This is a genomic window from Micromonospora sp. NPDC005197 (assembly GCF_040608295.1).
GTDB lineage: Bacteria > Actinomycetota > Actinomycetes > Mycobacteriales > Micromonosporaceae > Micromonospora.
The window spans coordinates 1-83,913 of record NZ_JBEXHY010000013.1; the positions used below are offsets into that span (position 1 = coordinate 1).

The window sequence follows — 83,913 nt, forward strand, 5'->3', positions numbered from 1 at the left end:
CTCTCCTGCCCCAGGTGGCGCAGGAGAGGCGACGGCGTCGGCGGGGCGGCCGCTGGTCGTCAGGCGGGCCGCGCCCCTCTGCGGAAGCCCAGGATCACGACCGCGCCCACCACCAGATGCATCAGGACAAGGGCGAACCTGGTGCCGGCCGAGGCGTCGACCAGGGACGCGGGCACGAGAGACAGCACGAGGACGGCCACCGCGATCCCCGTCCAGATCGTCGTGGCGCGAGCCGAGAGGCGTTCGAGCACCGCCAGGAGGCCCCAGCCGAGCAGCCCCGCGAGCGCGGACGTCACGAGCACGGCGAGCACCGTGACGTCCTGCGGACCGGAGCCCTGGTCGACGGTGAGCTGCGCGCCGGCGAGGGTCGCGATCGACCACACGGCCACGGCGGCGAGCACGGCGACCACGAGGGCGATGGACCGGTTCCGCACGCGCGAAGCGCCGTCGACGGCCCGGGGAGCAGAGGCTTCCGCAGACATCAGGGGTGACTCCTCAGTAGAGGGATACGGTGTCGAGATCGAACCGTACCAGAAGGTTTTGTTCTTAACTATCTTGTTCTCACCTTGTCCGATGTGGCGCGACAATGCTCCGCTACGAGATAGTTCGAATCACAAACTAGTTGTTAGGCTGCCGCCATGACCACCGGAACCTCGGGGCCCGATGCCGCAGCCCCCGACCTGATGTTTCTGATGTCCTGGGCCACCCACGCGCTGGCGCAGGAGCACGCCGCCGCGCTCTCCGGCCTGGGCATCTCGACGCGTGCCTACTGCGTGCTCGATCGCGGCCGCACCGGTGAGTACACCCAGAGTCAGCTCGGCGAGATGTGCGGCATCGACAAGACGACGATGGTGGTCACCCTCGACGAGCTGGAACGTGCCGGCCTGGTCGGGCGCCGCACATCGACTACCGACCGACGCGCCCGCATCGTCACCGTCACGCGCGACGGCGAGCGGCTGGTCGCCGAGGCGCGGCAGATCGTCACGCGGCTGCAGAGTGACATCCTCGCCACGGTCCCGGCGCGTGACCGCGCAATCTTCCTGGACGTGCTCGGTCGACTGGTGGACGGCCGGCTGTCGACCTTCGTACAGACCGAACGGCGCGCCCGCAGACGGTCCTCCCGGGCAGCCTGACCACCGCTGCGAGGACCCGCCGGCAACGGACAGCGGTCCGTCGTGGACGAGCCCGATTGGCACGCCGGCGCGACTAGACTCGCAGGCGGCGTCGAGCGGGGGAGCATGTCCAGGTGAGTTCGGACCAGCTCCTCGTCACGCTGGACCGGGACAGTTCGGTTCCGTTGCAGCAGCAGCTCTGCGACCAGATCAGTGGGTCCGTGCGGGCCGGCCGGCTGCGCCCGGGCGACGCGGTGCCGCCCAGCCGCGAGCTGGCGCACCAGCTCGGGGTCTCCCGGACGGTGGTGACCCGGGCGTACGAGCTGCTGCGGGCCAACGGGGTGCTCACCTCACGGCGCGGTTCCGGCACGCGGGTCAGCGCCGCCCTGACCGACACGCCGCCACCCGCCCCCCGCGCCGCCCGCGCGCACCTGCGACCCGAACCCCCACTTCCCACCGACGCCGGCAGTCCGCTGTGGAAGCCGTGGGAACCGGCGCCGATGCACCGGCCGGACGGGACGTACGACTTCCGGCACGGCACCCCGGCGCTGGCCAGCTTCCCGGTGACCCGGTGGCGGCAGTCCCTCGCCGACGCGGTGAGCCGGGCCGACGCGGTGGCCCTGGGCTACGGCCCGGCCGAGGGCGCGCTGTCGTTGCGTGCCCAGATCACCGCCCTGCTGCGGCGCAGTCGTGCGCTGGACGCCACCCGCGAGAACACGGTGGTGACCAGCGGCGCCACCCAGGCCATGGACATCCTGGTCCGGCTGCTCGTCGGCCCCGACGACGTGGTGATCATCGAGGACCCGAGCCACACCGTGCTGCGGCAGATCTTCGGCTATTCGCGGGCCGCGGTGGTGCCGGTCGGTGTCGACGAGGAGGGCCTGCGGGTCGACGAGATCGAGTGCCAGGTCCGCGCGCACGGCCTCGACCCGGCCCGGGTACGCCTGGTCTACGTCACCCCGTCGCACCAGTTCCCCACCGGGTTCATCATGTCCGAGCGGCGGCGACGAGCGCTGCTGCGCTGGGCCCGCGAACACGGGGCCACGGTGCTGGAGGACGACTACCACAACGAGTTCACCTTCGCCGAGGAGCGGTTGCCGTCGCTGGCCGCCGACCCGCAGGACGCCGACGTGGTCTACGTCGGCAGCTTCAGCAAGACCCTCTTCCCCTCGCTGCGCATCGGGTACGCGGTGTTGCCGCCACATCTCGTCCGGTCGTTCCTGGGCGTCAAGTGGATCACCGACCGGCTGACCCCGACGCTTACCCAGGAGGCGCTGGCCGAGTTCATCTCCTCCGGCGCGTACGCCCGGCACATCGGCCGGATGGACCGCCTCTACCGGCAGCGGCGCGCCCGGCTGCTGGAGGCGCTGTACGAACACTTCGGCGCGGGGGTGCGGATCTCCGGCACGGCGGCCGGGCTGCACGTGCTGGTGACCCTGGGCGGCGCGCCCGACGTCGGCGAGGCCGAGATCGTGCGCGCCGCCGCCGCGCGAGGCGTACGGGTCTACCCGGCCTCGGGCTACTTCGTCACCCGCCCGCCGACCGAGCCGACCTTCCTGATCGGGTACGCGGCGCTGCCCACCGCAAAGATCACCGAGGGAGTGGCGCTGCTGGCCGCCGCGGTGCGGGACGTGACGGCTCGGTGAAGCGGGGCCGGTGAAAGCGCGCGCTCTGGGCGTACGGGACGGTGCAGTCGAAGACCGCCTTCGCCGTGCGCCCGTCGGCCGACAGCGACGGGGAGTAGCCGGTGTGCTGGCTCGGGTCGAGCGGAAAGCCCTCCCGGTCCGGCAGCACGAGCAGGTCCTGGTCGGCCTGGAAGCGGGTGACCATCGCCCACCACAGGTCCTGATCGGACTCGATGTCGACGTCCTCGCCCACGCACAGCACCAGCTTGGCCATCCGGAACTGCTCCAGCACCGCCTCGGCGGCGGCGCGTACCGCGGCGTCGTCGGACGGGCCGCGCTTGGCCGGCCACTGGAGCACCACCATGAGCTGACCGCCGCCCGCCGTGTGACAGTGCGCCGCCAGGGCCGGCGTCCCCCGGCGGCGCAGCAGGTCCAGCACCGCGGCCTCCATCCCGAAGCCGAGCAGCACCGACTGCTCGTGCCCGGGCCCGGAGACCGCCTGCAGGATCGGGCTCTCCCGGGCGGTGATCGCGGTGACCTGGATCAGCGGCAACGAGGGATGCGCCCGACCCTGGTAGCCGAGGAACTCCGGCGTGGCCACCGTGCCGTGCGCGCTCTCCGGCACCCGGTCGGCCAGCAACTCGCCCTCGATGACGTACTCGGCGTGCGCGATGAACTCGGCGTCCACCGTGGCGCAGGGCAGCAGCTCCACCGGCTGACCGGCGAGCGCGCCGGCCACCGCCAGCTCGTCGAGGTCCGGCGGGACCAGCGAGGTCGGGCAGCAGGAGGACAGCAGCACCGCCGGGCTCAGCCCGAGGTGGATCGCGATCGGCAACGGACGCCCCCGGCGCAGGGCGGCCTGGTGCGCGAGCTCCAGGTCCCGTCCGGGGACCATCCAGATGGTCAGCGTGTCGGGCCCCTGCACGCACATCCGGTGCACGGACAGGTTGCGGACCCCGGTGTCCGGGTCGGTGGCGAGCACCGCGCCGAGGGTCAGGTACGGCCCGGCGTCCTCGTCGGTGAGGACCGGCACCGGCAGCGCGGTCAGATCCAACGGCAGCGTCTCGCGCGGCCAGCGGGACGCGTCGGGGGCGGGCACCGGCGGACGGGGGGCGGCCACCGCGGCGAGCAGCCGGTGCGGCAGCTCGGCCGGCGTGCAGCCGAGCAGACCGGAGGCACGCCGGCGGGTGCCGTAGAGGCCCATCAGCACCGCCCGGGTCGGGCCGTGATCGGGGCGTACCCGGTCGAAGAGCACCGCCGGGCCGGCGCCGGTGGGCGGGGCGGCGGGCGCACCCGCCCAGCGGGCGTAGTGGGCGGAGACGCCGTAGCGGGCGGGCAGCTCCGTGGCGACGCGGACCAGCTCGCCCGGGAGCGGGTCGAGGCTGGCCAGGGCGTGCCGCAGGTCGACGGGCGGGCGGTGGCTCATCACTCCTCCGCCAGTGACGCGGTGGCACGGCGGGCTGCCAGCATGTCGAGCTGCATCCGGGTCAGCTCGTCGATGAGCGCACGGTAGGTGCCGACCGCGACCTCGGGCGGCATGCCGTGCTGGGCGGCCAGGTCGTGCACCCGGCCGAGCACCTGCCGTACCCGGTCGGGTGATCGGACGGTCGCCTCGTCCGTCTTGTGCGCGGTCAGCTCCTGCACCACCCGGGTACGCTCCGCCAGCAGGGCGATGATCCGCTGGTCGAGCGCGTCGATGGCGACCCGCAGCTCGGCGATCCGCGCCGGGCCGTCGGCGCCGCCGACCGGCGGGGAGCCGGCCGGCGGCGCGATCCGGTGCTGATCGCTCACGGCTGCGGGACCTGGTCGATCACGAAGACGACGGTGGGCTCGGCGTCGCTGCCCTGGGACCGGTGCTCCTCGTCGTCGGGGATGACGAAGCCCATGCCGGGGCGGCACGGCACCGACCGGTCCCGGAAGTGGATGGTGAACTCGCCCTGCAGGACGTAGCCGGTGTGCCCGCGCAGGCACCAGTGGTGCTCGTCGAAGCCCGGCGGCAGCTCCAGCAGGCGCAGACGCTGACCCCCGACGTACGAGATCTTGACGCGCCCCTCGGCTCCCGGCTTGTCCCACCTCTCCCACTCGGTGGCCGGGAAGTCGATGCCGACCGGCGCGGCGACCTGCTCAGTGGACATTCTCGATATCTCCTCTGGTTGGGGCGGTTTCGGTACGGCGGGGTCGCGGAACACGCTCGTTGCGGTCACGGCGCGGGAGGACCGGAGCGCCGTCGACCCGCTGGTGCCGCTTGAGCAGCTGCACCATGTCGAGCATCCGGTGCACCATCCGCTCCAGCGCGTCGACGCCCTCGACGTCGGTCAGGCCGGGAGCGCCGGTGGTGTTGCGCAGTAGGACGGGGAAGCCGCTGCCCACCAGAATCATCCGGTTGAGCAGCAGGTTGTTGACGATCTGGTTGTGCACCGAGGAGTCGCTGTACCGGCGCCCGGTGACGATGATGCCGCCGACCTTGTCGGCCAGCGGCCGGGTGAAACGCAAATAGCCGACGCCCGCCCGCTCGATGAAGACCTGCATGAGGTGGGCGAGGCCGAAGCCGTGCACCGGGGCCGCGTAGATCAGCCCGTCGGCGCTGGCCATCTGCTCCACCAGGGCGGGGACGTCGTCGTCCACCTGGCAGGGCAGGGTACGGCTGTTGCAGTCGCCGCACGGGCTGCACGGCGAGATGCGGTGCTCGCGTAGCGCGATGGTGCGCAGGATCGCGCCCCGCTCGGCGATCAGCTTGCCCGCGTACGCGATGGCGTGGTCGGTGTTGCCACCGGCCCGTTCCGATCCGTTGATGGCGAGGATGGTCGCTGCTTCGCTGTGCAATGGCACCCCCGGTGCTCGTCGCGAAGGGTGGACGCCGCAGCGGCGCCCACCCCCTTGCGAGGTCAGTCCGTCAGTTTTCCGGCGAAGTAGTCGATGTAGGCCTGCATGTCGAAGTGGCCGTGCCCCGAGAGGGAGAAGACGATGGCCTTCGACTCGCCCGTCTCCCGGCAGCGCAGCGCCTCGTCCACCGCCACCCGGACCGCGTGGGTGGACTCCGGGGCCGGCACGATCCCCTCGCTGCGGGCGAACAGCACGCCCGCCTCGAAGCAGGCGGTCTGCGGCACCGCCCGCGCCTCGATCAGGTCGATGTCCCGCAGCGCGCTGACGATCGGCGCCATGCCGTGGTAGCGCAGCCCACCGGCGTGGATCGCCGGCGGGTGGAAGTCGTGGCCCAGGGTGTGCATCTTGGCCAGCGGGGTGAGCCCGGCGGTGTCGCCGAAGTCGTAGTCGTAGCTGCCCTGGGTCAGCGACGGGCAGGAGGCCGGCTCCGCCGCGACGAACCGCACCGTCGGGCCGCCCCCCAACTGGCGGCGCAGGAACGGCAGCGCCAGCCCGGCGAAGTTGGAGCCGCCGCCGGCCGCGCCGACCACGATGTCCGGGTAGTCGTCGGCCATCGCGAGCTGGAGCAGCGCCTCCTGCCCGATGATCGTCTGGTGCATCAGCACCAGGTTGAGCACCGAACCGAGGGCGTACTTGGCGGCGCCGCCGCTGGACATCGCCGCCTCCACCGCCTCGGAGATGGCCAGGCCGAGGCTGCCGGTGGAGTCCGGGTCGGCGGCGAGGGCCGCCCGGCCCGCCCCGGTACGGTCGCTCGGGCTCGCGGTGACCGACGCGCCGAACGTCTCCATCAACCCCCGCCGGTACGGCTTCTGGTCGTAGCTGATCCGCACCATGAAGACCTCGCAGTCGAGGCCGAAGTACGCGCAGGCCATCGAGAGCGAGCTGCCCCACTGGCCGGCGCCGGTCTCGGTGGTCAGCCGCTGCACGCCGTCGAGCTTGCTGTAGTACGCCTGCGGCACGGCGGTGTTCGGCTTGTGGCTGCCGGCCGGGCTGACCCCCTCGTACTTGAAGTAGATCCGGGCCGGCGTGTCGAGGGCCTGCTCCAGGCGACGGGCGCGTACGAGCGGGCTGGGCCGCCACTGCCGGTAGATGTCGAGCACCGGCCCGGGGATGTCCACGTCCCGCTCGGTGGTGAACTCCTGCTCGATCATGCCGGTGGCGAAGAGCGGTTCGAGATCCGCCGCGGTGATGGGCTCCCGGGTGCCGGGGTGCAGCATCGGGGGCAGTCCCTTGGGCAGGTCGGGAACCACGTTGTACCAGGTCGTCGGGATGTCACTCTCGGGCAGCACGAACTTCGTCGCGGTCATGGCCTCTTCCGATGCGGGGTGGGGTGTCAGGGACTGGCGGTGGCCGGTTCGGCGAGTGCCGGCACGGGCCGGACGGCCGGTCGGATCCGCAGCGCTGCGAACGCGACCATGCCGACCACCGGGGTCAGCAGGAGCAGCAGGAGAACGGGACGGTGTCCCTGGGTCTGCCAGACGAAGCCGAGACCCATCGGCACGACCAACCGGGCGGAGCTGAGCACGAAGGCGTTCAGGGCCATGAAGCCGCTGACCCGGTGCTCCGCCACGTGGTCGGCGATGTAGGTGGGCACCACCACCGACGCGATGATCTCGCCGAGGGTCCAGACCACAGTGGAGAGCAGCACGGCGGGCAGCGAGAACGCGAACACCAGGACGGCCATCCCGGTCGACCAGAGCAGGCCCGCCACGATCAGCAGGACCCGGGTCGAGTACGCCTTGATCCGCTTCTCGATCAGCAGGCTCGCGCTGACCACGACGACGCTGTTGATGGTGTAGACCGCCCCGACCAGCGCCACCGACGAGTGCAGCACTGTGGTGACCGCGAGGGGCAGCGTGTATTCCAGACCGATCAGCGGCGCGACGTAGCAGAACGAGACGAGCACCAGCACCGCCACGTCGATGTCGCGCAGCAGCCCGGCCCGTCCGGTGCTCGCGGTCGACGACGCCGTCTGGGCACGCCGGGTGTCCGCCGGCACGAAGAGCCAGATGGTCGCCGCCGCGAGCAGGCCGAGCAGGATGTTCCCGGCGAACATCAGCTGGTACGAGAAGGCCGCCGCGAACCCGCCGAGCAGCGGGCCGACCCCCATGCCGAGGTTGTTGGCGAGGTAGCTGACCGTGTACGCGAAGGGCCGCTCACCGGGCTCGGTCAGGTCGGCGATCAGCGTGTTCGCCGCCGGCGCGAACATCCCCATCCCGACCAGCGCGACGAAGAGCAGCACCGCGTACGTCCAGGTGGGACCGTTGACCAGGGCGAGGCCCAGGTAACCGGCCGCGTTGAGCAGCAGGCTCGACACCAGCGCGGCGCGTCGGCCGGCCCGGGCGCAGACCGGGCCGCTGAGCAGGCTACCGGCGAGCAGGCCGGTGCTGCCGACGGAGATCAGCACGCCAGCCTCGCCGGTGCTGAGGTGCCGGCTCTGCACGAGGTAGACCGCGAGCAGCGGGAACACGAACATGCCGGCCCGGTTGATGAAGGAGGCGTAGACCAGCATCCGCAGCGGGCGCGGCAGGGCCCGGAACCGGGTCAGCCACATGACGGCTCCCCCACCGGCTCGGTGCGCACCTCGAAGGAGTCCCGGATGACCTTGAACCGGGCACGGACGTCGTCGAAGTCCCGGCCCTCGCAGACGTACCAGCCGAGCACGTCGTTGGAGGCGGTCGGCACGGCGAGCACGTCCCCGACGGCCTTCCACACGTCCGCGTCGCGCACCGCGTCCAGCGCCCGCAGCTCGTCGGCCGTGGTGATCGCGGTGATCCGGCCGTACCGGTCGGAGCAAAGGTATTCGGTGCCGATCTCCGGGCCGAGGGTGGCCGCCGGCGCGTGCTCCGGGTCCAGTTCCAGGCGGCACCACTCCCCCGCCAGGTTGATCCCCCGGCCGGCCTGGATGGCGGGGACGATCGAGCCGCCGCCGGCCCGTGCGGCCGCCTCGCCGAAGACGACCTCGCCGTCGTCGCGGAGGAAGAACTCCACGTGCGCCACGCCGGTACGCATCCCGAAGCCGCGCAGCACGGTGGCGCTGGCGGCCAGGATGCGCCGCTCCGCAGGGGTCAGATCGTGCTTGCGGGAGACCGTGCCGCCGGGCTCGTCGCGGAACTCCAGGACCGAGTACGTGTAGCGGGAGAGCTGCTCGAAGACCACCTCGCCGTCGCGCAGCAGCGAGTCGACGTGGTACTCGGCGCCCCGGACGTACTCCTCCACCCGGTAGTCGTGCCGGTCGTCGGCGATCAGCGGCCACACCCGGGCCAGGTCCTCGGTGGAGTCCACCCGGTGGGTGTCGCCGCAGGCCCAGCCGGCGTACGGCTTGATCACCACCGGCCAGCCCGCCTCGGCGGCGAACTCGGCGACCGCCCCCACCGTCTCCGGGCGGCACGAACGGGCCACCGGCACGCCCAGCTCGGTGGCCCGGCGGTGCATCACGTTCTTGTCCCGGAAGGTCAGGGCCTCCTCCGGGTCGAGCCCGTCGATGCCGTGGTCGCGCCGGCAGTACGCGGCGGTCAGCACGTCACCCTCGAAGAGCGGGAAGATGCGCCGCACCGGGTGCGTGGCGAGGATCGTCGCGACGACCGAGCGGACGGCCTCGGTGTCGTCGAGGTCGGCGTGGTAGCAAGGCAGGCCGGCGGCTTCGGCGGCCGGCTGCCCGGTCGGCAGCAGCGCCACGGTGGTCACGCCCAGCTCGGCGGCGGCGGCGACCACGCTGCGGAACTGGGCCGCGTACCGGCCGGCCGCCGGCCGGTAGATCACCAGGATCGCGCGGTTCACGGACGACTCCCCTGGTGGTTGCCGGCGGAGCTGAGCGGGCCTGCGGTACGCAGGACGGCGCTTGTCGTCCCTGCGTCGAGCACCGCCTCCTGCCGCGGGGCGTCGGACAGGTCGTCGAGGGCGGCGGTCAGCCGGGCCAGCGCGTCCACCACCTCCGCCCGGCCGCCGGGGTGGGCCGACTCGACGGTGAGCAGTAGCCGGTGCCGGCCCAGGTCGGTGCGGACCAGGTGTCCCTGCCGCCAGTTCCAGCGCCGGGAGTGGGCCCGCCCGTCGGCGTCGGCGTAGACGACCTCGCCCGGTTCGGGTCGCTCCGGCGCGTCGGGCACGCCGAGGGGCAGGAACGTCTCGGTGCCGTCGGCCGGTCGGACGACGAGGTCGGTGATGCCGTCGACCGCGCACGAGGCCACCGGCAGCGCCGCGCCGAGCGAGACGGCGTTGCAGAGGTCGACCAGGGCGTTGATCCGGGGCAGCCGGTCGCCCCTGGCGACCCGTCGGGCGATCGACTCGGCGGCGCAGGGGAACCGGTTCGGGTTCACCCCCACCGTCCTGTACGCCTCCCGCCACGCGGCGATGCCCGGCAACTCGGCCACCCCCGCCTTGTCCAGGCCGGCCGCGTGCAGCGCGTCCTCGGCGGCGGTCAGCAAGGCCGACACGCGGGGAGGCGCCGGGGCGACCTCGACCGCCGGCAGGGCGAGCACGCCGAGGACGTAGTCCGGCACTGCGGTCAGCACCCGGTCGTCGATGCGGACGGTGAGGGTGTCCGCACCGTCGCTGAGCTGGGTCATCGTGATCCTCGTGAGGTTCGGGTCCGATTGTCGGTCCGACCGTACGCAGCGCGACGACCACTGGGTGTGGCCAATCCGGGGTGATCCGGTGTGGCCAATCCGGCGGTCGGTGGCCGGTCGTCGCGACGGCCGGCACGGGTCCGCGCGCCGAGCAGCGTGGTGCCCACCGCCAGGACGCAGAGTGCGGCGCCGACCGGCCCGAGCAGGTCGAGGGCTTCCGCGCCGCCGTGGCGCAACAGCCGGTTGCCGAGGAAGCCGCCGAGGGCGATGCCCACGAACGTGGCCGAGGAGTTGAGGGACAGCAGCAGCGGCCCGGAGGTCGGCGCGATCGTGAAGAGCCGGTGCTGCTGGGCCGGCTGCGTGGCCATCGCGGTGACGCCCCAGGCCGCCATGGCCAGCGCGGCCGGAAGCAGCGCCTGCCGGGTCAGCGGCAGCGTGACCAGCACCAGGGCGAGCCCGGTGATCGAGACCACCAGGACCGGCAGGCCACCGAAGCGGTCGGTGGCCCGCCCGCCGAGCACCGTCCCGGCGACCGCCGGCACACCGAAGATCAGCAGCAGCACCGCGAGCAGGGTTCCGTCGCCGTCGGTGGCCGGCGCGAGCAGCGCCCCGACGTACGTCAGGGCGAGGTAGCCGCCGGTCATGAAGAGCGCGGTGGTGAGCACCGCCAACCCGACGCGGCTCTCGCGCACCGGGGCGAGCCGGGCTGCCAGCGATGGGCCGGGCGGCAGCGCCAGCCTCGGCAGGCCGACCAGCACCGCCACCGCGCAGGCGGCGCCGAGGGCGGCGAGCAGCCAGAAGGTGGCCCGCCACTGCAGGTCGGCGGCGAGCCAGGTGCCGAACGGCACCCCGGCCACGGTGGCCGCGGAGAGGCCGCCGAGCACCACGGCCATGGCCCGGCCACGCCGCTCGGGCGGGGCCAGCGCGGCCGCCGACGCGGTGGCGGCGGGGACGTAGAGCGCGGCGCTGACCGCCGTGAGGACCCGGGCCAGCAGCAGCAGCGGCAGGTCGGGGGCGAGCGCCGAGGCGACGTTGCCCAGGGTGAACCCGACCAGCGAGATCACCAGCACGGTACGCCGCTCCAGCCGGCCGGCCAGCGCGCCGAGCACCGGGGCGGCGACGGCGTACGCGAGGGCGAAAACCGTGCTCACCCACCCGGCCGAGGCGACGCTCACCCGCAGCGTGCGGGCCACCTCGGGGAGCACCCCCGCGACGACGAAGGTGTCGGTGCCGATGGCGAACGCCCCGACGGCGAGCAGCGGGACGACCGGCACGGACCGCCGCATCACGCCACTCCCGCCGGCTGCCCGGCGCGGTAGCGGGCGGCGTCCCCGGCGACCACCCGGCCGCCCAGCAGCACCAGCTCGATTGCCTCCGGCCGGCCCAGCACCGTGATGTCCTCGGCCGGGTCGCCGTCGGTGACGACCAGGTCGGCCAGCCGGCCCGGCTGCACCGTGCCCGCGTCGTCGCCGCGCCCGGCCAGCCGCGCGCCGTTGGCCGTGGCCCAGGTCAGCACCACCGGCGCGGGAATGCCGGCCATGGTCACGTAGGTCTCCAGCTCCTCGGCGTACCGGCCGTGCGGGGTCCAGGCGAACCCGAAGTCGTCGCCGGCCACGATGGGGATGCCCATCTGCACCATCAGCGGCAGGATGCGCAGGGTGTTCTCCACCTCGGCCTGGAACTCGAGCGTCTCCAGGTACTCCGGGGTCTTGCCATGTCGCGTGCCGGTGGTGAGCAGCCGGTACGGCTGGTGCAGGCTCGGCACCACGAAGATGCCCCGCTCGGCGATCGCCTCCAGGGCCGCGTCGTCGGCGTACGTGGCGTGGTCGATCACGTCGACCCCGGCGGCGATGGCGTTGCGGATGCCGCCCAGCCCGCGCGAGTGCGCCCGGATGCGGACCCCCCGCTCGTGCGCCGCCCGCGCCGCGATCACCAGCTCCTCGGCGGTGAACAGCAGCTCGTGGGAGCGGCCGTTGGGGAACGTGTCGTCCCCGGTGGAGAAGACCTTGATGATCTCCGCGCCCTGGTTGACCTCCGTGTCGACGTACTCGATCAGCTCTTCCGGGGTGTCGGCCAGCCGCATGAGGTCGCTCGGGATGCGCTGCTTGACCGCCGGGTTGCGGCGCTCCGGCGGACCGGACACCATCAGGTCCCGGCTGCACGGGGTGATGCGCGGGCCGGGCAGCTGGCCGGCGTCGATCGCCCGGCGCAGCGCCATGTCGATGCCGGCCACCGAGCCGGCGCCGACGAAGGCGGTGTAGCCCAGCCGCAGCATCGCCGCCGCGTTGGCGGCGGCGCCGAGGGTCACCTCCGGGATGCTGTACTTGAACAGCATCTCCCGACCGTCGAGCACGTTCAGGTACGCGATGTGGGTGTGGCCGAGCGTCATGCCCGGCATGACCGTCCGGCCGTCGAGGTCCAGGACGTCGATGTCCGGGTCGTGCAGGGGCGCCTGCGCCTCGGGTAGCACGGCCACGATGCGCTCGCCGTCGAGCAGCACGCTGTGGCGCGGTCGGGAGGGCACCCCCAGTCCTTCCTGGACGGTGGCGCGGTGCAGCAGCATTCGTCGGGACACGAGGCGTCTCTCCGGTTCTCTCGGTGTCTGGTCTCAGCGGCGGCCGAACAGGGTCCACACGATCTCGGCGCCCGGACGGCGGGCCACCCACCGCAGGCCGTGGCCGTCGACCCCGGGCGCGTTGGTCACGGCGACGTCGGCGCCGCCGGCGGCGAGGATCTCGGCGGCGTGCTGGGTGGAGTCGGCGTCGACCCACCGCACCGACCGGTCCCGCAGGGCCGGTGGCGCGAGGTCGGTGAAGATCCGCCGGACCTCCCAGAGGGCGGCCACGGCGAGCTGACCACCGGAGGCGTCCGGCTCGCGGTCCGGATGGGCCGCGATGCCGTACTCCGGGGTGGCCTGGGCGAAGTACGCCTCCAGCCGCAGGTCGCGGTGCCAGTGGAAGCGGGTGAGCCCCTGATAGGCGCTCGGCACGAGGGCCTGGTCGACCCGCCGGTCCACCAGCGCCGCGAGCACCGCGTCGAAGGTGTCGGACAGCTCGACGCGCAGCCCGTGCCGCTCGGCGAGGAACACCGCGGTCAGGTGGCTGGACGTCCCGGGCGGGCCGAGCGTAGCCAGCGTGGTGCCGGGCCGGCTCGCCCAGCCGTCCACCACGCTGCGCCAGCGCCGCCCGTACGCCTCGGTGAGCGGCCCGGGCAGCGCCGGCACCCGCTCGTCGGCGACGGTCTCAGGTGGTGTAGCCACGGTTGCCCGCCATCCGCTGCGCCACCTGGGTCTCGTGGTCGGCCTCGACCCGCCGGTCGACGATCCGGGCGGCCTTCCAGCTCACGAAGGCGCCGGTGCTGACGATCGGGTCGAGCCCGTCGGTCAGCTCCACCTCGACGGGTACGCCGAGCGCGGCGGCGGCCCGCTCCCGGACGCCGTCGGCCACCCCGGCGGGGTCGTCGACGAGGTCCTTGAGCAGTTCCAGGCGGACGGTCAGCCGGTCGCCGCCGGCGGCCGGGTCGTGGTCGATCACCACCTGGTAGCCGCCGGAGCCGGTGACCCCGGTCAACACGGCCGTCTCGATCTGGCCGGCGGTGAAGCGTCGACCGCCCAGCTCGATGCGGTCCAGGGTCCGGCCGACGATCTGCACGAGGTCGCCGGCCATCTCGCAGTCACAGTCGGACGCCTCGACGATGACCGCGTCGCCGGTGCGGTAGCGGACCAGCGGTTTCACCCCGTCGATCAGCATGGTGACGGTGAGTTCCCCGCTGCCGCGTGGGCCGTGCGACGCGCCCGTCTCCGGGTCCACCACCTCGATCAGGTAGTTGGTCTGGGAGAGGTGCATCCGCTTGTTGCGGCAGGCGGTGGCGATGACGAACGCCTCCTGCGAGCCGTACAGGATGTTGTAGACGTCCGCGCCCCAGACGGACTCCAGGTTGCGGGCCAGCGCCGGGGTGCACATCTCGCCGGTGACGAAGAGCAGCTTCACGGCGAAGTCCTCGCGCAGCCGGTAGCCGTAGTGCTCGGCCGCCTTTGCGAGCATCATGGCCACACCCGGCGTGCAGCACACGACCTCCAGCTCCAGGTCCTTCATGAGTTGCAACGCCTTGGCGAACCCGATCACCGGCGAGTACGGCCAGATCTTCGCGTTCAGCGAGCCGACGTTGCGGGCGATGTCACCGAGGGTGTCGCCGAAGGAGTGCACCTCGGTCGGGCCCATCAGCCCGATCCGCGGCGGGTGGTCGCCGAAGTGGTGGCGGAAGATCGACGCCCAGGACTCGGTGACGTGGGCGTTGCTGGCCACCACCTCCCGACCGTCGCGGGGGCACGGGGTCGCGCGGCCCGTCGTGCCGGTCGTCTCGTAGAAGAAGACCCCGTCGGCCAGCGGTCGACTGAGCACGTCGAGCATCTCCTCGCGCAGGTGCGTCTTCGTCGTGAAGGGCAGCCGGTCGAGGGTCGCCGGGGTGATCGTGGCGAGGTCGACGTCGGCCAGGTGCCGGGCGTAGAACGGCGAGCCGGTCGTCACCTGGTCGAGCACCGTGCGCAGTTGGCGTTCCCGCCACGCGTTCAGCTCGGCGGGATCGAGGGTGCGGTCGTAGAAGGCCTTGTGCAGGGCCAGGTAGTCGACGGCGAAGTCGGCCGCCGGTCCGGTGGTCGGAAGCCACATGGTCGGGATCCTCTCCAGGGGTGAGCCGGCTGCGGTGCGATCGGCGCTCGGGCGGTGACGCGGCTCAGTGCAGGCCGCCGTTGACGTCCACCACCGTGGCGGTGACGTAGCTGCTGGCCGGGTCGGCGAGCCAGGCGACGGCCGCGGCGATCTCGGCCGGTGTGCCGAACCGGCCGACGGGAATCCGGGCCCGGTAGTCGTCGCGACGCTGCGCCGGAATCCGGGCGGCCATCGGGGTCTCGACCAGGCCGGGAGCGACCGCGTTGACCCGGATGCGGTGCTCGGCGAGCGACCGGCCGAGGCTGTGGGTGAGCGCGATGCACGCACCCTTCGACGCCCCGTACGCCGCGTCCGGGCTGCCGGACTGCCCGCTGATCGAGGCGACGTTGACCACCGTGCCCGGCCGGCCGGCGCTGATCAGGGCGCGGGCGAACGCCTGCGTGCAGAAGAACGCGGCGCCCACGTTGACGTCGAACACCTGCGCGTACGTCTTCGGGTCGTAGTCGAGGAAGGCTCGGGCGTGGTAGACCCCGGCGTTGTTCACCAGCACCTCCGGCAGGCCGTACCGCTCGCGGATCTCCGCGAAGAGCTGCTCGACCTGCTCCGGCACGGCCACGTCGGCGACCAGCGAGGCGTACGCCGCCGGGTCGACAGCCGGGTCGACGTCCACGCCGAGCACGCGGTGCCCGGACTCGGTCAGGGCCGCCGTCACGGCCCGACCGATGCCGCCCGCCGCGCCGGTGACCACGGCGAGGGGTGCCGACCGGTCGGTCATGACGAACCCGCCGTCAGCGTCGCCGACGCGCTGCGCAGGAAGTTGTCGAACAGGCGCAGCCCGTCCTCGGTGAGCACGCTCTCCGGGTGGAACTGCACCCCCTCGACCGCCAGGGCCCGGTGTCGTACCCCCATCACGTAGCCGTCGTCGGACGACCGCGCGGTGACGTGCAGGGCCAGCGGCGCCGGGTCCGCGACGATGAGCGAGTGGTAGCGGGTCACGGTGAGCGGGGCGGGCGCGCCGTCGAAGACCCCTCGACCGTCGTGCGTGACGACGCTGGTCTTGCCGTGCATCAGGTGCCGGGCGACCGCGACCGTCCCCCCGTACGCGAGGCCGATCGCCTGATGACCGAGGCAGACGCCGAGCAGCGGGACCTGGCCGGCGAAGGCGTGCACCAGCTCCACGTGCCCGGACTCGGCGGGATGACCAGGCCCGGGGCCGAGCACCACCGCGTCCGGTCGCAGGGCCGCGAGCTGGTCGCTGGTCCGCGTCCGGGAGCGGACCACCACGGTCCGCGCGCCGAGCGTCCGCAGGTACTGGTCGATGATGTGGGTGAAACTGTCGTACGCGTCGACGAGCAGGACCTTCACGACAGCAACTCCGCACCGGTCAGGGCCCAGAACGTGGCGTTCATCTTGGCCAGCGTCTCCCGCCACTCGTCGCCCGGTGTGGAGTCGGCCACCACCCCGGCGGACGCCTGGGTGCGGTAGTACCGGCCGTCGTGCACGGCGGTGCGGATGCAGAGCGCGAGCACGGCGTACCCGCGGACGTCCACGAGCCCGACGGCGCCCGCGTAGACGCCCCGAGGCTCGTCCTCCAAGCCGTCGATGATCTCCATCGCCCGCAGCTTGGGGGCGCCGGTCATGGTGCCGGCCGGGAAGGTGGCGCAGATCGCCGCCCACACGTCGGCGTCGTCGGCGAGCTGGCCGGAGACGGTGGAGACCAGGTGGTGCACGTACGCGAACGGCTCGACGTCGAACATGGCGTCGACGCTGAGCGTGCCGGGCACGCAGACCCGGCCGATGTCGTTGCGGCACAGGTCGACAAGCATGACGTGCTCGGCCCGTTCCTTCTCGCTGGCCGCCAGCTCGGCCACCCGCCGGCGGTCGGTCTCCGGGTCGGTGGCCCGGGGCGCGGTGCCGGCGATCGGCCGCATCGACAGTCGGCCCTGTTCGATGCGCAGGAACAGCTCCGGGCTCGCCCCGATGACGGTCTGGCCGGCCCACGGGGTCAGGTACATGTACGGCGACGGGTTGCGGTGGCGCAGCCGTCGGTAGACCTCCAGCGGCGTGAGCGTGGTCTCGACGTCGATCCGGTGGCCGATCTGGATCTGGTAGCTGTCCCCCACCTCGATGTGCCGCAGGCACTGCTTCACCCGGGCGGCGAACGTCTCCTCGTCGACGGTGTCCCGGACCAGGCTGGGCGGCGGGGCGGCCGGCACGTCCGGGTGGCCGTCGGCCGGCCCGGGAAGGTCCGGCAGCCGGGCGGCGGCGTCGTCCGGCGGCAGGTGCGGGCCGGAGGCGCAGAGCTGCCGCACCGTGCCGGCGCGCAGGTCCCACCAGACGGTGTGCCGGAACAGCGCGAGTGTGCAGCGCGGGATGTCGTCGACCACCCGGTCGATCCAGAGCTCGTCCATGTCCCGCGCGGCCTCGTACGCCAGGGTGGTGAGGAAACCGAAGGCGAAGCTGTCGGCGGGGACTGTGGTGCGGACCGCGAACGCCCGCTGCACGGCCCGGACGGCGGCCCACACCTCGCTCGGTCCGGCGACCGGCCAGACCCGCTGGGCGCCGCGGCGCCGGACCGGCTCACCCAGGACGGCGGTCAGCACGGCGGCCACGGCGTCGCCGAGCGCACCCTCGGCGGTCACCTCCAGCCGGTCGGCGATGAACAGCACCTCGGCGAGAAGACCCCAGCCGACGGCTGCCGCACACCGGTCCTGCGCCGGGCCGTCCAGGCTTTCGAAGAGATACAGATCGTTGTCAGTGCAACTTTCCGCGAGTGCCGTATAGAGCGACAAAGGATCGATCGACGGCAGTGTGACAGATGTCACCTCTATGGGAATTGAGTTGGTCAATGGTGTATGCGCCGCCGCCACCGAATGCGACGGGATGGGCCACGTGGCGAGCTCTGTTGACAATAGGGACACTTGCGGAACCCCCTCTGAACAGCCCGATTCCGCGCCACCGTTGGCGCTGACCCCACCGGCGACGCGGCAGGTCGGACCCTTCCCCCCAGACGAAAGGACTCGCACGACCACTCTGGCACCGGCGGTGAAGGCGTCCGCATTGGACATTCTCGGAACGTACGCCCTGATTCGCCGGTCAGTGAGCGGTTGCGCGCCCGGCCAACACTTTCCACAGGCACGGATCACGCTGTCCATACCACTTCGACGATCTCGGAGCGGACCACTTGTCTCTGAATCTAAGCCTGTCAATAGATGCCCAATCACGTGAAACGCTGGCGGTGCAGCTCCGTAACGCATTTCGTACGCAGATCGAGGAGGGCACGTTGCGTCCCGGCACCCGCGTGCCGTCGAGCCGGCAACTCGCCGCCGACCTCGGGGTGTCCCGCAGTGTGGTCGTCGAGGCGTACGAACAGCTCTGCGCCGAGGGGTACCTCGCCTCTCAGCACGGCTCGGGCACGTCCGTGGCGGCGACGCGTACCGACGTCGGCTCGGCGCTCACCCCGGACGACCGTGCACCCGCCGCGGCGGTCCACGACCTGCGCACCGGCGGCCTGCACGACTCCACCTTCCCCCGCCAGGACTGGATCCGGGCGGTCAGCGCGGTGGTCACCTCGGCCGGCCGCCGGGAGCTGGGGTACGCCCCACCGTCCGGCCTGCCGGTCGTCCGGCACACCCTCGCCGGTTACCTCGGCCGGGTCCGCGGCGTCCGCACCCGACCCGAACACCTCATGATCACGTCGGGCTTCGCGCAGGGCCTCGCGCTGCTCTGCCGCGAGTTGCGCGACCGGGGCCACGACACCATCGGGGTGGAGGACCCGGGGCACCCGGGCGAGTGGGAGTTCATCGCCGAGGCCGGACTGCGTCCGGTGGGCATCCCGGTGGACGGCGACGGCATCCGGGTCGACGCGCTGGCCGCGAGCGGGGTCCGCGCCGCGCTCGTCACCCCGGCCAGCCAGTTCCCGACCGGGGTCACGCTCAGCGCGCAACGCCGGGCGCACCTGGTGGCCTGGGCGCAGGAGGTGGACGGTTACCTCGTCGAGGACGACTTCGACGCCGCCCTGGTCGCCCCGGCGCAGCGGATGCCGGCGCTGCAGAGCCTCGCACCGGACCGGGTGATCTACGCCGGCAGCGCCAGCAAGGTCCTCGCCCCGGCGCTGCGCCTCGGCTGGCTGGCCACCCCGCCCGACCTGACCGCACGCGTCGAGCGGATCCGCGCCGGCTGGGACATCGGCTGCTCCGGGCTGGAGCAACTCGCCTTCGCCCGGCTGATCGACACCGGCGCGTTCGACCGGCACCTGCGCCGACTCGGCGCCGACGTCCAGAAACGCCGTCAGGCGGTCCAGCAGTTCGTCTCCCGCCACCTGCCCGACGTCACCGTCCTCGGTCAGAACGGCGGGCTCCAGGCGTACCTGGTGCTGCCGGCGCGGTGCGCCGAGGAGGCGTTGGTGCAGGCGGCCCGCCGTCGGTCGGTGCTGGTCCGCGGCGGCCGCTTCTACGCCCTGCGTGCGGACGACCGGCCGCCGGCGCTGGTCGTCGGCTACGCCGGGGTACGCGGCCCCGAGCTGGGCCGCGGGCTGGCCGGGATCGCGGCGGCCTACCGGGAGACGACCGGCGGCAGCGGTGCGTGAAGCCGCGAAATCCGCTTGGTACTGGCGGCGGGCTCCGGCGGAGTGTCCCGGTGACCGCACGGGGTCTGGACGTCGACGCAACCATCGCGCGTGAAGCCTCGCTGGGGCGGAGCCCGGAGGTCAGCGTGGCGACGCCGTGACCGATCGCGGCCGATCCGACGCCGTGTCGGCCCTGCCGCGCCACCAGCGGCGCGCCGCGAACGCGGCCAGCCCGGCGCCAGCGGCGTTGAGCAGTACATCGTCCACGGACGTCACCCGGTCCAACCGCAGGACGTACTGCGCGGCCTCGACCAGGACCGAGCAGCCCGCGGCGAGCGCCACGATCCGTGGTACGGACGCCAGTGCCGCGAACCGCAGCGGAGCGAAGAATCCCAACGCCGCGAACACCAGGAGGTTGCCGACGACCTGACCCGTCAGTGTCAGCAGCCCTCCGTCGGAGAAGATGGTGAACAGGTCACGGAGCGGCACCAGGCTCAGCCGCCCGGGAACAGCACCCGCCCGGGAGCCCGGCAACATGATCATCCAGACCCACGGCAGCGTCCCGTACACGATGCCGACCTCGGCCAACGAGGTTCGCCACGCCCACGGGGCGCCGTTCGCACGCCGACGGCGGGCCAGAGCCCACACCGCCAGCGCGGCCAACGGCAGTGCGGCCACCGTGATGAGCACGACGCCAGTGAACGAGCCGACCCAGCCGTGCCACCCCTCGATCACCACCCGGGCACCATAGCCGCCTTCCCACCGAGGCGTCGCCGTGCGTCCACGACGAACCGGGAGACGACCGGCCGCGGCGGTTGATCAGTCGCTGCGCCCGGCCCGGGTCGGCTCGCTACGACGTGACCCGTCGCGTCGCGTCGGCCACTCAGGTGGCCCGGACCGCCTCGATGATCGACTCGGCGACCTCACCCGGCCGGGCCACCGCCATCGCGTGCGAGCCACCGACGATCTCGCGCTGGCCCCGCGGGGCGGCCCGCTCGGCCATGAACCGGTGCGCGGCGGCCGGGATGTTCATGTCGGCGTCACCGAACACGAACCAGCTGGGCAGGGCTCGCCAGGCGGGGTCGCCGGAGAGCCCGTCGCTCAGGGCCTGCTCGGTGATCGGCCGCTGGGTACGGGCCATCAGCGCGGCAAGGTCGCCCGACACGTCCGCGGCGAACTGCGCGTGATAGGCGTCCTGGCCGATCGCCACCTCGTTGCCGCCGGTCGACACCGGGTACTGCACCAGGGTGTCGGCGAGCGTGCTGCCGGGGAACTTCCCGGACAGCGACAGCGCCGATTCGCCGGTGTCCGGAGCAAAGGCGTTGACGTACACCAGGGCCCGCACCGTTGTGTCGCCCGCCGCGGCCTGCGTGATAACCATGCCGCCGTACGAATGACCGACGAGGACGACCGGGCCGCCGATCCCACGTACCACGTCCCGCACGTACGCGGCGTCGCCCGCGACGCTGCGCAGCGGGTTCGCGGCGGCCACCACGTTGTACGCGGCGCCCAGCCGCTCGATCACGCCGTTCCAGCTCGCCGACTCGGCGAACGCGCCGTGCACGAGGACGATGGTGGGCTCCGGATCGGGCATGACACGCGCTCCCTTGCTCCGTGACAGTGTTCATCCGCCGGCCACGCCGGCGTGCCTGATTACCCGTTCCGCGACCGCGAAACGTCCCGTTCCGCCGCACGTCGCGCTCGATCGTGGTGATCTGTCCGCCGCGTTGGATGCCATGGTCGGCACCGCCCTCTGCCGCAGCGTCCGGAACATCTTGACACTCATCGATGTTAGCGCCAACACTTAGGGCCGTTACGTGGGCGCAACGCGCTCGACATGATCCCGGCCCGCGGGCGTTCCTTCCCAGCGGGTGGGCCGAACGCGCCTCCGCCACCTTCCACCTGGAATAGCTGGACCGGGCCGGCTGCCCCACCAGCACCGTGCCCGCCCCGCGACCCCGAGATCGTCGGCCGGTCCTCGCGACCCGCCGACGCCGATTGGAGCATCCGATGATCCGGCGTCCCACCATCGCCGTCCTGGCCGGACTCTGCCTCGCGGCCAGCGCCGCCCCGCTGCCCGCCGCCGCACCTGTGAGCGCTCACACCACAGCCGCCGTCGCGCTCGCCGGCCCGCCCGGCACACCGCCCGGAGCGTGCCTGACGGGGGCCGGGTCCGGGTCACCGCTGCCGTCCAGCTCCGTGACGGCGACGAAGATCCGAAGCGGCTTCAACTTCCTCGAAGGGCCCGTCTGGGTCGCCGACGGCGGCTATCTGCTCTTCTCCGACATGGCCGCCGGCACCGGGCCGTACAACGTGCAGCCGTCGACGATCCGCCGGTTCACCCCGCCGTCGACCTTCGACACGTTCATCGCCAACGCCGGCAGCAACGGTCTGGCGCTCAGCGCCGACGGCCAGCAGGTCATCGCGGCCACCCACGACCAGCGCAGCGTGTCCGCGTACCGGTTGAGCGACCGGAGCCGCAGCACCGTCGCGGCGAACTACCAGGGCCGGGCGTTCAACTCGCCCAACGACGTCGCGGTCCGGTCCGATGGCGTCACCTACTTCACCGACCCCAACTTCCAGCGCGGCAACCGCCCGGACCAGATGAACGGCCGTACCAGCGTCTTCCGCGTCTCCGGCGGCCAGGTGTCGCTGGTGGACGACCAGTTGCGCCAGCCCAACGGCATCGCGCTCTCGCCGGACGGATCCACGCTGTACGTGGGCGCCTACTCCGAGAACAAGATCTACAAGTACGCCGTCCAGCCCGATGGCACCACCGGCGCGCGCAGCGTGTTCGTGAACTACATCGGCGGCCCGGACGGCGTCACGATCGACTGCGCCGGCAACGTGTACTGGGCCTCGGGCGGGGACTCCCTGGTCCACGTCTACTCCCCCACGGGCACCCAGCTCGGCACGATCCGGCCCGGCTTCTCCGGGACGACAAACGTGGCCTTCGGCGGGCCCGATCGGCAGACCCTCTACATCACCTCGGGGCCGTGGGGCGACTCCGGCCTCTACAGCGTGCGGCTCAACGTCCCGGGCTATCCGTACTGAGGGCGGCCCGGAGGCGACCCCGACGCCCGGACCTGTCCATCAACACCCGGCGATACGGCTCAGGCCGTAACGCGACGGCTGGGAACCCTTTTCCGCCCCGGTTGCCCGATCGTGACGGGTGCCGGGGCGGATCGCAGCCCCTCCTCCATGACGAAGATCGACCGTCGCGCCACCGCGTCGCCTCGATCGTCGAGCTGGTACCCGTCGAGCCAGACCCACCCGTCGTAGGTGATCCAATCGAGTACGCGGATCACGCGGAACCGGATGGGGCGGATGAACTGCACGCTGGCTTCTCGCCCCACGATCAACAAGTCGCCGGCCTTCATGCGAGCCATCCGAGGAACCTGCGGTATACAGCGTCGGTGGGAGCCCAGGACATGTCCTGCGCGGCTGCCACCAGGTGCGATCACATGTAAGTCCGGAGACCCACCGGCGACGCGGCGTACTCCCCCAGCAGTTCCACCCGGCGTATGGCACATGGCCAGGGGCGGTCACACGCCTCGCACAGCCACAGCGGGAGGACCGGTCCGTGCGCGGTCATCGGCTCTCACCTGGCCAGTGACCCCGGTTGGTCGGAACCTTGTGCCTGGCTCGACAGGGCAGCTCATTCCCGCACTTGCAGACGTTGCGCCACTTGATCCACGACCACACCGGCTTATGTCTGCGAGCCAGGGTCAGGGCAACGGCCGTCAGATATTCCGCAAAAGTGACGCGTCGGGTCATTCACCTATCGCATCACAAGGGGTTGTACGAGGGCGACCCCCAAAGGCGTTGTCCCACCCTGTATGGCCTCGTTCAATTCGCAGGGCTCATACCGTCAGATTGTGGAGCTGCTTGGGCTGGATGAGATCCGCGACTTGCTTGGCGGGATCAGCAAGCAGCGTGCCACGATCATCGTGGGACGCAAGGGATTCCCTGACCCCCTCGCCACCTTGAGCATGGGCCGCGTCTGGGATGGCAAGGCTGTTCGATCCTGGATCGCCAAGAACCGCCCCAGCCCGACGGACGAGGACTGACGCAAACTCGGGCCAGACCGGGGCACCTCTGTCAGATCACCAGCGGCTCGGCGCCGCCGCCGTCAAGTCAACTATCGGCGTGGTGCCGGCGTAGGACTTGACCGACTGTGCGGGCGCTCAGAGCGGCTCGCGAACCGGTCCAGCGTCTCCCAGACCGGCTGCCGGGGGTCGTCGTTGTGCACGATGATGTCGGCATGATCGGTCGGGCGGACCGTCGCGTTGTAGAGCTGCTGGGAGGGGATGTAACGCTCCCGCCAGCGCCGTTCGACGTCGGCCCGGGATGACACCCGGCTCTCTCGGACCACGGCACGATCCACCGTCGCCTCGAGCGCGACCGACACGAAGACGCGCAGGTCCCACCGGTCGATCAGTTCCGGGCGCATGAGGAAGACGCCGTCGAAGAGCAGCACCGCGTCGGTCGGGGCGGTCGTGACCGGCGGGGACACAACGATGTCGGTGGTGGGGTCGTAGACCGCGGGTCGGAAGCGTCGGTCTCCGTCCGGGCCGAGCGGATCCAGCAGAACCCGCTTCAGCGCCTCGTGGTCGTGGGTGTCGAAGTAGCAGCCTTCGGCCGAGTACTCGCCGCGCGGATAGCGCTGCGCCCTGGGGAAGAGGAAATCGTCGATAGTCGCGCGGATGACGTCGCGGCCCTGTGCGCGCAGGACGACGGCCAGTTCGTCGGCGAGGGTGGTCTTGCCGGCGGCGGGCGGTCCGTCGATGGCGACCCGCATCGGGTGTGCGACGGCGACGGATCCGACCGCTTCGGCCAGCCGGCCGAGCACCTCGTCACGGGCGCCGTGCGCCATGCCTGTCCCGCCCATCTGTGTTCCAAAATGGAGTGAGCTTACACTCACGTTCCGTGCCGATGTCTGGAGACGCCCGCTGATGAGAGGCCGCTACGACAACCTGAAGCGGACCCGCACGCTGGAACCGCAGCGTGACTACCTGGACATCTACCAGACCATGCTGCGCCGCGAGTTCCCCTGGGACATGAAGCTCGGGCTCAACCTCGCCTTCAACCGGTCCTTCTCCATCCCCGCCATCGCCGCCGTGCACACCGCCACCGGCGAGCTGACCGACCGCACCCAGAAGCGCATCGACGACACCGGCCTGTTGATGTACGAGATGGTGCTCAACGGCTTCGACCAACCCCGTGGCCGCGACGCGCTGCGGCGCGTCAACCAGATCCACCGCCCGTACGACATCGGCAACGACGACTTCCGCTACGTCCTCGGCTGCCTGGTCGTGATTCCGACGCGCTGGTTGCAGGAGTACGGCTGGCGCCCGCCCTGCTGCCACGAGCGGCAGGCGACGTATCTGTTCTACCAGGAGCTGGGCCGGCGGATGGGCATCACGGACATCCCCGGGTCGTACGCCGAGTTCGAGTCCTGGTTCGACGCGCACGACGAGGTTCACCTGCAGCCCAACGACGAGGCGGCGGCCATCGAGCGGGCGACCCGGATGTTGCTGCTCACGCGGCTCCCCCGGCTGCTCGCACCGCTGGGAGACGCGCTGGTCAGCGCCATGTACGACGCGCCGCTGCGACGCGCGACGCGGGTCGACGCGCCGCCGTGGCCAGTCCGGGCCGGCCTGCACGTGGCGCTGAAGACGCGCTCGCGGCTGCAGCGGTGGTGCGGGTCGCCACGGACGACACCGCTGTTCGCCGAGGGCATGAGAGCCAGGAGCTACCCCGACGGGTACGAGATCAGCCACCTCGGCCCGCACCACGACCCCGCCCCTGAGTAGCACGCCGCCGCCCAGGGGGTCAGGCCGCCCTGGCGAGAGGGGTGGCTTCCCGTGTCCCAGGGCCCGAGATCCCCTGCCCGCACGACAGGGTGGCTGAACGTGAATCTCGCCTGAGCCGACAGTTCTCCCCCTAGGTTCGATGCGCAGGACGCAGCCAAACCGGGGAGAGACGTGGACAGCTATCCGGCGATCGAGGATCACGGACTCATCGGCGACCTGCAGACCGCCGCGCTGGTGACGTGTGACGGCACGGTCGACTGGTTCTGCGCGCCGCGCTTCGACTCGCCGAGCATCTTCGCGGCCCTGCTGGACAAGGACAAGGGCGGCTACTTCCGCATCGCGCCACACGACGTCCGGTACGTCACCAAACAGCTCTACCTCCCCGGCACGCCCATCCTGATCACCCGGTTCATCAGCGCGGACGGCGTGGCCGAGGTGATGGACTTCATGCCGGTGACGGGCGAGCGGGTCACCGACGTGCACCGCCTGGTCCGCATCGTCACCATGGTCCGCGGCAGCATGCGCTTCCGCGTGGAGTGCCGGCCGCGATTCGACTACGCCCGGGAAGCGCATCAGCTGGAGCGCTACCGCAACGGCTACGTCTTTCGCAGCCGGTCGGCGACGCTGACGTTCAACCCGGTGGACCCCACTGGCCGGTTGATCTCCGAACGCGGCGAGATCCGCCTTGAGGGCGACGACCTCGTCGGGTACGGCACCCTGAACGAGGGCGACACCGGCGGCGTGGTCCTGGAGACCGCCGGCACCGAGCCGCGCGTCATCCCGGCGGAGGAGATCCAGGGCGTGTTCGAGTGGACCCGGGACTACTGGCGGCGCTGGGTCGAACGCTCCCGCTACACCGGCCGGTGGCGGGAGATGGTCGAGCGCTCCGCCATCACGCTGAAACTCATGACGTACGCCCCGACCGGCGCGATGATCGCCGCGCCCACGGCGGCGCTGCCCGAGCTGGTCGGCGGAACCCGCAACTGGGACTACCGCTACACCTGGGTACGCGACACGTCGTTCTCGGTGCACGCGCTGCTCGGGCTCGGTTTCACCGAGGAGGTCAGCCGGTACATGACGTGGCTGGACGAGCGGATCCGCGAAGCCGGCGACCACCAGGATCCCCTGAAGCTCATGTACCGCGTGGACGGCTCCTCCGACCTGCACGAGGAGGTGCTGGACCATCTGGAGGGCTACCGCGGCTCGCGGCCGGTGCGGATCGGCAACGGCGCCGCCGACCAGCTTCAGCTCGACATCCACGGCGAGGCGCTCTACGCCATGCACCTCGCCGACGAACAGGGCATCCGCGTCTCGCACCAGGTGTGGAAGAGCACCGTCCGGCTCGTCGACTGGCTCTGCCACAACTGGGATCAGCGCGACGCCGGCATCTGGGAGAGCCGCCACCACCCCCGCAACTACACCTTCGGGCGGGTGATGTCCTGGGTGGCGCTGGACCGGGCCATCCGGCTCGCCACCCGCACCGGCCGGCCCGGGGACATGACCTGCTGGACCGAGCAGCGCAACCGGATCTACGACCAGGTCATGGCCCGCGGATACAACCGGGAGCGCGGCACCTTCGTGCAGGCGTACGACGAGAGCGTGCTGGACGCGGCGCTGCTCGCCATGCCCTCCGTCGGTTTCGTCACGCCGAGCGACCCACTGTGGCAGTCCACCCTGGAGGCGATCGAACGCGAGCTGGTCTCCGACAGCCTGGTCCACCGGTACGACCCGGTCCACTCCCCCGACGGTCTCCCCGGCCATGAGGGCACCTTCAACATGTGCACCTTCTGGTACGTCGAGGCGCTGGCCCGGTCCGGTCGCCTCGACGACGCCCGACTCACGTTCGAGAAGATGTTCACCTTCAGCAACCACCTCGGCCTCTACGCCGAGGAGATCGCCGTGACCGGGGAGCAGATCGGCAACTACCCCCAGGCGTTCAGCCACCTGTCGCTGATCAACTCCGCGCTGACACTCAACGACCTGCTCGACACCGAGGCCGAGGCCCGCAACCGCCGGTAGCACGGGCACCCTCCGGTCGGCCGCGTCGCGGGTGGCCTATCCCGCGACGGCGAGGGCCATTCGGCGTACCGCCTCGGTGATCAACTCCGGCGCGGTGGCCAGATTCAGCCGGACGTGACCGCCGCCCCCGGTGCCGAAGGCCGTACCGGAGTTGAGCGCCACCCGGCCGCGGTCGAGGAACACGGCCGCGGGGTCGTCACCGAGGCCCAGCGCGCGGCAGTCGAGCCAGGCGAGATAGGTGGCCTGACCGGGCTCGTAGCCGATGGCGGGCAGATGCTCGGCGAGCAGCGCCGCGAGGAGCCGACGGTTGTCGTCCAGGCCGGTCAACAGGGCGTCGAGCCACTCGCCGCCGTCGCGGAAGGCGGCGGTGTGGGCGATCACGCCGAGGTGGCTGGTGCTGACACTGGCCCCGAACGGAACGCGGGCGACGTCTCCCGCCGCGGCGGGGCCGGCGATCAGCAGCGCACCGCGCAGGCCGGCAAGGTTCCACCCCTTGGAGGCGGACATCAGCGACAGGCCGTTCTCGGCACCCGGCACCGACAGGTACGGCACGAAGCGCGCTCCCCCGAGCACCACCGGAGCGTGGATCTCGTCGGCGATCACCCGCACCCCGTGCCGCTCGGCCAGGTGGGCGACGGCGGCCAACTCGTCCGCGGTGTGCAGGACGCCGGTCGGGTTGTGCGGGCTGCACAGCAGGTACGCCGCCGGCCGCCCACCGGAACGAGCCTGCCGGAACGCGTCCTGAAGCGTGCCGAGGTCGATCCGCAGGTCCCCGCCGAGCGGTGCCTCCACGATCCGGCGGCCGGCGTGCGCCACGAACTCGTAGAACGGTGGGTAGACCGGGCAGTTGACGACCACCGCGTCCCCCGGCTCGGTGACCAACCCCAACGCCTCGACGACGCCGTGCATCACGTCGGGCACCAGCGCCGTACGTTCCACCGCCAGCCCGTCCCAACCCCACCGCCGCCGGGCGAACTCCGCCAGCGCCTGCGGGTACGCCGTGCCGGCGGTGTAACCGGTGTCGCCGCGCGCGACAGCGTCGGTGATCGCGGTGGCGACCGGCTCGGCCAACGGCACGTCCATCTCGGCCACCCAGAGCGGCAGCACGTCGTCGGGGTACTCCCGCCACTTGAGGCTCGTCCGTTGCCGGAGCTGGTCGATCGTGAACTGACGAAGGGGATTCACCGCGTCGCGCGGAGGGTTCAGCACGCCACTCATGGCCAAAGCCTATTCGGCGAGCCCGCAGCGCGCCGGACCCCTTTCACGGTGCGACGAACTACGCGCTGTCGCGCCCTCGACCTCGGATGACCGTCCCAGCCGCGCCGAACACTCCCGGAAGGTCGTCGGCCGCGCGCGCTCCGGCGGCGACGAGCTCCGCGACGGGCCCGGGCGTACGTGCCCAGACGACCACGTCGACGCCCGCGTTGACGAGGTTCGTCGCCATGGGCACGCCCATGATGCCGAGCCCGATGAATCCCACCGTACGAGCACTCATCCCGGCTACCTGCTTCCGGTCGTCACCGGATCTGGTGTGCCGAGCAGGACGGTGAGGCCTTCTTCGGCCGCCAGCACAGGCCCGTCGAACTCCAGCTGTGCGGCGGCCACTGCGGCTGCCCGGTCGTTGCCCGGCCAGAAGTGGGTGAGCAGCAGGCAGCGGGCGCCCGCCCGGCGAGCCCAGTGACCGGCCTCGGTGGAGGTCATCAGATGGCGGGTGGGTCGGTCGGTCTCGCCGTCGCGGTCGGTGGCCTCGACGATGAACAGATCGGCGTCGCGGCCGAGCTCGGCCAGCACGGGGGTCGGGCCGGTGTCCCCGGAGTAGGCCACCGCTGTCCCGTCGGCCTCGATCCGAATGCCCGCGTTGGGCACGTGGTGCGGAAGGGACAGTCCGGTCAGGTCGAAGGGTCCCACCCGGTAGGTGCCGGGCAGCGGATGCACGTCGAAGACCGCGTGGAGGTCGACGTCCGGCTCCAGGCCGCTGATCCGGTCGAGCACGCCCGGCGGGCAGTACAACGCCAGCCGTGGTTCAGCAGAGGATCCGTAGAACCGCATCCGGAACAGTCCGTGCAGGTCGACGCAGTGATCGGGGTGCTCATGGGTGATGACGACAGCGTCGACCGCACCGTCTGGCCAGTGCCCGAGCAGCCGCGGCAGCGTGGCGTAGCCCAGGTCGAGCACCAGGCGGTAGCCGTCCCAGTCCACCGCGAAACCGCTACAGGCACGGCCCGGCTCGGGAAGGCGCCAGAACTGCCCAGCACGGTGACCCGTCGCATCCGCACAGAGTGCCAGACCGCCAGCCACGAGAGGCCTCACCACCCACCGCCTGTGATACGCAGACCGGGCCGACAAGGACGGTCAGCGGAGCATTTCCCCGGCAATACGCATCAGCCCGCGATCCCGGCTCCGGCTTGCCGCATCCAGAATCCCGCATCGACGAGGGCGCCGTCAGTGGGATCGACGAACGGAGGGCCTCGTCCAATATCGCAGGCACAGATCAGACCGAACGTTCTGTCGCTAAGATGGTGGGATGACGCGCGACGAACCCGATGCCCGGCCCTCTGAGGCACGGCTCAGGCTTCTCCGCACGGCGATCAGAATCTTCTACGCGGAGGGCATTCACTCCGTCGGCGTCGACCGGATCATCGCCGAGGCGAAGGTGACCAGGGCCACGTTCTACCGGCACTTCCCCAGCAAGGACGACCTCATCCTGGCCTACCTACGTAAGGTGCATCAGCTGGAGCGCGGCATGGTCGACGAGGCCATCGCCGCCAACCGATCGCCGGTCGATCCACTCCTGGCCATCGCGGGTTCCATCGCTCAGAACATCCAGTCCCCCGGGTTCCGCGGGTGCGCCTTTCTGAACGCCGCAGCGGAATACCCCGACACGAACCATCCCGTGCACCAAGAACTCACGGCCCACCGGCAATGGTTCCTGGACACCATCACCATGCTCATGGCACAGGTCCACGAAGAAACGGCGGATCCCGCGGCACGCCACTTCGTCATGCTCCGGGACGGCGCCATGGCAGCCGGATGCCTTTCCGACCCCACGTTGGTGTCCGAGACCTTCCTGCGCGGTGTCGAAGGACTCCTCAGGATCAACTCGGAGCGTCAGTCGGCAGAGTCGGCCCGCTAGTCCTCGCGCGACCGTTGCCGCACGACGTCGAGCTGGGCCACCCCCGGTGAGGGGATGACCCAGCTCCTTTCGTGTTGCCACCACCGGTTGAGCCCGTTCGTGAGCCTCGTCGCAACGGGTGCCCGGCCGGCGGTGGCGAGCACGGCCGAACGGCTCGGGTCAGCGGCCGTACGCCTCGAGCAGACGTAGCCAGACCTCGCTGACGGTCGGGTACGCGGGAACGGCGTGCCACAGCCGCTCCAGGGGGACCTCACCGACGACGGCGATCGTCGCGGCATGGAGCAGTTCCGCGACGTCCGGGCCGACGAGGGTGAAGCCGACGATGACCCGCCGGTCCTCGTCCACGACCATCCGGGCATGCCCCTGGTAGCCGTCGGCATGCAGCGCGGACCCGGCGACGGCGGCCAGGTCGTAGTCGACGACCCGGGTCCGCAGCCCGGCGGCCTCGGCGGCGGCTGCGGTCAGCCCCACCGACGCGACCTCCGGGTCGGTGAAGACGACCTGCGGCACGGCGCGCGCGTCGGCGGTGGCGACGTGCCGACCCCACGGGCGTTCGTCTGGCGCTTCGCCCCTGGCCCGCGCCACGATCACGTCGCCCACCGCTCGAGCCTGGTACTTGCCCTGGTGGGTCAGGAGCACCCGCCGGTTGACGTCCCCGGCCGCGTACAGCCATCCGTCGCCGATCAACGCGCCGGCACCGTCGACCACTCGCAGGGTGTCGTCGACCGTGAGCCAGGCGCCCGGCTTCAGGCCGATCCGGTCGAGGCCGACGTCGTGCGTGTTCGGCGTACGGCCGATCGCAACGAGGATTTCGTCGGCCTCGACCTGGTCGCCGTCGGTGAGCGTGATGTGCACCGTGCCGTCGCCGTCGCGGCTCACCGAGGTGGCCTCGGCACCGAGTTGGACGGACACGCCGGCTTCTCGCAGGGACTGCGTGACCCGCTCGCCGACGAACGGCTCCGCCAGCGTGAGCACTCCGTCCCGCGCGAGGACCGTCACCGACGATCCGAGGCCGGCGTACGCCGTCGCCATCTCCGCGGCCACCACGCCACCACCGATGATGGCGAGCCGGCCGGGAACCTCGCTCGCGGCGGCGGCCTCACGGCTGGTCCACGGCGCCGCCTCATGCAGGCCGGCGATGTCCGGCACCAGCGCGCTACTTCCGGTCGCGATGACGACCGCGTGTCGGGCGGTGAGCGAGGTCGGGGCGCCGTCCGCGCCGGTCACCTCGACGAACCGGTCGGAGCTGATCCGCCCCTGGCCCCGATACAGCGCGATCCCCGCCGAATTCAGCCAGGACACCTGGCCGTCGTCCTTCCAGTGCGAGGCGAAGGAGTCCCGGCGGCGCAGCACGGCCGCCGCGTCCAGATCGCCGGTCACCGCCTCGCGCGCTCCGGGCAGCTGACGAGCCGCCCGGAGCGCCGTCTGGCTGCGCAGCAACGCCTTGGTCGGCATGCAGGCCCAGTACGAGCACTCACCACCCACCAGTTCCCGCTCGACGATCGCGGCGGTCAGGCCGCCCCGCACGACGCGGTCGGCGACGTTCTCCCCCACCGGCCCCGCGCCGATGACAATGACGTCGTACGTGGCGTTCTGCACGTCAGTTCCCCTTCGCGGCGCGGCCGAGGCGGATGGCTGCGATGAGGAAGAAGATAGCGCCGGGGATGGCGTAGCCGATCGCGTTGGTCAGCGCCGGGTTGTCCGCGGAGGCAGCCGCGAAGAACGATCCACCGGCAATGACGGAGATGCCACCGCTAATGATCATCGGCCACTGGCCACCCATCTTGCGGCGGGTGACGCCCACGATCAGCTGAACCAGCCCGGCCACGACCGCCCAGGCGCCCCAGACACGCAGGACCGCCGGGATGCCGGACGCGCCGGCGATGCCCAGGCCCACCGCGGCGAGCAGGCTGATCGCGACGTTCACGTACAGCAGGGTGGGCGATCCGGTGGCCCGCGACGCGCGGACATCGACGATGGCGGCGGCCACGTCGAACAGCGGGTAGAGCACGAGCAGCGCGACGGTGAGGGGGTTGAGGTGCTGGGCGAGTGGAAACGTCACGGCAGCCCAGACGATTGCGAAGGCGAAGCGGCCGAAATACAACCGCCGCAAGACAGCGGCCGTCGTCGAGATGCCGGGAACGGCAAGGGTGGTCATGGTCATCCTCTCGGTGATTCCGGAGCGGAGGGACGCCCAGCGGGTGCGGGCCACCGCCGGGACAAGACGGCGGTGCTACTCGATGTTGGAGAACAGCCCCGTGATCTCCACCTGAGCGCCCTGGAGCCCACCGAAGACGGCGCCGGCAGCGGGCGTCGCGACCGCGGCGGAGGCGTCCTCGTAGCTGGTGAAGTACAGGTCGAGCGTCCGGTACGCGGGAGTAGGCGTGCCGTCCTCCTTCGGCCACACCTTGGCTGACTCGACCCGCTGAACCTTCGGGAATGTCTCCGCGGCCCGACGCACGTCGGCGTAGACCTTCTCGAACTCGGCAGGGTCGGCGGGATTACCGATAACGAGGGTGATCTTGGTAGGCATGGCGCTCTCCTTCAGGGACAGCCGCGCACCCGGCTGCGCCAGGTGGAACGAACGTTCTGTCCCTGAGAACCGTACCGACCGACACTTCTGCCGTCAAGACCGACCGTTCTATCTGGCCACTATTGATCGAGTGGGGCTCGCCACTACCCGTGACAGCAGCGCAGGTGCGGCATCCGCGCCCGGTGCGTGCCACGCCGGGCGATTACCCGGCGACACGGGTCATCGCGGCGATCGACCGCCTCGCCTCCGCTTCGGCCGTGGCGGTGTTGGACACGGAGATCGCGTCAGCCGCCGTCCTCGCCACGTGGTTCCGCCCGCGCAGCAGGTGCGCAGGACCGCCGCGTCACGCCTCGGAGTCGCGATCTCCGGACGTCTCCCGTCCGATCGGCGAGGCGGGACCCTCCAGCGGCTGCCCCCGGCTTCGCAGCGCGTCGAGTAGCGCGACCAGGGCCAGCACTCCGGTCACCACGCTCAGCCCGGCCATCGGCGTCCAACGGGCCAACGCCGGCGTGAACAGCAGCAGGGCCACCAAGCCGATCATGGGGGGTCGGGAAACCCGGCCGAAGATCTCGTACTCCAGCCGCATACGGGCGACGAGGAAGAGCATCGGACCGCCCACCACGAACAGCAGCCAACTGGGCCGCGGCTGCCCGAACGGATGATCGATCACCAGCTCGTAGCCGACCGCCGTGACGAGCACGCTTAGCACGATCAACAGATGCGTCCGTTCCAACACCGCGCCCAGCCGGCCCGGCATACCCGCTCGGCCGAACGCCTGCGTCAACAGCAAACCGGCGCGGTAGAAGTAGATCCGCCAGAGCAGCGCGCTGGTGACGAACGCGACCGCGAAGGCGGCGGCCCGCTCCGCGGAATAGTCCGCGCCGCTGAAGACCACGCCGATAACCAGAATCGACTCACCGAGTGCGATGAGAAACATCTGTTGATAACGGTCCGCGAGATGGGTCCCCTCGATCCGCCACCGACCTACTTTCGACACCCCGAGCCACGGCAGCGGCCAGCCCAGGGCCCAGGCGAGGTAGTCGACGGCGAGTGCGGCAGCCCACAGCGGCAGGCGGAGTCGGTCCGGGCCCAGCGCGCCGGCCAGCCACAGCGGCGCGCTCGCCGAGGCCCACACGGCAAGTCGGATCGGCACCAGTCGTCGCGGGTGGCCACGCAGCGCGGCGGCGATCACCACTGGCCGCACCACCATCACCATCAGGTACGCGGCCGTGAACGGCAGCGCTCGCTCCTCCATGGCGCGTGGCAACGTCACCGCCATGATCAGGCCGGCGAACATGGTGCCGACCACGACGGCTTGAATGATCGGCTGCTCTGGTTCGTAGCGACTGGTGATCCATGCGGTGTGCGACCAGACCAGCCAGAGCGCCAGAAAGAGCAGCAGGGTACGTCCGAACCCGGTGACGAGCGCCCAGCCAGTGTCATCGCTCAAGGTGGCGAATCGTTGCGAGACCCGGGTGAGGGCAACGACGAAGGCCAGATCGAAGAACAGCTCCAGGAAAGTGGCACGGCCCGAACTGGTGGGAGGGCGCAGCAGCTCGGCACCCCGCCCCGCCGCCATCGTCCGCCTCCGTCCGCCCCGTGTCACCAACGAGCCGGTCGCCAGAGGAGTTGCGTCAGCCCTCATCCCGCCGCAACGACGCCTGGCAAGCGCAGGAGTCGTTCAGAAAGGTGAAATCGCTGGCGTTGGCGCGGTCGCCCCGGTCAGTCGATGCCTTCGATGATGCGGAAGTCGCGCTCGACGCCGTCGGAGAGGGCGACCAGCGCCTCCTGGTAGGCCTCGCTCTCGTGTGCCGCGACGGCCTGTTCGAAGCTGTCGAACTCGATCAGGACGGTGCGCTCGGCGATTCCGGCGTCGTGTGCGACGACTCGACCGCCGCGGGAGAGGACCCGCCCGCCCCCGGCCTGGACGGCTGGAGCGGCCAGCTTGTTGTAGGCAGTCAGCTTCTCAGGGTCTGAAATGGTGCGGTAGGCACTGACCCAGTAGCCCTTGGCCACGGAACCTCCAGTGTTCTTTCCACGATCGGCTGACGGGCTTGACCCGTTTCGAGGGACAGGGGCGCTGCGGTGTCAGGCTACCCGCCGGGCCGTACCGAGTGGGTCGCGGTGGCTACACAGGCCGCTGGCTGAGGTAGCCCAGGCTGCGGCCGAAGGCGTCCGTGCCGTAAAACTCCTGCGAGATCAGATGACCCTCGGACTGTCAATGAACGAATCGAGATTGATTGAGGTGATCTCAGCGGGAATCGGGCAGGTATCGGTGTTCGAAATGGGTCAATACGAGGCTGGCGCGGACGATGTCGCCGACGTCGAGGATCACGTGGGACCAGCCCTCGTCCGCGACCCGCCGCAGGGCGGTGTGTAGGTCCGGGGCCTGAGCGGACAGGACCGTGATGGCCTCGGTGATGTAGCGGTACGCCGTGGCCCTCGACACGGCGAATCCAGCGCCGAGCAGGGTCTTGTCCCCGCCTTTGCGGAACCAGACCAGCACCATCAGCGCCTGACGAAAGCAGGTCAGCGCCCTGGTGCTCTTTCGGGTGCCGCGGGCGCGGCGTTCGGTGGCCAGCAGCCGGGCAAGGTGGTGCACGAGTTCCCTTGGGGACGTCGAGCATGGCACGATAAGCGATCACGTGGAGTCCTGACTGGTGAAGTACATTTTGGCAGATCTTCTTCTACCGAGGACTCCACGCCGAGTCCAGCACCGTCCGCTCTGGACGGTTGGGTCCGTGTCGACCCATTTCCGGACTCCAGCTCCGGCATTGACACTTCGCTAAAGAGCTGGCCAGATCGCAGGCCATGCCGCCGTACGCGATCCTGCGTCGCATTCGAAGGGCCGGCCCAATCAGCGTGGGAACGGACCCAGAGGTGACTTGTCGCCTACTGACCACTTGTGACCGAACGGGTCCGTGAAGCCACCTTGACGGTGCGTCCCCCAGGGCACGTGGTGATCCTCGATTCCCGCTCCGGCGATCGCGCCCGCGGCCACGGCGCGCTCGATGAAGGTGTCGGGATCATCGCCGAACACCTCAATGCGGGTGCTCGTGACCCCCGCCTGGCCGGGACTGGTCTCTGTGGGGTTCTCGGGATTGACCTCATGGAGGAAGAAGGCCGCGCCACTGATCTCAAGGCCGGCGACGCCACCAAGGTTCCACAGCTCTGTCGCGCCCAGCGCAGCCTTGTACCAGGCGACCGCAGCGTCAGCATCCGGGACGATCAGCATCACAGAGATCACTGATGGCGAAGCGGACACCGTGTCGCCGGACGGCACGGAACGATCTCTCAGTTCCTCAGTCATACCCACAGCATGCCCGATGTCACCAGCAGCGTCTCTCCAGTCCGGCCCACGGCCAGACTCCACCAGCCCCGAAGACGAGCAGCTCGCGAAGCGTCAGTGCCGTCCAACCCTTTGCTGAGATCACTTCATTGAGGGCACACGCGAACCCGAACTGCAAGGTATTGAGATTCCCCTCCCTGCCGGCGGATTTCCTGGCCGATGACGGAAACACAAACCTATGCTTGCCGCCGACCGCACTGCGGCTCGTCCGGGCCGAGGGACACCCATACAAGGACTTGCGAATGCGCCGGAAGTCTGCTCTGAACAACGGCACTGCTGGCGTCAGCGAACCACCGACCTCTACCGCTGAGGGCGTCGCGCGCCGATCCGCGATAGCCGAGGAACAGGCGTTTCTCGACGTGGCCACGGCCCGGCGCGACAAGCTGGTCGACCAGCTACAGGTCGAGCTTTCGTCGGAGGCGCTGGACGCGTTGACGCTGGCCCGGCAGCGCATGCTCCGCCAGCAGTACGACGAGCTCCAGCGAGCAGAGGAAGGGCTGGTCTTCGGCCGCCTCGACGGTCTTGACGGCACCGTACGCCACGTCGGCCGTGTCGGTCTCCGCGACGACGGCGAGGGCAGCGAGCCAGTGCTGGTGGACTGGCGCGCTCCCGCAGCTCGGCCGTTCTACACCGCGACGGCTGTCGACCCACAGGGTCAGGCACGGCGCCGACACATCCGTACGACGGGATCGGTCGTCGTCGGCGTGGACGACGAGCCTCTGGACGGAACCACGACGGCGGAACTCGTCGGCGAAGGCGCTCTCCTGGCCGCCCTCGACCAGCGGCGCACCGGCCGCATGTCGACAGCGATCTCCACGCTGCAACGCGAACAGGACGACATCATCCGGGCGGAGGCGACCGGCCCACTGATCGTTCAGGGCGGTCCCGGCACCGGCAAGACCGTTGTCGCCCTGCACCGCGTCGCGTACCTGCTGTTCACCCACCGCAAGATGGCCGACCAGGCGGTCCTGGTTCTGGGCCCCTCGCCGCGGTTCCTCAAGTACATCGCCCAGGTGCTACCCGCGCTCGGTGAGACCGACGTCGTCTCGGCGACCTGCGACACCCTGCTGACCGACGTTCAGGTGGGCCGCGACGAGAGCTGGCCTCTCGCCGAGATCAAGGGCCGCGCCCTCTGGCAGCCCGCGCTCGAAAACTACGTCACGTCGCTGCTTCCCCGGCCCCGCGAGCTGAAGCTGCGCTGGGAGGGCGAGTTCTACGTCATCGCAGCCACAACTGTGGCGCACGCCCTCGCCTCGGCGGTGCAGGGACGCCCCTACCACCGCGCCCGCGCGCCGTTCGCCGAGCAGTTGCATCACCTACTCGCCGATGTCGTCGCCGAGCAGCGCGAGGCGCTGATGGACGAGATGGAGGAGGGCTTCGAGGACATCCTCGCTCGCGTCGACAGGGACATGGGGCAGGACCACCACTCCGCCTGGACGTCCACCGGAAGTGACATCGACGGGTTGCTCTCCGAGGAGGAGACCGAACAGTTGCGATGTCGTATCGCCGAGGACGCCACCATCGCCCGGTTCATCGAGGCATGGTGGCCCACCCTCGACCCGGAAACCCTGCTGGGTGATCTCCTGACCGACCGCACCCTGCTGGCCCGGTTCGCCCCGCAGCTGTCCACCGAGGAGATCACCGCCGTCGCGGCCGAGCCCGCCGGATGGGCATCAAGCGACATTCCCCTGCTCGACACCATTGCCGACCTGCTCGGCGAGGTCGACGCCCCGCAACCACAGGGCGAGTTCGTTGCCGACCGCGCTCGCCGGCAGCGTGGCTGGGTGTACGGCCACGTCGTCATCGACGAGGCGCAGGAGCTGTCCGAGATGCAGTGGCAGATGGTTCTGCGGCGCTGTCCCAGCCGCTCCATCACCGCCGTCGGTGACATCGACCAGGCGGAGGCAGCCCACCGGCACACCAGCTGGGCACAAGCGGTGCGGGCCGTTTTCGGAGACCGCTGGACCGCCGCGGAACTCACCATCTGCTACCGGACCCCGCGCGAGGTCATGGACCTCACCGAAGCAGTCTTGAAGAAGGCTGGCAGCCACAACACGCCGCCACGGGCGGTACGCTCCTCCGGCATCGCCCCCTGGGAACTCACGATCGCACCCGCTGAGCTTGCTGGTGCTGCCGCCGAAGCAGTGTGGCAGCTGCAGCAGCGGTGGCACGGCGGCACGGCGGCACGGTCGGCGTCATCGCTCCCGCCGACCGCATCGCCGAACTCCTGGCCGTGCTGAGTGATGTGCCAGTGCTCACCGCGACCCAGTCCAAGGGATTGGAATGGGACGCGACGCTCCTCATTGACCCCCAGGGCATCGCCGCTGAGCCGCGCGGTTGGAACGGCCTCTACGTCGCGCTCACCCGATGCACCCAGGAACTCGGACAGCTGATCCTCACGCAGTAGTCGCCACCCCTACTGAAGGGGCTGTCCGCGTCCGGCGTACGTCAGCGCTGGTGGCGGGAGCCGAGCCGGCCCAGGCGAACGAATCCGTTGACAACATCATCGGCACCTCAATACGCTTAACAGCTTCGTTAAGCGAAGGGGGTTCAGGTGGCTGGCACCGACCAGCTCAGCGCGGTGTTCTCGGCGCTCGCCGACCCGACTCGACGGGCAATCCTCGCCGAGCTGGCCGAACGCGACGCCACGGTCACCGATCTGACCGCGTCTTTCTCCATCTCGATGCCAGCGGTGTCACGGCACCTGAAGGTGCTCGAACGCGCCGCGCTCATCTCGCGATCGCGGTCGGGCAAGTGGCGCGAGAGCCGCCTCGAGGCGGCCCCGCTGCGCGAGGCGGCCGACTGGATCGAGCACTACCGGCGGTTCTGGGACTCGTCCCTCACCCGCCTCGATGCCCACCTTGCCGCGGTGCAGGCCGCCGGACGGGCAACGGATCAGATGGCCGACGACACCCGGGAGCTCGAATGAACGCCGAAACTCCGCAGCTCGTCATCTCTCGCGTGTTCGACGCGCCACGGGAGCTCGTCTACCAAGCCTTCATCGACCCTGACCACCTGGCGGCGTGGTGGGGCCCGATCGGCAACTCACTGCCGCGCGACGAGATCGAGTTCGACGTACGCCCCGGGGGCTTTCAACGGTGGACGGAGGTCAATGCGGCCACACCCGACCTTCGCGTGCACGTCCACGTCGACCTCACCGACGTCGCCGACGGCGAACTGCTCGAAGGCGTCATGCACGTCAGTGGCCGGCTGCAGGAGGGCATCGAGCCGTTCGAGACGAGGTTGCGGGTCGAGTTCCACGACGAATCCGACGGGCGGACGCGACTGGAGATCCGCCAGTGGCTGCCCGAGCACCTGACACAGCCCAGCGAGGAGGGTTGGCGCCAGGCGTTCACCAAGCTGGACGCCGCGTTGGCGAATCTCCAGGTCCTTGCAGCTGATCATTGAGGGGTAGAGGCATGGCGAAGCTGATCTACGTGAACAACGTATCGCTTGACGGCTACATCGAGGACGAAAGCGGCGCGTTCAACTGGTTGCCGATGGACGATGAGCTATTCGTGCTCTACACCGACCTCCTGCGGTCCGTGGGCACGTTCCTCTACGGCCGGCGCCTGTACGAATCGATGGCCCACTGGGAGACCAACCCGGCTCTGGCCGCGCAGTCTGACCTCACGGCCGACTTCGCGAGCGTCTGGAAGGCGGCGAACAAAGTCGTCTACTCGACGACCCTCGCCGCGGTGTCAACTGCCGACACCCGACTCGAACGCCGTTTCGACCCCGCCGCGGTACACGAACTGAAGGCGACGGCCAGCAGCGATCTCACCGTAGGAGGTGCCAACCTCGCGGCGCAGGCTTTCAAGGCCGGGCTGGTCGACGAGTGCCAGCTGTTCATCTGGCCCGTTGTCGTCGGCGGGGGCAAGCCAGGGCTGCCGACCGGCACACGCACCGACCTTGAGCTGATCGATCAGCGCCGATTCCGAAACGGCGTCGTACACCTCCGCTACCGCCCTCTCGGGCAGTGAACGACAGCCCTGCCCGATCGCCGGCGCTGGCATCACCGGCGGAGCGCTGACGACCGGTTCGGCGGAGGGTTTCCACAGGCCCTGACCTGTGGAAACCCGCTCGCGGTCGGAACGGCCGGCCTACCGCGGTACGGCACGGAACCACGCCTCCCGGTCGCCCGGGTCCGGTCCGCGCCGGGGCAAGGTCGGCGGGTCCTCGCCGGTGACCGGCGCGTAGTGGTCGAAGGTCGTGGTCAGGACAGCCTCCCCGCCGGTGAGGTCGGGAAGAGCGGCGACGACCTGCGGCACCCGGGAGGACGGCAGGGTGCCGCTCACCTCGAGGTAACCGCCGGCGACGGCGGTCTCGTGGACCACCCCTCCCCGCCTGACGAGCAGCGCCAGCACCGCCTCCACCGCGTGCTGGGGAAGGTTGACGTCGAACCGCTCGATCGGCTGGCACACCCGGGCACCGGCTTGGCGCAGCGCCGCGGCGACCACGACCGGGGCGAGGTTGCGGAAGTCCGCCGCCACGGTCGAGATGGACTTGTCGAACTTCTGATGCGGCCTGCTCTGTCGCGGGAGGTACCGGGAGGCCGTCATGGTTACCACACAGTCGGTGACCGGCCAGCCGTGCCGACCCTGCCGCAGCGCGGCCCGCACGCCCTCCTCCGTGGCGGCGACGAATGCCGGTGGCAGCCGGCCGGGTTCGACACCGGGACGAAAGTCGATGCCGTGCCCGACCGGGGCGGCCTCGATCCGTAGCCCGAGCCCGGCCAGGTACGGGTTGCCGCGCTCGTGCACCCGCTCCTCGAAGGCTCCGGTGCCGACGACCCGCTCGATGCAGGCCGTCAGCGTGCCGGAGAAGCGCACCCGGACGCCGTACCGGTCCTCCAGGAGGGCGGCCAGCACCTCCTTCTGGACCTCCCCGTGCAGACGGATCACCGCCTCCGCCTGCTGCTCGTCGAGCCGCAGGTCCACCAGCGGGTCCTCGTCGGCCAGCTCGGCCAGGCCGGCGAACATCGCCAGGCGCTGCTCCGGATTCACCGGCTCGACGACCGCCTGCCGGGTGGGCGGCGGAAACCGATAGCCGTGCCGCCGAGGCGGGTCCCCGATGTGCTGGCCGATCCGGGCCGAGACGCCACGCACCGCGGCAATCTGACCGGCGGACACCGAGGGGCGCACCAGCACGCCTTCGGGCTCGATGACGGCGATCTGGGTCACCGTCTGCGGGCGGGCCCCGGCCAGCTGCACCCGATCTCGCACCCGCAGACGGCCGGACCACAATCGCAGCCAGGCCCGCCGGCCGTGGCCGTCCCGATCGACGGCGAAGACCGTGCCCGCCAGCGGACCGTCCCGCTGCTCGCCACGCGGCAGCAGGTCGGCGAGGAGATGGCACAGCTGCCGTACCCCTGCTCCGGTGATCGCCGAACCGCACGCCACCGGGGTGAGCTCGGCGCGGCGCACCGCGTTCCGGATCGCACGGCGGACGTCGCGGATGCGTACCGGCTCGTCTGTCAGCCACCGCGCCGCCACCGCGTCGTCGACCTCCGCCACCGCCTCCAGCACCGGTTCGGCGTCGAGGCCGACGGCCCGCACCCGGACGTCGCGCCCGCTCTGGCCGGTGACCGTGGTGAGCAGGACCGGACGCGCCCCGAGCCGCTGGCGTACCTGGGTCAGCACCCGGTCGACGTCGGCGCCGCGGCGGTCCACCTTGTTCAGGAAGAAGACCGTCGGTACGCCGATGCGGCGCAGCGCCCGCCAGATGGCGACGGTCTGCGGCTGGACCCCCTCGACGCTCGACACCACGAGCACGGCGGCGTCGAGCACTGCCAGCGACCGCTCGACCTCCGCGATGAAATCCGGATGGCCGGGGGTGTCCAGCAGGTTGATGCTCAGATCACCGATGGCGATCGACGTGACGGCCGCCCGAATGGTGATGCCGCGCCGGCGCTCCAGCTCCATCGAGTCGGTCCGTGTCGTGCCGGCGTCGACGCTGCCCAACTGGGACACGGCGCCTGCCTCGTAGAGCAGGCGCTCGGTCAGGCTGGTCTTGCCGGCGTCAACATGGGCGACGATTCCAAGGTTCAACAATGCCAAAGCAGAACTCCACGGTAGGACGGTCAAGGGTCCGGAACGTGGAAGCTGCTCGCATTGTCACTCCTCGTCATGGTCGTTGTGGCCGACGTGCTCCACCGGGGTGCAGCGGTGCGGCGTCTTGAGGTTCGCACGTCCGCTGCGACCGCCGCCACCGAATTCGATCGCGGCACCGCCACGGTCGGCCCCGCGCATCAGGCCGTGTCGACCCGCCACAACCCCTGGCGTCGCCGTGCCGCCGCCTGTGCGTCGGCACTCGGGTGGACCGCTACCCCGTACCATCGGGCATCAGGTAGAGCGGCTGTCGTGGCGTGGGCGGCGACAATCAGGGCAGGGCACGACGCCGTGCCGGCGACGCGAGCTTCCCGGCGTACCGACGTTTCGCAGCAACTCCAGAACCCGTTTGCTGGATCGGGTGTCAGCGCGCCGGTCGGCTCGTCCGCTGCCCACCATGTCCGGACGGGTGATCAGCGCGCGGGCGACCGCGACTCGCTGCTGCTGGCCGCCGGAGAGTTCGCTGGGGCGCCGCCCGCCGTACTCGCTGATGCCGACAGTCGCCGTTCACCCCGACCTACCGCAGGCTGAGCGAGGACCCCCGCTGGACCACGCACGCGCTGGCCGGCGGCCACAACCTCATGCACGACGCCCCGGACGAGCTGGCGAGGATCCTGAGCGACGTCGCCGCGTCCCGCTGATCGGCGCCTCCGCCGGCGCCGCCGGGAGACGCTCGCCGAGGCGTACCGCTGGAGTCCCCCAGAGCACCAGCGCGCCCAGGCCCGCACCCGATCCGCCGGCGCGGACCCGGCGACCTGCTGCGTCGACCGTACGGCAGAGCCCAGCTGCGGGCGACCTAAGGGGCCGGCTGCAGACCCGTGAACGGGAAGATCCACTCCGGGTGGGCTGCGGAGATCACCTGCACACAGGCATCCTCGATGATCGTCCTTACCGGATGATCATCGGGGTTACGGGGCGTTCGCTTGGCAGGATTCAGGATTGGGAGGCTACCTGGGGCAGGTGCCGGGCAAGTTCGGCGCGCAGGACGCCGGTCGCGGGCCTAAGCAAGCCGACGCTGACCGTGTAGACAGGCTGTCCCGCACGGAGCCGTGGACGAAGTGTCGTGGCAGACGGCACGACCGCTGCGGGGAGCAGAGTGACCTCAAGGACGGCGAACGGACCAGGACGGCGGACCATCGCCGACTGGATGGCCTGCCACGGGAGAACGGCCATCCGCCCCCGCTCGGCGAGCCTCAACGCCGGACCGGTTACGTCGACAGATGACCAGTTCCTTCGGTGCAGGGCGAGCGAGAAAGCGCTGAGGAGGACGGCGTAGAGGACGCCTGACGCGACGATGTTCGTCAGGTCGGCAGGCGGCCGCCCAGCAACGAGTGATAGAACGACTTGGACAAGAGCCCAGGCCAGCAAGCCGATCACCAGCCTGAACAGGAACATGAGGCGGGCGGACGTACGGAACATCGTCCCGTCGCTTGCGTCCATGAAGGGCCCTCCCGTCGACCGATGCAGCCGACTGTAGAGCAGCCGATCACCTCGGCTGCGGCGCAGGCGTCGGATGAGTACCTGCCGACGATCCGGCCCCACCAATCCGGCCTCGCCGGCACCAGTCCTTGACGACCGGCCATGCCCTCTACCCCGACCAGATGGTTCAGCGGTCACACTTGCGAGATGGAGGTCGGGTCACGAGACATCCCTTAGCGATCCCTGGGGCTGGACGATCTGAACGACGAATCGCCGGTGGCCACGACCGGCTCGCCGCACGGAAACGCCGTCGCCCAACCGGAGCTGGCGCGAAGCGCGGCCACCGCCGCCCGGGCTGCCTCCGGGCTGGGGGCAGCAAGGGCCGCCCCGGCGATCTGGCGGCACTCGTCCAGGGTGTGCGCGGCCAGGGACTCGCGCACCGCCGGAATGCTGCGGGGCGCCATGGACAGGCTGGTGATGCCCAGGCCTGCCAGCACCAGAGCGAAATTGGGATCCGCTGCGGACTCTCCACACACGCCAACTGGCTTGCCCGCCTCGACGCCGGCTGCCGCGCAGGAGGCGAGGAGCGCGATCAGCGCGGGCTGCCACGGGTCGAGCAGGTCAGCGAGGTCGCCGCACATGCGGTCAGCGGCGAACGTGTACTGGCTGAGGTCGTTGGTGCCGATGCTGAGGAAGTCCGCGTGGCGAAGCACCTGGCTGGCACGCAGGGCAGCGGCCGGCACCTCGATCATCACGCCGGCGGTTGGCAGGCCGTGCTCGCGGCAGGACTCGGTGAACGCGGCCGCCTCCGCCGCCGTGGCGACCATCGGCGCCATCACCCAAACCTCGGCGTCCGTCGCAGCAGCCGCCTCCGCGATCGCGGCCAACTGCGTGGTAAGCACGGAAGGTGTCTGCCGTGCGACCCGCAGACCGCGGATGCCCAGCGCGGGGTTAGGTTCATCGGCCAGACGCAGGAACGGCAGCGGCTTGTCGGCGCCGGCGTCGAGGGTACGCACAACGATCTTGCGGCCGGGCAGCGCGGCGAAGACGTCGCGGTACGCGGCGACCTGTTCTTCGTGCGACGGCGGGTCGCTGCAGTCGAGGTAGAGCAACTCGGTGCGGAACAGGCCGACGCCTTCAACCTCGCCGGTGAGGTCGCGGGCGGAACCGATGTTGGCCAGTAGCGCGATGGGATGGCCGTCCGCGGTCCGTCCGGGGCCTTGAGAGCGGGCCCGGCGTTCGATCTCCGCGAGCCGGTCCGCGTTGACAGTGGTCACCGTCTCGGCGGAGACGCCGGCCACCACGACGCCGCTCGCGCCGTCGAGAGTGGCCAACGCGCCGTCGGGCACGTCCAGGATGCCCGCGCAGCGGACCACGGCCGGGATACCGAGTGTCCGGGCCAGGATCGCGGTGTGGCTGGTCGGTCCGCCCTCGGCAGTGACCAGGCCCAGCACCAGGCCCGGTTCGAGGCCGGCGGTGTCCGCGGGTGCCAGGTCGCGGGCGATGAGCAGGTACGGATGGCCAGGGTCCGGCACGCCCGGCATCGGCTGCCCCAGGCACGCCGCAACGAGCCGGTCCCGCAGGTCGTCGAGGTCGCTGACCCGCTCGGCGAGGTACCCGCCCGCGGCTTCGAAGGCGGCCCGATGCACGGCGAGCACGTCGGTGATCGCGTGCGGCGCGTCCGCACCGCCGTCGATGGCGATGTCGGCCGCGTCGATGAGCGTCTCGTCCTGCGCCATCATCACCTGGGCGCGCAGGACCTCGGCGGCGGTCGCGTCCAGGGCGGTGTCGGCGCGACGGGTCAGGTCGGCGGCGACGGCGAGGACCGCTTCCCGCACGGCCGCCTTCTCGGCTGCGGGATCAACGGTCTCCGCCAACGGCGGCAGGGCCGGCGGCGGAGCCAGCCGGTAGACCGGCCCCGCCGCACCGCCAGGGCTGGCCCCGATTCCCCGAAGTTCACGCATCGACGGCATCCAGATCACGTTCGAGGAGGTCGGCCAGGGTGTCGACGGCGGCCTGCGCGCCGTCGCCGTCGGCCTCCAGGGTGACCTCGGTGCCCTTCCTGGCGCCGAGCGACAGCACGGCGAGCATGCTGCGGGCCGGCACGGGTTTTTTGTCGCCGGTGCGGATGGTGACCAGCACCGGCTGCTTCGCCGCTTCGGCGACGAACAGCGCCGCCGGGCGGGCGTGCAGCCCGCTGGCGGAGCCGACGAGGACTGTTCTGGTGGGCAACGGATCCTCCTACGGTTCGATCGTCACCTTGATCGCTTCGCCGCGCGCCACGATGCCGAAGGCGTCGAGGGCGCGGTCGAGCGGCAGGCGGTGGGTGATGAGATCGGCGACCGGCACGGAGCCGTTGGCGATGAGTCGCAGCGCCTCCTTGTTGTGTTCCGGGCTGGAGCCGTTGGCACCGACGATGGTCAGTTCGCGGTAGTGCACGAGGTTGGAGTCCAGGGAGATGACCGGCTTGTCCTTCGGCAGGCCGCCGAAGAAGCTGATCCGGCCCTGCCGCGCGGTCATCTGCACCGCCTGCTCCTGGGCGGCGCCAGCGGCCGTGGCGGTAATGACGACGTCGGCACCCCGGCCCTCGGTGAGCTTGAGCACCGCGTCGACGACGTCGGTCTCGGCGCCGCAGATCGCCGCGTCCGGCTGCACCAGGTTGGCGGCCAGGTCGAGGCGTTCGCGGTTGAGGTCGACGAGGAGCACCCGGGCCGCGCCGCGCGCCCGGGCCAGGCGGACATGCAGGCAGCCGATCGGCCCGGCGCCCACGACGACCACGTCGTCGCCCTCCCCCACACCGGCGAGGTTCTGGCCGTTGAGGACGCAGGCGAGGGGCTCGGCGACGGACGCCTCGGCGAAGCTGAGTCCCTCGGGGATCCGGTTGAGCCCGTCGACGGCGAGGACGTTGTGGGGCACGACCACGTATTCGGCGAACCCGCCGTCGAAGTGGTATCCCATCGACACCTGGTTGGGGCACACGGTCATCCGGCCGCGCTGGCACTCGGCGCACGTACCGCAGGGGATGGCGGCGATGACCTGGACCCGGTCCCCCGGCCGCCAGCCCGTGACGTCGTCACCGACTTCGGTGATCTCGCCGGCGATCTCGTGGCCCATGACGCGCGGCGGGGCGATGTGGTGGTGGCCGAAGCGGGAGATCTTCACGTCGGTGCCGCAGGTGGAGCATGCGCGGACGCGGATCTTCACGTCGGCGGGGCCCGGCGTGGGCTCGGGCGCGTCCTCGATGCGGACGTCACCGGGTGCGTGGAATCGGACAACCTTCACGAGGGGTTCCCTTCGAGGATAGCGATCACGTCATCGGCGCTCGTCGACTCTCGTAGCCGCTGCGCCTGCGCCGGGTCCATCAACACCGAGGCGAGTTGGGCCAGGATGTCCACGTGCCCGTCGCCGGCCGCGGCGATGGCGACACAGACCCGCACGTCGAAGCCGTCCCAGTCGACGCCGTCCGGGAAGCGCAGCACCGCGAGGGCGTCGCGCTGGACCGACTCCTTGCTGTTCAGCGTGCCGTGCGGGATGGCGACGCCCTCCCCGATGTACGTGGAGACGCTCCGCTCGCGGGCGAGCATCGCGTCCACGTACGCCGGGGCGACCGCGCCGACCTCGACGAGTACCGCGCCGCAGCGGCTGATCGCTTCGTCCCGCGATCGGACCCGCTCGTCGAGCCGGATCGCGTCACGGGCCAGCAGCTCAGCCACTCAGCTCACCACCGCGCTGTACCGCGTTCACGACCCTGGTGACGGCCGGGTCGCCGATGAACACCTGGATCGGCACGATCACCTTGTCGGGTGCGCTGACCCGGGCCCGCGCGGCGAGCCCCTGGTGGCAGATGACCACGTCTGCGTCCGCCGGGATCGAGTTGACCGGGGTGTGCTCGACGGTCACCGCGTTCTTCGCCAGTTGCCGCCGAAGTTGGCTGGCCAGCATCACGCTGCTGCCCATGCCGGCGTCGCAGGCGACGACGACCTTCTTGATTTCGGTGCCGTTGATGGTGGGCATCTGTTCAGACCTCCTGCTTCGCCGGCTTGTCGAGGGTCTCGTCGGGGTCGACAGCCCTTTCCTGCTCTGGGCGGACAGCCACCTCTTCGTCCGGGCCGACAGCGTCCGCTGCGGGCTCGCCGCGCCCGAAGCCGAGCAGGGCCGAGGCGACCGCGAAGGTGACGGCGGCGGCGATCACGACGCCGAGAATGACCCCGAAGTGGCCGCCCTTGGGAGTGACCGCGAGGTAGGCGAAGATGCTGCCCGGCGAGGGGGTGGCGACCAGGCCCGCACCGGTGATCACGAAGGTGCCGACGCCGGCCGCACCCCCGGCGATCATGGCGAGGATCAGCTTCGGCTTCATCAGCACGTACGGGAAATAGATCTCGTGGATGCCGCCGAGGAACTGCACGATGATCGCGGCCGGAGCGCTGGGGCGCAGCGCGCGGGGGCCGAAGAGCATGAAGGCGAGCAGCAGACCGAGGCCGGGGCCGGGGTTCGACTCGATCATGAACAGGATCGACTTGCCCTTGTCGGCGGCCTCGGCGATGCCCAGCGGGCCGAATACGCCGTGGTTGATGGCGTTGTTGAGGAAGAGCACCTTGGCGGGTTCGACGAGCACCGAGGTCAGCGGCAGCAGGTCCTTGCCGACGAGCCAGTCGACGCCTGCGCCGGCCTGCTTGGTGAGCCATTCGACCACCGGGCCGATGCCGTAGACGCCGCCGATGGCCATCGCGGCGCCGATGATGCCGGCGCTGAAGTTGTCGACAAGCATCTCGAAGCCGGGGCGGATCCTGTTCTCGACCAGGCTGTCGAACAGCTTGAGGAGATAGGCCGTGAGCGGCCCAATGATCATCGCGCCGAGGATCATCGGCACGTCCGCGCCGACGACGAGGCCCATGGTCGCCACCGCGCCCACGACGGCACCGCGCTGGCCGTGGACCAGCCGGCCGCCGGTGTAGCCGATGAGCACCGGTAGCAGGATGCTGATGATCGGGCCGACCAGTTCCGCCAGGGTCTTGTTGGGCAGCCAGCCGGTTGGAATGAACAGTGCGGTGATCAGGCCCCAGGCGATGAACGCGCCGATGTTGGGCATGACCATCGCGGCCAGGTAGCCGCCGAGGCGTTGCACGGTGGCTTTGGGGCCCTGGCCCTTTACTTCTGGTGTGTAGGAAGAGGAGGTCACGGGGGTATCTCCTTCATGAGGGGCGGTCCAGACAGCCGCAGGGGGAAGAAGGTCGTCCGGCTAGGTGTGGATGGTGACGTCGTGGCGGAACAGATCCGCCGGCCCGGGCATCCGGCTGCCGGGCAGGCTCACCGCGGCGGCGCCCCAGGCCAGGCCCTCAGCGAGGGCGGCGGCACCCTGCGCCCCCGCAGCGAGGAACCCGGCGAGCAGCGCATCGCCGGCACCGACGGTGCTACGGGGCCGGGCGACCGGACAGGTGCCGGTGCGGACCCCTTCGGCGTTGACCAGGACAGCGCCGTCAGCGCCGAGGCTGGCCACGACGGTGCCGGCTCCCCATGCCCGCAGGCACTGAGCGGCATCGACCACATCGCCGAGGTCCTTCAGCGGGGTGCCGACCACTTCGGCCAGTTCGTCGCGGTTTGGCTTGAGCAGGGTCGCCCCAGCCAGAGCGGCCTCGCGCAGGGCAGGACCGCTGGTATCGACGGCGACCCTGACGCCGGCAGCGCGCAGCTTCCGGCACAACTGAGCGTAAGCGTCGGCGGGCAGGCCGGGCGGGACGCTGCCGCACAGCACGACCCAGTCGGCACCGCTGGCGCGGGCGAGCACACGGTCGATCACCTCGTCGAACTCGGCGCGGCACATGGCCGGGCCAGGCTCGTTGATTTTGGTGACCGTGCCGTCGGGCTCGGCCAGGGTGATGTTGGAACGGGTCCGTCCGGAGATCGACACGGCGAGGACCTCCACACCCTCCGCCTGGAGTAGGCGGATGAGCTGATTGCCCTCGTCACCGCCGGACGGCAACACCGCTACCGACGGCACCCCGTTGGCCAGCAGTGCACGGGATACGTTGACGCCCTTGCCGCCGGGGTCAAGGTGAGCTGTGGCAGCCCGGATGACCTCGCCCCGGGTGAGTGAGTCGACCTCCACGGCCCGGTCGAGGCTGGGGTTGAGGGTGACGGTGACGATCATGCGCGTACCACCCGGACATTCGCGGACTCCAGGTCACCGACCAGGTCGACGTCGGCACGGCTGTCGGTGATGAGCAGGTCGACGTCGGCCAGCTCAGCGAACCGGGCGAAGTAATCGTTGCCGAGCTTGGTGTGATCGGCGACCACCACCGTGCGGCGGGCCGCACGAACCATCGCCCGCTTCACCGCAGCCTCGGACGGGTCCGGGGTGGTCAGCCCGCGCTCGACCGAGATGCCGTTGGTCCCGACGAACGCGACGTCGACGTAGAGGTCCGCCAACGGCGACAGCGCCCAGTCGTCGACGGTCGCCAGGGTCTTCCCGCGGACCCGTCCACCCAGCAGCAGGACGTTGAGGTTGGCATAGGTACCGAGGGTCGTGGCGATGACCGGCGAGTTGACCACGACGGTCAGCTCTCGGTCCACCGGCAGCAGCTGGGCCAGCCGGGCGGTCGTGGTGCCGGCGTCGAGGATGATCGCGCCCTCCTCCGGCACCTCGCTCAGGGCGAGCTTGGCGATGCGCTCCTTCTCCTCGATGAGCACCGCGTCACGCGCCGCCAGCGCGGGCTCGAACCCGAGCCGTTCGACCGGAATAGCTCCACCGTGGACTCGACGCAGCACCCCGGCCCGCTCCAGGATGGTGAGATCGCGGCGGATGGTCTCCGACGTCACGTTGAGCCCGTCGGCCAAGCCCGCCACCTCGACCCGGCCCATCTCTCGGGCGATGCGGAGGATCTCCTGCTGTCGTTCTTCGGCGTACATGTTGTTGTTTCACCGCCGTTTCGTTTTGCTTGTGCTTTGTTTACGCCCGACTTTAGGGGAAGTCAAGAGACGGACCACAGAAAGCCACACCGGTCGGCACCTGGCAGGACGAGCGGGACCTAGCTTGATCTTTAACCGTGCTCACGCGGCGTCGACCCTCGGCTGCGTGGCAGGCGCTGCCGCCTGCGAGCGCGCCCGTAGCTCCAACCCGATCCGCACCGATACGCCAGTAGGGTCATCGGGGCGGCTGCGGCCGCCCCAGCCCACGAGCAACTCAAGCCTCTCCGCGGGGCTCCGCATATGTGGACGTCGCCGTGCGCGTTGTCAGCCGTGCGCGTTGTCAGCAGCAAAGCCGCGGATTCCGGCCCTGCCGAAGCGGTGGAGCGTGAAGCGCGATTAGGGTCTGCGGATGCGGGATGACATCGTTCTGCGGCTGGACCGCGCAACCGCCGAAGATCTGTACGTCACGCTGCACGAGGCCGGAGAGCACATTGCGGCTGGCGCAGCCATCACTCCGCCCACCGCCGAGGAGACCGAGCGGCTGGGCACCCTCCTGCGGGACCTGGGCCACGCACTTGGCCGTCGCTGTTCTCCATACCGCGAGCACCTCTAGTTGGTGGAGAGTCGCCCGTATTCAGCCAACATCACACCCACGGCCACCTGGCTCGAGGTCGCGGTCTGGGTGGCGTACGCGGCCGGTGTGCTGTTCCTGTAACTCCGCCCGGCCCGGCCGCGGACGGCTATGGAGCCACCGGCCGACGAAGCATCCCGCCGGCAACCAGTTCCAGAGTGAGCCCGACGACGATCGCCTCCGCCGCCAGCAACGCGATCAGCACCAGCAGCTGAGTGGCGCCGGCCTGCACGGCGGAGCCACCGCCGAGCAGCACTCCGACGAAAGCACCGGGCAGCGTGACCAGACCCACGGTCCGGGTCTGGTCCAGGGCCTGACCGGCGACAGGCCGGCACACCTCGAGCGCGGCCTCGCGAGGCAGGAAGCCGAGCGCCAACGCCGCCTCGTACTCGCCCTTCCGATCCCGTAACTCATTGGAGTCCGACGGCCAGACAGCGACGTCGCGGTCATCGCGCCGCCGATCAGGATGCCGGCGATCGGCAGGACCGCCACCTCGGTCAGCGGCATCGTTCCGGCCCCGACGATCAGCGCGCCGACCGGCAGCGCCCCGGCCGTGATCGGATTGATCGCGAGCCACCCGAGCCGGAACGTGCTCACCCTGCGGGCCGCGGTGACGCCGGCGACCAGCAGCATCACCGCGAGGAACCCGGCAGTGGCCCACCAGGAACGCAGCACGGCGGCGATCAGCAACGAGACGACCACCAGCTGCAGGATCGCCCGGAGCGACGCCGTCACGCCCCCACGGCTTTCCCCGAGCCGGGCGACCAGCGCCACCAGCACGACGGGCCAGCGTGGGTCCGGCGGAGATCGTTCCCTGATTCACCAGAGCACCCATGCATTGAGAGAAGAGGCGGGCTCTACGTTCTGGTGCGCTTGCCTGTTCGTGGCCGCGAACGCGAGCCCGAACCGCGCGGCGGCCACCACTTCGAGGACCGCCACACCGCCGATGATTGCCCCAGCGACGATGTCCCTCGGGTAGTGCACGCCGACCCAGATCCGGGCGAAACCGATCGCCAGCGCCGCGACGGCCAGCACGACACCCCAGCGGCGGCCCAGGAACGCGTACACGCTGAACGCCAGCGTAAACGCCGCCGTTGCGTGATCGCTGGGCAGCGAGACACCGGGGTCGTGCGCGATGAGCTGGTGCACCTGATGGCTCTGGAACGGCCGCCCCTGGGCGCTGATGTGTGAGAGCACGACGGCGAACCCGAACGCCAGAACGAGCGCGGCGCCGAGCTGGACCACCGGGCGGATCCGACGGTCGAGCAGGGCCCGGCCCCCGAGCACGGCGGCGACCGCGAAACCCGGATAGATCAACCAGGTCGCGGCGAACTCCATCACGTCGTCTACGCTGTCGGCCCGACCCGCGGCGCCGTTGATCAGTTCGACGAGCTGATAGTTCACGCTGGTCAATCTCCCTGGGTGGCGCATTTAAGAGGTGCTGAAAGCCGTGGGCCGGCCCATCCCAGCGGGGGCACTGAGATGGGCCGGCGGCCTGGGTCGGCGTGGAGTCACACGCCGTCGAATTGGTTCAGGGTGGTGGTGAGGGCCCGCAGGTTGGCGGAGCAGTCGGCTGGGCTCGGCTGTCCGGCTCGCAGCGAGGTCAGGACGGCATCGATTTCGCTGTCGAGCCTGTGCCAACTCGCCGGATCGCGGGGTTTGAGGCCGGCCTCGGCGTCGTCCCAGCGCACCTCCAGGTCCTTGGCGCGGGTCCGGCCACCCGCGAGGTCGTTACGGGCAACCATGGCCTGCATGTCGCCGGCGATCCTGGCGAAGCCGGTCAGGTCTCCCAGGCGGGTAGTGGGGTGCACCGGCTGGGCGGCAGCCTGCGTCGCCCCGTCGGGCTGAGCGACGGTGACGGTCTGCGCGTCCGTGCTGCCTGCCCCCGGGCGGAGGGCGCTGAGGCCGAAGCCGGCGATGACGACAGCCGCGACACCGGCGGCCGCCCAGGCGTAGTCCGGGCGGCGTCCGCCGAGCGGACCGTCACCCTTGGCCGCCACCCCGTGTCGATTGGCCAGCACCTGCTCCCGGCCAACCAGCACCAGGATGACCGCGAAGAACAGCAGGCTGGTCGCGCTGGCGCCCAGGTCGAGGCCACCGAAGTCCTTGGACTGGGTCAGCAGGTCGCCCAGGGACGCGCCGAGCGGGCGGGTGAGGACGTACGCGATCCAGAACGTCAGCACGGTGGAAGCGCCGGCGCGGTTGCCGATCCAGGTGAGCAGGATGAGGCCGCCGAAGATCAGTGTGCCGTTGCGGAAGCCCAGGCTGAGCGCCTCGGTGGCCAGGTCGCCGGCCGCGGTGCCGAGTGCGAACGTGGTGAGGATCGCGGCCCAGTAGAAGCCCTCGCGCCGCGGTGTGTCGATCGAGGTGATCGCCAGAGTGCGCTCCTGGCGATACCAGATCGTGAAGACCACGGCCAGGATGACCGAGAAGACCGCGGTGCTGACGTACAGGCTGACGCCGAGGGTGTCGGTGAAGAAGTCGGTGATCTGGGTGCCGACGATGCTGACGAGCACCACGCACAGCCAGTAGATCCACGGGGTGTACTTGCGCGTACGGAACTGCACGGTGAGCGCGGCGGCGAGCACGGCGATCATCACCGCGGTGGTGACGAGCGGGCCGAGCCCCACGTTGACGGAGAGGTAGTCGGCGAACGTCTCCCCGATCGTGGTCGACAGGACTTTGATGACCCAGAACGTGGCGGTGATCGCCGGCACCTTGGTCAGCCAGCCCCGCGAACGCGTTGCCAGGTACTCCATGAAAACTCCAGTCGACGCTCGGACGACCGCGGTCGGCGGCCGGTGACGTCGACCAAGGTGCGGCATGCGGCCTGAAAACTTGCTGAGGACCACGACGGGCGGATATCCGGGGGAAAGGCTAATTTTCGGGGTGAGCAGGTTGCTGGTGGTGGAGGACGACACCGGACCATGCCCTGGGCGTTTCCGATCGACCGTCGGCCGTTCATTCTGATCACGGACCTCATGGGCCTCGCGAGGAGAGCCCGGGAGCGAGCGGTGTACCGACGGGTCAAGGAAGAGAAGGGAAAGCCGGCGGAGCCAGCGCAGCCGTGGGAGAGGGCCGCAGTAGAGCTTGACGCCCAGTTGTGGGCGTCGCTGTACCGCCCCGGCGTGGACGCGCTGGCGTTGGCACGCCGAGTCGTCGAGGTTCAGGCACGCTCATGCCGGACGTCCAGCTGGGCCCGTCAATTCAGCCTGGCAGAGCGACTACCGTCGACGAGTGCTCGATCCCACGATCATCTTCGACACCTCCGGTCGTTGGAAAACCCGCTCACCGACGAGCTTCTGCGTGAGGTGCAGGCGCAGCTCGGACACAAGCTACCCGCTGCGTACGTCGACCTGGCCCGGCGCCACAACGGCGGGGTGCTGGCCCGGGACGCCCACCCCTCGCCCAGCCGGACCTCCTGGTCGGCAGGCCACGTGGCGGTGTACACACTGGCGGCGATCGGTGACACCGCCTCCTTCAGCCTGTGCGGCGAACTCGGGAACGCGTTCTGGACGACGGAGTGGGGCTACCCCGACATCGGCGTCTACATCGCCGACTGCCCCTCAGCGGGCCACGACATGATCGCTCTCGACTACCGATCCCCCGGCGAGCCGACGGTCGTACACGTCGACCAGGAGTGGAACTACCAGATCACCGTCATCGCCCCCGACTTCGAGACGTTCCTGGGCGGCCTCGTCGACGCGGCCGAGTTCGACGGAGACGACTGACCGCGACCGGCCTTCCATCCCGAGTGCCGCCCACCACCTGACGATTGAGCAGGTCACGGGCGGGGTAGTGCCCGTTCTCGCGGAAGATCAAGCGGCGGCCGTCCCCGGTCCGCTGGGCGGAAGGGGTATCACCGGTGCGGACGTGGGGGCGCGACGCCGTCGCGCGGTTGCGGGGCGACGGGATGACCGTGGTCGAGCTGACCGCCGCCGCGGTGGTCGCCTGGATCGTGGCAGCGGTGGTGATCCGTCACCCGGACCCGTTCTACGCCCCGACCGCTGCGCTCGTCGTGCTCGGTGAGTCCCGCGGTCGACGGCTGCGTCAGACCGTCGAGATCCTGCTCGCCGTGGCCGCCGCCGTGCTCGTCGCGGAGCTGCTGGTGTACGCGCTGGGCCCGGGCACCGGCACGGTCCTGCTGGTGCTGGTACTGACCACCACGACGCTCGTGGTGATCGGTGCCCGCCGTGCCCTGGTCGTGCAGGCCACCGCCTCGGCCATGTACCTGGTCGTGGTCGCCGCACCGCACGGGACGCTGATGCCGTTCCGCTTCGTCGACGCGCTCATCGGCGGCGCGGTCGCGTTGGCCGCCAGCCAGCTGATGACCGCCCGCGACCCGCTGGCGCCGCTGGTGGCCCAGGCTCGGTGCAGCTACACCGACCTGGCCGACCTGCTCGATGAGGTGAACGCGGCGCTGCAGGGCTGCGACGAGGATGCCGCCCGCGCCGCGCTGGACCAAGCCCGGCAGGTGGACGACTGCGTCGCCCAGCTGCAGACCGCCGTGCTCGCCACCGGTGAGACGCTGCGGCTGGGGCTGCGCCGCCGGCACCTGGGCAAGCTCGCCGACGTGGAAGGGACGCTGCGGCAGCTCGACTACGCCGCCCGCAACATCCGGGTGCTGGCCCGGGCCGCTGTGACCCTGACCCGCCGGCACACCGCCACACCGCCGGAGCTGGCCGCCGCGATTGGCGCGCTGACCGCCGCCGTACGGTCGGCCGGGGAGGCGCTGGCCAGCGACCTGAGCGGCGCCGACGCCGACCGGCATGCGCAGCGGGCCGACGCGGTGGCCCTGGAAGCGGTCCGGATCGCCGCGGGCCTGCTGCGGTCCGATCCGCCGCTGCCGGTCACCATGATCGTCGGACAGATCCGGGCGACCGCCATCGACCTGCTGCGCGGCGTCGGCCACGACGACATGACGGTGCTGGACCGGGTGGACGAGGCGCTCGGCCTGAGCCGGGCTTGACGCCTGTCGTCCGGCCGGAGACAACGATCCGCGCCACAACGTGATGCCGCGTCACAGCGTCCGGCGCCACCGCCTGGCGGCGACCGACGACGGCGTGGCGTTGCCCGACTCCACGTTCTCGCTGTTCGCGAACGATCGTCCGGGTATGCGTCGGGGGTTACGCTGACCCGGTGGCGAGGGACAGGTGGGCCCAGTGGCTCCTTGCCCGCCGGGACGGCAACAGCGCGGGCCTGCGCGCCCGTAACGCCCTGGATCTGGCGGCGTTCCGTGATGGCGTCCTTGAGGGAGCCGGGCTGGTGGCCGACGACGTGGTCCTCGACGTGGGCTGCGGGACGGGACTGATCGCGTTCGGCGCGCTGGATCGGCTCGGCCCGGACGGCCGAGTCATCTTCAGCGATGTCTCACCGGATGTGCTCGACGAGTGCCGGCGCACCGCCGGTGGCGACGAGCGGTGCAACTTTGTGGTCGCGCCGGCCGATGACCTCGCCGGAATCGCTGACGCCTCTGTCGACGTCGTGACCACTCGCTCGGTGCTCATCTACTCCGACCGCAAGACCGCCGCCTTCGCGGAGTTCTTCCGGGTCCTGCGGCCGGGCGGACGGATGTCCCTGTTCGAGCCCATCAACGGCTTCGCGGAGCGGCTCCGGCCCGATGATCTGTTCGGCTTGGGCAACTCGCCCGTCAACGACCTGATCGCCAAGGTCAGCGACGTCTACCGGAGCACCACCGCGGAAACCACCCGACCGATGATGGACTTCGACGAGCGTGACCTGGTCGACTGGGCAGTATCCGCCGGCTTCGAGGCGGTGGAGCTGAGCTACCGCGCCCAGGTCGACGTGCCCGCCGACCCGATCGGGGACTGGGAGGCACTCAAGCGAGTGGCACCCAACCCCCTGGTCCCCACGTACGGCGAAGCGATCGCCGCCGCCCTGACCGACGACGATCGCGAGCGTCTCGACACATACATGACCGCCCTGGCCGCGGCCGGTACGCCGACGCGGCGCACGATGGCCACGGTGTTCCTTCGCGCACGGCGTCCACACGGGTACCGCTGAGGACGTACCGCGTCGCCCCGCATTCACTGACCCGACGGACACACGTCTTGCGCTGGCCCGGTCGTCCTCAGCAGGACCACCGCCTCGCCCCCTTCAACCATCGCGAGCCCGAGCTGCAATCGCGCTGATTGCGACAGGCACGGAGGCCTGTCAGTCGCGACGGCCGTCGGTCAGGTGGAGGTGACGTAGTCCCGGACCAAAGGCGGCGACATGCTCCGCTGTGCCGTGGTGCGCGGCGGCCCCTGCCGAGCCGCCCCTGGCGGGCATCGGGGAGGTCCGCACACTCGGCCAGCAGCCGACTCCTCAGTGCATCCGTCTGCTCCCCAGCCTGCTCCCCTAATATTGGCACGCCACCGCCGGCAGCCGTCAGCGAGCACGGTCAACTTGATCAGCGCCTGACGCCCTTGGGTCGGGCCGGCCTCCTGCTTCGAGGTGCCATCGCGACGCCGCGCAGGCTGAGGTGAGCGCGTCGGCCTCGTCTCGGGCGGCGTCCTGGTTCGGCAAAGCAGCTTGGAGGACCTCCTCCTTGATCTCACTGGCCGCGCCCCCTATCGACCGACGCGCGGGACGCGACCCGTTTGTCCGGCACGGCAATGGGTACCCGCCGGTCCAGCCGACAGGACGATTGGCAGAGGTGGGGCGTGAGCATGGCGGAGGACGAGCAGTACGAGCGGGGTCTTGAGGCGCTGCGACAGGCCGACGGCGGCGCCGCGCAAAGACTCCTGGAAGCCCTCGCCGACGTCTCGCCCGAGCTCAGCCGTCGCTCCGTCGCCTGGTCCTACGGGGATCTCTACGTCCGGCCCCAGCTCGCGCGCCGGGACCGGGAGCTGCTCACCCTCGGCATTCTGACCGGCCTCGGTGATGCCGGGGCCCAGCTAGAAGTGCACGTCAACGGGGCACTCAACGCGGGCCTGACGCCGTCGGAGATAGTCGAGGCGCTGCTGCAGGCGGTGGTCTACTGCGGCGTGCCGCGGGCCGTCAACGCCACGCTCGTCGCCAAGAAGGTCTTCGCAGAGCGCAACCTGCTACCTGTCCCGGCAAGCCCCACCCCGGCCGGCTGACCTCGCCGTCGTCGCTCACGCGTCGCCGACACAGCTGATAGCGCCCGCTCACGTCGCCCGGTCTGCTGCCGGCCCGAGGCGACGGTGCCGCGCCCGAACGGCGGCACCAGGGGCTGCCTTAATCTCGCTTAGCACCATCGTGAACTGCTTCGGCTTTTCGAGGGCCTGACCGGGGCACGACGAAGGCAGCGGCGTCGCCGCTCCGAGCGGTAGGAGCGGAGCGTCGGCCGCTCACGCCGATCGGTAGGCGCTCAGCGAGCAAACAGCGGGCTGCGCCGTCGACGATGAGACGTGGTAGCAGTACCTGAACATCGAGAACCTCAACATGCTCAACTGGCCATGTGGTCAGCGCCCGGTCTCGGATGACGGAACTACGGCGAACCCCATCAAGCTGACCCGCAACGCTCCACATCGATCTACAGCACGCCTACAAACGTAGCCTTACAACTCCTAATAAAAATGATGTTGTGGGGCGGTTTCGTGCGTGGCATCGCTTGATCAGCTCCGAGGCATCCCACCATGCGGACTGTTGACGATGAGCGGCACGCTGTCTGGTGCCAGGAAATGGTGACCCTCGAAGTACTCCAGGTGAACGTGGCCGCCGTCGTCCATGCTGGCTACATCGCGTAGCAGGTCGGCGAGGAGCGACCGGCTTTCCGCGCCACCGTGGATGCTGAGATAGCTGCGATCGTCGACACCAATAACGACGGGGCCCTGCGTCACTTCGATGAGCACACCCCGTAGATGCAGAGGGTGAGCGGACGGCGCAAGGCTCAGCTCGCCTCCGCTTGCTACCAGGTCAGCGAGGTGACAAAGGTCTGCCCGGCCACTCGCGACGTCGACGCCTTCGGCGGCAGAATAGTAGTCAAGCTTCACCCCGCAACCGTAGGCTGCCGCGCCTATCTAGTGCCTTGACCACGAACGTTCACGGTGTTGGATGTCGTCGTGATGGCTGACCGGAGGCGGTTGAGCGCCTCCGCGCGCACACCGGCCAGAACCGGCTCGCCGGTCAGCACGGCGGGCCGCACGGGGACCTCGCGCGGCATCGGTGTTGTCGCCGAGCGGATGCTACCGATCAGGGCAGGGCCCCACGAACCGCCAACAACGATCTCCTGCGGGTCGGCAAGCGCGACCACGGCGGCGACGACACCGGCAACGGCCTGGCCGATGAGCTCCCGCGTCGCGGGGTCGCTGTCGAGGAGCCGCTCGACGTCGATCGCGGTCGAGCCGTCGCGGCGCAGACCCAGCTCGCCGAAGACCTCGATCAACCGGACCGCGCGACCACCCGGCCCGACGGTCAGCAGGTGGGCGATCTCACCGGTCAGGCCGGTATGCCCGCGGCGGACCTCGCCGTCGCTGACGATCGCACAGCCCAGCCCTTCACCCAAGTAGAGGTAAGCGAAGTCGCGGGCGGTGTTCCGCTCGGCCAGCGCCGCCCAGTTCACGTCGTTGTCGACGACGACCGGGCCGCCCGCGTGCGGCGCGAGGACGGCGACCGGGTCGAGGTCACCGACCAGGAAAGGTGAGTCGGGCAGCTGCACCAGGCGGCCGGTGGCGCGATCTACCGGGTCAGCCGCGCTGACGACGGCCAGCCGGGCCGGCCGGCCGGCTGCGGCGAGAACCTCGACGGTCGCGGCGGCCAGCGCATCGGCAGCCTGGCTCGGGCGGGCCGGCCGGTCGATCGGCCGGACCGCGCGCGACACCGTGTCACCGTAGATGTCCAGGCACTCCGCCACGACACCCTCCGGAGCGATGACGACGGCCAGCGCCACGCCCACCGCCGGCGCGAGCGCATAGTACGAGCCCACCCGACCGCGACCGCGACCACCCGGGGTGCGCTCACCTGTGTCGGCCACCAGGCCGCGTTCGGTCAGCCGGCGCACGCTCTCCCCCGCGGTCGGCTTGGAGATGCCGATCTCGACGGCCAGCTCGGCGCGAGTAAGTCGACGGTGCTGCATCAACGCGCGAAGCACGTGCTCGTCGGTGAGCGACCGGACGATCTCCTGCGACGGCAAGGTGGGCTCCACGCCAACATTCTAGTCAGGGCTATTGCCTAGAGGAGGCTCGACCCAGTAAAGTCTTTCAAGTAACGGGGGCTAACTAGAAGGAGACGCCGTGTCGACCAGCACCACACTGCCGCACTGGGAGCAGACCCCCGCCGACCTCAAAGCGGCCACCCGGGAGATCAAGGCCGCGCTGCGCGCCCGGATCGAGGCCTCCGGGCGTACGGTCGATGAGGTTTTCGCCGTCGTCGAACAGCGGGTCCAGGCCGCCGTCGATGACATCAACGCCGCCCGCCGTCGCGGCGAGAGCGTCTGGCCGGTCATCGACTACGCCGACATCGCGAACTGCACCGTCACCGCCGGGCAACTCGACCTGCTGCGCCGCCGCGGCTGCCTGGTCGTGCGTGGCCACTTCGACCGCGACCAGGCCCTCGCGTGGGACCAGGACATCGTCGACTACGTCGAGAGCAACAACTTCTTCGAGAACTACCGCGGCCCCGGCGACGACTTCTTCGGCAGCGTCGGCTCCAAGCCCGAGATCTACCCGATCTACTGGTCGCCCGCACAGATGCAGGCCCGCCAGAGCGACCGGATGGCGGCCGTCCAGGCCTTCCTCAACAGCCAGTGGAAGTCGGAGTCTGACGGCGTGCAGTGGTTCGACCCGAACAGGGATTCGCTCTACCCCGACCGCATCCGCCGCCGCCCCGAGGGCGCCGACTCCGCCGGCCTAGGCACCCACCTCGACCCCGGCACCCTGGACCTGTGGATGACCAGGGCCTACCAGCAGGCGTTCCGGCACCTGTTCGACGGCAGCGTCGAACAGTACGACCCGTGGGACGCCGCGCACCGCACCGACGGCCCGCAGTACCCCGGCACCACCATGTGCTCGGCATTCCGCACCTTCCAGGGCTGGACCGCCCTGTCTGACATGGCCCACGACCAGGGCGTGCTGCACACCGTGCCGATTCCCGAGGCTATGGCGTACCTGATGCTGCGCCCACTGCTGTCTGACGTCCCCGACGACGACATGTGTGGCGTCACCGTCAACCAGGTCTTCCCGGCTGGCCACAAGTGGCACGCTCCGCTCATGGAGGCACTGGCCGGCATCCCCGACGTGCAGGCCGGTGACTCGGTCTGGTGGCACGCCGACATGATCCATAGTGTCGCGCCGGTCGAGTCGCAGAAGGGCTGGGGCAACGTCATGTACATCCCCGCCGCACCGTGGTGCCCCCGCAACGAGAAGTACGCCGCCAACGTCCGCGAGGCGTTCCTCAGCGGATCGAGCCCTTCGGACTTCCCCGCCGAGGACTACGAGCGCGAATGGCCCAACCGCTTCCAGCCCGAAGACCTCAACGAAACCGGCCGCCGCGGCCTCGGAATCGCCTAGACATCCACGAACGCTGCACGACCCTTTCCGGCCCCTGCCTTACCGAGACACAACGACTGAGCGGATAACGGTGTCGGCGAAGACGGCCGGTCGCCTTTCTCAGCGGTAGGCGTGACCTGCTTATGGCTTCCCGCGATCTGCGCCGTTGATCAGCATCCGGACCCACAACGAGGATGGAGGCGTCAGCGGGCCCGCCGGCGGTTCAAAATCCCATGGACAAACTTAAAGCCCTGACCAGCGTTTCCGCTGGTCAGGGCTTTTTCTCTGTCGGGACGGCCGGATTCGAACCGACGACCCCTTGACCCCCAGGCAACCAACACAGGCCGCTGACCTGCCGTTCCAGTGGTGTTGGCCTGCTAGAACGGTCCATCAATGTCCCTGCTTGTCCGCTGGCGTCCATCCCGAGCGTCACCCGGTTAGTCACCCGACCTGCGGCACGCATCCGGCACCCCGTGCAGAGCCCCGCGCTATGCGGGAAAGACCACGCCGTTCGTCGTGAGACGCGGCGGTGGTTCGAGCCTCACACCCAGCGCGAGGCACACCGCGTGGGCAGCCGCGACCTTCACGTCACCGTCAGCCGTGTCCACAGGCATATCCACAATCCTCGTCACCGTGACCTTGTAGCCGCCGGGTCGCCCCAAGCGGGCGAGCGCATACCACGCGCCCTCGACCGCCTCAGCCACCAATCGATCATTGACCGGCCGATCAATCACAGCTCGCGGCCCATAGACATCCCGCAACCAGGCAAAGGCATCCGGGGAGACGTCTACCTCGTCACGGTCTGCCGGCTCGACCGCGACAGCCACATCCGCCGCATGCCCAATCTGGCCAACCACCTGCCGAAGGCGAAACTCTCCCTGCACGGCCAGAGGATACCGGCACCGGTTCTTCGTCCCGAAGGAACGACCACGGCGGCACCACCTGTCCCCCTCCGTTGCCTGCCCTGGTGAAGTAGCCCATCGTTGTCCACGGACGTCCGGACCTGCTCGCACCCGTCGTCACTCAGTTAGTCACTCAGCATGTGCGTGGCACGATCATGTTCGTGCCTGCTTGCCGATTCTCCGTCCCGCTGTCGTCGAGGAACCGCCGGTGAGTCCGCTTGGCAGCCTCATGTGCATCGGCCTGGTCACGCCATGCGGGAGGGGCGGGTGCTACTGGTCGACGACGCCACCCTCATCCCGCTCCGCGTCCTGGCCGTGCTGTACCCGGCCATGGACGGCCGCGCCGTTATCACCATCCCCGCCAACGGCAACGGCAACGGCAACGGCAACGGCAACGGCAACGAGACCGTGCAGGCCGTCGACGGGTTCTACATCGTCGCCGGCCACAACCCGGGCGTGCACGGCGCGGTCCTCACCGAGGCCCTGGCCTCCCGGTTCACCGTCCACCTGCACGTCACCACCGACTGGGACCTCGCCCGCCAACTCGGCGTCCCCAAGCCGATCGTGGCCGCGGCGATCGACCTCAACGCCGACCTCGCCGCCGGCAAAACCGTGTGGGCGCCGCAGTTGCGCGAACTGCTCGGTTTCGTCAAGGTCCGCGACCACCTGGGCATGACCGCCGCCCTGGCCAACCTGGCCGGCATCGCCCCCGAGGACGCCCGCGACGACGTCACCGCGGCCCTGTCCCGGCACACCGGAACGCCCTCCTCCAATGCCAAGAACAGATCATCGACACCACCGGCAGGCCGTCACGCGTCCCCGCCCAACGACGACGACCCGACACCACCGCCCCGTTCGCCTACACCGTCGGACTGACCGCCCACGACTACCCCGAACTGATCACCCGGCAGAATGTCGACAACGGGAACGGGTCGGTTCGCGTCCGCAACATAATTACGGCCCAGGTACTGGGCGTGGACCGGATGCCGACCGCCGACTCCGCACAGGCGGTGCAGTTCGCCAACAGCACGACCGACCACAACTGGCGGCCGATCCCCGACGGGCACAGCCTCCAGATCACCCACACCGACAAGGTGGTCGCCATCCAGGACATGTCCTCGGCCAACGGCGCGCAGCTCACCCGGTGGCCTCCGACCGGGACCGCCCACCACCGGTGGCGCTTCATCGACTCGGGCGGCGGCCGCTTCCGCACAAAAGCGGACCCCACCGACAAGGTGGTCGACGTCAGTGGCGTCTCCACCGCCGACGGCGCCCGGGTGACGCAGTGGGACTGGCTCGGCGCAGCGAACCAGCAGTGGCGGCTCGCCTGGGCCGGCTTCGGCGCCTTCGCCCTGCACGGCCGGCACAGCGACAAGGTCCTCGAGGTGTCCGATCGGTCCACCGCCGATGGAGTACCCGTCACGCAGTGGTCCGACCTGAGCCTCGCCAACCAGCGGCGGCGCGTCATTCCTGGCACCTGAGCCGTTCCGAGCAGGTCGGTCAGCATCATCGCGAAAGGCCGTCGAGCACGACAGGCAGTGCCGTCCACGTCGCTGGTGACCTCGCCCGTTGTCGGCTCGGCGAGGCCGCTATCCGACAGACACTGTGCGCACGCGTCGCGACGTCCTACAACAGACTTATGCCAGACAGTCAGACCGTCGATGCCTTCAAGTTCGTCGCTGTACGTCCGCCGCAACTGGTCGGGCAACGTGAGGCGGCCCTCGGCCTGATCACCGACCAGCGCAGAGCCCCCGGCGGCGGGTTGCTCGCCGGCAACGATGATGGCGAGTCCACGCGGCACCCGGACCCGCGGCTGGCCGCGCTGGCCGAAGCGGCCCGCGCGCTGGCCGACCACTTCGGCGCGCAGCCCGGCGGCGACCCGCTGGGCGACGCGGACGCGGAACTGCGTGACGTGCGCGCCTTGGCCGACCGCGATGCCGCCGAGCTGGCCGGGACGGCTTGGGACGCGCTGTACCGGGCGTATCGTCAGGGCCCGGCGGCCGGACCCGACCTGGAGACGCCGACGGCCGCGCTGCGGGCACTGCACTTCGCCGCACTGTGGCGCGCCGACGCGGCAACCACCGCCGCCGACGCGGTGACCGCGCTGGGCGCCACCCCGGTTGTGCCCGCGGAGCTCGCGGTCGTCGAGGCGCCCGAGACCACACGCTGGCGCGGCTCCGCCTCGGTGGCAGGGCACGCCGAGGTGTCCGACGAGCCGGTCCGCGCGCTTCTGCGGGAGGTCGCGGCGACCCGCACACTGCTGGACGCCGTACGGGCGAACGCCGCGCCGATCCGCGAGCGGGTGCTGTCGGAGGAGCCAACCCAGCACGGCGACGTGTTCCGCAACCGGATCACGCTGGGACGCGTGGCGAGCATGGCCCGGATATTCGATGGCAACCTGCCCGAGGAAGCGCGGAGCGTCGCGGCCCGTCTACGGATCGGGGAGGCCACCGCGGTTCCGACGGCGACCGCGACCGCTCAAACGCACCTGACCACGCTGCTGCGGAGGGTGGACGCTCTGCGTGACGACCCGGCGCTGCGGCGCGAGTTCCGGGCGCTGTCGGGCACGCTCGATCTGCACGACGTGGGCACCATCGCGCCGGGCCTGGACCTCCCGCCGATCTTCGATGCCGACCCCGACCCGGGCACCAGCCCCGACGTGGATGTCAGCGGCCGGATCCGGCCCCTGGGCGTCGGCGACCTGAAGGTGGTCAAGCAGACCCTGCTCGGGTACGCCCCGGGAGAAGTTGCACACATAGAGAACGTGCTCAAGGGCGAGCACCGCGAGCGGGTGCACCGCATGCTGGACCGGGTCGAGACCACTTACTTCGAGTCGTCGGAGGAGGTGAACGAGACCGAGCGTGACCAGCAGTCCACCGACCGGTTCGAGCTGAAGAAGGAGGCGGACCGGACCGTCAAGGAGGACATGAGCGTGCAGGCCGGAGTGACGGTGACCGCCGCCTTCGGGCCGGTCGTCACCACCGCGCACGGCGACTTCGCCTACGCGACATCCAAGCAGGAGTCGACCAGAAGCAGCTCGAACTTCGCCCGCGATGTGGTCGACCGCTCCGTCACAAAGATTCAGAAGAAGGTGAAGACCGAGCGCACCACCAAGACCTTCCACGAGGTCGAGGAGACCAATACCCACGGCGTCGACAACGCCCAGGGCGCCGCGCACATCACCGGCGTCTACCGCTGGGTAGACAAGCGCTACCGGGCACAGGTCTACAACTACGGCCGGCGGCTGATGCTGGAGTTCATCGTGCCGCAGCCGGCGGCCTATTGGCTCGCCTCGCAGCTGCGGCCGAAGACCGTGGTGGGCGCTGAGCCGCCGATACCGCTCGTCAACGCTAAGAACCAGCCGCTGACCGCCGCCGACCTCGACGAGTCGAACTACCAGACGTTCGCCAGCCGCTACAACGCCCAGGGAATCACCACGCCGCCGCTGGAATGGACGTACGCGGCGACGTCGTTCGAGCAGAGTGGCGTCGACAACGGCAAGACCGTATCGAAGATGCTCAAGGACCTGGTCGTGCCGGACGGCTACACCATGATCTACTACATCGCCAACGTGTCGCTGATCTACGTGGTCGGCGGGCCACGGTTCTCGATCCAAATCGGTGACGACGCCGCCGAACTCATCGCCAGCACCGCGGTCAAGCAGGGCGGAGTGCACACCCTGGGGTGGGCGCAGTCCTCGGAGACCTTCGACAACCCGACAGGGCCCATGGCGGTCAGCTGCATCGGGTACGACATCAACGCGTACTCGGTCAACGTCGGCATCAACTGCTACCGGAACGACGCGCACCTGCAGGACTGGCAGAACAAAACCTTCGAGAAGATCAGCACAGCCTACCTGGCCATGAAGACGGCGTACGACCAGAAGGTGGCCCAGGCCGGCGCGCCGGAGGGGGCCGTGGTGATCCAGGGCCGCAACCCGGCCACCAATCGGGAGATCGAGCGCACCGAGCTAAAGAAGCTGTGTGTCACCATGATGACCGGCAGTCACCTCGGCGACTACAACGCGATGACGGACCCGGCGGACGCCCCGGCGAAGCTGCCCGAGGTCGACGTGTACGAGGCGATGGCAGAGGGCCCGGTCATCCAGTTCTTCGAACAGGCCTTCGACTGGCCGCAGATGACCTACCTGTTTTATCCGTACTTCTGGGGCCGCAAGACCAAGTGGACCGAGGCCAGCAACCGCTCCGACATCGACCCGTTGTTCGCCCAGTTCAAGCAGGCAGGCGCGGCCAGGGTGGTGGTCCCGGTGTCGCCCGCATACAACCTGGCGGTCGCGTACTTCCTGGCTCGCAGGAGCCCTCGGCTGGCCGACCGGGTCTGGCTCGGCGGCGAGCCGCCAACCATCGACGACCCGCTGTACAAGTCGGTCGCCGACGAGGTGCGGGCGCAGACCGACGACCTGGCCGGCGCGTTGCCCGAGGGCAGCCCGTGGGAGTTCACCGTGCCGACCACGCTGGTGTGGTTGCAGGAAGGCCCCGAACTCCCCGTCTACCCAGCCTGACTCGATGGCCATCGACCTGGGCCCCTACCGGCGAATGCTGACCTCGGCTCGTGTCGAGTTCGAGGCCGGCATGACCGGCGGCAGGGCGAGCGCCTTCGAGCTGGCCGTGCTGCGCGGCGGGGTCGCCATCATGGCCGAGGATCTCGCTCGGCGGCCTGACTCCCTTGCCGCATACGAGCATCGCAAGGAGGGCGGTCTCTCCGGCCCGGAGCTGTGGAAGGTCACCGCGCGGCGGCAGGCGGCAGCCCCGCTGCGCCGCCGTGAGCTGACCCCGGAGGCCTTCACCGCCAAGAACAACGAATACCTGGCGCTGATGCGGATGCTGCGCGAACGCGCCACCATGCCCACGCACCTGGTCGTCGATCGCACCCGCAAGCGCGTACTGCTGGTACAGGAACACAACCGGGCGTCGGCGGTGCCAGGATCTCCGGTGCCTCCCACGCCTTCTGTTCCCGACGCCCTCGACGCCATTGCGGCGACCCTGGCCGCGTGGGTGATGGCGCACCAGGGCGACGACGACTTTCTCACCCTGCCCGCGGCCGAGGGTATGAGCCGGATGCTGGCACAGCGCCAGGACCTGCTGGTCACGCTGCGGATAGCCCAGCAGCAGCCCACCGACACCGATTCCTTCCCGCTGCCCGTCGAACACCGTCCGGCGGTGCTGGAGGTCGTCGAGTTCGGCATCGCCTTCATCCCGGTCGTCGGCACCGCGGTTGCGATCTTCGAGGCGGCCTTCGGGTACGACATCTTCGGCTACGAGCTGACCGAGGTCGACCGGTGCATCATCGCCGCGGGCGTGCTGCTGCCGTTCGCCTCCCGGTTCGTCAAGGGCGGTCGGGCGCTCTACACCGCAGCGCGGATGGAGCGGCTGTACGGGCTCGGCGCCGCACGGTGGAGCCTCGCCCTGGCTGCGGGTGAGAAGGTCAGCGAGGACGTCACTGGGCGCCTCGCCATCTCCGAGGCCCGGACCCTGATCGCGGCGGGAAAGAAGGTCGATTCGGCGCTGGCGGCGAGGGCCGTCACCGCGCTGGAGAGGATGGGCGTCAAGCGGGGCAGCCCGCGGGGCATGTCCATCGCCACGTACGTCGCCGACTCGCTGAAGAAGCTCGTCAGCGGCACGGCAGTGCTCAGCGAGCTGGACCATCTGGCGCTGATGCGGGTCGTTGAGAAGGGCCCGAACATTAACCTGATGAAGGGGCAGCTGCTGGAGGAGTTCCTGGAGGCGCGGATCGCGGCGTGGCTGCGTGATCCCGCCGGGGCGCGTGCCCTGGGCATCCACATCCCCGCGCCCCAGACGCTGGAGTTCATCCCGGGCCACATGATCCGCGACGCGTCGGGACGCCAGCTCACCGACGGCATCCTGGCCCACCGGCAGAACGGTGAGCTGATCATCGTCGCCATCTTCGAGGCCAAGGCAGGCAGGCACGCCGCCCGGGAGTTGAAAATCGCCTCCGGCGGCATCAGTTCCCTGTCCCAGGCTGAGCGCGCCGAGCTGCGCGCGTACGCCCGTGACGTGCTGCGCGCCCGCAACAACCGGGCCCGGCTGCGCGGCGAAAAGTTCCCCACCAGGGCCGACGAGGTCGACGCGGCCCTGGACAGGATCGAGCGTGAGGTCGTGCTGAGCGAGGAGGGCGGGCAGGTCCGCCGCGACATCGAGCGGCTGGCGGCCAATGAGGACGGTACCGCGGCAGTGGTCCAGGTCGGTGAGGAGTTCCTGCCGGCGCGGGTCTCCCCGAAGGACACAAAGGTCTTCGGTGTACTTCCCAGGGATGTGCCGGTGGGGAACATGCAGGAGCAGCTCACGGGACTGGGCTACAACTTCGAAGTGCTCGGAATGAATGTGACGCAGAAGGAGCTGGTCGACCTGTCCAACAGCCTGCGCATCCACGTGCCGCCGGAGCACCTGCTGGGCCCGGCTCCCCTGCTCCCCCGCGGCGTGCCCGGCCAGGCCGTCCCGGTGCCCGCCACCGGCCAGCCGAAGTAGCAGCCCCACCGAACAGGCCCCATCCGGCAGCCAACCAGTCCTGTCGGCGTACGGGTCCAAATGCACAAGCAGGTACGGCTGGAGCGTACAGAGGTCGACGCTCCAGAAGGGGCGACGACGTCTGTCGAGCACCTTCCCATGTCGCATGACGGACCGCCCTGCCGACTACAATCCGTCACCGCTGGGGTGGTCGCGCTCGCGCCGGATCGCGGCAGAAGCGGATGTCTCGGTATCTGGTGGTGATGCTGGTGACGGGCGACAATGAGCCGGTCGGGTGAGGCAAAACGGACAGGGGCAACCGGTGGAGCGATTCGCGGTCGTGGTCGGCGCCGGCTCGTTCAGATCAGATGACGGTGGTGCGATCGGGTTCCCTCACCGCTGGACACCTGAGGGCGTCACGGTCGAGGCGGACTTCACCGGGGCACACCTGTTGCACCTCGCCGCGGCTGGCTGCGTCCTGAATGACATATATCGGGAGGCAGGCGAACTCGGCATCCGGATCGACGGGGTACGTGTATCGGCCGAGGGAGGTTTCGACACGCAGACGTGGATATCGAGCGGCATCACCTACCAGGTCGAGTTGAGCTCGCCCGCGTCCGGCGACGAACTTGCCACGCTGCTGGATCGTGTCGACGATGTCGCCGAGATACCGCGGGCGATTCGAGCCGGGACCACGGTACAAAGAAGCTGACACGCCTCTCGACTCTCACATCACCAGCGGTCACGCCGGGCATCGCGCGAGGAGAGGCTAAAAAAGGGGCATGGGTGGGCGCCTCCTCGGCATCCGGGTCCCGGCGCTGACCGCGTTCCACCCGCACCCCCACATCGACTACTTGCTGACGCACATCTTCTGCCACCCGGACCAGGTCGAGCGGACCAGGCGCGGCCGCGGACGAGCTGGTAGCCCAGCTCGCCGCCGAGGGCACCCCCTCGGCGCTGCATACGGTGCACCGTCACCGATCGTCGACCCTGGCACCATCCACGTCATGCGCGGCGACCCGCTCCACCAGGCGCTAACAGCGAAGCAGACCAGGCTCATCTGACCCACGTACGAGAGGGTCCGGTCCGGGCCCACCGCGGTGATCCGGCGAACACGGTGGTGCCCACTGCGGCAGCGTGGACGTGGACGCGGCCGACCCTGCGAGTGTCACCCGGTACCGTGCCAAAAATTGTGTTGCAGGCTATGAGCTGCGGATTTGTGAGCGGATCAAGCGGCCCCGTGATACTCGTTGATGAGGCCACCAAGGATGCGGCGCCGGCGGATCGGCTTGTCGATCGCGACGACCGCGCCGCCGGGGCCGTAGTCGGGTGGATGCTGCTCCAGGCCCTGGTGTGGCCGGTGCCAGTCGAAGTGGTCCTCATAGTCACGGAGCACCGTGCGGGCGTGCTGTTCGTTGTAGATCACTACGACCCGCACAGCGTGCCGAACTGGCCGCCCTGCTCACGCCCATCGACCCGAAGGGGTCACACCCGTGGGAGGCCAACGCCTTCGATGCTGGAGCCCGGCACACCGACCGGTACGTCCGCTGGCTCACCGATCCGGACCCGCAGCTGGTGGGGTACGCCGCCGAACTACTCGCCTGGTTCGCGCCCGACGAGGCAGCGCTGGCCGGGCTCATGGCGGTCCCGGATGACGCGGCCCGCGCCGCCACCCGGGCCAGCGCCAACCTGACCCTCGCCCACTGCCCGGTCGGCTCGGAGCGGGTCGACGCCCGCCTCCGCGAGCTGCTGTCCGCGAACGCTGCGGTCGTCCGGGTCACGGCGGCGGTGGGGCTGGCGTACAGGCTCGGCGACCAGCTACCCGACCTCGCCCTCGACGTCCTCACCGACGCCCGCAGCTCGGACTTCGATGCCGAAGTACCCGGCTGGGACCGGTCGATGCGCGGGTTCGTGGCACTCGCTCGGTCTCGGCTGACTTGCCGCCGCGACACACGGTTTTCAAAGGCAGTAGCCTCAGCACGCACGCCCTTCTTCTACCACGGTGGATGTGCAGTGAGTCGCTGACGGGCCGCTCGGTCATTCCGCACATGTTCCGGATCTTGCGGATCAGGCTGTCATCATTTCGCCTCGGCAAGCTCCGCCCGCCGCGCGCGCTGTCTTGCCGACATATCCTGGTTCGGCGCGGCCCGTAGTGCGAGTCATGGACGCCTGCGAGGCGAGGCGGAACATAGTTTCCGCTGATCAGACGGGGCATCGTCTGAGTACCGGGGTTACATCCCTCCGGGCCGTGCTCATATTGTGCCAGCCCCCGCTCTTACGGCCTAGTACTCCAACGTCACTTGATCTGCCGGCTGGCTTACTCGGCTAGCTCATGAAGAAGATCATGGCCGCGAGGCTTGCCCCCATGGCCAGGTGCTCCCAACGGAGCAGGTCCGTGATCGGTCGATTGCGCAGCCGGACGAGTGCGGCCGCCATCCAGCAGAGGTAAGCCGCCGTGGCGGCGCGTAGCAACACGAGCGCCGCGTCATGGCCGGTGACGATGCCGTGGTCCATCCGGGGCCCGGCGGCCATGTGGTGGGTAGCCATCGACCCGCCGTGTTGATGCATCAGCACGGCGAGCGCCATGAGCACGGCCCCGGCCGTACGGTGCCACTCCACCTCCGGGCCGGGCTCGGTCGGACCGCTGGTGACGAGTGCCGCCGCGAAGAGCGTCAGGACGTCACCGCCGGCGTAACGGCGGGGCGTGACCATTGGGCGGTGGGGCGGCCGTTGAGCCGCCACGGGTGACCACTGACCCGCGGCCAACCTTGGGGTGAGTTTTCCCAGTTCTCTTGCCGGCCGTACACGGTGAGGTCCAAGGCGTGGTAGCTGGTCGTCAACGCCTCCACGCCCCGCCCGGTGGTCCAGTAGGTTTCGTAGACCTGGTCGCCGTCGCGCAGGTAGCAGGCGATGAACCCGAATTCGCGACCGTCGGCCAGAGCCGGGTCGGAGTCTTTCGCCGAATACCAGGGGAACGGGTAGCCCATGAACTCCGCGAACGGGGCACTTTCGTCGTAGGGGCCCTGGCAGAACACGGCGTAGGTGACGTCCCGGGCATGCAGGTAGTCCAGCATCTGCATGTGACAGGTCGAGAAAGTGCACCCCTCACACTGATCCCCGTACGGTTTGCCGTCGTGCCACATGTGGAAGTAGGCGATGAGCATCCGGCGGCCCTCGAAAACCTCCACCAGCGGGGTGTCCCCGCCGGGGCCCTGGACCGTCACCGTCGGCATCAAGGTCATCGGCAGCCGACGACGAGCGGCTGCGATCGCGTCTCCTTCGCGGGTATGGGCCTTCTCCCGGACCAGCAGTTCGTTGCGCTCGCGCAGCCAGGTCTCCCGGTCGGCGACCGGGGGCGTGGCTGCGCTGGACGCGGGGGTTGCCGTCATGGCTGTCTCCTTCGTGGGGTGGGGATTGGTCACAGGTACAGACGACCGAGTCGGCGATCGTCATCGGTGACCGATGACGGATGGGGTCCGCGGTCGTCAGTACGGTTGTGAGGACCATTCAGCCCCGGGGAGATCACATGTCCGACTCGCCTGACGAGCAGGCGGTCTGGCTGCAGCGCGCCTTCGACGAGCACCGGCGCGAGCTACACGTGCACTGCTACCGCCTTGCAGGGAACGTCACCGACGCGGACGACCTGGTGCAGGAGGCCTTCCTGCGTGCCTGGCGGGCTCGCGACCGCTTCGAGGGTCGGGCGTCGGCGCGCACCTGGTTCTACCGGATCGCCACGAACGTCTTCCTCGACAGCCGCAAGGCGGCCGGTCACCGGACAGTTCCGTATGGTGACCCGCTGGAGTGGTCCACTGAGCTCGGTCCCTATCCAGACGCCCTGTTGGCCGACGATCCGCAGACCGGTCTCGCCGCCCGGGAGACCGTCGAGCTGGCCCTGATCGCAGCGCTCATGTACCTGCCGCCGCGGCAGCGGGCGGCCTTCGTGCTGCGCGACGTCTACGGCTGGACGCCGCAGGAGATCGCCGGCGCGCTCGACACCGCCGTAGCGGCCGTCAACAGCCTCCTCCAGCGGGCCCGCCACACCCTCCGGCGGCGCGCTCCGTCGGACCCACAGGACTGGCGCCGCCCGCAGCTCACCAGCGAGGACGAAGAGATCCTGCGCCGCTACGCCAACGCGAGGGACCCGAAGACGGTCCGGGCACTTCTCGCCGAGGACGTACGGATCACGATGCCGCCCGAGCCGCCGGTCGTCGGGATCGACGCGGCCGCGGAGTTCCTCGGCCGACCGCTCGACTGGCGTACCTTCCCCACCTCGGCCAACGGGCGCCCGGCACTGATCAACTATCTCCGCCGGCCCGGCAGCCCGCACTATGAGGCGCTGGTCGTCGACGTACTCCGGATCGAGAACGGGAAGATCGTAGAGAGCAACGCCTTCATCGGTGCCCGTCACGTCGCCGCCTTCAGCATGCCCGCCACGCTCGAGCCCTAGACGAGTAAGTCTCAAGCTAAGTGGCCGAGTCTGCGCTGGTAGTGGGATCGCCGGGCTCGGGCTTGGGATGTTCGTCGCCAAGTGGACCAGTACAGGGTGTGCGCTGGGGGTAGTGGCAGGGCGAGGACGAAGGCGTTGAGGAGTCGGCGGATCTCGGCGACGGTCAACGCGATGATCTCCGGGTCGGGGTCGGGCTGCTGCGCGGTGGTGGCGGCGAGGATGGTCAGGACGGCCACGGCGAGCATGGCCAGGGTGATGAACCGGTGCCAGCCGGTCCAGCCGCGGACCTGGTAGTGGTCAAGGCCGACCTGGCCTTTGCCGGTTTGGAACAACTCCCCGACGCTTCAGCGGGATCCGGCGACGGTCACGAGGGTGTGCAGCGGCACCAGGCGAGGTGACCCGCACAGGTAGAAGGCCAGCTCGCCGGTGGTTCGGTTGCGGCGGATGAGCAGCCACCGGTGCTCACCGGGGCTGGTGGCGGTGGTGACCCAGGCCCACAGATAGTCGCGGGGACCTTTCGCTCCCGGTCCGCAGCTGTGCTGCTGCCACTCGGCGGTGGGTATCCGGTCGGCGAGGTCGTCGACGCGGATCAAAGTGCGGCCGTCGTTGACGTGCACGCGTCGGTCGCAGCCGACGGCCAGGACGTAGCCGATCCCGCGGTGTTCCAGGTCAGCGCGCAGGCCGGGGTCGGCGCCGTAAACCTCGTCGCCAGTCACCCACCCGAACGGGACACCGGCGTCCAGCGCAGCGGCGATCATCTGCCGGGCCAGGGCAGGCTTCGTAGCGAACCCGACGTCGTCCGGGACGCCGGCGGCGGTGAGACGGTCGGGGCGATCGCACCAGGATGTCTCGGGTAGGTAGAGCCGGCGATCGATCATCGCCCGCCCCGCCGGTGACACGTAGGCCAGGAACACCCCGACCTGGCTGTTCTCGACCCGGCCGGCGGTGCCCGTGTACTGCCGCTGCACCCCGGCCGAGCACACGCCCTTCTTCAGGAAGCCGGTCTCGTCGGTGACCAGCACAGCCTCGGGGTGGCCAAGCTGCTCGATCAGCCAATCACGCACGTCATCGCGGACGGCGTCGGCGTCCCACACCGCCGTACGCAGCAGCCGCTGCATCGCCTGCGGATCGTCGTGACCCGCCCGTTCGGCCAACGACCAGCAGGTCTTACGTTCCACGCCCGACAGCAGCCCTTCCACGAACTGCCCGGCGGTCCGACGGGGCTCCGCCCGCACGAACCGGTCCGCGACACGTGTCACCGCCTCGTCCAGGATGACCCGCCACCCGGTCGGGTCTACGCTGTGGCACACGGCCACCGCACGATCTTCGGTTGTCCTCACAAACCATCGATGATCAACGCGGTGGCTGTCCTCATGCCCGCGCCACGCCCAACGCCGAAGCCAAGTGACGTTGGAGTACTAGTTCTTCCTGTTGCGACCCTCGCCCGCCCGTGGACTTCTCCTTGCCTCCGCGAACCGGCCTCTTAAACACGATCCTGACAGTCTCAACCGGGGCGTGACACTGTGAGCAGGCATTAACGAGCCCGGCGGCGACAATGCGTAGCGCTCGGTTCGCGGCAGGTGCGGACGTCGAAGGCTGCGGTGTTTGGCTTCCGAGCGACCGGTCATGGTGTGGACCCCGCAACAGGCGGCGCGTTCCTCGACCACGCCGAGGAGCACGACATCGCCCTCTACCCACTGTTCGCGCTCATCCTTCACCGCAGCCTGCGCCGCGGCGAGGCCGTCGGACTCACCGACACCGCCGTCGACCTCGACAACTCCCTGATCAGCGTCACCCAACAGATGGCCACCCAGGGCTACACACCCGTGATCAAAAAGGTCAAGTCCGAGTCCGGCAACCGGATCATGGCCAGAGCCAGCATCACCCGCGTCATCCTGCGCGCCCACGACCTGCGGCACTGCGCCGCCACCTACCTCAAAGCCGCCGGCGCCGACCTCAAAGACATCCAGGAACTCCTCGACCACTCCTTCGCCGCCGCCATGACCGACGTCTACACCTCGGTCATCGCCGAACTCGACGTCAAACGCGCCAAAGCCGAAGCCGCCACCGAGGATGACCTGCCGTTGCTCGCGTTCGACGTCGACGCCGCGTCCTGGCGGTCCTTCGTGGACCTGGCCAAGCGGATCGGCCCCACCGGCTGACCCCCCACGACGGGCTCAGGCCGACGGCTTAACCGGGGGCCGCACGCCGAGCCACTGCTCGGCGTCCCAGGCGTGGAACCGTTCCACCTCGGTGAACCCCAGCTTTGCCGCGAGGCGCATCGAGTTGACGTTGGCGGACTGGGTGGTGAGCAACCACCGGCTCGCCGGGAAGGACACCGCCGAACCAGTCGAGCGCCGCCACGCACGTCGCGGTGGCGTACCCGAAACCCCAGGCAGGCGGCAGGAACAGGTAACCGAGATCGGCCTTTCCCACGGGCCGCCGGACGACGATGCTCCGTCGCGCGCCAAAGCGGGACCCGGCCGATTATCGCCCTGTCGAGGTCGACGACGAAACTCCCTCGCCACCGTGCGGGCACCTCGGGCAGCTCGCACTCAAGCTCGTCCGACGACCGGGGCCACCGAGGTAGGTGTGCCTCCGGCGACGCCAACAGCTCGATGAACGTCGACCGGTCCCGGGCCTCGGACGCGCGAAGCACCAGTCGCTCGGCCCGGATCGGTTGGGGCGGCCAGGCGACGGGTCAGATCTCAGTCATGCCGAGCATCCAACCAACGCTCGCCGCCACCGCTACCTAGGCGGCATCGGCCCGAAGGACGGCCGGCCGCCCCGGCGGCCGTCCTTCGGACGGTTCTCCCGGCGGGTCGCTCAGTCGTCGCGCTCGACGTAGGGCCGGTCCTTGGGCCGGTGTCCCCCGGGCTTGCAGCCGGCGAACGGTCCGTTGGGGTTGCGCAGCGCGTCCATGGTCGGCCAGAGGTGGTTCTGGTGCCAGAGGGCCGGGTCGGTCGGCGCCGCCCGGGGGCCGGTGCGTTCCTGCCAGGCGAGCCAGAGCCCGTGCAGGTAGGCGATCGCCTCCGGGTGTTCCCGCCAGCGGGGGCACCAGGGCGCGCCGGAGGTGACCTCGCCGCCGTACACCGGGAGCAGCAGGCCCTCCACCCAGGAGGTGAGCCGGCGCAGCTCCTCGGCGTACTCGGGTCCGTCCAGGTAGAGGATGAAGAACGGCCTCGGCGGCGGCTCGTCGGTCAGCACGTCAGCGTCCCCTCGTCACCGGGGTCGACGCCGAGCGCGGCGGTGAACCGCCGGTACGCGTCGACCCGCGCCCGCACCTGCGCGGCGTTGCCACCGCTGCACTCCAACGCCCCGTTGATGCTGCGGATCGTCTCGCCGAACCCCCCGCCGCCGGTGATCGCGGCGTGCGGGGTGGTCGTGCCCGCGCCGCTCTGGGTCATCCAGAACCAGAGCGCGGTACGCCATGCCACCGCCGGGTCAGTGGCCACCAGGTCCGGGTTGCCGAGCAGGTCCAGCCCGAGCGCGTCGCCGGCCGCCTTGTAGTTGGTGTTCCAACTGAGTTGGATCGGCCCCCGCCCGTGGTAGGCGCTACGGCCGGCCGGGCAGCCGTAGGGCTGGCCGCCGTCGCAGTAGGTGCCCCACGCGGCCCGGTCGATCTCCTCGACGTGGACCAGGCCGCCGGACTCGTGGTCCACGTTGGCCAGGAACGCCGCCAGTTCCCGCTTGCGGGTCGCCTCGTCGCCGGTGCCGGCGAAGTCGGGGAACGTGGCCATCGCGTCGGTGAGCCCGGCGTACGTGTAGAAAGTGTTGCGGTCGGGGAACATGGTGTCGAACGTCGACCCGGTCAGCAGCGTGCCCTCGTCCCCCGTCACCACGCGCTTCTTCGCCCCGGCCCCCGGCGACGACGTCGGTGTCGGCAAGGCGGTGGACGTGTCCGTCCCGCCGATGGTGTAGCGGGCGAACAGCCCGCGCACCCGCAACGGGTAGCTGTCCAGCACGATGACCGGCATGCCGCCCAGCGCCTTCACCGCCTCCGTGCCCTGGTCCCAGGCCATCAACGTCAGCGTGAGATGGTCGCCGACGACCGTCTTCTCGTCCAGCATCCGCTGGGTCTCCTCGGCCAGTTGACAGAACCACCGGGCGTGGGCGTGGATCGAGTCCTCCGGGTCCAGCGCCGAGGCCTCGCCGCTGTCGTCGTCGTCCTTGCCGTAGCGCTCGAACACGTCGGGGGTGAGCTGGGACAGCCCCTTGCGGCCGTCCTGACCCTCCTTGTCCGCGTCGAAGTCCGACGCGTACTCGATCTGGGCCGCGAGGATCACGGGGGTGAGCAGGTCGCACTCACGGGCTGCCGCCCGGATCGGCGCGACCAGGTCCGCGTCGGGCACGCCCGACTCCTTGAACCCGCCGCGGCCGTCGCCGCCGGCGAGTTCGGTGAGGACGCTGCCGCCGGCGCCCGGGCCGAGCGTGCTGTCCGGGTCCGGTGAGTACGAGGTCATCTGCGAACCGCTGAGCAGGATGATGACCACCAGGACGATCAGGGCCAGCGCCGCCATCGCGGCCAGCGGGAGCATCCCGACCATCGAGATGATCAGCCAGGTGATCTGGGTGGCGCCGAACCGGTTCGTCGCCGTCTGGTGCGCGGCCCGCGCGGCCGCCAGCTTCGACACGCCGTCACCCGGCCCGCTGGCGCCCGGCCGCCGCCCGCGCCCGCGCGGTGACCGCCTCCGCCTCGACGCGGGCCGCAGCCGCGATCGGCCCGGCGTCCGGCTCCTTGTACCAGGGACGCAACCGGATCACCGCCGGCCGCACGCCGGTTGCCAGCAGCAGCGCGGTGCCCTTCGGCAGCGCCCGGATCCGGTCCGCCGGCAGCACCTGCTCCTGCCGGTACGACACCGACCGGGACGAGCCGTCGCGGGACCGGGAGTAGGTTGGCGTACGGACGTCGTGCTGGCCGATCAGACGGGCCACCTTGTCCACGAAATCGGCGTCGTCCAGCCCGGCGCCCAGCAGTTTGACCGTGGCGGCGCCCCACAACGCGTCCATCCCCGCCTCGCCCCAGACCCGTACCCCCTGCCGGTAGCTCTGCAGCAGCGTCACCACGCTGATGCCCCGCGAGCCGAGGTGGCTGTAGAGGTCGGGCAGGTCGGCGATGCGGCACACGTTCGCCGCCTCGTCCAGCACGGCGGTCATCGGCGGGTCCAGCCGGCCGCCCATCCGCTCGGCGGCCACCACGCCGGCCCGGACCACGGCGTCCGCCAGGCCGGCGATCACTCCGGCGGCCGAGCCGCCGCCGTCCTTGGACAGCAGGTAGAGCGTGTCCCGGCTGAGCACGTGCTCCTCCGGGACGAACTCGGGGCGGTCCGGGTCCGGACTGACCCAGGCCAGGATCTCCGGGTCGAGCAGGCAGGCGACGCACTGCCGGGACGTCTCGTAGATGCCGTCGCGGGTCTCGACCGCGCCGCGTACGGTGCCCTGGAGCTGATCGGCCATCGCGTCCAGGCCGGCGTCGCGGAGTAGGTCGACCGGAGTACGGTCGCCCGGGTCGGCGAGCCAGGCCAGCATCTCCCCGACCGTCGCGCCGCCGTGCGAGGCGGCGAGGAAGAGAGCGGTCAGCGTGTTCTGCGCGGCGGCGATCCAGAAGTCCCGCTTCGACGCGTCGTCGTTGACCGAGCTGACGAAGTGGCCGGCGAGCCGCCGCGCGCCCTCCAGGGTGCGGCAGCCGCCGAGCAGGTCCCACCACATGTCGCGCTCGGTATACGCGACGCCCTGCGGGTCGAACGTCCACACCCGACCCACCCGGGCCCGCTCCTGCCGGGTGACCAGGTAGACGTCCGACTTGTTCGAGGTGAGCAGCACCGCGCCGGGCGCCCGCAGCACCCGGGGGATGGCGATCCCGGTGGACTTGCCGGCCCGCGGGGCCATCAGGTCCAGCTCCACGTCCTCGTACGACGAGCGCAGCTCCGGCCCGGACGGCAAAAGATCGCCGAGCAGGTTGCCGGTGTCGTCGGGGCGCAGGCGGGCGGCGTCGCGCAGGGACGGGCGCAGCTCACGGGCCCGGGCCTCGGCCGCCTTACCGGTCATGGCGCGCAGGTCGGCTGCGCGGGCCAGGTTCGACGACTGGCCGAGGCGACGGGCGACGGCGCGGGCCGCCGCGACCACCGGTGCCGCGACGGCCGGGACGAGCACGACCGCGCCGCCGTACACCAGGGCCGGCGGCACGCCCGGCCAGACCGTCCCGACACCGCCGCCGAGCAGGCTCAGGTAGACGTCGAGGCGGAACGGCGGCGGATGCCAGCCGTACCCGCCGACGGCGGTGGCCAGCGTGCCACCGAGCCACAGCAGGACGAAGGCGATGAGGTTGATCAGCGCGAGCGTCGGGATCAGCCAGGCCAGCAGGTCTCCGCCGGTGCCGCGCTTCACCGGGCACCCGCCCCGGGAAGGTCGCCGGCCGTCACGGCGCGCACTACCGCGGCGCGTTCGGCCAGCATCCGCTCCGCGTCGCCGTTGGCGATCCACCGCGTGTTCGTGTCGTGCAGGTGCCGCTCGGCGTCCGTGATCGCTACCCGGATCGGGATGCCGGGCCGCCCACCGACCTTGATCAGAAACCGGCCTCGGCCGGGCGGCTCCTCGTTGGCGCCGTCCTGCGCCCAGCCGGCCGGCGAGGACCAGGACGAGACCAGGTCGATCTCGCGCCGGGAAAGCCCCACCACGCGGCCCAGGTCCTCCATCTCTGCCTTCGGCAGCCCGGCGCAGGCGACCATGCCGGCGCGCTCCACGAAACCCCGGGCCTTCGCCTTGTCCGCCTCGCTGCCCAGGGCCTCGGCGTCCTTCAAAGTGTGGGTGATCTTCGCGTCGGCGAGCCCGAGCGAACGGTTCAACCGGGTGAGCGCGTCGATCCGGTCGACGATGCCGGAAGCCGCCCGCAGCGGGCGCCACAGCTCGTCCAGCACGGTGAAGAACCAGCGCCGGGGCGCCAGGCCCGCATCCGCCAAGGCGTGCGACGCGGACACCGTACCCAGGCCGTCCGACCAGGCCGCGAGCATCGCGGCGGCGGTCAACTGCCCGTCCGCCTCACCGATGCGGGAGATGTCGATGCAGACGGCGGTGGCGTCCGGGTCGATCCGGGTGGCGGTCTCGGAGGCGAAGGTGTCGCCGAGCGGGCCGTCGAGGATGCCGAGCAGCGACCGGTGCAGCGGGTCGACGGCGTCACGGTAACGCGACTCCTGACCCCGGTCGAGCGTGACCTGCCGGACCCGCGGCGGCCCCGCCTCCAGCACCGCGAGCAGGTCCGGCAGCCGGTACGTCCGGCCCGGCGGCGTGGCTTCGCGCAGGTGCCGCAGGCAGGCCGAGAGCACCGACTGCTCGTGGTCGCTGATCGGCACGCCCCGCACGATGGTGAGCAGCGCCGCGACCATGTTCAACACCCGGCCGTGGGTTTCGGCGGCCAGCGCCTGCCCGGCCTGCCCGCCGATCCGCGCGGCGGCGGCGCCCATCGCGCCGGGGTCCAGCACGTTGAGCCCGCCGACGCCCCGGGCGATGGAGATGACCTGCCCGCCGAGCGCGCGGACGGTGTCCGCGTAGTCGGGCTTCAGGTCGCCCAGCACCAGAGGGACGACGCCCTGCGCGGCCAGGCCGATCAGCATCCGATTGATCAGCGTGGACTTGCCGAGACCCGGCATGCCGAGCATGAACAGCGACGGGTTGGAGATGTAGCGCGCCCGGGTGAACCAGTTGAGCGGATCCCCGCACACCGTGGCCCCGGTGCTGATGTGCTGGCCGAGCGGGACCCCGGTCATCGGGGCGCCGGAGCCGGACGCGAACGGCCAGAGCCCGCACGCCTGCACGGTGGTGGCCCGCCACATGGTCGGCGGGTCCAGCGTGGCCACCCGTCCGCCGCCCACGACGGGCGACCCCCGGTGCGGCACCTGATCGGCGCGGTCAGCCCGGGCCAGCCGCTGCCGGTACCGCTGCTCGGCGGCCTCCTCCGCAGCCCGCCGCCGACGCGCCCGGCGCAGCGCCCGCGGGGTCTGCTCGCCCGTCTCGTCGGGCTCCCGGTCCTGCGCGTCCACGTCCGGCACCACCAGACCGGACATCGCGGTGACCGGTCCGGACGTCATCCGGGGCCAGCCCGCCCCGAGATCCAGCAGCCGCACGCCGTCGCCGCCCGTCACATCGCCTCCTGCAGGTCGTGCGGAACGAACGCCTGCTCCCAGGGCAGGATGCCGACGGGCAGGGCGCAGGTGAACGCCGCGGCCTGCATCCGGTCCGCCGGGCGCATCGCGATCCGGGTGGCGCCGAGCAGGTTCCGCATTGTCACGTTGGCGTCGCGCACCTCGGCGGCCGAGTCGACGGTCAACGTCACAAGCATCGAGAACTCGACCAGACCGGCGCCGGAGGCCTCCTCTGCCGCCGTCTGCTCGGCCGCCTGGATCTCCGCGACCGCGCGGGCCCGGACCAGGCCCTTCGTTGAGTTCGCCATGAACTGGGCGGACCGGCGGTCCGACTCGACGATCCGGGCGGAGGTCGCCGGATCGATCGGACGGTAGATCAGGGCCACCCGCTTGCGGCGGATGCCGGCGGCCGGGTCGAGCAGGCTGCGCAGGATCCCGGAGCGCACCACGCCGCGCGGCGCCATGGTCAGCAGCCAGCTCCGGGACACGCCGGAGTCGTGCTGGTAGGCGGTCACCGACTCGATCGCGGCGGCCGGCCCGGCGTCGTCCCACTCCAGCCCGGTGCCGCCGTGCTGGGCGCGTACGTCGAGCACCTCGGCCGAGACGGCCGGGTCGTAGGCGACCCGGACGACCTCGGCGATCCGCTCCGCGGACAGCGGCTCCGCCGACCCGCCGCCGGCCGCCACCAGCCCGTTGAGCACGCCGTGAAGCCGCAGCCCCAGGTCGGCGAGCATGGTGTCGTCGTCGCGCCGGGCGCCGCCGGGCGCCGAGTAGGTCAGCGTCAGGTAGGTGTTCATCTCCGAGGACGCGTCCGGGTAGTTGCGCACCACCTCCTCCATCACCGCGCGGGCGGCGGGCGGCGCGTCCGGGGAGATCCGGCCCAGCACCTCGGTGGCGAGCCGGGTGCCGGGGTCCGGCGCGGTCTCCACCACCACCGAGGCGCCGCGCAGTCCCGGCTCGTGCGCCAGCCGGGACAGCCAGTCGCCCCACAGCGCCACCCACGTGTCGACCTGGTCCGGGTCGACCAGCGACCCGCCGTCCGGCTCGCAGCTGAGCACGATCGTGTACTGGTGACGGTTGGGGTGGTGCAGCACGCCGAACGGGCGGTCGTACGGGTCGCGCCCCTCCAGCATGACCGCCCGGCTCAGCAGGCCGGGCGGGCGGAACCGTCCGCCGGGGCGTGTCGACAGCGGCCCGGAGACGTAGAGGTGCTGCCGCTTGGACTTGCGGCGCAACCAGCCCACCCGGACGCCGACCATCTGGAAGACGTTGCGGCCGTCCGGAGTGCGGATCGCCAGCGGCGCCAGCGTCAACGCGAGCGGCAGCCCCACCACCAGGGCCGCGTCCAGCGAGATCATGGACGCGAGCAGCACCAGCACGAGACCGCCGAAGAGGCCGACGGTCCCGATCAGGCCCAGCGAGCCCAGGCCGGCCTTGCGGGGGCGGCGCCAGTTGCCGTACGTGAGTGTCTTGATCTGTTCGGTTGCCGTGGTCATGGTCGTCCTCCTGGGCCGGCCTAGTCTCGATCGGGGTCCGGCAGCGCGCCGCGGGCGATGCCGGCGGCGTGCCGGTGGGTGCCGGCGACGACGCCGGCGCTCTTCTGCACGGTCCAGGCGGCGGCGCCGACCGCGCCGCCGACGACCCGGCCGGCCGTCGACGCGACGCTGCGCCCGCCGCCACCTGCCGACCCGCCACCGCCTGCCGCATCGCTGCCGGACGGCGGGCTACTCGCGGGCGCCGGGGTGCTGCTCGCGGGGGTGCTGCCGGATGCCGATTCGCTCTCGGGCGCCGGTCTGCTGCCCGACGCCGGCTCGCTACCGGACACCGGCTCGCTACCGGACGCCGGTTCCCCGCCGGACGCCGGTTCCCCGCCGGACGCCGGCTTACTCCCGGACGCCTGCTGTCCTGCGGACGTCGACCCGCCACCGCCGGCCGTGCCCTCGGCTGTGGACGCCCCGTCGGGCGTGGAGGCGCCCTCGGCCGTGGACGCCCCGTCGGACGTCGACGCCCCGTCGGCCTTGGACGCGCCGTCGGACTTCGACGCACCATCAGCCTTGGACGCGCCGCCCCCCTTGGACGCCGCGCCGGTGCCAGCGCCCAACAGGCCTCGTTCCGGGGGGCGCTGTTCTTCGACGCGGGAGCGGCCGGCGAT

General features: G+C 70.5%; 81 protein-coding genes and 5 pseudogenes. 27 read left to right on the forward strand and 59 right to left on the reverse strand.

The features are described from left to right. Positions 1-59: 59 nt before the first annotated feature. A complete protein-coding gene (locus ABZU46_RS07480; RefSeq protein ID WP_354855612.1) occupies positions 60-482 on the reverse strand; it encodes a DUF6069 family protein in 423 nt (140 codons plus the stop codon). A gap of 156 nt (positions 483-638) precedes the next feature. On the opposite strand from ABZU46_RS07480, the gene ABZU46_RS07485 reads away from it, so the two are divergent. Further along, positions 639-1,133: a MarR family transcriptional regulator gene (locus ABZU46_RS07485; protein ID WP_354855613.1), complete on the forward strand. Its 495-nt coding sequence runs from the start codon at positions 639-641 to the stop codon at positions 1,131-1,133. A gap of 113 nt (positions 1,134-1,246) precedes the next feature. Beyond that, complete coding sequence (locus ABZU46_RS07490; protein ID WP_354855614.1) at positions 1,247-2,758, forward strand: PLP-dependent aminotransferase family protein; 1,512 nt, start codon at positions 1,247-1,249, stop codon at positions 2,756-2,758. Here ABZU46_RS07490 and ABZU46_RS07495 read toward each other — a convergent pair. From ABZU46_RS07495 to ABZU46_RS07565, 15 genes are all read right to left on the reverse strand, one after another. Beyond that, positions 2,703-4,163 (reverse strand): UbiD family decarboxylase, encoded by a 1,461-nt coding sequence (locus ABZU46_RS07495; RefSeq protein ID WP_354855615.1) that lies wholly within the window; start codon positions 4,161-4,163, stop codon positions 2,703-2,705. The genes ABZU46_RS07490 and ABZU46_RS07495 overlap by 56 nt on opposite strands. Next, positions 4,163-4,528: a chorismate mutase gene (locus tag ABZU46_RS07500; protein ID WP_354855616.1), complete on the reverse strand. Its 366-nt coding sequence runs from the start codon at positions 4,526-4,528 to the stop codon at positions 4,163-4,165. The genes ABZU46_RS07495 and ABZU46_RS07500 overlap by 1 nt, the downstream gene beginning before the upstream one ends. Then, complete coding sequence (locus tag ABZU46_RS07505; protein WP_234581760.1) at positions 4,525-4,872, reverse strand: cupin domain-containing protein; 348 nt, start codon at positions 4,870-4,872, stop codon at positions 4,525-4,527. Before ABZU46_RS07505 ends, ABZU46_RS07500 begins: the two co-directional genes overlap by 4 nt. After that, complete coding sequence (locus tag ABZU46_RS07510; RefSeq protein WP_354855617.1) at positions 4,862-5,566, reverse strand: flavodoxin family protein; 705 nt, start codon at positions 5,564-5,566, stop codon at positions 4,862-4,864. The genes ABZU46_RS07505 and ABZU46_RS07510 overlap by 11 nt, the downstream gene beginning before the upstream one ends. Before the next feature lie 56 nt (positions 5,567-5,622). Further along, the gene (locus ABZU46_RS07515) at positions 5,623-6,927 is read right to left on the reverse strand and encodes a TrpB-like pyridoxal phosphate-dependent enzyme (RefSeq protein WP_354855618.1); all 1,305 of its coding nucleotides are present in this window, start codon (positions 6,925-6,927) and stop codon (positions 5,623-5,625) included. Positions 6,928-6,953: 26 nt separating this feature from the next. Beyond that, the gene (locus tag ABZU46_RS07520) at positions 6,954-8,174 is read right to left on the reverse strand and encodes an MFS transporter (RefSeq protein ID WP_354855619.1); all 1,221 of its coding nucleotides are present in this window, start codon (positions 8,172-8,174) and stop codon (positions 6,954-6,956) included. After that, on the reverse strand, positions 8,165-9,400 hold the full coding sequence (locus ABZU46_RS07525) for an ATP-grasp domain-containing protein (RefSeq protein WP_354855620.1): 1,236 nt from the start codon (positions 9,398-9,400) through the stop codon (positions 8,165-8,167). The genes ABZU46_RS07520 and ABZU46_RS07525 overlap by 10 nt, the downstream gene beginning before the upstream one ends. Continuing rightward, positions 9,397-10,185, reverse strand: a complete 789-nt coding sequence (locus ABZU46_RS07530; protein ID WP_354855621.1) for a phenylalanine--tRNA ligase beta subunit-related protein — start codon at positions 10,183-10,185, stop codon at positions 9,397-9,399. The genes ABZU46_RS07525 and ABZU46_RS07530 overlap by 4 nt, the downstream gene beginning before the upstream one ends. Continuing rightward, entirely contained in the window at positions 10,182-11,471 is a 1,290-nt protein-coding gene (locus ABZU46_RS07535; protein ID WP_354855622.1) for an MFS transporter, read from the reverse strand. The genes ABZU46_RS07530 and ABZU46_RS07535 overlap by 4 nt, the downstream gene beginning before the upstream one ends. Then, on the reverse strand, positions 11,471-12,760 hold the full coding sequence (locus ABZU46_RS07540; RefSeq protein WP_354855623.1) for an amidohydrolase family protein: 1,290 nt from the start codon (positions 12,758-12,760) through the stop codon (positions 11,471-11,473). Before ABZU46_RS07540 ends, ABZU46_RS07535 begins: the two co-directional genes overlap by 1 nt. Positions 12,761-12,793: 33 nt before the next feature. Beyond that, on the reverse strand, positions 12,794-13,444 hold the full coding sequence (locus tag ABZU46_RS07545; protein WP_354855624.1) for a prephenate dehydratase: 651 nt from the start codon (positions 13,442-13,444) through the stop codon (positions 12,794-12,796). Further along, on the reverse strand, positions 13,428-14,852 hold the full coding sequence (locus ABZU46_RS07550) for a phenylacetate--CoA ligase family protein (protein ID WP_354855625.1): 1,425 nt from the start codon (positions 14,850-14,852) through the stop codon (positions 13,428-13,430). The genes ABZU46_RS07545 and ABZU46_RS07550 overlap by 17 nt, the downstream gene beginning before the upstream one ends. A 64-nt stretch (positions 14,853-14,916) precedes the next feature. Further along, positions 14,917-15,627 (reverse strand): SDR family oxidoreductase, encoded by a 711-nt coding sequence (locus tag ABZU46_RS07555; RefSeq protein ID WP_354855626.1) that lies wholly within the window; start codon positions 15,625-15,627, stop codon positions 14,917-14,919. Beyond that, positions 15,624-16,217 (reverse strand): aminodeoxychorismate/anthranilate synthase component II, encoded by a 594-nt coding sequence (locus ABZU46_RS07560; RefSeq protein ID WP_354855627.1) that lies wholly within the window; start codon positions 16,215-16,217, stop codon positions 15,624-15,626. Before ABZU46_RS07560 ends, ABZU46_RS07555 begins: the two co-directional genes overlap by 4 nt. After that, positions 16,214-17,521 (reverse strand): anthranilate synthase component I family protein, encoded by a 1,308-nt coding sequence (locus ABZU46_RS07565; RefSeq protein WP_354855628.1) that lies wholly within the window; start codon positions 17,519-17,521, stop codon positions 16,214-16,216. The genes ABZU46_RS07560 and ABZU46_RS07565 overlap by 4 nt, the downstream gene beginning before the upstream one ends. 569 nt (positions 17,522-18,090) lie before the next feature. Between ABZU46_RS07565 and ABZU46_RS07570 the strand changes: the two genes are divergently transcribed. Beyond that, positions 18,091-19,440, forward strand: coding sequence for a PLP-dependent aminotransferase family protein (locus ABZU46_RS07570; protein ID WP_354855629.1), 1,350 nt, complete (start codon positions 18,091-18,093; stop codon positions 19,438-19,440). 120 nt (positions 19,441-19,560) lie between these two features. On the opposite strand, the gene ABZU46_RS07575 is transcribed toward ABZU46_RS07570, so the two are convergent. Both ABZU46_RS07575 and ABZU46_RS07580 read right to left on the reverse strand, forming a co-directional pair. Beyond that, entirely contained in the window at positions 19,561-20,157 is a 597-nt protein-coding gene (locus tag ABZU46_RS07575) for a VanZ family protein (protein ID WP_354855630.1), read from the reverse strand. A 145-nt stretch (positions 20,158-20,302) separates the two neighbouring features. After that, on the reverse strand, positions 20,303-21,013 hold the full coding sequence (locus ABZU46_RS07580; RefSeq protein ID WP_354855631.1) for an alpha/beta hydrolase: 711 nt from the start codon (positions 21,011-21,013) through the stop codon (positions 20,303-20,305). 416 nt (positions 21,014-21,429) lie between these two features. On the opposite strand from ABZU46_RS07580, the gene ABZU46_RS07585 reads away from it, so the two are divergent. Beyond that, entirely contained in the window at positions 21,430-22,473 is a 1,044-nt protein-coding gene (locus tag ABZU46_RS07585; RefSeq protein WP_354855632.1) for an SMP-30/gluconolactonase/LRE family protein, read from the forward strand. A 59-nt stretch (positions 22,474-22,532) separates the two neighbouring features. On the opposite strand, the gene ABZU46_RS07590 is transcribed toward ABZU46_RS07585, so the two are convergent. Continuing rightward, complete coding sequence (locus tag ABZU46_RS07590; protein WP_354855633.1) at positions 22,533-22,808, reverse strand: hypothetical protein; 276 nt, start codon at positions 22,806-22,808, stop codon at positions 22,533-22,535. A 489-nt stretch (positions 22,809-23,297) separates the two neighbouring features. Here ABZU46_RS07590 and ABZU46_RS07595 point away from each other — a divergent pair, with 489 nt between their 5' ends. After that, a complete protein-coding gene (locus tag ABZU46_RS07595; protein ID WP_354855634.1) occupies positions 23,298-23,489 on the forward strand; it encodes a hypothetical protein in 192 nt (63 codons plus the stop codon). Between the two features lie 71 nt (positions 23,490-23,560). Here ABZU46_RS07595 and ABZU46_RS07600 read toward each other — a convergent pair whose 3' ends face one another. After that, a complete protein-coding gene (locus ABZU46_RS07600; RefSeq protein WP_354855687.1) occupies positions 23,561-24,295 on the reverse strand; it encodes a cytidylate kinase family protein in 735 nt (244 codons plus the stop codon). A 79-nt stretch (positions 24,296-24,374) separates the two neighbouring features. On the opposite strand from ABZU46_RS07600, the gene ABZU46_RS07605 reads away from it, so the two are divergent. Continuing rightward, entirely contained in the window at positions 24,375-25,235 is an 861-nt protein-coding gene (locus tag ABZU46_RS07605; RefSeq protein WP_354855635.1) for an oxygenase MpaB family protein, read from the forward strand. A 171-nt stretch (positions 25,236-25,406) separates the two neighbouring features. Then, positions 25,407-27,254: a glycoside hydrolase family 15 protein gene (locus ABZU46_RS07610; RefSeq protein ID WP_354855636.1), complete on the forward strand. Its 1,848-nt coding sequence runs from the start codon at positions 25,407-25,409 to the stop codon at positions 27,252-27,254. Positions 27,255-27,290: 36 nt separating this feature from the next. On the opposite strand, the gene ABZU46_RS07615 is transcribed toward ABZU46_RS07610, so the two are convergent. From ABZU46_RS07615 to ABZU46_RS07625, 3 genes are read right to left on the reverse strand one after another with little or no spacing between them, the layout of a single operon-like run. After that, positions 27,291-28,472: an aminotransferase class I/II-fold pyridoxal phosphate-dependent enzyme gene (locus tag ABZU46_RS07615; protein ID WP_354855637.1), complete on the reverse strand. Its 1,182-nt coding sequence runs from the start codon at positions 28,470-28,472 to the stop codon at positions 27,291-27,293. A 58-nt stretch (positions 28,473-28,530) separates the two neighbouring features. After that, a complete protein-coding gene (locus ABZU46_RS07620; protein WP_354855638.1) occupies positions 28,531-28,749 on the reverse strand; it encodes an NAD(P)-binding domain-containing protein in 219 nt (72 codons plus the stop codon). 5 nt (positions 28,750-28,754) lie between these two features. Next, entirely contained in the window at positions 28,755-29,453 is a 699-nt protein-coding gene (locus ABZU46_RS07625) for an MBL fold metallo-hydrolase (protein ID WP_354855639.1), read from the reverse strand. 325 nt (positions 29,454-29,778) lie between these two features. Between ABZU46_RS07625 and ABZU46_RS07630 the strand changes: the two genes are divergently transcribed. After that, on the forward strand, positions 29,779-30,387 hold the full coding sequence (locus ABZU46_RS07630; RefSeq protein WP_354855640.1) for a helix-turn-helix domain-containing protein: 609 nt from the start codon (positions 29,779-29,781) through the stop codon (positions 30,385-30,387). A 159-nt stretch (positions 30,388-30,546) separates the two neighbouring features. Here ABZU46_RS07630 and ABZU46_RS07635 read toward each other — a convergent pair whose 3' ends face one another. The 7 genes from ABZU46_RS07635 to ABZU46_RS07665 all read right to left on the reverse strand — a co-directional run bounded on the left by ABZU46_RS07635 (position 30,547) and on the right by ABZU46_RS07665 (position 36,230). Then, entirely contained in the window at positions 30,547-31,986 is a 1,440-nt protein-coding gene (locus ABZU46_RS07635) for an NAD(P)/FAD-dependent oxidoreductase (RefSeq protein WP_354855641.1), read from the reverse strand. 1 nt (position 31,987) lies between these two features. After that, positions 31,988-32,545 (reverse strand): hypothetical protein, encoded by a 558-nt coding sequence (locus ABZU46_RS07640; RefSeq protein ID WP_354855642.1) that lies wholly within the window; start codon positions 32,543-32,545, stop codon positions 31,988-31,990. Between the two features lie 75 nt (positions 32,546-32,620). Continuing rightward, the gene (locus ABZU46_RS07645; protein ID WP_354855643.1) at positions 32,621-32,920 is read right to left on the reverse strand and encodes a hypothetical protein; all 300 of its coding nucleotides are present in this window, start codon (positions 32,918-32,920) and stop codon (positions 32,621-32,623) included. A 343-nt stretch (positions 32,921-33,263) separates the two neighbouring features. Further along, positions 33,264-34,499 (reverse strand): low temperature requirement protein A, encoded by a 1,236-nt coding sequence (locus ABZU46_RS07650; RefSeq protein WP_354855644.1) that lies wholly within the window; start codon positions 34,497-34,499, stop codon positions 33,264-33,266. A gap of 143 nt (positions 34,500-34,642) precedes the next feature. Next, positions 34,643-34,936, reverse strand: coding sequence for a DUF1330 domain-containing protein (locus ABZU46_RS07655; protein WP_354855645.1), 294 nt, complete (start codon positions 34,934-34,936; stop codon positions 34,643-34,645). 235 nt (positions 34,937-35,171) lie between these two features. Then, a complete protein-coding gene (locus ABZU46_RS07660; protein WP_354855646.1) occupies positions 35,172-35,522 on the reverse strand; it encodes a transposase family protein in 351 nt (116 codons plus the stop codon). A 255-nt stretch (positions 35,523-35,777) separates the two neighbouring features. Continuing rightward, positions 35,778-36,230 carry a VOC family protein gene (locus ABZU46_RS07665; RefSeq protein ID WP_354855647.1) on the reverse strand — a complete coding sequence of 151 codons (453 nt, stop codon included), beginning with the start codon at positions 36,228-36,230 and terminating at the stop codon, positions 35,778-35,780. Between the two features lie 281 nt (positions 36,231-36,511). Between ABZU46_RS07665 and ABZU46_RS07670 the strand changes: the two genes are divergently transcribed. From ABZU46_RS07670 to ABZU46_RS07690, 5 genes are all read left to right on the forward strand, one after another. Then, on the forward strand, positions 36,512-38,509 hold the full coding sequence (locus ABZU46_RS07670; protein ID WP_354855648.1) for a UvrD-helicase domain-containing protein: 1,998 nt from the start codon (positions 36,512-36,514) through the stop codon (positions 38,507-38,509). Further along, the gene (locus ABZU46_RS07675) at positions 38,503-38,676 is read left to right on the forward strand and encodes an ATP-binding domain-containing protein (RefSeq protein WP_354855649.1); all 174 of its coding nucleotides are present in this window, start codon (positions 38,503-38,505) and stop codon (positions 38,674-38,676) included. Before ABZU46_RS07670 ends, ABZU46_RS07675 begins: the two co-directional genes overlap by 7 nt. A gap of 147 nt (positions 38,677-38,823) precedes the next feature. Next, the gene (locus ABZU46_RS07680) at positions 38,824-39,198 is read left to right on the forward strand and encodes a metalloregulator ArsR/SmtB family transcription factor (RefSeq protein WP_354855650.1); all 375 of its coding nucleotides are present in this window, start codon (positions 38,824-38,826) and stop codon (positions 39,196-39,198) included. Further along, complete coding sequence (locus ABZU46_RS07685) at positions 39,195-39,677, forward strand: SRPBCC domain-containing protein (protein WP_354855651.1); 483 nt, start codon at positions 39,195-39,197, stop codon at positions 39,675-39,677. Before ABZU46_RS07680 ends, ABZU46_RS07685 begins: the two co-directional genes overlap by 4 nt. An 11-nt stretch (positions 39,678-39,688) precedes the next feature. Beyond that, complete coding sequence (locus ABZU46_RS07690; RefSeq protein ID WP_354855652.1) at positions 39,689-40,252, forward strand: dihydrofolate reductase family protein; 564 nt, start codon at positions 39,689-39,691, stop codon at positions 40,250-40,252. 120 nt (positions 40,253-40,372) lie between these two features. Here the strand turns inward: ABZU46_RS07690 and ABZU46_RS07695 are convergent, their stop codons facing one another. From ABZU46_RS07695 to ABZU46_RS07745, 11 genes and pseudogenes are all read right to left on the reverse strand, one after another. Beyond that, positions 40,373-42,322, reverse strand: a complete 1,950-nt coding sequence (locus ABZU46_RS07695; RefSeq protein WP_354855653.1) for a translation factor GTPase family protein — start codon at positions 42,320-42,322, stop codon at positions 40,373-40,375. Between the two features lie 291 nt (positions 42,323-42,613). Then, positions 42,614-42,871: an ATP-binding cassette domain-containing protein gene (locus ABZU46_RS07700; RefSeq protein ID WP_354855688.1), complete on the reverse strand. Its 258-nt coding sequence runs from the start codon at positions 42,869-42,871 to the stop codon at positions 42,614-42,616. A 441-nt stretch (positions 42,872-43,312) separates the two neighbouring features. Continuing rightward, the gene (locus tag ABZU46_RS07705; RefSeq protein WP_354855654.1) at positions 43,313-43,819 is read right to left on the reverse strand and encodes a hypothetical protein; all 507 of its coding nucleotides are present in this window, start codon (positions 43,817-43,819) and stop codon (positions 43,313-43,315) included. Positions 43,820-44,157: 338 nt separating this feature from the next. After that, a pseudogene (ptsP, locus tag ABZU46_RS07710) lies at positions 44,158-45,762 on the reverse strand (phosphoenolpyruvate--protein phosphotransferase); the annotation flags it as partial. Next, entirely contained in the window at positions 45,755-46,030 is a 276-nt protein-coding gene (locus ABZU46_RS07715) for an HPr family phosphocarrier protein (protein ID WP_354855655.1), read from the reverse strand. The pseudogene ptsP and the gene ABZU46_RS07715, both read right to left, overlap by 8 nt. Before the next feature lie 9 nt (positions 46,031-46,039). Continuing rightward, positions 46,040-47,080, reverse strand: a complete 1,041-nt coding sequence (locus ABZU46_RS07720) for a zinc-dependent dehydrogenase (protein WP_354855656.1) — start codon at positions 47,078-47,080, stop codon at positions 46,040-46,042. After that, positions 47,077-47,511 (reverse strand): PTS sugar transporter subunit IIA, encoded by a 435-nt coding sequence (locus ABZU46_RS07725; protein ID WP_354855657.1) that lies wholly within the window; start codon positions 47,509-47,511, stop codon positions 47,077-47,079. Before ABZU46_RS07725 ends, ABZU46_RS07720 begins: the two co-directional genes overlap by 4 nt. Then, positions 47,504-47,812 carry a PTS lactose transporter subunit IIB gene (locus tag ABZU46_RS07730; protein ID WP_354855658.1) on the reverse strand — a complete coding sequence of 103 codons (309 nt, stop codon included), beginning with the start codon at positions 47,810-47,812 and terminating at the stop codon, positions 47,504-47,506. Before ABZU46_RS07730 ends, ABZU46_RS07725 begins: the two co-directional genes overlap by 8 nt. Positions 47,813-47,816: 4 nt before the next feature. Beyond that, on the reverse strand, positions 47,817-48,977 hold the full coding sequence (locus tag ABZU46_RS07735; RefSeq protein ID WP_354855659.1) for a PTS mannitol transporter subunit IICB: 1,161 nt from the start codon (positions 48,975-48,977) through the stop codon (positions 47,817-47,819). Between the two features lie 60 nt (positions 48,978-49,037). Further along, entirely contained in the window at positions 49,038-49,946 is a 909-nt protein-coding gene (pfkB, locus tag ABZU46_RS07740) for a 1-phosphofructokinase (RefSeq protein ID WP_354855660.1), read from the reverse strand. Beyond that, positions 49,943-50,704 (reverse strand): DeoR/GlpR family DNA-binding transcription regulator, encoded by a 762-nt coding sequence (locus ABZU46_RS07745; protein WP_354855661.1) that lies wholly within the window; start codon positions 50,702-50,704, stop codon positions 49,943-49,945. Before ABZU46_RS07745 ends, pfkB begins: the two co-directional genes overlap by 4 nt. Positions 50,705-51,113: 409 nt before the next feature. Between ABZU46_RS07745 and ABZU46_RS07750 the strand changes: the two genes are divergently transcribed. Beyond that, positions 51,114-51,317 carry a hypothetical protein gene (locus ABZU46_RS07750; RefSeq protein ID WP_354855662.1) on the forward strand — a complete coding sequence of 68 codons (204 nt, stop codon included), beginning with the start codon at positions 51,114-51,116 and terminating at the stop codon, positions 51,315-51,317. Positions 51,318-51,444: 127 nt separating this feature from the next. Here the strand turns inward: ABZU46_RS07750 and ABZU46_RS07755 are convergent, their stop codons facing one another. From ABZU46_RS07755 to ABZU46_RS07770, 4 genes and pseudogenes are all read right to left on the reverse strand, one after another. Then, positions 51,445-51,912 (reverse strand): ABC transporter permease, encoded by a 468-nt coding sequence (locus ABZU46_RS07755; protein WP_354855689.1) that lies wholly within the window; start codon positions 51,910-51,912, stop codon positions 51,445-51,447. Next, positions 51,813-52,115, reverse strand: a pseudogene (locus tag ABZU46_RS07760) (ABC transporter permease); the annotation flags it as partial. The gene ABZU46_RS07755 and the pseudogene ABZU46_RS07760, both read right to left, overlap by 100 nt. A gap of 39 nt (positions 52,116-52,154) precedes the next feature. Then, on the reverse strand, positions 52,155-52,739 hold the full coding sequence (locus ABZU46_RS07765; protein ID WP_354855663.1) for a phosphatase PAP2 family protein: 585 nt from the start codon (positions 52,737-52,739) through the stop codon (positions 52,155-52,157). A gap of 107 nt (positions 52,740-52,846) precedes the next feature. Continuing rightward, on the reverse strand, positions 52,847-54,094 hold the full coding sequence (locus tag ABZU46_RS07770; RefSeq protein WP_354855664.1) for a hypothetical protein: 1,248 nt from the start codon (positions 54,092-54,094) through the stop codon (positions 52,847-52,849). A gap of 478 nt (positions 54,095-54,572) precedes the next feature. On the opposite strand from ABZU46_RS07770, the pseudogene ABZU46_RS07775 reads away from it, so the two are divergent. The 4 genes and pseudogenes from ABZU46_RS07775 to ABZU46_RS07790 all read left to right on the forward strand — a co-directional run bounded on the left by ABZU46_RS07775 (position 54,573) and on the right by ABZU46_RS07790 (position 58,420). Continuing rightward, positions 54,573-55,066, forward strand: a pseudogene (locus ABZU46_RS07775) (SMI1/KNR4 family protein). 134 nt (positions 55,067-55,200) lie between these two features. Beyond that, on the forward strand, positions 55,201-56,304 hold the full coding sequence (locus ABZU46_RS07780; RefSeq protein ID WP_354855665.1) for an FUSC family protein: 1,104 nt from the start codon (positions 55,201-55,203) through the stop codon (positions 56,302-56,304). A gap of 170 nt (positions 56,305-56,474) precedes the next feature. Beyond that, a complete protein-coding gene (locus ABZU46_RS07785; RefSeq protein ID WP_354855666.1) occupies positions 56,475-57,359 on the forward strand; it encodes a class I SAM-dependent methyltransferase in 885 nt (294 codons plus the stop codon). A gap of 647 nt (positions 57,360-58,006) precedes the next feature. Further along, positions 58,007-58,420, forward strand: a complete 414-nt coding sequence (locus ABZU46_RS07790) for a carboxymuconolactone decarboxylase family protein (RefSeq protein ID WP_354855690.1) — start codon at positions 58,007-58,009, stop codon at positions 58,418-58,420. A gap of 498 nt (positions 58,421-58,918) precedes the next feature. Here the strand turns inward: ABZU46_RS07790 and ABZU46_RS07795 are convergent, their stop codons facing one another. Further along, a complete protein-coding gene (locus ABZU46_RS07795; protein ID WP_354855667.1) occupies positions 58,919-59,296 on the reverse strand; it encodes a hypothetical protein in 378 nt (125 codons plus the stop codon). Positions 59,297-59,319: 23 nt separating this feature from the next. After that, positions 59,320-60,447, reverse strand: coding sequence for an ROK family transcriptional regulator (locus ABZU46_RS07800; protein WP_354855668.1), 1,128 nt, complete (start codon positions 60,445-60,447; stop codon positions 59,320-59,322). Between the two features lie 88 nt (positions 60,448-60,535). On the opposite strand from ABZU46_RS07800, the gene ABZU46_RS07805 reads away from it, so the two are divergent. After that, positions 60,536-61,810, forward strand: coding sequence for a DUF1479 domain-containing protein (locus ABZU46_RS07805; RefSeq protein ID WP_354855669.1), 1,275 nt, complete (start codon positions 60,536-60,538; stop codon positions 61,808-61,810). 467 nt (positions 61,811-62,277) lie between these two features. On the opposite strand, the gene ABZU46_RS07810 is transcribed toward ABZU46_RS07805, so the two are convergent. Then, positions 62,278-62,673 (reverse strand): hypothetical protein, encoded by a 396-nt coding sequence (locus ABZU46_RS07810; protein ID WP_354855670.1) that lies wholly within the window; start codon positions 62,671-62,673, stop codon positions 62,278-62,280. Between the two features lie 285 nt (positions 62,674-62,958). Here ABZU46_RS07810 and ABZU46_RS07815 point away from each other — a divergent pair, with 285 nt between their 5' ends. The 5 genes from ABZU46_RS07815 (at position 62,959) to ABZU46_RS07835 (ending at position 69,888) form a co-directional block, all read left to right on the forward strand. Beyond that, positions 62,959-63,567 carry a hypothetical protein gene (locus ABZU46_RS07815; RefSeq protein WP_354855671.1) on the forward strand — a complete coding sequence of 203 codons (609 nt, stop codon included), beginning with the start codon at positions 62,959-62,961 and terminating at the stop codon, positions 63,565-63,567. A 23-nt stretch (positions 63,568-63,590) separates the two neighbouring features. Next, positions 63,591-64,172 carry an RICIN domain-containing protein gene (locus tag ABZU46_RS07820; RefSeq protein WP_354855691.1) on the forward strand — a complete coding sequence of 194 codons (582 nt, stop codon included), beginning with the start codon at positions 63,591-63,593 and terminating at the stop codon, positions 64,170-64,172. Positions 64,173-64,330: 158 nt separating this feature from the next. Further along, entirely contained in the window at positions 64,331-67,213 is a 2,883-nt protein-coding gene (locus tag ABZU46_RS07825; RefSeq protein WP_354855672.1) for a hypothetical protein, read from the forward strand. Positions 67,214-67,217: 4 nt separating this feature from the next. After that, positions 67,218-69,197, forward strand: coding sequence for a pre-toxin TG domain-containing protein (locus ABZU46_RS07830; RefSeq protein WP_354855673.1), 1,980 nt, complete (start codon positions 67,218-67,220; stop codon positions 69,195-69,197). 301 nt (positions 69,198-69,498) lie between these two features. After that, entirely contained in the window at positions 69,499-69,888 is a 390-nt protein-coding gene (locus ABZU46_RS07835; protein WP_354855674.1) for an OsmC family protein, read from the forward strand. 516 nt (positions 69,889-70,404) lie between these two features. On the opposite strand, the gene ABZU46_RS07840 is transcribed toward ABZU46_RS07835, so the two are convergent. After that, positions 70,405-70,602 carry a transposase gene (locus tag ABZU46_RS07840; protein WP_354855675.1) on the reverse strand — a complete coding sequence of 66 codons (198 nt, stop codon included), beginning with the start codon at positions 70,600-70,602 and terminating at the stop codon, positions 70,405-70,407. A gap of 149 nt (positions 70,603-70,751) precedes the next feature. Between ABZU46_RS07840 and ABZU46_RS07845 the strand changes: the two genes are divergently transcribed. Further along, entirely contained in the window at positions 70,752-71,201 is a 450-nt protein-coding gene (locus ABZU46_RS07845; protein ID WP_354855676.1) for a hypothetical protein, read from the forward strand. A gap of 300 nt (positions 71,202-71,501) precedes the next feature. Here ABZU46_RS07845 and ABZU46_RS07850 read toward each other — a convergent pair whose 3' ends face one another. Next, positions 71,502-71,888: a hypothetical protein gene (locus ABZU46_RS07850; RefSeq protein ID WP_354855677.1), complete on the reverse strand. Its 387-nt coding sequence runs from the start codon at positions 71,886-71,888 to the stop codon at positions 71,502-71,504. Further along, positions 71,849-72,565, reverse strand: a complete 717-nt coding sequence (locus ABZU46_RS07855) for a DUF899 family protein (RefSeq protein WP_354855678.1) — start codon at positions 72,563-72,565, stop codon at positions 71,849-71,851. Before ABZU46_RS07855 ends, ABZU46_RS07850 begins: the two co-directional genes overlap by 40 nt. A 137-nt stretch (positions 72,566-72,702) precedes the next feature. Here ABZU46_RS07855 and ABZU46_RS07860 point away from each other — a divergent pair, with 137 nt between their 5' ends. Beyond that, entirely contained in the window at positions 72,703-73,623 is a 921-nt protein-coding gene (locus ABZU46_RS07860) for an RNA polymerase subunit sigma-70 (protein WP_354855679.1), read from the forward strand. A gap of 11 nt (positions 73,624-73,634) precedes the next feature. Here ABZU46_RS07860 and ABZU46_RS07865 read toward each other — a convergent pair. Then, positions 73,635-74,882, reverse strand: a pseudogene (locus ABZU46_RS07865) (IS701 family transposase). Positions 74,883-75,254: 372 nt separating this feature from the next. Here ABZU46_RS07865 and ABZU46_RS07870 point away from each other — a divergent pair. After that, positions 75,255-75,785: a tyrosine-type recombinase/integrase gene (locus tag ABZU46_RS07870; RefSeq protein ID WP_354855680.1), complete on the forward strand. Its 531-nt coding sequence runs from the start codon at positions 75,255-75,257 to the stop codon at positions 75,783-75,785. A 15-nt stretch (positions 75,786-75,800) separates the two neighbouring features. On the opposite strand, the gene ABZU46_RS07875 is transcribed toward ABZU46_RS07870, so the two are convergent. The 7 genes and pseudogenes from ABZU46_RS07875 to ABZU46_RS07905 all read right to left on the reverse strand — a co-directional run. Continuing rightward, a complete protein-coding gene (locus ABZU46_RS07875) occupies positions 75,801-75,962 on the reverse strand; it encodes a hypothetical protein (protein ID WP_354855681.1) in 162 nt (53 codons plus the stop codon). A gap of 487 nt (positions 75,963-76,449) precedes the next feature. Beyond that, positions 76,450-76,830, reverse strand: a complete 381-nt coding sequence (locus ABZU46_RS07880; RefSeq protein ID WP_354855682.1) for a DUF4913 domain-containing protein — start codon at positions 76,828-76,830, stop codon at positions 76,450-76,452. Further along, on the reverse strand, positions 76,824-78,257 hold the full coding sequence (locus tag ABZU46_RS07885; RefSeq protein ID WP_354855683.1) for a glycoside hydrolase family 19 protein: 1,434 nt from the start codon (positions 78,255-78,257) through the stop codon (positions 76,824-76,826). The genes ABZU46_RS07880 and ABZU46_RS07885 overlap by 7 nt, the downstream gene beginning before the upstream one ends. Before the next feature lie 4 nt (positions 78,258-78,261). Beyond that, entirely contained in the window at positions 78,262-80,010 is a 1,749-nt protein-coding gene (locus tag ABZU46_RS07890) for a TraM recognition domain-containing protein (RefSeq protein ID WP_354855684.1), read from the reverse strand. After that, the gene (locus ABZU46_RS07895; protein WP_354855685.1) at positions 80,007-81,761 is read right to left on the reverse strand and encodes an ATP/GTP-binding protein; all 1,755 of its coding nucleotides are present in this window, start codon (positions 81,759-81,761) and stop codon (positions 80,007-80,009) included. The genes ABZU46_RS07890 and ABZU46_RS07895 overlap by 4 nt, the downstream gene beginning before the upstream one ends. After that, a complete protein-coding gene (locus ABZU46_RS07900; RefSeq protein ID WP_354855686.1) occupies positions 81,758-83,257 on the reverse strand; it encodes an SCO6880 family protein in 1,500 nt (499 codons plus the stop codon). Before ABZU46_RS07900 ends, ABZU46_RS07895 begins: the two co-directional genes overlap by 4 nt. Positions 83,258-83,277: 20 nt before the next feature. Then, positions 83,278-83,913: pseudogene (locus ABZU46_RS07905) on the reverse strand (hypothetical protein); the annotation flags it as partial.

What these genes read in the sequence shown, in the direction of transcription:
- ABZU46_RS07580 (WP_354855631.1), bottom strand. Translation starts at nt 21,013, where the DNA reads ATGCCCGATCCGGAGCCCACCATCGTCCTCGTGCACGGCGCGTTCGCC.
- ABZU46_RS07745 (WP_354855661.1), bottom strand. Translation starts at nt 50,704, where the DNA reads ATGTACGCCGAAGAACGACAGCAGGAGATCCTCCGCATCGCCCGAGAG.
- ABZU46_RS07860 (WP_354855679.1), top strand. Translation starts at nt 72,703, where the DNA reads ATGTCCGACTCGCCTGACGAGCAGGCGGTCTGGCTGCAGCGCGCCTTC.
- pfkB (WP_354855660.1), bottom strand. Translation starts at nt 49,946, where the DNA reads ATGATCGTCACCGTCACCCTCAACCCCAGCCTCGACCGGGCCGTGGAG.
- ABZU46_RS07830 (WP_354855673.1), top strand. Translation starts at nt 67,218, where the DNA reads ATGGCCATCGACCTGGGCCCCTACCGGCGAATGCTGACCTCGGCTCGT.
- ABZU46_RS07555 (WP_354855626.1), bottom strand. Translation starts at nt 15,627, where the DNA reads ATGACCGACCGGTCGGCACCCCTCGCCGTGGTCACCGGCGCGGCGGGC.
- ABZU46_RS07665 (WP_354855647.1), bottom strand. Translation starts at nt 36,230, where the DNA reads ATGACTGAGGAACTGAGAGATCGTTCCGTGCCGTCCGGCGACACGGTG.
- ABZU46_RS07770 (WP_354855664.1), bottom strand. Translation starts at nt 54,094, where the DNA reads ATGGAGTACCTGGCAACGCGTTCGCGGGGCTGGCTGACCAAGGTGCCG.
- ABZU46_RS07685 (WP_354855651.1), top strand. Translation starts at nt 39,195, where the DNA reads ATGAACGCCGAAACTCCGCAGCTCGTCATCTCTCGCGTGTTCGACGCG.
- ABZU46_RS07650 (WP_354855644.1), bottom strand. Translation starts at nt 34,499, where the DNA reads ATGGCGGCGGGGCGGGGTGCCGAGCTGCTGCGCCCTCCCACCAGTTCG.
- ABZU46_RS07620 (WP_354855638.1), bottom strand. Translation starts at nt 28,749, where the DNA reads ATGAGTGCTCGTACGGTGGGATTCATCGGGCTCGGCATCATGGGCGTG.
- ABZU46_RS07515 (WP_354855618.1), bottom strand. Translation starts at nt 6,927, where the DNA reads ATGACCGCGACGAAGTTCGTGCTGCCCGAGAGTGACATCCCGACGACC.
- ABZU46_RS07855 (WP_354855678.1), bottom strand. Translation starts at nt 72,565, where the DNA reads ATGACGGCAACCCCCGCGTCCAGCGCAGCCACGCCCCCGGTCGCCGAC.
- ABZU46_RS07480 (WP_354855612.1), bottom strand. Translation starts at nt 482, where the DNA reads ATGTCTGCGGAAGCCTCTGCTCCCCGGGCCGTCGACGGCGCTTCGCGC.
- ABZU46_RS07585 (WP_354855632.1), top strand. Translation starts at nt 21,430, where the DNA reads ATGATCCGGCGTCCCACCATCGCCGTCCTGGCCGGACTCTGCCTCGCG.
- ABZU46_RS07705 (WP_354855654.1), bottom strand. Translation starts at nt 43,819, where the DNA reads ATGGACGCAAGCGACGGGACGATGTTCCGTACGTCCGCCCGCCTCATG.
- ABZU46_RS07750 (WP_354855662.1), top strand. Translation starts at nt 51,114, where the DNA reads ATGCGGGATGACATCGTTCTGCGGCTGGACCGCGCAACCGCCGAAGAT.
- ABZU46_RS07530 (WP_354855621.1), bottom strand. Translation starts at nt 10,185, where the DNA reads ATGACCCAGCTCAGCGACGGTGCGGACACCCTCACCGTCCGCATCGAC.
- ABZU46_RS07605 (WP_354855635.1), top strand. Translation starts at nt 24,375, where the DNA reads ATGAGAGGCCGCTACGACAACCTGAAGCGGACCCGCACGCTGGAACCG.
- ABZU46_RS07495 (WP_354855615.1), bottom strand. Translation starts at nt 4,163, where the DNA reads ATGAGCCACCGCCCGCCCGTCGACCTGCGGCACGCCCTGGCCAGCCTC.
- ABZU46_RS07900 (WP_354855686.1), bottom strand. Translation starts at nt 83,257, where the DNA reads ATGACCACGGCAACCGAACAGATCAAGACACTCACGTACGGCAACTGG.
- ABZU46_RS07790 (WP_354855690.1), top strand. Translation starts at nt 58,007, where the DNA reads ATGGCGGAGGACGAGCAGTACGAGCGGGGTCTTGAGGCGCTGCGACAG.
- ABZU46_RS07600 (WP_354855687.1), bottom strand. Translation starts at nt 24,295, where the DNA reads ATGGCGCACGGCGCCCGTGACGAGGTGCTCGGCCGGCTGGCCGAAGCG.
- ABZU46_RS07505 (WP_234581760.1), bottom strand. Translation starts at nt 4,872, where the DNA reads ATGTCCACTGAGCAGGTCGCCGCGCCGGTCGGCATCGACTTCCCGGCC.
- ABZU46_RS07825 (WP_354855672.1), top strand. Translation starts at nt 64,331, where the DNA reads ATGCCAGACAGTCAGACCGTCGATGCCTTCAAGTTCGTCGCTGTACGT.
- ABZU46_RS07615 (WP_354855637.1), bottom strand. Translation starts at nt 28,472, where the DNA reads ATGAGTGGCGTGCTGAACCCTCCGCGCGACGCGGTGAATCCCCTTCGT.
- ABZU46_RS07535 (WP_354855622.1), bottom strand. Translation starts at nt 11,471, where the DNA reads ATGCGGCGGTCCGTGCCGGTCGTCCCGCTGCTCGCCGTCGGGGCGTTC.
- ABZU46_RS07730 (WP_354855658.1), bottom strand. Translation starts at nt 47,812, where the DNA reads ATGCCCACCATCAACGGCACCGAAATCAAGAAGGTCGTCGTCGCCTGC.
- ABZU46_RS07550 (WP_354855625.1), bottom strand. Translation starts at nt 14,852, where the DNA reads ATGTGGCTTCCGACCACCGGACCGGCGGCCGACTTCGCCGTCGACTAC.
- ABZU46_RS07850 (WP_354855677.1), bottom strand. Translation starts at nt 71,888, where the DNA reads ATGGTCACGCCCCGCCGTTACGCCGGCGGTGACGTCCTGACGCTCTTC.
- ABZU46_RS07520 (WP_354855619.1), bottom strand. Translation starts at nt 8,174, where the DNA reads ATGTGGCTGACCCGGTTCCGGGCCCTGCCGCGCCCGCTGCGGATGCTG.
- ABZU46_RS07640 (WP_354855642.1), bottom strand. Translation starts at nt 32,545, where the DNA reads ATGACCACCCTTGCCGTTCCCGGCATCTCGACGACGGCCGCTGTCTTG.
- ABZU46_RS07630 (WP_354855640.1), top strand. Translation starts at nt 29,779, where the DNA reads ATGACGCGCGACGAACCCGATGCCCGGCCCTCTGAGGCACGGCTCAGG.
- ABZU46_RS07485 (WP_354855613.1), top strand. Translation starts at nt 639, where the DNA reads ATGACCACCGGAACCTCGGGGCCCGATGCCGCAGCCCCCGACCTGATG.
- ABZU46_RS07670 (WP_354855648.1), top strand. Translation starts at nt 36,512, where the DNA reads ATGCGCCGGAAGTCTGCTCTGAACAACGGCACTGCTGGCGTCAGCGAA.
- ABZU46_RS07645 (WP_354855643.1), bottom strand. Translation starts at nt 32,920, where the DNA reads ATGCCTACCAAGATCACCCTCGTTATCGGTAATCCCGCCGACCCTGCC.
- ABZU46_RS07590 (WP_354855633.1), bottom strand. Translation starts at nt 22,808, where the DNA reads ATGGCTCGCATGAAGGCCGGCGACTTGTTGATCGTGGGGCGAGAAGCC.
- ABZU46_RS07690 (WP_354855652.1), top strand. Translation starts at nt 39,689, where the DNA reads ATGGCGAAGCTGATCTACGTGAACAACGTATCGCTTGACGGCTACATC.